This window comes from Pseudoalteromonas piratica (assembly GCF_000788395.1).
Lineage (GTDB): Bacteria > Pseudomonadota > Gammaproteobacteria > Enterobacterales > Alteromonadaceae > Pseudoalteromonas > Pseudoalteromonas piratica.
In genome coordinates this window covers 2,675,712-2,791,054 of sequence record NZ_CP009888.1, presented here as the reverse complement: position 1 = coordinate 2,791,054, position 115,343 = coordinate 2,675,712, and the positions used below count along the sequence as shown (strand labels likewise).

Here is a 115,343-nt window from a genome sequence, read left to right as displayed (position 1 = left end):
GCAAGGAACAAGTATGACCCTTGAACGTACCGATACGATAAAAATTCCAGTTCTCGCGCTTCGCGATGTAGTGGTTTACCCGCATATGGTTATTCCGCTTTTTGTTGGCCGTGAAAAATCAATTAAATGCCTTGAATCGGCAATGGATAACGATAAACAAGTGTTGCTTGTTGCGCAAAAGGACTCAAATATTGATGAGCCTGAATCCACAGATATCTACGAAGTAGGTACTGTTGCGACTATTTTGCAATTATTAAAGTTGCCAGACGGTACTGTTAAAGTATTAGTTGAAGGTACGCAACGTGCTGCAGTTAAAGAGTTCCTTGATACAGATGACTTCTTTGTTGTTAATGCAGAGTTTTTACAGTCCACAGAGATACCTGAAGTAGAGCAAGACGTATTTATGCGCAGTGCCATCAATCAGTTTGAAGGTTATGTCAAATTGAATAAGAAAATCGCGCCTGAAGTATTGAGTTCGGTTCAAGGTATTGAGGAAACAGCTCGCCTTGCGGATACCATGGCTGCGCATATGCCGCTAAAAGTTGCTGAAAAGCAAAAGGCACTTGAGTTTGCTGATGTAAAAGATCGCCTAGAATACCTAATGGCGTTAATGGAAGGCGAAATTGATGTTCTTCAAGTTGAGAAGAAGATTCGCTCGCGTGTTAAAAAACAGATGGAAAAAAGTCAGCGTGAGTATTACCTCAATGAGCAAATGAAGGCGATTCAAAAAGAATTAGGTGATATGGATGATGTCCCTGACGAATTTGAAGGGTTAACCAAAAAGATTGAAGAAGCAGCAATGCCTTCAGAGGCAGAAGAGAAGACCAAATCTGAACTAAATAAGTTGAAGATGATGTCGCCGATGTCTGCAGAAGCTACGGTAGTTCGCACCTACATTGATACCATGATAGGGGTGCCTTGGAAAAAACGTTCTAAGGTGAAAAAAGATTTAGCGAAAGCGCAAGAGATTTTAGATGCCGATCACTATGGCCTAGATAAAGTTAAAGAACGCATTATTGAGTATCTCGCAGTTCAACACCGCACCAATAAACTAAAAGGCCCAATTTTATGTCTAGTGGGGCCTCCTGGTGTTGGTAAAACGTCGCTAGGCCAATCAATTGCCCGTTCAACAGGTCGTAAGTATGTTCGTATGGCATTGGGTGGTGTGCGTGATGAAGCTGAAATTCGTGGTCACCGCCGCACTTACATTGGCTCAATGCCGGGTAAAATCGTACAAAACATGTCGAAAGTAGGTGTGAAGAACCCGTTATTCCTGTTAGATGAAATCGATAAGATGTCATCTGATATGCGTGGCGATCCTTCATCAGCATTACTGGAAGTGCTCGATCCCGAACAAAATACTAGCTTCAACGACCACTACCTTGAAGTTGATTATGACTTAAGCGATGTGATGTTTGTGGCAACTTCAAACAGTTTTAATATTCCAGGTCCATTGCTAGACCGTATGGAAGTTATTCGTCTTTCTGGTTATACAGAGGATGAAAAGCTTAATATTGCACTTCGCCATTTGATCCCTAAGCAAATCAAGCGTAATGGTTTAAAAGCGTCAGAAATCGCAATTGAAGACAGTGCGATTATTGGCATCATTCGTTATTACACACGCGAAGCGGGTGTGCGTAGCCTTGAGCGAGAAATCTCAAAATTATGTCGTAAGGCAGTTAAGAACATCTTACTTGATAAGTCTCTGAAACAAGTTGTTATCAACGATGAAAACCTTGAAGATTACTTAGGTGTTAAACGTCATGATTACGGTAAAGCCGAAGGTGCTAATAAAGTAGGTCAGGTAACCGGTCTTGCTTGGACAGAAGTAGGTGGTGATTTACTGACTATCGAATGCGCGTCTATGGCTGGTAAAGGCAAACTAAATTACACAGGTTCGCTTGGTGACGTGATGCAAGAGTCAATTCAAGCGGCGATGACAGTTGTACGCAGCCGTGCAGAAACGCTTCGCATTAACGAGGATTTTTACGAAAAACGTGATATTCACGTTCACGTTCCTGAAGGTGCGACGCCAAAAGATGGTCCTAGTGCAGGTATTGCCATGGTGACTGGTCTTGTATCGAGCTTAACGGGTAACCCTGTTCGTTCAGATGTGGCGATGACAGGTGAGATTACATTGCGTGGTGAAGTATTACCGATCGGTGGATTAAAAGAAAAGCTGTTAGCGGCACATCGTGGTGGCATTAAGACCGTTATTATTCCAAAAGAGAATGAGCGCGACTTAAAAGAAATTCCAGAAAATGTAATGGAAGGACTTGCAATCCACCCTGTGAAGCGAATTGAAGAGGTGTTGGAACTCGCTTTAGCCGAGCCAATTGCTAGTTTTTCAATCGAAACGGCAAAAAATTAAAAAAATTCATCAAAAACTGTCTAAAAGGGCTTTTCAAAAAAAATGTCTGTGCTAATTTAAGCACTGTAATTTTGCTAGCCCTTTAACGACGGTGTTTAGCGCGAATTTTATCGTTAAATTAACGCATTATTTTGGTGCATTAACTTAGCCTTTATGTGGTTATTAACCACGATTAAATAATAACAATGGAAGGGGATGATATTTTGAACAAGTCTCAACTAGTTGATCAAATCGCAACAGATGCAGATATTTCTAAAGCAGCGGCAGGCCGTGCATTAGACTCATTTATCGATGCAGTAACGGGTGCATTAAAAGACGGCGATTCTGTTGCTCTTGTAGGTTTTGGTACTTTCTCTGTGCGTGAGCGTGCAGCGCGTACAGGCCGTAACCCACAAACTGGTGAATCAATTGAGATTGCTGCTGCAAATATTCCTTCTTTTAAAGCGGGTAAAGCTCTAAAAGACGCAGTAAACTAATTGACTCTAGAAGACTGAAGTTGGTATTTTCAATTTAACACTTGAAACCGCAATTTTAATCTTCAAGTAAAAAGGCGCATCTGCTAAGATGCGCTTTTTACATATATAGCGTCCTGTAATTATATTGGTTTGATTGTACGAAAATTACACATTCATTCGAATGTAATCACTCATAAACTCGGCAGTGATGCAGTCATTTCAGTAAATCTGAAACAGAAATAAGAGAAAAAACAATGCTAGAGAGAATCAGAGAAGGTTCACAAGGTGCAACGGCAAAAGTCATTTTAACCTTAGTGATTTTATCATTTGCTCTTGCCGGTATTGGTAGTTATTTAGGTCAACCTACGGAAACGCCTGTTGCAACTGTCAATGGCAAGGAAATTAGCCAGATGAGCTTCGCTCGTGCCTATGAAAACGAACGCAGCCGTCTAGAACAACAATTTGGTGAGTACTTCTCACAAATTGCTTCAGATCCAGCTTACACAGCGCGTATGCGTGAAAACGTTATCCAACGTTTAGTACAACAAGAATTACAAATGCAACTTGCACAAGAGCTTGGACTTCGTGTTAGCGATGAAGCAATAAAAGAAGAAATTCGCAGCATTCCAGCGTTTCAGGTTGCAGGTCAGTTTAATAACGACCGTTACTTACAAGTTATCCGTCAAATGAACTATCAACCTGATGGTTTCCGTGATTACTTACGTAAAGAGATGACGCTTAACCAGCTTGCATCAGCACTAGTTGCGACCGATTTCACATTGGAAAATGAATTAGCAGCTACTGTAAAGCTTCAAAACCAACTTCGTGATATTGAATCTGTTACGTTAAGCGCCGCTAATTTCAAATCTGAAGTGTCAGTTTCTGAAGACGAAATTAACGAATATTATCAGCTTAATCAAAATCAGTTTATGGCACCAGAAATGGTGGCGCTTGAGTACATTGAGCTTAAAGGTTCTGAGTTACCTCTTGATGAAGCGGTAAGTGACGCAGAAGTTGCTGCTAACTATGAAGAGAATAAAGCGCTTTATATGGAGCCAGAGCGTCGTCGTGTAGCACATATTCTAGTTGAAAATTTAGAAGATGATGCTGCTGCACAAGCAAAAGCGGAAGCTATTCTAGCTGAGCTACAAAACGGCGCAGACTTTGCGACATTGGCACAAGAAAAATCGGATGATTTGGTAAGTGCTGAGCTTGGCGGTGATCTTGATTGGATTGACCGTGACATGATGGAACCTGAATTTGAAGAAGCTGCATTTGCATTAGCAAATGTAGGGGATTTTTCTGACGTAGTGCAGACCGAATTTGGTTACCATATTATTAAACTAACAGATTATGAACCTGAGCAAGTAAAAGCACTTGCTGATGTTTCAGCAGACATAAAAGCGCAACTAGAGCTTGATAAGCGTTTAAACCTGTTTTATGAGATCCAAACTCAGGTAGCTGATCTTGCGTTTGAAGTTGCAGATAGCTTAGCTGATGCTGCAGAAGTCGCTGGTGTTGAAGTGAAAAGTACAGAATTATTTTCACGCAATAATGCGCCAGCACCGCTTAATAACCCTAACGTGTTAAACACTGCATTCTCTGTTGAAATTTTAGAAGATGGCGTGAACTCTGAGTTAATTGAAATTGCTGATGAACATATTGTGTTCATTCGTGCAAAAGAACATAAACCAGCAGCTGTTAAACCGCTCGATGAGGTGTCAGCAGGTATACAATTGACTCTTGAGAATCAAAAGGCAAGTGAGCTAGCAAAAGAAAAAGCTGACAGCCTATTTGCTAGTTTACAAGCAGGTACTGCATTGAGTGAAATTGCAAGCCAAGTAAATGCTGAGGTTGTTGCAACAACGGGTGTAACTCGTCAATCGTTTGCTCCTTCTTATGAAGTAGTTCAAGCAGTATTTAAAATGGCAACGCCAAGCGATGCTCAAAGTGCTGAACTTGTGACACTTGGTAACGGTGATGTGAGCTTAGTGGTACTAAATAAAGTATACGATGCGCCAGAAGCTGAAATAAGCGAGCAAATGCGTGATGCGATTGCACGTCAGCAAATCAATAAACACTATGAAGGCTTTATTAAAGCGCTACAGGACAATGCTGAAGTGAATACAGCATCTGTAACAGCCGAAGAGCCGAACTTATAAAATAGATTGAGACCCATGTTCTAATGGGTCCAGCAAATTAAAAAAGCGCCGTATAGGCGCTTTTTTATTGTGATAGTGATGATATTAACTTGCGAGCATCCGCTCAGCTAACTTGGTTTGCGGGTTGCTAAATATGTCATTGGTGCCACCATATTCAACAACTTTACCTTTATGCAGCAACAATAGGCTATCACTCATATGTTTTACTAAACTTAGGTGATTAGTAATTAGCACATAACTGAGTCCGGTTTCGCGCTGTAAACGCAATAGCAAGTTAACGGTTTGTGCACGTACCGATGGGTCAAGCGATGATAGTGCTTCATCTAGCACAAGTACCTTAGGATCTAAAATAATCGCACGAGCAAGCGCGACTCGCTGAATTTGACCACCAGAAAACATATGTGCATAGTAGTTTCTATGTTCTGCTAATAATCCAACATTTAACAAAGTCTGATTAATTTTTTCACGTCTTGCTTGGCTATCTAACTCGGTATTAAGCACTAATATTTCATTCAATATACTGCCAATTGTGTTACTCGGATTGAGACTTTTCATCGGGTCTTGAAAAATAAGACGAATATCTTTGCTATTAACAGTGCGGCCGCCATCATCTTCAATAATTTGACCGTTAAGTAAAATCTGACCTGAACTCGATTGTTCAGCACCTGCCAGTATTTTGCCCAATGTACTTTTTCCTGAACCTGTTTCACCAATAATTGCCAATGTTTCACTTTTGCCTAAACAAAAAGAGACATCAGACAGTGCATTAAATGGCTTACTGCTGAAAAGACCTGCTCGTACATTAAAGTGTTTATGCAATGCCTGCACTTTGAGTACCGGTTCCATTAGGATTTTTCCTTGTTATCATTTAATGGGAAATGGCATGCATAAGTATGACCATGGCTATCAGATAAACGTGGGGTTTGCACGCACTCACGCTGTGCTTGAGGGCAACGAGGGCCTAAACGACAGCCAATAGGCAAATGTTGTAACGTAGGAATTGTACCTTTTAACGCGTAGAGCGGTGCTTTGTGCGCTAGGCTCTGATTGTATTCTGGTAAACTCTTTAATAATGCTTGTGTATATGGGTGTTTTGGCTTGGTAAACAAGGTTTTTGTCGGACCTGCCTCTACCATCTGGCCGCAATATAAAACATGCAAGCCATGAGTCCAATCGCTTAACTCTGCTAATTCATGACTGATCATCAAAATCGACATGTTTTTTAATTGGTTTAAACTGCGCAGTAATCGGAAAATTTGCGCCCGAGTAGTGCTTTCTAGGGCAGTTGTTGGTTCATCAGCAATGAGCAGCTTAGGTGAGCGAGCAATCGCCATTGCAATCATGACTTTCTGACAGATCCCTTCCGATAACTCATGGGGGTAACTATCAAATACATGGGCGTGCTCTTTAATGCCGACTTTATGTAGCAATGCCATTGCACGTTTTTTGAGAGTAATTCGCTTTTGAAATACATTGCCAGTGAGTTTAGTACGTGGAATGCTTTCAATTAGCTGGTTATAGATTTTGGCTGTTGGGTCAAGGCAACTGCTTGGCTCTTGATAGATCATGGCAATTTCGTTACCGATTAATTGTCGACGCTTTTCATTGCTTAAGCGCATTAAATCAATACCACGCCAGTGCATTCTGTCGGCTGTTATTCGCCAACGCGCGTTTAAAACGCCCATTAGGGCTTTGGCTATTAGGCTTTTGCCTGAGCCTGACTCGCCAACTAACGCATGAACTTCACCTTCTTTAAGACTGATACTGACACGATCTACTGCACGGATCACCGACTCCCCAGTATCAAGTTCAATGGTCAAATTCCGAATATCAAGTAATTGCATTAATGAGCCTTTCTTTTTTGCAGCGCTTGACGCAGACCATCGCCAACTAAATTAGTCGATAGTATCGAGATGAAAAGTAAAAAACCAGGCAGAGCAACAGTCCAAGGAGCTAGATAAATCAAGCTAAGATTTTCTGCAAGTATTGCGCCCCATTCTGCTGTGGGTGGTTGTGCACCGAGTTGCAAAAAGCCCAATGCTGCAATGTCTAAGATTGCGGTAGATAATGACATAGTGAAAATAAGCACAATTTGTTCGTATATATTGGGCAAAATGCCGATACTCAGAATACGCCACTTACTAGCGCCATCAAGACGGTGTGCAGTAACGTAATCTTTGGTCATTTCTAACGTCACAATATTCCGAATAGAATGAATATATTGTGGGAGTAAAGAAAGGATAATCGCCCAAACCGTATTCATTAAGCCTGGGCCTAAAATTGCCACAATAATAATCGCCAGTAATAAACTTGGAATGGCCAAAGTCACATCAAGCAGGTGGTTTAAGACAGAAGACCGCCAACCTTTACTAAGAGCGGCCATGATGCCCAAAATAACACCAAATAAGGTTGTTAATAAGGCGGTAACAATCGCTAAGCCAAACGTGGTGGTGGTGCCATTCATTAATCGTGACAGCAAATCTCGCCCTAAGCCATCAGTGCCTAATAGAAAGTTTACACTGCCTTGTTCATCCCAAGATGGCGGCAAAATTAGCGAGTTATTGTGCTGCTCATTGATACCATAGGGAGCAATTAGCGGAGCTAACACTGCAAGGACTGTGAGTAATAAGAAAATCCATAAGCCAACGAGCGCCAAATGGTTTGACTTAAAGTTACGCCATAAATGAAGAATTGGCGACTTGTTTGAGTCTTCAGTAAATAACTTAAACTTGGCCATGGCTTTGGTTTCTCGAAACAGGATCTAATAAGTTGTGCAAAATATCAGCGGCAATATTGGCGATAATAACAAACAATGAAACCGTCAATAACCCTCCAGAAATTGCTGGATAATCTCGTTGATAAATACTGTTAATCAACCACTGACCAACGCCTGGCCAAGAGAAAATTACTTCGGTAATCATTGCAAGCGTGATCAAGGTACTAAATTGCAAGCCAATTTGTTTAATGATTGGTAACAGTGCATTTTTAAGTGCATGACGTGTGATAATCTCATAACGCGTTAACCCCTTTGCGCGTGCCGTTTTAATATAGGGCTTGTCCAATACAGTGAGGGTTGAATCTTTTGTAAATCGCGTTAATACACTTGTTGGGTAGGTTGCCAGCACCAAAGTTGGCAGTGTTAAATGCTTTACTGCATCAAATAGTGCCTGTTGTTTATAGTCAATCTCACTGATTAAAATATCGATAAGAATAAAGCCTGTGCTATCGGGGATTTCATACAATAAACCGATGCGCCCACTCATTGGCAACCAACCTAGGTGTAAACAAAATACCATAATAAGAACGAGTGCTAACCAGAAGATTGGCGTTGAAATGCCAATCAACGCCAATGAGTTCACACCATAATCAGGAATTTTTTTGTGATACGCTGCAGATAAAATACCAGCAGGTACGCCAATGATGATAGAAACAATTAGGGCATAAAAAGCGAGCTCGATCGTGGCAGGGAACAATTCTTTAATATGCTCAAATACCGGTTGACCAGAAGAAAACGACGTGCCCCAATCGCCATTAAAGATATGTGAAATAAATTTAAAATATTGCGAGATATAGCTCTTATCCAGGGCATATTTTTGCATCAGAGCATCGCGTTCAAAGCTATTTGGTGACTGAACGCCACTCAAATTCGACACTGCTTCACCGGGAAATAAATATGCCAGAGAAAACGTAAAGGCACTTAACAATAAGAGCATAAAAAAGAACAGGGTAAGTCGCCTTGCAAGGAATTCTCTGAGCATTATTCTTTTCTCGCATTCGCCAATGAAATTCCGCCAAATGGTGGGACTTCAACATCTTTAATATCAGTTGATTTTGCTTGTAAGCGAAGGCCGTGAGCGATAGGCAATAGCGGTAACTCTTGCGCCACCATTTGTTGCGCTGCAAAATAAACCTCTTTACGCGCTTCAATATCGTTAGTGTCATGCGCTTTGGTTAACAGCAAATCAAATTCAGTATTACACCAGTTTGAAGGGTTCTTTCCACTAAAAACAGAAGCGCAACTGAGAATTGGGTTTAAAAAGTTGTCGGGTTCAGGCGAATCGGCTGCCCAACCTATAAGCACTGTGTCGTGTTGGTGCAAGGTTAAGCGTTCTAGGAAGGTATTCCACTCATATTCCACAATATTTACCTTGATACCAATTTGCTTTAACTCACTTTGAATGAGTTCGGCCATTTTTCGCGCATTGGGGTTATAGATACGACTAACAGGCATTGCCCACAAGTCCATCGTAAAGCCGTCTTCTAGGCCTGCAGTTTCTAACAGCGACTTTGCGAGCTCCAAATTATAACTAGGATAGTTAGGCTGTGCTTGGTAAGCCCAAGACTCAGGAGGTAAAATTGATTGTGCAATATCTGCATTATTAAAATAAACCGCTTGCAGTATTTTTTGTTTATCGATGGCGTGTGAAATTGCTCGCCTAACTTCAGGCTTATCAAAAGGAGGCTTTTGCGTATTAAATGCAAGGTAGCCCACATTTAAATTGGCGAGCTTTTCAACTTTGATATCTTCACGATTATTAAGCACCTCGATATGGGCACTGCTCGGATGGGCCGCAATATCACATTCACCGGTTAAAGCTTTGGCAATGCGGGTATTTGAATCGGAGGTAATGTCAAAAACCAATTGTTCAATTGCTACTTCATGTTGCCAGTAATGTTCGTTACGATAAAAACGTACAAACGCATCACGTTTAAAGCGTTTGTATTTATAGGGGCCGGTGCCAATTGGCAATCTATCGATGTCTTCTAAGTTTTCTAATTCACTTAAACTATCTGCGTATTCCTTAGAGAGAACAATGGCGAAATCAGTCGCCATATTGGACAAAAAGCTGCTATCAGGGCTAAATAGTTCAAAGGTTACTTGATATTCACCTGTTTTTGATACAGATCGAAATGACTGATCTAACCCAATACTTTGAAAGTAAGGGTAGTTGCCACCGCCTACAAAGTGGTACGGGTTATAAACATCAAATAGACGTGTAAAGGTGAATACAACATCATCAGCATTGAGTTTACGAGTTGGTGTGAAATAATCAGTGTGATGAAAATCAACGTCTTTACGCAGATTGAATACCACTTGTTTACCATTATCTTTTAATGTCCAACTCGTCGCTAGTTCGGGAATGAATTCCCCGCTAGAAGGATCAATAGATAATAGGCGGTTGTATAGCTGATGCGAAATAATATCAATGGTCGAACCCGTCGTGGTCAATTGTGGATTGAATGAGACCGGATTTGCCTCGGAGCAATAGACGATACCATTAATTGCTTTTTGTTCTTCAAAGGTGCAGGCAGTCAGAAAGGCGCAAGCGAATAACGCCGTCACCTTTGCGCCGTAGGTCTTAAATAAATTTTTAACTTTCAAAAAGTTAACGTTTATTTTATGGGTTGGTATTGCTGTTCTATAGCGTTCGCGCACTGGCATCAAGTAAATTATATTTTTTTAAGTAGCCCCGCAGCTGATGGTAAGTTAACCCTAAACAATCAGCTGTTTTTCTTTGATTATATTGGCAATACTTCAGTGCGTCATTAATTAAATCAATTTCGTACTGGTTTGAAAGTGTTTTTAAGTCACATGGGAAGTTAAATTCGGGTTTTGCCTCAACAATTTGCTCAGTTAATGATTCATTAACCGGATCATTCATCTCTGCAGATGGCGAAAACGTTCGATCATTAGTTTTGACTTTTTGTTTTGGTCTAAACGGGCTTACAAAAGGGTCTAGAATAATGTCATGAACAGGTACATGCGGATTTGCCGCTCGATATACGCTTCGCTCAACGGCATTTTTGAGTTCACGAATATTCCCCGGCCAATGGTAATCTAACAGCGTTTCTTGAGCCTTTCGTGTAAAACCGCTGAATAACTCCCACTCTAAATCACGTGCCATATTAATCGCAAAGTTTTCTGCCAATAGCATAATGTCTTCTTTGCGTTCGCGTAATGGTGGCAGGGTAATAACATCAAATGCCAAGCGATCAAGTAAGTCACTGCGAAACTCACCTTGTTCAGCAAGGCTTGGTAAATCTTCATTGGTTGCACATACCAAACGCGTGTTAACACGCACGGTAGATTTACCACCAACGCGCTCAAATTCGCCATATTCAATTACACGGAGTAGCTTTTCTTGGATCAGCCCAGAGGTATTGGCTAATTCGTCCAAAAACAATGTGCCCCCATCGGCGCGTTCAAAACGCCCTTCATGACGTTTACTTGCACCGGTGAAAGCGCCAGATTCATGACCAAATAATTCACTTTCTAATAAGTTTTCATTTAATGCGGCACAATTTAGTTTGACGTAGTTCTGGTCCCAGCGACTAGATAAAAAGTGTAAACGCGCAGCGATCAACTCTTTACCTGTACCACGTTCACCAATTATTAAGACTGGTTTGTTTAATTGGGCAACCTGAGAAACATGCTCTAATACTTCTAAAAAGCTGTTAGACTGGCCTAAGAGATTGTCCTGTTGATTAGTTCGACTCATTTTTACTAACTCTTGGTCAAATTTACTAACATCTAGTGTATTTTAATTCTGGATGTGTTTAAAGTTTTTTATATTTCAAAATATTTCTATTTAAAAACATGTGGTTATGTTTTTTTAAAAGTTGGCAAGCATCTTGATAAAGTAATATCGGTCAGTCATAAATTTTAAAATTGAGGAAAGTATTATGGGAATTTTTTCACGCTTTGCAGATATTGTGAACTCGAACATTAATGCATTACTAGATAAGGCAGAAGATCCAGAAAAAATGGTTCGACTGATTATTCAAGAAATGGAAGATACGCTCGTAGAAGTGCGTTCGACATCGGCAAAAACGATTGCTGAAAAGAAAGAATTAGCGCGTCGTGTTGAGAAACTTGAACAGGAAGCGGCTGATTGGCAAGCAAAAGCAGAACTTGCTCTTAGCAAAGAACGCGAAGATTTAGCACGTTCAGCATTGGTAGAGAAAAAGAAATCTACTGAAGCAGCAAGTGCAGTAGCTCATGAACTTGCACAAGTAGAAGAACATATTGAAAAGCTACAAAATGAAGTTGCAGCTTTGCAAGATAAACTTGCCGATGCAAAAGCGCGTCAAAAAGCAATCATTCTTCGTCAGCGTTCAGCAGAGTCGCGTCTAGGTGTGAAGAAAGCATTAGATTCGTCTAAAGTTGATGATGCACTTAGCCGTTTTGAACATTACGAGACTAAAATTGATGGCTTAGAGTCACAAATCGAATCGTATGAAATGGGTAAAAAGACATTATCTGACGAAATCGCGAGCTTACAAGACGAAGAAAAAATCGATGATGAATTAGCTGCTCTTAAAAAAAGCATGGCGAAAAAAGATAAATAATAATTAAGCTTGGGAGAGCAGGAGGTTACTATGAGTGGATTTGAAGCAATAGCAGTGCCAACAATCTTGTTTATGATTTTTGTTGCACCATTGTGGTTAATTTTACATTACCGCAGCAAAAAGCAAGTTAGCCAAGGTTTAAGTGAGCACGAGCATCGCCAGCTAATCGAGTTAGCGAATAAAGCAGAAAAAATGGCTGATCGCGTAAAAACGCTAGAAGCTATTTTAGATGCGGAGGCGCCTGAGTGGAGGGCTAAAGTATGAGTAGACGTAAAGGTGAGTTATATCGCGACCCTAAACGAGGCAAGTTAGCAGGTGTATGTGCAGGCTTAAGTGACTACTTTAATATGGAGCTTTGGCTGGTAAGAATTATTTTCATATCAGCGGTGTTATTACTTGGTGGCCCATTTTTCATAGTAGCCTATATCGCATGTTGGTTTATTTTAGAAGTTAAGCCAGATGCATTACCACAACAGGGAATGAGTGATAAAAATAGTGCTGAAAGGCCAATCGAGGTTAAATCTAAAGTATGGCAGGCAGGTGAACCACCGCGTCGCGCTCTACATGACTTGAAAGAACAGTTTGATCGTATCGATGGGCGCTTACAAGCAATGGAAAAGTATGTGACTTCACCGGAGTTTACTGTAAGCCGTGAAATTAACAAACTCTAGTCATCTACGTACTTTTTAAACGGGTAAGTTAATCCATTAACTTACCCGTTTTATTATGGAAGGAGAGGGTTATTAACCATTCAGAATCTTTGCAAAAGCTGCGTGCGAAAGCCAATAAATTGGTAAAACGCGGCTTAGATCAACATGTTAAACTCGCCGTTACTGGACTCAGTAAAAGCGGTAAAACCGCATTTATAACTTCGCTTATTCACCATCTGACAAACCCACAAAGCCAGATGCCATTTTTTTCATTACAACAGCAAGAAAGATTTATTGCTGGCAAGTTGGTTGGTCAAGATGATTTAAGTGTGGCTACGTTTGACTATGCGTCTGCCTTAAGTGACTTGCAAGCAGGTCAGTGGCCTCAGTCAACGAATCGATTAAATACCTTACGACTTAACTTAAAATACAAACCAAGCAGTGGCTTGCGCGCACATTTAACAGATGTTGCGACTCTTACAATTGATATCTTTGATTATCCCGGTGAATGGTTACTCGATTTACCTATGCTCAATGAATCATTTTTAGATTGGAATAATCGCCAATATGCCTTGTTAAATCATGCACCAAGAAAAGTACACAGTGAGGCGTTTTTAGCAAAGCTCAACCAGCTTGATTGCCTTGCAGAAGTTGATTATGGGCAACTCAAGAAAATGGCTTTAGAGTATCGGGATTTACTGCTATTGTTTAAAAATCAATGTCAGCTAACAGAGTTACAGCCTGGTCGGTTGATTATGCCAGGTGATTTAGAAGATGCCCCAATTACACTGTTCTTTCCTGTCAAGCATATTGATCATCAAACGCTTGCTACTGCGCCTGAAAATAGTGTTTTAGCGACGTTACAAAAACGTTTTGAGCAATATAAAAAAGATGTAGTGAAAACCTTTTACAGTAATTTTTTCGGTGGCTTTGATAGGCAAATTATTTTAGTCGATTTATTAGGCGCACTCGATAAAGGGCGAGAAGCGTTAGTAGAACAAAGCGAAGTGTTGAAGTCTTTGCTTAAACATTTTGATTACGGTAAGAGTAATTTTCTTAGTCGCCTATTTTCCCCCAAGATTGACAAAATTCTTTTCGCAGCGAATAAGGTTGATCACTTGAGCGCGGAGCATCATAAAGATTTAGCGCTGTTATTAAATAACTTGATAATCGACGCGCAAAATGAGTTGAACTACCAAGGTGTAACTGTTGAAACCATGGCAATTAGCTCAGTTAAAGCAACAAAACAGGTAAAAGTGACCGAGCATGGTGAAGTGCTTAACTGTATCTTTGGTAAATCTATTGAAAGTGAGCAGTTGCTTACTTATTTGCCTGCACAGCCGCCAATGCGATTACTGCCAAAAACGCAGTGGCCCGATAACGGCTTTTCCTTTCCTAGTTTTTACCCCTTATTGTCAGCACAAAATACACTTGAGCATATAAGGTTAGATCACGCCGTCGAGTATTTAATTGGAGATAAAGTGCTATGAGTAACTTGCAACAAGGACGCGTCATCGAGCAATCTGTCGATGAGCAAGACCAGCATTTACAAGCAATGCTAGAAAATGTAGATGAATTGCAACAAGGCAAAGTGATTGCAAATAAAGCGCTTGATTCATTTGAAGAAGCACATCATTTTGAAGATGACCTTGAATCACTGTCTGCAACCACAAAACCCAATTGGCTGGGTCGTATATTTGTTTGTTCATTGCTCATTTTAGTCGTTACTGAAGTGATTTTTTCAGTAATTGAGGCAATGAATTCATCGTCTATACTCGCCGGGCTTTACGGTATTGCGATAACAACAGCATTTGCTCTAATTGGCAAAGTGGCCTTCAAAGAGTTTAGATTATTACGAAACCTAAAGTCGACGAAAAATCATCAATTAGCGGCCGCTAGGTTAATGGACTCGGTGCAAATTGGCGAAGCACAATCGTTTTTAACTGAGGTCAACAAATACGCAACTGACGATAGACTAGCAAAGGTGCTGGCACAAATTGATGAACATCATACCGATAAAGAAGTGATGTCGCTTTACGCTAACACCGTGCTTGCTGAGCAAGATAAACAAGCGCAAGATATTATTAAAAAATATGCATCAACCTCGGGTGTAATGGTAGCGATTTCACCAATTGCGCTTGTGGATATGGCAGTGGTGTTGTGGCGAAGTACCAAAATGATTGAAGATATCACTAAAGTCTATGGTTTACCGTTAGGGTATGTGAGCCGTATTAAGTTGTATCGAATGACATTAAAACAAATGCTGTTTGCTGGCAGTGCAGAATTAATCAGTGACTTTGCAACGACAGCTTTAAGTGCAGAGCTTGCTGGCAAACTATCTGCACGTGCTGCGCAAGGGGTGAGTGTTAGTATCTTCACTGCACGTATTGGTTACAAAGCAATGGAGTTAAGCCGTCCTTTACCAGGCTTGCCTAGTAAGAAAAATTTACTCACGTCGTGTGTTAAGTTAGCACTTGAGAGCGTGAAATCAAAAGGTGGCAATTAAACTTTACGCATTTTTGACCTTTTGTATACAATTTTAGCCATCTAACAATCTAGCTTGCTTGTTGTTTATCGAGTTGTGCATTAATTATGTAGTTAATAATTATGACAACAATTTAAGCAAGTAGTATGAAATCACAACTTTCTGATAAGAGCTTATGCATTCATGGTGGTAAAACGCATGATCATGCACATGGCCCTTTGAGCACACCAATCTATCAATCTTCCACCTTTGTTTTTGATAACGCAGAGCAAGGCGCAGCGCGTTTTGCTGGCGAAGAAGCTGGCTATATTTATTCGCGCCTTGGCAACCCAACTACGCGTGAATTAGAACTGAAAATAGCGGCATTAGAAGAAATGGAAGATGGTGCAGCGACAGCCACTGGTATGGGCGCAGTATCAGCGTCAGTACTGAGCTTTTTAGAGAGTGGCGACCATTTAATTGCCTCAAAAGCGGTCTATGGCTGTACGTTTGCGTTGTTTTCACACATGTTGCCGAAGTTTGGTATTGAAGTAACCTTTGTCGATATGGAAGATCACAGTGCAGTACAAGAGGCGCTTAAGCCAAACACTAAAATGATCTTTGCTGAAACACCAATCAATCCAAATTTGGTCGTCATTGATCTTGCGTTTATTGGTGACTTAGCTAAAAAACACAATTTGATTTCGGTAATTGATAACACCTTTATGACGCCATTGCTGCAAAAACCAAAGCACTTTGGTATTGATATAGTTTTGCACAGTGCAACTAAATACTTAAATGGCCATGGCGATGTGGTTGCTGGTCTTGTTTGTGGCAGCAAAGAGCATATAGAAACAATCAAGTTGACAGTGTTAAAAGACATCGGCGCAACTATTAGTCCACATGATGCTTGGTTGATTATTCGTGGTATGAAAACTCTCAGTGTGCGTATGGAAAGACACTGTAGTAATGCACAAAAAGTGGCAGAGTTTTTAGCACAACATGAAAAAATTGAGCAAGTTTATTACCCAGGCCTAAAATCTCACCCTGGTAACAAATTTATTGGTACGCAAATGAAAGCGGCGGGTGGTGTAATCGCATTTGAGCTGAAAGGGACACTTGAAATGGGTGCGCAATTTATTAATGCGACTAAATTGTGTACGTTAGCAGTTAGTTTAGGTGATGCTGAGACACTTATCCAACATCCTGCTTCGATGACACATTCACCATATTCGCCTGAGGAGCGTTTAGCCGCAGGTATTTCTGATGGGCTTGTGCGAATTTCAGTTGGTCTTGAAGAGGCGGACGATATTATCGAAGATTTAGCACAGGCACTTAATCAAATCTAGCTATCTAAAGTGTATTAAAGCTATCGTTACAGCAGGGGTTAATGAGAGGCGCAACGCGTCTCTTTTTTATTTCGGCATTGTAAATAATCCAGAATCTAATTTACTCATTAACAATTTAGCATTCAGTTAATCTTATCTTGTAAACTTAAAGTTCCAAAATAGATCCTCTTAACCCTTTTTAATTATATGTGTAATTTTTATTTTACTTGCTTGTAATTATTTGTGTACAAATTGGGGCGTTGGCATCATTTTCAAAGACACGCGGATCATTACCTTTTATGTAACTTTGTCATAACATCTAGCACATCTGAATTCAGCGATTAACGCTTGGCTTAATTGTTTGGATGTTGTGCTTAAGCAAGTAAACCACTTGCTGTTTAAGAGTAAAAAATTATGGGCAAAAGTAGTAATTATATTTCTAAGCAGCCAGATGATAATGGGGTTATCAACTGGACTGATGAAGAAAATCAAATTTGGTCAGAACTAATCGCACGTCAATTAGAATGTATAAAAAATAAAGCGTGTGATGAATATATGCATGGTTTAGAGAAACTAAATCTCCCGCTTGACCGCATTCCACAGTTGGAAGAAGTTAGCAAAGTGCTGCGCGAATCTACGGGCTGGGAGTGCGCACCTGTACCTGCACTGATCGACTTTGATGAATTTTTCCGTCTATTAGCAAACAAAAAATTTCCGGTAGCGACCTTTATTCGTTCTCGTGAAGAGTTTGATTACTTACAAGAACCGGATATTTTCCACGAGATTTTTGGCCACTGTGCGATGCTCACACACCCTGCATTTGCAGAGTTCACACATAAATATGGTCAACTTGGCTTAGCTGCTGAGAAAAAAGATCGCGTTTATTTAGCGCGTTTATACTGGTTTACTGTTGAATTTGGCTTAATGCAAACCAAAGATGGTTTACGCATTTATGGTGGTGGGATTTTATCGAGCCCTGGCGAGACTCAATATGTTTACTCAGATGTACCTCAGATCAAGCCGCTTGAACCACTCGATGTGTTACGTACGCCGTATCGCATTGATATTATGCAACCGTTGTATTACACCATTAATGCAATTGAAGATTTATTTGATATCTCACAGTTAGATATTATGTCGCTTGTTGAAAAAGCTAAAGAACTTGGTTTACACGAGCCACTATTTCCACCTAAACAAAAGAAAGCAAGTTAAAAGGGTTTATTATGTCTGAATTAAGTGCACAAAAATGTGAAGCGTGTCGTGCTGACGCACCAAAGGTTTCAGATGAAGAGCTAGCGGTTCTCGTTAAGCAAATTCCAGATTGGACGCCAATTGTGGTTGACGGCATTATGCAGTTAGAGCGTGTGTTTAAGTTTAAAAACTTTAAACTCGCATTAGAATTCACAAACAAGTTAGGTGCGATGGCAGAAGACGAAGGTCACCACCCAGGCATTCTTACTGAATGGGGCAAGGTAACCGTAACTTGGTGGAGCCACTCAATTAAAGGTCTGCATAAAAATGACTTTATTTGTGCAGCTAAAACAGATGCACTACTAGAAGACTAATCACTTCTAAATTTTAAAAAAGAGCGCTAATTAGCGCTCTTTTTTTGTTTTGGAATTAGAGATTCAAAAATGGATTCTGCCAAAATTGCCGCATCAGTGTTATCTCGATACTTGTTTCTAAAGGTAACATCACACACTCTCTGATAGCAGTTGATTGATGTTTCAAGCGTTTCTGGACGTTTGAATCTTGCCATTGTTTTTTCAAGAGTTGAAAATGCATATTTCATCTCAACTCTGACAGTTTTTGTTTGGGAAACGTTATTTGAAAGTGAATTACTGTTATTGGCAGATAGAATTAATTGCTGATTTAACAACCAATATCCAATGCATAATAACAATGAGAATAGGTAAAACGTCAGTGTTGGTTTAGATAACTCTTGAAAAGAAAATATTCTAAAAGCAGTAATCATTGACTTAAGGTTTAGTTGTTTTTTTATACTAAAGCATATAGTTATTAATTTAACAATAAGTGAAATGTCATGAAAACAAAAAAGCGCCATAAGGCGCTTTTAAATTAATTTTTAAAAAAATATTACTCGCTAACAGAGCGAAGTAGGGCGTTGATTCCCACTTTTTCACGTGTTTGCTGGTCAACTTTTTTCACGATAATTGCTGCGTATAGACTATGTGAGCCGTCTTTTGATGGCAGTGAGCCTGGTACAACAACCGCACCTGCTGGTACGCGACCATAATGAGTTTCACCCGTTTCACGGTCATAAATTCGCGTGCTTTGGCTAATATATACGCCCATTGAAATTACTGCGCCTTCTTCCACTACGACACCTTCAACAATTTCTGAACGTGCGCCGATAAAGCAGTTATCTTCGATAATCGTTGGGTTGGCTTGTAGCGGTTCTAATACACCACCAATACCTACACCACCTGAAAGGTGAACGTTTTTACCAATTTGTGCACATGAGCCTACAGTTGCCCATGTATCAACCATAGTGCCTTCATCAACATAAGCGCCAATGTTCACATACGAAGGCATTAACACCACATTTTTACCTACGAAGCTGCCTTGGCGTGCGACAGCGTTTGGCACCACGCGCATGCCTTCTTGCTTAAATTGCTCAGGCGTATAGTCAGTAAATTTAAGGGGTACTTTGTCGTAAAATTGGTTAACACCATCACTCATTGGCGCATTGTCACGAATACGAAATGACAATAACACCGCTTTTTTAAGCCATTGGTGCACAACCCATTCACCTGAGATTTTTTCAGCCACACGTGCTTTACCAGAATCTAACAGCGCAAGGGATTCGTTAATTGCGTTAAAAACCTCATCAGAAACAGATGAAGGTGAAATATTGTCGCGATCTTCCCATGCTTGTTCGATGGTCAGTTTTAATTGTTCCATAGTGTGCCTTTAATCATTTTCGGAATTGAATTTTTCAAGCAGGCGAGTTTTTAAATCGCCGGCTTCTTGTTCAGTTAATGCGTTGTAGTCAGCGTTAGATACCACAAAAAAGTCTTCTGCGCGTTCACCTATGGTTGTGATACGTGCGGCGTGAATATGTAACGCTAAACTTGAAAATACATCGGTTATTTTGGTTAATAAGCCTGGAATGTCAACCACTTGAATTTCGACCAAAGTGCGGTCTTTACGCCCATGAGGCGATACAATAACTCTTGGCTTGATATTAAAGCCTTTAAAGCGCTTCTTGCGATCTTTCTTAAGACGCAGCTTTTTATGTGGTTCATCAATGACTTGCTGGATTGATTTCTTGATAGAGCTAGCACGACTCTGGCTCGTTACAGGGTCGCCGTTTTGCTCTAAAATAACAAAATTATCAATCGCATAGCCATCTTTCGTATTCATAATTTGCGCGTGCAAAATATTGGCTTTTTTTGCCCCTAAAACTGCTACTAAGCGTGCAACTAAATTTGCTTGATCAGGGCAATACACAAACACTTGGCTTCCACCATTGATGGGTTTACCTGAGAGCAACACAATGCCTTTACTTGGATCTTTGGCTGCTAAGATATGTTCACATTGCCAGGCGATCATTTGTGACGTAAAACGGGTAAAGTAGTCAGGCTTAAAACGCAGCCATAAGGCATCTATTTGTTCTTCAGCAAAGCCTAAATTAAGTAATCGCTGCTTAACTTGATCTTTTTTATCGCGAATTTGGTCTCGCAAGTCCATTGGGTTTTCAAGACCACGGCGCAGCGCACGCTGAGTATGCAAGTATAAGTCACGTAGCAGAGTACTTTTCCAATCGTTCCAAAGATTATCATTGGTGGCACGAATATCAGCAAGTGTCAGGCAATAAAGGTAGTCAAGTTGCTTTTCATTTTTTACCTTGGCGGCAAACTCAGCAATCACATCAGGGTCATTAATATCTTTACGCTGCGCAGTAACTGACATCAGCAAATGGTTTTCAACAAGCCACGCAATAAATTTGCCCTCAAAGGTCGTTAACCCGTGTAATTTGGCAAACTCTCTAGCATCCACTGCACCTAGCTCTGAATGATCGCCGCCGCGACCTTTGGCAATATCATGAAAAATACCGGCTAAATACAAGAGCTCAGGCTTTTCCATACGAATGACAATTTCACGACACAATGGGAACGTATTTACACACTCAGGTTGGAAATAATGGTATAAATTTTGGATTAGACGATGGGTGTGCTCATCCACGGTATAGGCGTGAAATAGGTCAAACTGCATTTGTCCAACAATATTACGCCAGTTTGGTAAATACGCCGATAAAATACCGTGTTTGTGCATTAATGTAAAAGCGCGCCCCATACCATTTGGGTGCGCGATTAGTTTAAGCAGCATTGTACGACAAAGGGAATAATCCTGTAAATCGCCAAGCAAACGACGCCTTACTTGGCGCAATAACCGTATCGTACTTGGATAAATGTGAGTGATCTGTGGGTTATCTGCAATGTGCCAAAACAGCTCAATAATTTTTTCGCGATGGAAAAATACTTGCGGATCTTTTACGCGAATCTGATGACCAATTTGCTCAAAATCGTTATTAATATCGCTAATTTTGTAATTTACATGACCAGTTAAAATACTTTGTTCAAAGTAGGATAGCAGCATTTGATTGAGTTCACGTACCCGTCCCATAATGCGAAACAGACGTTTCATCATGCGTTCTACTGCGGCGCGACCATCATCGCCAAATCCTAGTAAATTTGCTGCAATGGGTTGGTAGTCAAACAGTAAGCGGTTTTCCATTCGTCCAGCAGCAAGGTGCAGTGCAAAGCGAATATTCCAAAGGTTAACAATACATTCGAGTAGCTCTTGGTGCTCTTCAAAGGTTAAATAACCATGTTCAACTAACTCTTCTAACGTCTCTGAGCGAAAGTGCTTTTTGGCGACCCAAATAATGGTTTGTACATCGCGCAAACCGCCGGGGTTTTCTTTTAAGTTTGGCTCTAAGTTATACGCTGTACCATGACATTTTTTATGGCGCAGTTCTTGCTCATCACGTTTTGCAATAAAGAAAGCATCTGATTTCCAAGCGGAGGTTTCAATCAGTTTCTTTTGTAATTTTTGATAGTTTTCGTGATCGCCACAAATTAGGCGAGATTCTAATAAACTTGTTGCGAAATTGACGTCTTGCTTTTTTTGTTCAATGGTCTGCTTTAAGGTGCGAACGCTGTGACCGATATCAAGGCGTAAATCCCATAAAAAAGTGACAAACTGAGAAATAATTTCTTGTGTTTCTTTGTCTGGTTCTTTGTTGACCAGTAAAAGAAAGTCAATATCAGAAAAAGGATGAAGCTCGCCACGACCATAGCCACCGATGGCAATTAAATCGCCATGTGCTTGCAGCTGATACTGGTGATAGAGACGGCTTAAAATAGCATCGATTAACTGTGCGCGTGCTTTTACTAAACGTTCAACCGGTTGATGGGAAAATTGCTCTTCGAGCCAAAGATAAAATTGTTCTAGAAGGTGTTTATAGTCATCGAGTTGCTCGCATTTAGCGAGCAACTGTGTAAATTTTTTTGTTATTGCCATTGATGGCCTTCTTATGCGCTATGTTCGATCACTCTCGGAAGCTCATCATCTGATCGTAGCGTAAGAATTTCAACTCCGTTTTTAGTCACAAGTAGGGTGTGTTCCCATTGTGCTGACAATGAACGGTCTTTAGTTACCACTGTCCATTCGTCTTTAAGAAGCTTACATTGACGTTTTCCGACGTTAACCATAGGTTCAATAGTAAAGCACATACCTTCTTGCAGCACTTCACCAGTGCCAGGCTTACCATAGTGCATAACCTGAGGTTCTTCGTGGAACTCAGCACCAATACCGTGACCACAGTATTCACGAACGATAGAGTAGCTGAACCCTTCAGCGTATTTTTGAATTGCCGAACCGATATCACCGAGGCGAACACCAGGTTTCACCATCTCAATCGCTAGGTATAAACTCTTTTGTGTGATTTCACATAAACGTTTTGCTTGAATTGATGGCTGACCAACGTAAAACATTTTTGAGGTATCACCGTGGTAACCATCTTTAATTACAGTGATATCGATATTAATGATATCACCATCTTTTAATGGTTTATCATTTGGAATACCGTGGCAAATTACATGGTTTACTGACGTACAAATTGACTTTGGAAAACCATGGTAGTTTAGCGGCGCTGGAATAGCATCTTGCTCGTTTACGATGTAATCGTGACAAATTTGGTTAAGTTCTTCAGTCGTTACGCCCACTTTCACGTGAGGTTCAATCATTTCTAATACTTCAGCTGCTAAGCGCCCAGCAACTCGCATTTTTTCAATTTCAGCTGGGGTTTTAATTACGGCACTCATTTAGGCTCCAAAATTCTGTAATTGTGGTCAAACACGACATCGATTTGCTTGGTTCGTTTGACTGAAAAGTACTCATAAAATTTGAGTTCTGATTGTTAATATGGTATAAAGCGCGCCGTATTTTTACAATTAAAATTTAAATTTCCTGAGTGATTTTTAAGTTGATTGTAGTGAATACACATAAACTTTAATTTTTAACACACACACATACCGGCACATACACTTGGGTGCAGGGCGCTTATAGTAAGCAAACTGTTGGTGCTATGGGGTATGTGGAGGCCTAACCCAAAATTACAGAGGAATATTAAAATGGCAAACGTTTCTATGCGCGATATGCTACAAGCTGGCGTACACTTCGGTCACCAAGCTCGTTACTGGAACCCTAAGATGAAGCCGTTCATCTTCGGTGCACGTAACAAAGTACATATCATCAACTTAGAGAAAACTGTACCTTTATTCAACGAAGCAATGTCTTTCCTTAAAGGCGTAGCATCAAACAAAGGTAAAATCCTTTTCGTTGGTACTAAGCGCGCTGCAAGCGAAGCAGTTAAAGAAGCTGCACTACGTTCTGACCAGTTCTACGTAAACCACCGTTGGTTAGGTGGTATGCTAACTAACTGGAAAACAGTTCGTCAGTCAATCAAGCGTCTTAAAGACCTTGAAACTCAAAGCCAAGACGGTACTTTCGAAAAATTAACTAAGAAAGAAGCGTTAATGCTTACTCGTGAAATGGAAAAGCTTGAAAAGAGCCTTGGCGGTATCAAGAACATGGGCGGTCTTCCAGACGCTATCTTCGTTATCGACGCTGATCACGAGCACATTGCTATTAAAGAAGCAAACAACCTAGGCATCCCAGTAGTATCTGTAGTTGATACTAACTCAAACCCAGATGGTGTTGATTTCATCATCCCTGGTAACGACGATGCTATCCGTGCTATCCAGCTTTACACTAACGCTGTAGCAGACGTGGCTGTTGAAGGCCGTGAAAGCAACATCGCTGTTCAAGCTGAAAAAGACGATTTCGTAGAAGCTGAGTAATAGCGCTTATCAAGCTTTCATGAAAGTATCATAGAAAGCTTGATATTCTGATGATTAGGGGGAGCTTGCTCCCGCTTATTTTAAATAGATTTTGGATTTGAGGACATACTAATGGCTGTAACTGCTGCCCTAGTTAAAGAATTACGCGAGCGCACAGGCGCTGGCATGATGGATTGTAAAAAAGCACTAACTGAAACTAACGGTGACATCGATTTAGCGATCGAGAACATGCGTAAGAGCGGTGCTGCTAAAGCTGCTAAAAAAGCGGGTAACATCGCTGCAGAAGGTACAATCCTTATCAAGCAAGGTGCTGGTTTCACTGCACTTCTAGAAGTTAACTGTCAAACTGACTTCGTTGCTAAAGACGAAAACTTCCTAGGTTTTGCTAACACTGTTCTTGATGCTGCTGCTGAAGCAAAAACTGACATCGAAACACTTAAAGCACAATTCGAAGAAACGCGTGTTGCTCTAGTTGCTAAAATCGGTGAAAACATCAACGTTCGTCGCGTTGAGTACATCGATGGTGATAAAGCTGCTGCATACCGTCACGGCGACCGTATCGGTGTTGTTGTTACTGGTGAAGCTGACGAAGAAACACTTAAGCACGTTGCAATGCACGTTGCTGCTTCTAAGCCTGAGTTCCTAAACCCAGAAGACGTACCTGCTGAGGTTGTAGAGAAAGAAAAAGCGGTTCAAGTTGAAATCGCAATGAACGAAGGTAAGCCAGCAGAAATCGCTGAGAAGATGGTTGTTGGTCGTATGAAGAAGTTCACTGGTGAGATCTCTCTTACTGGTCAAGCGTTCATCATGGAACCTAAGAAATCAGTTGGTGAATTCCTTAAAGAGAAGGGTGCAACTATCTCTGGTTTCACTCGCCTAGAAGTAGGTGAAGGTATCGAGAAGAAAGAAGAAGACTTCGCTGCTGAAGTAGCTGCACAAATCGCAGCAGCAAAAGGCGAGTAATCGACTTTTTTCACTTAGCAAAATGGCTTTTGCTTTTGCGCTAAGAGATAAAATTATTTAGAATAACCGCGCTATCAATAGCGCGGTTATTTTTTGCAACTTTTTCAGCCAGGACTACTATGAACACAAATCGTAAGCCAGTTTTTAGACGAGTTTTACTTAAATTAAGCGGTGAAGCTTTAATGGGCCAAGAAGGCTTTGGTATCGACCCATCTATTCTTGACCGTATGGCACAAGAAATTAAAGAACTTGTAGAATTAGGCGTTGAAGTAGGCGTAGTAATTGGGGGGGGTAACTTCCTACGTGGCGGTACACTCGCTGAAAACGGTATGAACCGCGTAGTGGGCGATCACATGGGTATGCTTGCTACGGTAATGAATGGCTTAGCAATGCGTGATGCGCTTCACCGTGCTTATGTAAATGCACGTTTAATGTCAGCAATTCCTCTAAACGGTGTGTGCGATGCTTATAATTGGGCAGAAGCAATTAGCTTATTAAAAACCGGCCGTGTTGTTATTTTCTCTGCGGGTACCGGTAACCCGTTCTTTACAACTGATTCAGCTGCGTGTTTACGCGGCATTGAAATTGAAGCCGACACCGTACTAAAAGCAACAAAAGTTGACGGTGTTTACAGCGATGATCCTGTTAAAAATCCAGAAGCTACGTTATACCCTACACTGACATATAACGAAGTTATTGAAAGAGAATTAAAGGTGATGGACTTAGCGGCATTTACCCTAGCTCGTGACCACAATATGCCAATCAGTGTTTTCAATATGAATAAACCAGGTGCGCTAAAACGTGTTATCCTTGGTGAAGACGAAGGTACACTGATTACAAACAAATCAACTAAATCAGCAGAATAATAGTTAGGAAGATTAACGTGATTAAAGAAATCCAACAGCATGCTGCAGAGCGTATGCAAAAGAGTGTTGACGCGCTAGGCTCACAATTATCAAAAATCCGCACAGGTCGTGCACACCCAAGTCTTTTAGATGGTATTCAAGTATCATACTACGGTGCAGATACACCACTTAATCAAGTGGGTAACGTAACAATTGAAGATAACCGTACACTTGCAATCACAGTATTTGATAAAACACTTACTCAAGCGGTAGAAAAAGCAATTATGGCATCAGATCTTGGTTTAAACCCAATGTCTGCAGGTACGGTTATTCGCGTACCATTACCTCCGCTTACAGAAGAGCGTCGTAAATCATTAATTAAGATTGTTCGTGGTGAAGTTGAAAGTGGCCGTGTGGCTGTTCGTAACATTCGCCGTGATGCGAATTCAGACGTAAAAGCGCTACTAAAAGACAAAGAAATTTCTGAAGATGAAGCACGTCAAAGTGATGACGAAATCCAGAAATTAACAGATAAATTTATCAAAGAAATGGATACAATTTTGTCTGCTAAAGAAGCGGAATTAATGGAAATCTAAAGCAATTTTTGAGCACTTTAGTGCACAATCATTGAGCAACTAAATTATTAGTTTTAAAGCGCCGTCTAGGGTATACTAGACGGCGCTTTTTACTTTTGGAAATGAGACTTAATGACAATCACCAAGGACGCAATTACTCAACAAAGCTTACCTCGCCATGTCGCCATTATTATGGATGGCAACGGTCGTTGGGCACAAGCAAAGGGTAAGCCTCGTGTGTTTGGTCATAAAAAGGGCGTTGAATCTGTTCGTAATGCAGTAAAGTTTTGCCGCCAGCTCAATATTGAATCGTTAACGCTGTTTGCATTTAGCAGTGAAAACTGGCGCCGCCCTGAACAAGAAGTGACGACGTTAATGGAGCTCTTCATGTTTGTATTGACCAACGAAGTAAAAAAACTCGATAAAAATAATGTTAAGTTGAAGGTAATTGGTGACATCAGTCGTTTCTCCGAAAAACTGCAAAAAAGTGTAGTAAAAGCAGAGCAAATGACCGAAAACAATACGGGCCTAACACTTAATGTTGCAGCTAATTATGGTGGGCAATGGGACATTGCACAGGCGGCGAAACAGCTTGCCAAACAAGTTGAACGCGGTGAATTATGTGCCGACGATATTGATGAAAACGCACTATCACAGTACATTAGCATGAATGAACAAGCACCACTGGATTTGCTAATCCGTACAGGTGGTGATTTACGCATAAGTAACTTTTTGCTGTGGCAAGCAGCTTATGCTGAACTGTATTTTACAGAAACACTTTGGCCAGATTTTAATGAGCAGGCGTTTGCGGATGCAATCGCCTGTTATGTTTCACGAGAGCGTCGCTTTGGTTGTACTGGCGAACAAATAAAAGAACTACTTGCTCAATCGTGATTTTAAAAGGGTAATTTGATTTGTTAATTAAACGTATTTTAACTTCGTTGGTGTTAGCACCAGCGGCACTTGCACTTGTATTTTACACACCTCTAGAGTTATTTAGTCTAATTGCTGGCCTAATTGTATTGCTTTCAGCGTGGGAATGGTCTGCGTTTATGGGGCTTAAGAAATTCGCTGCACGGATCAGCTATGTTGCGGGCATGGCGGTAATTCTATTTATTGCTAATGGCTTTTGGCCAATCGAAAGTTTATGGCAAAATGGCCAGCTGATCGGCTCTGCTAACTATGTGTTTACGCTTGCTGTAGCATGGTGGTTAGTTGCCTGTGCACTTGTTTGGACGTACCCGAGAACGGCAAAAGCGTGGCACAGTGGTTTAATGATGCGTGCAATTGCCGGTTTACTTACTCTACTCCCAATGTGGCTTGCGCTGAATGTGCTTCGTAGTAGTGAATATGCAACTGATGCAACGCAAGGTTCAATTTTAATTATGGTTGTTCTGGGTATTGTGTGGAGTGCCGATATCGGTGCTTACTTCTCAGGTAAAAACTTAGGTAAACACAAATTAATGCCGTTAGTTAGCCCAAATAAAACCATTGAAGGGCTAGTAGGTGGTTTAATTTGCTCAGGTATTTTTGTACTCGCTTTTTGTTATTTCACCAAAGTACCAACAGATAAATGGTTTATTTACGCGGCAATGGCTGCGGTGGTTGCTCTTTTCTCAGCCGTTGGGGATTTATTAGAGAGTATGTTTAAGCGAGAAGTGGGTTTAAAAGACAGTGGTTCTTGTTTACCTGGTCACGGCGGGATTTTGGACCGTATTGATAGCTTAACGGCTGCAGCTCCGCTTTTTGCTGCATTTTATGCGTGGACCTTGGTGGCGTAATGCAACGTATTACCGTTCTGGGCTCGACAGGTTCGATTGGCACTAGCACCTTAGATGTGCTCGCTAGAAATGCAGATGCTTTTCAGATATTTGCTCTTGTTGCAGGACGCAATTGGCGCTTGATGGCAACGCAATGCGCGCAGTTTTTGCCACAATACGCTGTAATGCAATGCCCTGATGCGACAAAACAACTTGAAAATGAAGTAACACGCTTAGGACTTTCAACTAAGGTGTTATGTGGCCAACAAGCTGCATCTAAGGTGGCCAGTGACAGCAGTGTTGATACTGTGATGGCAGCGATTGTCGGTGCAGCAGGTTTGCTCCCTACACTGGCAGCAGTTAAAGCTGGAAAGCGCGTATTGCTTGCGAATAAAGAGTCGCTGGTAATGTCCGGCGAGCTATTTATTAATGAAGTGAAGCGCTCTGGCGCAACCTTATTACCCATCGACAGCGAACATAATGCGATTTTTCAGGCGATGCCAGCAAGCGTGCAAGCAAATTGTTACAGCGCAGAGTTACAGCAACATGGCGTAAATAAAATCTTGCTAACTGGATCAGGTGGTCCATTTCGCACACGGGATTTAACAACTTTTTCCGACATTTCCGTTGAACAGGCTGTAGCACACCCCAATTGGGATATGGGGCAAAAAATATCGGTCGACTCTGCCACTATGATGAATAAAGGGTTAGAGTTCATTGAAGCCAAGTGGCTGTTCAATGCAAAACCGAGTGATATACAAGTAGTAATCCACCCGCAAAGCATTATTCATTCAATGGTACAGTACACGGATGGGTCGGTGTTGGCACAAATGGGTAATCCTGATATGCGCACGCCAATTGCGCATGCACTTGCTTTCCCAGAGCGTATTGAAGCCGGTGTTGCACCACTCGATTTTACTCAAATGGTTGATTTTACCTTTAATGCGCCCGACTTTAATCGTTATCCAAATTTAAAACTTGCCATTGATGCCTGTTCAGAAGGGCAATATGCCACAACAACGATTAATGCTGCTAATGAAATTTCAGTGGCTGCTTTCCTTGATAAGAAAATTGGTTTTCTTGATATTTACCGTATTAATCAAGCTGTGTTGAATCGCATTGCGCAAACTCATCAAAATATACAAATAAATGATCTTGATGTGATTTTACAACTTGATAGTGAAGCCCGTTCAGTGGCAAGTCAAATGGTCGCGGAGAGCTGTTAATGGAATTTTTGTGGAATTTACTGTCTTTCGTACTAGTAATTGGCATCATTGTTGTGGTGCACGAATATGGCCATTTTTGGGTTGCTAGACGTTGCGGTGTAAAGGTACTCCGTTTCTCAATTGGTTTTGGTAAACCACTTTTCAGATGGCATGATAAGCTCGGCACTGAGTATGTTGTTGCTGCAATTCCACTGGGTGGGTATGTAAAAATGCTTGATGAGCGCGTTGAGGAGGTTGCACCTTCTGAACGTGAACACGCATTTAATAATAAATCTGTTTACCAGCGAATCGCTGTAGTTGCCGCAGGCCCAATGGCAAACTTTATTTTCGCTATTGTTGTGTCTGCCATAATGTATATGGTTGGCGTGCGCTCGCTATTGCCTGTTATTGGTGAGGTTGTACCAGGTAGTCTCGCTGAGCAAGCAAGATTGCAAGCAGGTCAGCAAATTACGGCCATCAATGATAAAGAAGTATTTGGTTGGCGTGAAACCTTACTTATGCTGATGGAAAATATTGGCGAACAACAAGTTCGAGTAAGTGTCAAAGACGATGAATTAGGGTATCAACAAACCTATTTAGATTTGTCTAAATGGCAATTAAAAGATGATGGAAATCCGATAGTTGATATTGGTATTAAGCCATTTAGACCTCTTGAAACGATGCGTCTTGGCCATGTTCAAGCTGGCAGTCCAGCAGAGCTTGCAGGGCTAAAAGTTGACGATACCATTCATTTAGTTAATGGCGAACAGATTGAATCTTGGCAAGCCTTTGTAAGTCGTATTCAACGCTCACCCAATGCGCCATTATTACTCACCATAAGTCGTGGTGAAGATAAGCTTAATATCCAAGTTACACCTGGCAACAAAAAAAATCAGCAAGGACTTAATCAAGGCTACTTAGGTGTGATACCCTTTGTTGAAAATTGGCCATCTTGGATGATTTCAACACAACAATATGGTGTTTTTGACGCGATAATTTTGGGTGTTGATAAAACAATTCAGCTAATAAACGTAAGTTTTGCAACAGTAGTCAATTTGATAACAGGACAAGTTTCTGTTGCAAACTTAAGTGGTCCGGTAGGGGTGGCAATCGGTGCCGGAGCCAGCACCAGTAGTGGCATTATGCCATTGTTGGAATTCTTAGTATTTGTAAGTGTAAGCATTGGCTTTTTCAATTTATTGCCTTTACCAATCTTAGATGGTGGGCATTTAATGTATTACATCATTGAACTTATCAGAAAAAAGCCAGTCTCTGAAAAGACACAAGAATTAGGTTTTAGGATCGGTGCGCTGATCCTTATATTGTTAACTTGCCTTGCGCTATTTAACGATTTTACGCGGTTATAAAGGAAATCAAATAATAATATGGCTATCAGAAAGCAATTGGCTGTAATAAGTTTATTGGGAGCAAGTTTTGCAGCTCTCGGCCAACAAGACTCCTTTATTGTAGAAGATTTAAGAGTTGAAGGATTGCAACGTGTTGCACTGGGTGCTGCACTGACACACATTCCTATTAACATTGGTGATAACCTCGACAGTTACACAATTTCAAAAACGATTAAAGCTCTCTATGGTTCGGGCCACTTTGACAATATTAAAGTGGTACGTGATGGTGATACGGTTATTTTCCAAGTTACGGAAAGGCCAACTATCAGTGTTATCGAATTTGAGGGTAACAAAGATATCAAAGATGAACAGCTTACCGAAAGCCTTGATGGGCAGGGGATCCGTAAAGGTGAACCACTTGATATGGTGGTGGTTGATGGCTTAGAAAAAGGCTTAATCGAGTTCTTTCATGGTATTGGTAAGTACAACGCGTCAATTGATGTTTCTGTAACACGATTACCACGTAACCGTGTAAAGCTAAAACTAGAATTTAAAGAGGGTGATGCCGCTTCAATCCGCCAAATCAACATTGTTGGTAATGAGCTATTTTCTGACGAAGAACTTCTAGCACTTGCTGAATCACGTCAAGATTTACCTTGGTATATGTTTATGTCAAATGACAGATACCAAAAGCAAACAGTTCAAGGCGATTTAGAGAAAGTTCGCAGTTATTACCTAGATCGCGGTTACCTCAAATTTAATATTGATTCTACTCAAGTATCAGTAAGTCCAGATAAAGAATCTGTTTATGTTACTGTGAACGTTACAGAAGGTGAGCAGTTTACAGTTAAAGAATTTGACTTCATGGGTGATTTACTTGGTCGTGAAGAGCTTATTCGCGCTGTGATTCCACTCAAAACAGGCAAGCTGTACAACGGCTCTGTGGTAACAGCCTCTGAAGAGTTCATTAAAAATTACCTAGCACGTTTTGGCTATGCCAATGCTGAAGTACGCACGATCCCGGATATCGATGAAGAAAATAAAGAAGTAAAACTGACGCTATCGGTTGATCCTGGCAAACGTATTTACGTCCGTCGAATTAATATTGGTGGTAATGAAATTACTTCAGATGAAGTAATTCGTCGCGAAGTCACCCAACTGGAAGGCGCATGGCTTTCAAATAGCACACTTGAGCGCTCTAAATTGCAGATTCAACGTTTAATGTATATGGAAAACGTTGAGTTTGATGTCACACCAGTTCCAGGAAAAGATGACCAAGTAGATGTTGATTTCACAGTAAAAGAACAGTCAGCAGGTAGCTTCAATGCAGGCCTTGCATATGGCTCGTATAACAAACTGCAGTTCAATATCGGTATTAGTGAATCAAACTTCTTAGGTACCGGTGACCAAGTTGCCTTTAATATCAGTACAGCTACGGGTTCTCAAAATGTAAGCTTATCGCATACAGACCCTTATTTTACAAAAGACGGTATTAGTTTAGGTAACTCGATTTTCTTCCAGAACTTCGATGCTAGTAAATACAGCCTAATTGATTATAAGAGTAAGAAATATGGGGTTGGCTCAAGTTTAGGTATTCCAGTCAATGCGAATAACCGCCTGAACTTTGGCGCTACCATTTCAAAAGAGTACTTATCTGAGTTATCAGAATACGAACAAACGCGCATTATGCGTGAGACATTCCTAGATCCAGAAAATCCTGATGCAGGGTTTGAGTTCTTAAAGTTAGAACTCAGTGCAGGTTGGTCACGCGTAACACTTAACCGTGGTATGTTCCCAACTGCAGGTTCAAAGCAAAGCTTAACGCTTAAAGCGACGACGCCAAATTCAGATCTTAATTACTTTAAAGTAAATTATGACTCACGTTTCTACTGGCCATTAAGTACAAACCATAAATGGGCATTTTCTGCAAAAGCAGCATTTGGTTATGGTAATGGCTATGGCGAAACAAACGGCTATGACCAAATTCTGCCAGTACAGGAATTCTTCCGTATTTCAGAAATGGACTTACGCGGTTTTGAACGAAATACGATTCTGCCTCGTGCAATCGTTGTTGAACCAACTTGGTTACCAGGTACACCTGGTGGGGATGGTTCGCAAGGCCAAATCGGTAGTGATCCTAAGTTTGATAACATTCAACTGTACGGACGTATCGGTGGAAACGTTAAAGCTGTAGCTGGTTTAGAGATGATTGTACCAACACCATTCCTAGACGATGAGAACAGCAGTTCAGTTCGTACTAGTTTATTTGTTGATGCGGCGAACGTATGGGATACTGAGTTTGATGTAAATCGTTACGAAAACCTAACGCCAGATGAACAAGCTTTACTTGAAGATTATTCGGATGCGAGTCGTTTCCGTGCATCGACAGGTTTATCTATCCAGTGGATTTCGCCAATGGGCCCAATGGTAATCAGCTTTGCCTATCCACTTAAGAAAGAAGATGATGATGATACGAAGAGCATCAGCTTCAATATAAGTAACACATTCTAAAAGGAATAAATTCGTGAATAAAATGATTAAAACAACCGCCATGACTTTGTTAGCCACTTTTCTAATGGGTGCTTCTGCAAGCTCGTTTGCTCACAAGGTTGCGATTGTAAATGTACAGCAAGTATTCTCTGGTGCACCTCAAGCTGCAACGATTAAAGCAACACTAGAGTCTGAGTTCCGCGAGCGCAGACAAGAGCTTGAAAAGTTACAAGGCGACATTCGTTTTGAGCTTGAAAAATATCAGCGTGAAAATGCCACTATGAGCAAAGCGCAAAAAGAAGCGCACCAGAAGAAAATTCAAGAGTTGCAAAAAGCATTGCAAGAAAAGGGTCAACCTTTACAGCAAGAAATGCAGATGCGCCAAGCTCAAGAAACTAAAAAGCTTGAGTCAATTATTTTCCAAGCGATTGAAGCTGAAGCGAAAGCGGGTAAATATGATGAAGTTAAACCTGCTGCAGCAAGCCTTTACGTAAATGAGAAAAAAGTTGATAACATTACTGATAAAGTGGCTGAGCGTGTAGCGAAGGCTAATTAATAGTAGATATGAAATTACAGCAAATTGCTGAGATTTTAAATGCTGAGCTGGTCGGTGACGACTCGCTCAGCATTTCTCGTATAGCAACCCTAGAAAATGCAAAAAGCGATGAAATTAGTTTTCTCGCTAACAAAAAGTATCGTACGCAGCTTGCAACCACCAATGCTGGTGCGGTGATCTTGTCCGAGAAGGATGCAGAACACTTTTCTGGCAATAAAATCATCGTCTCAAATCCTTACTTGGCATATGCACTGTTAGCACAAGCGATGGATACAACACCTGCACCTGCACGCAATATACATGCAAGTGCCGTCATTGATCCAAGCGCAAAACTTGCTGCTAATGTTTCAATAGGTGCCAATGCAGTGATTGAAGCGGATGTTGAAATTGCCGAAGGCTCATCAATTGGTGCTGGCAGCTTTATTGGTAAGGGTGTTAAAATAGGGGCCAATACCACAATATGGGCAAATGTAACGATTTATCATGATGTTGAGATTGGAGAATCGTGTTTAGTGCATGCCAATACAGTGATTGGTGCAGATGGTTTTGGCTATGCTAATGAAAAAGGGCAATGGGTTAAAATTCCACAATTGGGTTCTGTAATCATTGGTGATCAGGTTGAAATCGGTGCAAGCACCACAATCGACCGTGGCGCAATCGATGATACTATCATTGAACGTAATGTCATCATTGATAACCAAGTACAAATTGCCCATAACGTCATTGTTAAAGAGGGCACTGCTATTGCAGGGTGCACTGTGATTGCTGGTAGCACGACGATAGGCAAATATTGCCAAATTGGTGGTTTGTCGGGTATTGCAGGACACATTGAAATTGTCGATGGCGTTGTGTTAACGGGTATGTCAATGGTGATTAGTGGCATTGATAAGCCTGGTGTTTACTCTTCAGGCGTGCCGCATAGCGATAATAAAGACTGGCGACGCAATATGGCCCAGCTTCGTCAACTATCGGCAATCAATAAGCGATTAAAGGCAGTTGAAAAATCACTGCCGGAGCGTGACGAATAGCCTTCGTCATGTACTATTAATCGTTTCAGTGAGATTCTGAAACGAGGAAATAAGTTAGGTTAAGGAAACAGATTTTGGCAGAACAATTAAACAGCTTTGATATTCAAGAAATCCTAAAGCTATTACCTCATCGTTACCCAATGCTATTAGTTGATAAAGTCGTTGACTTTGAGCCGGGTAAAACGCTTCATGCGATTAAAAATGTCACTGCAAATGAGCCAATTTTCACCGGCCATTTCCCAGGACAGCCAATTTTCCCTGGCGTAATGATTTTAGAAGCATTAGCGCAAGCAACCGGTTTGCTCGGTTTTAAAACAACTGAAAACCGTGGTGATAATGAACTATATTTATTTGCAGCCATTGATAATGCGCGTTTTAAGCAACCAGTATTACCAGGTGATACGATGCATCTCCATGTTGAGTTCTTGAAAGAGCGTCGCAATATGTGGAAATTCTATGGTGAAGCGAAGGTTGACGGAAAAGTAGTGTGTTCAGCTGAATTAATGTGTGCAAGAAGAGAGTTATAATACGTGATCCATCCTACTGCAATTATTGAGCCTGGCGCTCAACTTGGCAACAACGTTAAAGTTGGTCCTTACAGTTATATTGGCAACGATGTCGTAATTGGTGATGACTGCATCATCGAGTCACATGTTGTTATTAAAGGGCCATCGGTGATTGGTTCAGGTAACCATATTTTCCAATTCGCTTCAGTGGGTGAAGCGTGCCAAGACAAAAAGTACAAGGATGAACCAACCAAGCTGATTATTGGTGATAATAACGTGATCCGCGAATGTGCAACAATCCACCGTGGCACAATTCAGGATGAAGGCATCACTAAAATTGGCTCAAATAACTTATTTATGGCTTACACCCATGTTGCTCATGATTGTGTAATTGGCAACAACTGTATTTTTGCAAATAACGCAAGTGCTGCGGGACATGTGCATGTTGGTGATTGGGTTATCCTAGCTGGTAACTCGGGTATTCACCAATTCTGTCATATTGGTTCTCATGCTTTTGTTGGTATGTATTCAGGTGTAAACCAAGATGTGCCGCCTTTTGTAACAACAATTGGTACGCCAGCTCGTCCGGTTGCAATTAATACTGAAGGCCTCAAGCGTCGCGGTTTTGAATCAGATGAGATTATGGCGCTTCGACGTGCTTATAAACAGCTTTATCGTAAAGGTAATAAGCTTGATGAAGCACTTGTCGAAATGGAAAAAGAAGCCGAAGAGTTTAAAGCGGTGCAAACCATGATTGATTTTGCAAAATCATCCAGTCGTGGACTTATCCGATAATGATATCGGATAAGCCATTACGAATTGCACTTATCGCCGGGGAACACTCCGGCGATATTTTAGGTGCAGGATTAATTAAAGTGCTAAAGCACCATTACCCAAATGCCTCGTTTGAAGGTATTGGCGGTCCACGCATGTTGGCTGAAGGCTTTAAAACCCATTTTCAAATGGAAGAATTAGCGGTGATGGGCGTATTTGAAGTACTGCCTAAGCTATTTCGCTTACTGAGTATTAAAAAGCAAATCGTTCGACATTTTATTGATAATCCGCCCGATATCTTTATTGGTATAGATGCGCCAGATTTTAACTTACGTGTTGAAAAGCCCCTGAAAGCAGCGGGTATTAAAACCGTGCATTATGTCAGTCCATCGGTCTGGGCATGGCGTGAGAAACGTGTTTTTAAAGTGGCTGAAGCGACTAATTTAGTGCTTGCACTACTGCCATTTGAAAAAGCGTTTTACGATAAACACGCTATTCCGTGTGAATTTGTCGGCCATACCTTGGCTGATGAATTACCACTTGAAGATAATAAAGAAGCAAGCAGAGCACTTTTTAATTTATCGGCAAGTGATAAAGTTTTAGCGGTACTGCCTGGTAGCCGTGGTTCAGAGGTGACTTTACTGAGCGAGCCATACATTCAAGCTGTATTATTGCTCAAAAAACAGCTCCCCGAATTAAAGGTGCTAGTGCCACTCGTTAATGAAAAACGAAAAGAAGAGTTTTTAGCTGTTGCAAAGCAATACCAAGCAGAAGATGTATTCACTCTTATTGATGGCCAGTCACGCGAAGTGATGACCGCCGCTGATGCGGTGTTATTAGCGTCGGGTACAGCTGCACTTGAATGTATGCTATTAAAACGCCCTATGGTGGTTGGCTACAAGCTAAAAGCGCTGACATATCACTTAGTGACACGATTATTTAAATTTAATATCGAGCATTTTTCATTACCGAATTTACTTGCGGGCAAGCAGTTGGTGCCAGAGCTATTACAAAATGATCTCACCCCTGAAAACCTTGCGACCACACTATTGCCATTGCTAGAAGAGGATCAAACCAGATTGACAGAGACCTTTATGGAGATGCATAAAGCACTCAGACTGGATGCAAGTAAGCAAGCCGCATTGGCGGTATCTAATTTAATAGAGAAAAGAAATGACTGAGATTGTGCGTCCAAATACACAGTTAGTTGCCGGTGTTGATGAAGTAGGTCGAGGCCCACTTGTTGGCGATGTGGTGACAGCAGCAGTAATTCTAGACCCAAACAAGCCAATTGCGGGGCTTGCAGATTCTAAAAAGCTCACAGAAAAAAAACGTTTAGCCCTTTATGATGAAATTATCGAAAAAGCGCTTTGTTTTAATATTGCGAGAGCTACTGTGCCAGAAATAGATGAGCTTAATATTCTACATGCCACTATGCTTGCCATGAAACGCGCAGTCGAAGGCTTATCAATCCCAGCAGAGTTTGTGTTTATTGATGGTAATCGCTTACCAGATATCAATGTACCTGCACAAGCAGTTGTTAAAGGCGATAGTCTAGTTGCTGAAATCAGTGCAGCATCTATTTTAGCGAAAGTGACTCGCGATAATGAAATGAAAGCACTTGATGTAGAGTACCCACAATTTGGCTTTGCAGGTCATAAAGGTTATCCAACCAAAGCACATTTAGAAGCACTTGCACTTCATGGTGTTACGCCGCATCATAGACAAAGCTTTAAGCCCGTAAAAACAATAATAGAACAGACCAACAATTGCTAATCAATGCTTGGTCAATCAAGTTAGGCAGATAATGCAAGACCCTAAATTTATACACTTACGTGTTCACAGTGATTATTCAATGGTGGACGGCTTAGCAAAAACTAAGCCTATTGTCGGTAAAATTGCAGAGCAAAAAATGCCTGCATTTGCCATTACTGATCAAATGAATTTGTGCGGTTTAGTGCGCTTTTACGGTGCGGCGCATGGTGCTGGCATCAAACCTATCGTTGGTGCTGATCTGTGGTTACACAGTCCTGAGTTTCCCGATGAACCTTGTCGTCTAGTAGTGCTTGCCAAAAATAATCAAGGCTACAAAAATTTAACCCTGTTAATTTCTAAAGCATTTAAGCGTGGCCATATTATGCAGCGCCCAATGGTTGATAGAGATTGGCTTATTGAGCATAAAGAAGGGTTAATTTTACTCTCTGGTGCGAAAGATGGTGATTTAGGTAAAGCCTTATTAAAAGGTAATAACGACCTTACAAAATCTATTGGTAACTTCTATTTAGAACACTTTAAAGATCATTACTATATTGAGCTAACGCGAACTGAACGTGAGCAAGAAGAAGATTATCTTCATAGTGCAGTTGCTTATGCCCAATATTCAGGTTTGCCAGTTGTTGCCACCAATGAAGTCGTGTTTCTCAATAAAGAAGACTTTGAAGCCCATGAGATTCGCGTTGCTATTCACGATGGTTTTACCCTTGACGATAAACGCAGACCAAAACGTTTTTCAGAGCAGCAATATTTAAAAACCGAAGAGCAAATGTGTGAGTTGTTCTCGGATATTCCAGAAGCACTGGAAAACTCGGTAGAAATTGCCAAACGTTGTAATGTAACCATTCAGTTAGGTACATATTTCTTACCTGATTACCCAACAGGTTCGCTGTCGATTGAAGATTTCTTAGTAAAAGTATCGGAAGACGGTCTTGAAGAACGTTTACAGTTTTTATTCCCAGATGAAGAAGAACGCAAAGTCAAACGTGTCGAATATGATGACCGTCTAAAAATCGAACTTGATGTAATCAACCAAATGGGTTTCCCTGGTTACTTCTTGATCGTAATGGAATTTATCCAGTGGAGTAAAGATAACATTATTCCCGTCGGACCAGGACGAGGCTCGGGTGCAGGTTCATTAGTAGCCTATGCACTTAAAATCACCGATTTAGATCCCTTACAATTTGACTTACTTTTCGAACGTTTCTTGAACCCAGAACGTGTATCAATGCCCGATTTCGACGTCGATTTCTGTATGGATCGCCGCGATGAAGTTATTGACCATGTTGCTAAGCTCTATGGCCGTGATGCGGTATCACAGATCATTACCTTTGGTACAATGGCGGCTAAAGCGGTAATACGTGATGTAGGCCGTGTGCTTGGCCACCCGTATGGTTTTGTTGACCGTATTTCAAAATTAGTTCCGGGCGATCCGGGCATGACATTGGCAAAAGCTTTTGATGTTGAACCACGTTTACCTGAAGCTTACGACACTGACGATGAAGTGAAAGAACTTATCGATATGTGCCGCATTTTGGAAGGTTGTACACGTAACGCAGGTAAACACGCAGGTGGTGTTGTTATTTCACCGACAACCATTACCGATTTCGCAGCGCTATATTGTGATGACGAGGGTAAATTCCCGGTTACGCAATTTGATAAAAACGATGTAGAAACAGCAGGCCTTGTTAAGTTTGACTTCCTAGGGTTACGTACCTTAACCATTTTACAATGGGCTATCGATATGGCCAATGAGCGCTTAACGCGCGAACAAAAAGAGCATATCGATATCGCTGCAATACCACTTGATGATCCTCCAAGCTTTGAGTTACTGTTGCGCGCCGAAACGACCGCAGTATTCCAGCTTGAATCTCGCGGGATGAAAGATCTTGTTCGTCGTTTAAAACCTGACTGCTTTGAAGATATGATCGCACTGGTTGCACTTTTCCGTCCAGGTCCTTTGCAATCAGGCATGGTAGATAACTTTATCGACCGTAAACACGGCCGAGAAGATGTATCGTATCCTGATGCACAGTATCAGCACGAAAGCCTACAGCCCATTCTTGAACCAACTTACGGTATTATTCTTTACCAAGAACAGGTAATGCAAATTGCTCAGGTTCTTGCAGGCTATAGCTTAGGTGGTGCTGACTTACTACGTCGTGCTATGGGTAAGAAAAAGCCGGAAGAGATGGCCAAGCAACGCTCAACCTTTGAGGAAGGAGCGAAGCAAAATGGCGTAGATGGCGAACTGGCGATGAAGATCTTCGATCTTGTAGAAAAGTTCGCAGGTTACGGCTTTAACAAATCGCACTCGGCAGCATACGCGCTGGTATCTTATCAAACCCTCTGGATGAAAACCCATTATCCTGCAGAGTTTATGGCCGCAGTAATGTCGGCAGATATGGATAACACCGATAAAATAGTTACCTTGGTAGATGAGTGTGAGAATATGAAACTCACATTATTGCCGCCTGATGTTAATTCTGGTTTGTATAAATTCACGGTAAACCACCAAGGACAAATCGTTTACGGAATTGGTGCCATTAAAGGTGTGGGTGAGGGGCCTGTCGAAGCTATTTTAGAAGCGAGAGAGAGCGGCGGTCCATTTAAAGATTTGTTTGATTTCTGCGCCCGTGTTGATATTAAACGTTTAAATAAACGTGTCATTGAAAAGCTAATTATGGCTGGTGCCATGGACAAACTTGGCCCAGAGCAAACACAAAGTGCGCGCTCTACGCTTATTGCTAGTTTGCCAGATGCGCTTAAATCCGCCGATCAACACAACAAAGCCGAAGCACTTGGTCAAAGTGATTTATTTGGTTTATTGGCAACAGAACCTGAAGAAGTTGCTGCTGCATTTGTTCAAGCGCCCAAATTTACTGATAACGAATGGTTGGAAGGCGAGCGCGAAACACTGGGACTTTATTTAACTGGTCATCCAATTAATCAATATCGCGCGGAGCTTAAAAATTATGTGTCAGGGCGTCTAGTCGATTTACAACCGACGGAGCGTGATGTAACGTCAACTGCGGCAGGTTTAGTGATCAACGCGCGTACCTTAATTAATAAAAAAGGGAAGCGTTGGGGGTTACTCACATTAGATGATAAAAGTGCCCGAATTGATATTCGTTTATTTCCTGAACAGTTCGAAACTTACCAAGAACTGCTGCAAATGAACAATATCTTGGTGATATCTGGTGTGGTCAGCTTTGATAACTTCTCAGGTGGTATTACAATGACCGCTCGCGAAGTTGCAAGTATCGAATCTGTTCGCGAAAAACGGGTTAAAAATATAAAAATGACGGTGAAAATGCAGGAAGTGAATGATAACTTCCTGTCTCGTTTAGAGCATGCCATCACCCCGTACAAATTTGGTACTTGCCCGATAAGAATTCAATATGAACGCCCAGATGCAACAACTGAGCTTTCATTAGGAACACAGTGGTGTGTTACACCTAGTGATGAGTTACTTGCTAATCTCTCACGCTTAGTAGCACAAAATATTGAACTAGAATTTAATTAGGTAGTTTAGAGCATGAGTCTCAATTATCTTGATTTTGAACTTCCAATCGCAGAGTTGGAAGCAAAAATTGAAGAACTTAAAAATGTAGGTCGCGGTGGTGAACTGGATCTTAGCCTTGAAGAAGAAGTATCACGCCTTAAAGATAAAAGCGTGGAACTTACCAATAAAATCTTTTCAGATCTAGGCCCTTGGCAAGTTTCGCAACTTGCGCGCCACCCGTTACGCCCGTATACCAAAGATTATGTTGAGCGTATTTTTACTGAATTTGACGAGCTAGCTGGCGACCGTGCGTTTGCAAATGACCCGGCAATTGTTGGCGGTATTGCACGTTTAGATGGCGAGCCTGTAATGGTAATCGGTCAACAAAAAGGCCGTGATACAGCTGAAAAAATTAAGCGTAACTTTGGTATGCCTAAGCCAGAAGGTTACCGTAAAGCATTACGCTTAATGGAAATGGCTGAACGTTTTAATATGCCTATTATTACGTTTATCGATACGCCAGGAGCCTACCCGGGGGTTGGTGCAGAAGAGCGTGGTCAAAGTGAAGCAATCGCGAAAAACTTAAAAGTGATGGCAGGCCTTAAAGTACCAGTAATTTGTACGGTAATTGGTGAAGGTGGTTCAGGCGGTGCGTTAGCAATTGGTGTAGGCGACCGCGTTAATATGCTTCAGTACAGTACTTACTCAGTTATCTCGCCGGAAGGGTGTGCGTCAATTCTTTGGAAAAGCGCAGAAAAAGCCCCACTTGCGGCAGAAGCAATGGGTGTAAGTGCTGATCGTGTTAAGAGCTTAGACTTAATCAACTCGATTGTTGAAGAACCATTAGGCGGCGCACATCGTAACTATGATGCGATGGCTAAATCGCTTAAAGCACAAATTAAGCGTGACTTAAGTGAGTTGAAAGCTTTATCATTGGAAGAAATGTTAGAGCAACGCTACGAGCGTTTAATGTCTTTTGGTTACTGTTAACCGTAAGATTTAGGAAAAAGCCGCATTTTGCGGCTTTTTTTGTTTATGAAAGATATATACCAAACGTTTAAAAATACCCTTCTTGAAAAAGGATTTACCCAATATACCGTCGCTTTGTCAGGTGGGGTAGATTCGGTCGTTTTATTGCACCTTGCGAAACGTTTGCACGATGAATTCAATCATATTGAACTCAAAGCCGTCCATGTCAATCATGGCTTGAGCGATAATGCTTCGGATTGGCAAACCTTCTGCGAAAACCTTTGTCAGAGCTGGAATATCCCTTTCGAAGCATCAGAAGTCTCACTTCATTTAAGCCCAAGGCAAAGCCTTGAGGCCATTGCGCGCGATGCGCGATACCAAGCTATCAAATACTCTATGCTGCCAAACTCCTGTTTGCTTGTTGGGCAACACCTTGACGATCAAGTAGAGACCTTCTTTATCCGCTTAAAGCGAGGTGCCGGTTTACTGGGGCTTGGTGCAATCAAGCATGAAAGCGTCAACGATATGGGGATAACAGTTGTCCGTCCGCTATTGGCAGTTTCAAGAAATGATATTGAGCACTATGCTACGAATTTTGCTTTAGAGCATATCACTGATGAATCAAATGCAGACGATAAATTCGATCGTAACTATTTGCGTAATCATGTGTTGCCGCAATTAAATGCTCGTTTTGAAGGGTTTAGTCGTACGGTATTTAGAGTGACTCAGCTACTTCAATCGCAACAGCGATTACTAGATGAGTACATTGCTGAAGATGCAAAGCAGTGCATAGCTGAAGACAGGTTAATACTTGATAAACTGTCTTCGTTTTCACGCGTGCGCATTGAAAACCTAATACGATTTTGGCTTCAAAGTCAGCAATTGCAATTTCCCTCTCAAAAGGTTTTGAATCAAATTAGAGAGCAAGGGCTGCATGCAAAAGCGGATGCTCAAGTGCAAATTAATTGCGGTGATTTTGCTGTGTGCCGATATCAAGCAGCACTTTATGTTGTTTATCCAAAAGCGGTTCCAAAAGATATCACAGCCCTTACCGAATCAAATAGTGCAGGGTGCAAATTTAAAGTGATAGAAGCCGCACATGGAATACGTTTGCCTACTGAGGATGAAATGGTCAACGTGCGCTTTAATATCGGCAGCGAAAAACTTACTTTAAAAAAACGAAACTGCACTAAGTCAGTAAATACATGGCTTAAAGAAGCAGGTATACCGCCTTGGCAGCGCCCTCATTTTGCGGGAATTTTTTATAATGATAAACTAGTCCAAGTGATTGGTCTTGGAATAGACAAATCTGCATATAGTGAGAATGGCGTACTTTGGATTGAGAAGGAGTAACATGAAAACGAGTCAAGCAGTCGGGTTTTCTTTAATAGGGCAGGCACACTTAGGATTGTTAGTATTTGCAGTAATTTTAGTTGTTAGCTTAGTGTTATCGACCAATTTAGTTGTTGTGACTTATGGCGGGGCATTTGGCGTTATTACAGCATTATTACTTCTTGCATACTGGCTCGGAAAGGGGGGCAAGTTTTTTATTTTGGCAGTAGTTTGTCCGCTCGTTTGTATTGTTTTAACGCCTTTAACTAGTTTTTATGACATTGCCAACTTACTCGGTGCATTTTTTGTCGGGGTATGTTTCTTACTTACCGTTTATAAGTTGAAAAAAGGAAGCTAGCGCTTCCTTTTTAGTTAATTTTGTAACAATCACGGCCTTCTCTTTTGGCTGCATAAAGTGCTTTATCAGCACGCTCAAAAATACTATTAGGTATATCTTTGGCATTGCTTAATGAAAAACCGATGCTTGTTGTAACAGAATGAGATGCAAGTAGTTGGTTTGAATGAACACGAGATCTGATCCGGTTTGCAAGAATATGGCATACATCACAGTTATCATCGTCAATTAAAATTGCGAATTCATCTCCACCAAACCTAAATACGGTATCTGTGCCTCGCACGCAGTCACTTAAAATTTCGGCAAAGTTGATCAATACTTGATCGCCAATTTGATGGCCTTGGCTATCATTTACTTGCTTAAAGTTATCCAAATCTAAGAGCATTAAACCAAAACTTCTATGATGGCGACGACTACGTTCCAGTTTACGATAAAGGCTATCATCAAACATACTGCGGTTGTTTAAGCCTGTTAACGCATCTTTTGTGGCAAGCTTTTGTACGCGCGAAAACAATAATGCATTGCGAAGAGGGTAAACTAGCACAGAGTGTAATTTTGCTAACTTTTGCTTTGCGTAGTGTGTTAAGTTTTGCGAAAAGTAGATTAACTGACCTAATCGCTCGCCATCTGCCATTAAGTCAAAGGCGTAGTTTTTACCCTCGCTTTTGCTTCCGGTCATTTCAATCACACCTTCGGTGCTATGAAATTGAAGGCCGGCAAATTGCGCAATGCGTGCAGCTTCTGCTGAAAACATATTTATCAGCTTACTTAATTCAAGCGTTTTTTGCAGTTGAGTGACTAATGCATGCGTTTGGTTAACTTGATTCTGTTCAGCATAAAGTTGCCCATACGGCAAATAATCGCCGTTATTGTCTTGTTGGCGTGTCAATACATGTACGTTTTCCACTTTACTACCCTCAAAATACCGCAAAAGATTTGTTACGTACGAATAAAGCAAAAACTAAGCCATTATTACTAAGTGGCAGAAAAACAACCACTTGCTATATTTATTTAGTGGAAAAAAGAAGAGGTGGATTGGTTGTCATTTTTCCGCCGTTTTCTATTGCTTACTTTTGAGGTGGTTTTTGCAGCATTCATTTGATGTTTATTTTTACATTCTTATTGCCGCAGTGGTGCTGATTTGGTTGTTTAAAAGGTTCAACCTACCCCCCATTCTTGCCTATTTGGCAGTAGGGATCCTAGCCGGTAAAGATGGCTTTGCTTGGCTTGAACAGAGCGAGCAAATGCACTTTATTGCTGAGCTGGGTATTGTTTTTTTGTTGTTTAGCCTTGGCCTTGAATTTTCAATTCCACGATTACTTGCAATGCGTCATATCGTTTTTGGCGTTGGCTTGATGCAAGTTGTGCTGACGACCTTGGTAACTATGTTGATACTCTTACTTGCGGGTATTTCCTTGGTAGCAGCATTTAGTATTGGTAGTTTAGTGGCATTGTCATCAACTGCAATTGTGGTCAAGCAAGTGAGCGGTTCCCCATTGTTACGTTCGAGGCAAGGGCAGCTTGCAATTGGTGTATTACTGTTTCAAGACATTGCAGTCGTACCATTGTTAATTGCTTTACCCCTTCTTGCTGGCGGTGCTGAACAGTCATTATGGATTATTATTTTGGCTGCGCTAGCCAAGGGGGCAGTTGTAATAGCTTTGTTAATGGCGGCAGGTAAATGGGTGTTGCCCAAAATATTTAGCGAAATAGCACAAACGCGTAGTGATGAGTTATTTGTACTGACAACTATTTTGGTTGCATTAATTGCCGCTGCACTAACGTCTGCATTTGGTCTCTCAATGGCTTTGGGCGCTTTTCTTGCGGGCATGATGCTTGGTGAAAGTGAATACCGACACCAACTCGAAGCGGATATTCGACCGTTTCGTGATATTTTAATGGGGTTGTTCTTTATAACAATCGGAATGCAACTTGATATGGCTTTTGTGGTAATGAATGCACAATGGGTTGCTCTTGGCCTTGTCGGATTATTGACACTTAAAGTGCTAGTTACTTATTTCGTTACTAAGGTGATGGGTGAAAGTCATGAAAATGCACTTGCGACAGGGTTAATGCTGTGCCAAATGGGGGAATTTAGTTTTGTATTGGTGTCACTAGCGCTTAAATTCTCCCTAGTCAATTCAGCTGACGCTTCATTGCTCTTATCTGTCGGTGTTTTAAGTATGGCCATTACGCCTTATCTGGTTGACAACGGCGGCGTGCTAGCATTAAAAATGATTAACTTTGTTGCGCCAAGACACTTCAAAAATGCAGAGCCGGGCGTAGATAACAGTGATTCGCGATTTGAAGGATTAAGTCAGCATGTTGTGATTTGTGGTTATGGTCGCGTAGGGCAAATTATTGCACGTTTTTTAAAAACAGAAGCCATTCCGTTTGTTGCTATTGACAGTGATGCTATTCGGGTTAAAGAAGCGCAAGCTGCCGGAGAAAACATTTATTACGGTCAAGCCAAGCAAAAAGATGTGCTCAAGGGAGCGAATATAACCCATAGTCGTTTGGTGATAATTACATTCTCTGATAAAGATAGTGCGTTTGCGATTGTTAATAGCGTTAAGCAATTAGCCCCTGATGTGAAAATTTTGGTGCGTATGCGAGATGATCGTCATTTAGCAGAATTAAAATCCGAGGGTGTCACTGAAGTCGTTCCAGAAAAGCTAGAAGCAAGTTTAATGTTAGTTTCTCATGTATTATTTCTAACTGGCGTACCAGTGAGGCGTATTTTAAAGAGAGTACAAGCCGAGCGAGAAAATCGTTATGGGCTGTTACATGGTTATTTTCCGGGGGATAGTACGCTGTTATCGCCTGATTTATCTGAGTCATTAGAATTTCTGCATGCCATAGCAATCACTGAAGATGCCTTTGCTAAAGGGCGATCTCTCAATGATCTAAATTTGGCCAAACGACGCGTTGATGTAACGGGCCTTCGCCGTGATGGAAAGGAAATAAGCGAACCACCACTTGATACCATTTTGTTAGCGCAGGATATACTGATTGTAAGAGGCAAACCGCGTCGCGTTGAGCGAGCAGAGCGGTTTTTGCTTGAAGGGCGTTAACACAACAAAAGTATTATGTATTAGTAAACTCTAGAAACGCCATAATTTCATCTAGCTGAGACAAGCCATCTTGATAACCAATTTCAATCAGATGTTGTGTGTATTCTTTTTCAAACAGTAAATAACTGACCAATGACGACTCCGAATGTTTTTTAACACCAATACTCCGTAACAACAGTTTGATTGATGTTGGCATCACATCGTAGTACTCGGTAGCAATGGCATTAAAGTTTTGTGATGGGTTTATCACGAAATGCGCAATACGTTTGAGTTCTTTATGTTTATCTTTTGCAGGAATTAATGAAAGCGTTCGATTGATACGTTCTAATCGTTCAATATCTGCGCGCAAGGTGTCTGAGAATATGGTATCGAGTAGGTGACCTGCAATTGTTGAAATGCCAGGGTAATGTGGTTGAAAGCCAAAATATTTATTATCAATAGGCTGCTCTACCCCAATAACAAATACTTTTTCAGCCCCTAAATGAATAGCAGGGCTTAATGGTGCGTGTTGGTGCACTGAACCATCGCCAAAATAACCTTGGCGGATTTTAGTACTTGGAAATACCATGGGGATAGCACTAGACGCCATTAAGTGCTCAATGTTGATTGTTGTTTTTTCTCCACGTCGTTTGGCGCGTTGCCAAGATTCAGCATGTTTAGACTGAAAAAATGCAACGGAGTCACCACTTGAATAACTTGAAGCTGTAATTGAAAGGGCTTCTAAGTAGTCATTGCGAATATTGTTATCAATACGCTTTAAATCAAGCACAGAGCGTAATAAACCACGTAAAGGTTGATTATTGAAAAGGCTTGCTGGTGGATGGTTTTCATAATTTGACTGAAAACTACGTAGCATGTTAGCCAATATGTGGCCAAAGACAGACGTAAAATTTGAGTGATATACCTGTTCTGTATGGAAGTTTTTCCAAACATATTCTAATTTTTTGACACCCAGTTGATAACATGACGCGTAGCATGCCAATGCAGTTGCATTAATAGCGCCAGCAGATGTGCCGTTAATTATTGAAAATGGAATGGCTTGGTTGCGAGGTAAGTTTTTTGCAATCGCTTTAAGAACGCCCACTTGATAAGCAGCACGGGCACCGCCACCTGTCAGGAGTAATGCAATTTTTGTTTTATGTTTTGAACTATTACCGCTACTATTCATCAGATACTTTGTATTCTCCCTTTATTCTTAATTTAGAGCACTTTAGATCTAAAATAAATATTTAAGCAGTGAAAAATATGACAACACAATCTCAAAGTAAATTACCGTATTTAATTGGCCTATCACTTGTAGTCGTCGTTATTGGCGTTGCAGCATGGCAATTGCTTAAAACAGAAAAACCAGCAATGACTAACGAACGTCAGGTTATAGAGCTGCCAAATCCTGTTGTTGAACAAGCGCCTATTCCAGAAGAACCGTCGGTTGAAGAGCAGCAAAATGAGCCAGAACAACCTTTAGAGGTGATTGTGCCCTCATCCGAATTAGAAGCGCCAGTAGAACCAGTAGTCACTCGTCAATTACCTTCGTTAGACGACAGTGATGCAGTGGTTAAAGAGTCTTTGGCCGATAGTTTGTCAGTGAATATGTTAAAACTGGTTGTTAGTGACGATTTAATTCGTCGTGCTGTTGTTTATATTGAAAATTTAGCAGAGGGGAAAGTTGCGAAAAAGCATCAAGTGTTTAATGCACCAAGCCAATCTTTTACTGTTAATGATGGGGCGATTATTACAGTTAACCCAGAAAGCTTTAAACGATATGACACTTATGTAGCGCTTTTTACAAAGCTATCTGACAGTCAAATGATTGCGCTAATTGATGAATACAAGCCACTGATCCAAGAAGCTTATGATGAAATAGGTTTATCTGATTATGAGTTTAAACAACGTTTGGCTATGGCGATTACGCATTTACTGCAAACACCAGAGGTACCTGTTGATACACCTTTGACAAGTCAGTCGGTAAGTTATAAGTATGCAATCCCTGAATATGAAGCACTTTCAGATGCTCAAAAACAGTTGCTACGTTTGGGCCCTGATAACGTGAAAAAAGTGAAAACTAAACTCACGCGATTATTAAAGAAGCTATAAGGTTAAATGTTGTGCAGTTGGCAAGGCTTGGCAAAGTTTTGCTTGAACTTCAAAGACAAAATAGTGATAATCGCTCCGCGCAGTTGAGCAAAACATTGTTTAACTGATTCACTATGGTGATCTTATTGGTCCTCCCGCAATAATAGCATGTGAACCTGGTCAGGCCCGGAAGGGAGCAGCCACAGCGTGTGACTTATGTGCCGGGATGTGGCTGGTAAGATTGCCACCCATCTTATTTTCATAGCTTAATAGCAGTATCTTTGCTAAGTTTAATTAATCTAAGTATTAATATAATTGCAATATAAATACACTTTGTTGTTTATAGCTGCAGGTTTATTTTGAATAGTCTATTTTTAAAACTTTTCGCTTTACTATACCTTTTCGCGTTTAGCATGCCATCAGTGTACGCACAAATTTTAATTCACACTGATAATCAACATGATTTAGCAAGCTTTATGCAAGGTGAAATGCGTAGTTTGTCCTCAGCAACCAATCTACTTGCACTGGCACCGGAAGAAAATGATATTGAGTTTGTATTTGTACCATTAAAGCGCTCATTGCAGTTTATGAAAAAGGGTGAGCCAATTTGTGTCATTAATAAGATTAAAACAACCAAAAGAGAAAAGCAGTTTATATTTAGCGCGCCGATAAATTTATTTTTGAGTCGTCGCTTGTACCAATATGCGGATTTAGACTTTGAAAAAATGGCTATTCCAGTCAGTTTTGACCGATTGTTTGAAGCTTATCCAAATCGACAATTAATTATTTCTGATCAAATCTCATATGGTAATAAATTAGACGCATTGATTGATGGGGTATCGAACCATAATAAAATAATCCGTCGCGGTGCGTCGCATAGCAGCGGCATATTGGATATGTTTAGAGAGCAGCGCGGCGATTACGTGTTGTTATTCCCACTTGAACTGAGTAACACAAGTATAGAAAAACCGATACTCAGTTTTGAAATTGCGGGTATTGAACCTTATATTGTTGGGCGTTTGATGTGTGTAGATTCAACGAAAACACGCCGTTTTATTCAACACGTAAATAAGCGAATAAATGCACTTAATGTAGAGGGAAAACTTTTACAAGCCCACCTTAATTATTACCCCAAAGAGATCCATTCACAGGTAACTAACTATTTAACAGAAGAGTTTAAAGTAACGCTCAACTAAGCTGACTCTTTTGCTTTTTGTTCATAGTCTTTTTGAACGATATCGAGCGCCTTCAATACTGTTTTTGCGTCGAGATCATGTTGTTCAAGCAACATGATCAAATCAACTGCAAGCTTTACGTGGTTAGGCGCATTTTCTAAGGTATTGTGATCACTCATTGCTTGTTCCGCGCTTGGCGACTGCAGCTTTAGCAAATGCAACAGCATCACGAACCCGTTGTTCCATCTCCAACCGTTCACTTTGCGACGAGTAAAAAGCCATATCTACTTCAAATCGAATATAACGTGATGGCAGCTGGTTTAACGCAGTACAGCAGAAATCTGCAAGGGTATCTGTATCATAATCTTCTTCAATCTTTTGTCTGCCGATTTCGTCAATTAAAAGCTTTTCGTAATAATTATGAATGTCGTCATGTAGTTTCATGCTATTCCTTAAGATTTCTAAATTAACTACATTTAGTATTGCTTATATCTAAGCAATCGTCTATCCATTTGTCATGCTTAAATAAAGTTGTTTGTGGACTTCGACTAAATTGGTTACATCGCGTTGATAACCACCCCCTGACACTGTAAATAGGGGAATGTCGTTTTGTCGACAAAAGTGTACTACATGCGAGTCGCGCTGTTTTACACCTGCTAAACTAACATCAAAATAGCCTAACTCATCGTGACTAAAAATATCCGCGCCGGCATTGTAAAGAACAATATCAGGTTGTTCACTTAAAATGCTCAAAAAGCATTGTTGCAAAGCATTTAAATACGCTTGTGTGTTAGTTTCTTTATCAAGTGCAAAGTCATAGTCAGAATGTTGCTTTTTTGCCGGAAAGTTTTGTTGGCAATGCAAAGAAATTGTAATGATATCATCAAAGTTTTTTGCACAAACTGCAGAGCCATCACCCTGATGAACATCTAAATCCAGAATAACGACTTTATCGCACAGAGATTTATCGATTAACTGTCGAGCAGCAATTACCAAGTCATTAAAAATGCAAAAGCCACTGCCAAAATTTGGAAAACTGTGATGATAGCCTCCACTAATTTGACAAGCGAGTTTTGTTTTAAGCGCGATTTCGGCCCCCTGAATTGATGCGCCAATTGAATAAAGCGTTCTCTCTACCAAGGCCGATGACCAAGGAAAGCCTATTTTGCGAATCGCTTTACTGTCTAATGAACCGTTAATAAATTGGGCAACAAACTCACTATCATGCACTTTATTGATTTGCGCTAAGGTAGCACCTTGTGGTGTGACAAAGTGAAATTTGTCTTGGAGCTCGGTGGAAATAAAATCATAGATCAGCGAGTATTTTTGAATAGGAAAACGATGGTTTTCAGGGAGTTCCAAGGCTGAATAACTCGGGTGATATAATACGGGAATTGCCATTAGCGGTTTGATTTTTCAGCTAGTTGTATTTTTTCTTCAACGGATGTTATCGCTTTGCGACAGCGACCAAGTCTACCATGCAGAACTAATATTTCTTTATTCAGTTCATTGGCTCTGGCATCACTGCAATTAAGCTTTTCACTTTGTCTGATTTCAATCATTTCCATTAACCGCCTTTCAAACTCATGATTTTGCGATAATTCGCGGTAAAGCTCCTGGGAAGACTGAATAATTTTCTTAACAACTTTCTTATAGCGTGTTACTGGCTTAAATTGTTGTTCTTTTTGCCAAACGCTGGTGGCTTTTAAGGCTGTAATAATCGCTTCAATTTGTTGTGCAATGGTTTCAAGAGCAAAGCGGTGTGCGTTTCTGCGTTCAGCAGGTGGTAAAGACTCGATATTCTCGACTACCTCGTTCAAATAGTCTGATAGGTTAATACTTTTCGTACGAAATAAATGATGCTCAAATAAGCCATGCTGATTTTTTACAAAGCGTTCGCTTTTAAACAGCTTTTGCTGATCGAATTGTTGGCAGCTAACTTTTAACCTAGCTACTTGTTGTAACAATGTTGAGATCTGCGAGTGAGTATTACGCATAAACATCAAATATTAATTTAATTGCAAGTACAATAACGACAGTATTAAATACAGGTTTTATTAATTTGCTACCAAACTTAATTGCTGAATGCGCGCCAATCCATGCGCCGAGCATGATAAACGCACCCATGGTTAAACCTAGCATAAAGTGAACATGACCAAGTACGACAAATGTCGCCAGTGAAACCACATTACTAATAAAGTTCATAGACCTTGCAAGACCACAATTCAGCAGTATGCCCATTTTGTACAAAAAGCTATTGGATGCGGTCCAAAAAGTGCCTGCTCCTGGGCCTGCTACACCATCGTAAAATCCAATTGTTAATCCTTGCCATGTTTGTTTTACTTTTAACTGAGATGAGGGCTCAGGTAACTGCATATTTTCAGCAAATTGGTTCTTATTTAATAAGCTGTAAACTGCAACACAAATAATCACAATCGGTATGAGCAGATTAAGAAAATCTTGTGTTAAAAAATCAACAACAAGCGTACCTAGGATAGCTCCTAGCGCTGTTGCGCAAGCAGATACAAGCCAGAACCGAGGATTAAATAACTTTTTTTTGTAATAAGTGAAGCTAGCAGTAAACGAGCCAAAACTGGCAGCGAGTTTATTGGTACCGAGTGCTAAGTGAGGCGGAAGGCCTGCTGTAAGTAACGCAGGCACGGTTAGCATGCCACCACCACCGGCAACAGCATCAATAAAGCCTGCTGCTAGCGCGGCGGAGCACAACACAAGCCAAGTTGTAGGCTCTAAAGCAATTTCAATCATTAGTACTCGATTTTTCGTTTGAACGGAGGTAGTGAGTCGAGCATGGCTTTACCATAACGTTTAGTCACTAAACGTCTATCTAGAATGGTTATTTCGCCGCTATCAGACTCTTTACGAAGCAGTCTACCACAGCTTTGTACTAATTTCTTTGCCGCTTCCGGTACTGTAATAGACAAAAATGGATTACCACCTTTCGTTTCGATATATTCACTTTGCGCTTGTTCTATGGGGGATGTTGGCACAGCAAACGGGATTTTGGTAATAATGAGATTTGTTAATAAGTCACCTGGTAAATCAAGGCCTTCGGAAAAGCTTTGTGTACCAAATAAGATCGAGCCTTTGCCATTTTTAACTTTATCACGATGAAGTGTCAGTAATGCGTCACGCGAAGCTTCGCCTTGTAGTAACAAGCTAAAACCTTTTTTTCTTAGTCCTTCGGCAACTTGATTCATCTGCCAATACGAAGCAAATAATACTAAGTTAGCTTCATCTTTTTTAATGTAGTTTGGTAGAACTTTAACTAGCTCGTCGCTAAATTCTTTATGATTAGGCTCTTTGCTAATATTTGGAATGGTTAATACCGCTTTGTCTTTATAATCAAAAGGCGATTGTGCTTTTATGTATTTAACGCCTTCAATCGGTTTAAGGCCGGCTTCAAATGCAAAATGATCAAACGAGCCAAGTGCAGATAGAGTAGCCGAACAAAGAACGGCGCCTGCGCATTCTTGCCACAGTTTATCATGAAGGTAATAGCCTACTTGAATAGGGCAGTCTGCAAGCAAATAATCCACATGGTTTTTATATTCGAGTTGTTTTAGCCATCGTGCATGGGGCGGGTTTGATTGCTCAATAGATAAATTGCCCCACAGTTTGGCAAAGCTGTCTAGTCGCGTTAAATATAAACCGCTTTCTGCGAGTATCGGCTCAGCAACTTTCTTGCTGACATCGCCATCGGATAAGTCGAGTGTTAGTGCATCATGCATTTTGGTTAAAAACTTAAGCATGTTTGCAGATGATTGTTTTAAATCTTTAACCCAATGAGTAATGCCTTTAGGTAGTTGCCCTTGTTCAAAGCGATGGACATTGTCTTCATTAAACACGAAATAATTATCGGCAAAAAACGTTTTAACATTTTTGAGATCTTTTGCACTGTCATTTATGGCATCGGCTAGTTTGAAATTAAGCCCTGTAGCGCGTGTTGAGCTAATTGTATTAGCCATTTTTTGATTAAATTTCGCGAGTTTTTCAAGCCACTCTAATGTCGCTACCAAGGTGCTAGATGCCGATGAAAAATCTCTGGCGACTTGGGGTAAATGATGTGCTTCATCTATCACATAAATACTATCGGCAGGTTCAGGTAAAATAACACCGCCGCCCAGTTCTAAGTCAGCGAGTAACAGCGAATGATTTACAATAATAACATCGGCTTTTGCTAAACGATCGCGCGCACTATGAAAAGGACAGTGAGCATGGCTTGCTAATTGTCTCTGGCAAGAATGTTTGTCACTTTGAATCAGACGCCACACGTTATCAGAAATAACGCTGGGCCAAGTATCTCTGTCACCTTGCCAAGTTCCTTTTTTATAAGCTGCTTGGAGCTGTTTAATAAGGTCTTGTTCTTTTTCGCTAAGTGGTGCATCTGTTGTAGCTAAAAAATTTAGCTGAGATGGATCATCGAGTAATGCGTTATACAAGCGCTCTGCACAGACGTAGCGCTGACGGCCTTTGGCTAATTCATAACTAATGTCAATACCAGCATGTTTGGCAAAAAAAGGTAACTCTTTGTTGATTAATTGTTCCTGAAGCGCCACGGTGGCCGTTGAAATAATAAGGCTTTTTTTGTGTTGTTTCGCATAGGGAATAGCAGCTAAGCAATAAGCTAATGACTTACCCGTCCCTGTGCCTGCTTCAATAACAGCAATGCGCTCAGTACGATGGTAGTTTCCAGCAAGTGTTTTAGCAATTTCGGCCACTAAGTAGTTTTGACTCGGACGCGAATGATAATCTGGAAGTTTGGCTGCAATATTAGTATGAATTGTACGAATCGTTTTTTTTAGGGAATCAGCCAGCATGTAGGGTCCGAGGAAAAGGCGTTTTGCTGATTTTAAAGCCCAAGGCAATGAATAACAATGCAATACAGTTAAATTTTCTTTTGTTAAACTGGTGCGATTATTTACTCGTTTGATATTTGAATGGCGTTAGAGCGTACCTTTTCAGGTTTATTATTAACAAAACAACAATTTGACCGTGACGGCAAACTGGTGCTTGTTTTTTGGCTTAAAGCCAAAGAAGGTCCGGTGCGTGTTGAAGTTGAAAAAGAACACGTTGTGGTCTTTTGTTTAGCTGAAGATGCGAATTGGTTTGCCTCAACCCTAACTCGCGAAGGCATTCGTTTCCAACAAAAACCATTAGCGTTAAAGCATTTTAATCAAAGCAAAGTTGTGGGTTTTTATTTTACCAACTTGAAAGCTTTTTTTGCTGCAAAAGCCTGCGCCAATGAATCAGGGTTGGTGCTATACGAACAAGATATTAAGCATTGCGACCGTTACTTAATGGAGCGTTTTATTCAAGGCCAAGCGTGGGCGAAAGGACGCTACCAATTTAAAAATGGAGTGCATTGCCTTTATCAAGCCAAGCTTGCTAAAAGTGATGAAACAAGTTTGTTATCAAGTGAACTCACATGTTTGTCACTGGATATCGAATGCAGTGGGTTAGGCGTTTTATATTCTATTGGCTTTTATAATGCAACGTTTCAAAAAGTAGTGATGATTGGCAAAGGCCAGCCATTACATTGGTTAGAGTGGGTTAACGATGAAACTGCTTTACTCAAACGATTTGTTGAAATTATTGAAGAACTTGACCCAGACATAATGATTGGCTGGAATGTAATTGATTTTGACTTTTCAGTATTATTTAAACGGGCGGAAGAACTCGGACTTAAGTTACCAATTGGGCGATTTTCGAGTCAATTGCGACTCAGCCAGTCTAAAGTGAATAAATTAATCCTGCCAGGGCGGATAGTGTTGGATGGCATCGATATGCTTAAAAATGCCAGTTATCACTTTTCAAGTTTCCGTTTAGGCCAAGTAAGTTATGAGTTGTTAGGGGAGGAGAAGTTAATTCAAGGCGGCGATACACTCGCAGAAATTGAACGTCAGTTTAAATATGAAAAAGAAGCACTCGCAAAATATAACTTACAAGATTGCAAATTGGTCTGGGATATCTTTGAAAATAAATCCTTGATTGACTTTGCCATTGCACGTGCGAAGTTAACGGGTCTTGACCTTCACCGGTTGGGTGGCTCAGTGGCTGCATTTACAAATCTATACTTACCCCATTTACATCGAGCTGGCTACATCGCACCTAATCTAGGTGAGTCACCTGTGCACTTTGAGAGCCCTGGTGGTTATGTTATGGATTCTATCCCAGGGCTTTATCAAAACGTATTAGTACTTGACTATAAAAGCCTTTATCCGTCGATTATCCGCAGTTTTAAAATTGATCCTCTTGGGTTAGTTGAAGGGCTAAAACAAGATAACGCGATTGAAGGGTTTAATGGTGCAAAGTTTTCACGCACAGAACATTTTATACCGGAATTAATTTTACAGCTTTGGCAGGCCCGTGAAGTAGCGAAAAAAGAACATGATGAGACAATGTCCTATGCCATAAAGATTATAATGAATAGTTTTTATGGGGTCCTAGGTTCTTATGGTTGTCGTTTTTTTGACCCACGTTTGTCGAGTTCAATTACGATGCGTGGGCACGAGATCATGAAAACCACAAAGCAACTCATCGAAGAAAAAGGGTTTCAGGTTATTTATGGTGACACTGACTCCACTTTCGTTGCCATTGATGGCAATAATTCACAGCGACAATGTGATGACATTGGTAGAGAGCTTGCGCAATCAATTAATACCTATTGGCGAAAGGTTCTTTCAGAGAAAGGGTTAGAGAGTGCATTGGAGCTTGAGTTTGAAACGCATTACAAACCATTCTTTATGCCAACATTACGTGGTGAAACTACTGGGTCAAAAAAACGATATGCTGGCATTAATCAAACGGGTAAACTGATATTCAAAGGGCTAGAAGCAGCCAGAGGAGACTGGACTGTTCTTGCTAAAGAATTTCAAACAGAACTTTATCAAAAGCTTTTCACCAATCAAGCGGTGGAAGAATACATCACCACTCAGGTTAAATTATTAAAATCAGGTGAGCTGGACGATAAATTAGTGTATCGCAAACGTTTAGGGCAAGACCTCGAAATGTACCGCCGCAATATTCCACCTCATGTTCGCGCAGTATTAGATTATCAGGTAGTGCATCCAGACTTTTTCATTAAACGCGGTGATTGGGTAAGTTATGTAATTACCCTTGATGGACCACTCTATCTACCTGAACAGCACATTACTCATCTAAATAAAATCGATTATCAACACTATTTAGATAAACAGTTAAAGCCCATTGTGGAAGCAATTGAGAAAGAGTTACAGCTAAGTTTTGAACAATTAGTTAATGAGCAACAAAGCTTGTTCTAAAAAAGTTCAAAAAAAATGTAATTAATTGATTACAAATTGCCTATCGCTAATTAAATATAAAAAATTGTATACATTTCAGTTGCTTATTCTGTTGTTAATGTCGGTTTGTAGATGTTTCTATGTGTGTATAAATGTGATCCGGCTGAAACAAATTGGTCTCAAATGTTAAAACTTTATAAACACTTGTTGACCGATGTTTACCCTTATGATTATTATTGCCCTCGGATAAAGAGTTTCGACTCAACATAAAAAACAATCAACTAATCGTTAGATTGTAAATAAAAGTAAATCCACAAATGTGGTCCAGGGAGAAATCTAAATGTTAAATAATAAACTAGCTAAGGCGGTTCGTTTAGCGATCGCTTTTGGTGGTGCTAGCACTGCTGTGTTTGCAGCAAACGCTAATGCTGCTGAAGAACAACAAGCTGCCGAGCAAGTAGAGCGTATCGAAGTTACTGGTTCTCGTATCAAGCGTACTGATATGGAAGGCGCAAGCCCTGTAACAGTAATGTCAGCTGAAGAGATTAAGCTTTCGGGTTATTCTCGCGTTGAAGATATCTTAAACCAACTTCCTCAAATCGAAGCTGCTGAAACTTCTTTCTTATCGAATGGCGCATCAGGTACAGCGACTCTTGACTTACGTGGTCTTGGTTCAAACCGTACTCTTGTTCTTGTAAATGGCCGTCGTCTTCAAGCAGGTTCAATCACGTCTCAATCACCAGACGTTAACCAAATTCCAGCTTCACTAATCAAGCGTGTTGAAGTTCTTACTGGTGGTGCTGCAGCGGTATACGGTGCAGACGCAGTAGCGGGTGTTGTTAACTTCATCATGAACGATGACTTCGAAGGTCTTCAAATGAACTTCGGTGCTTCTGGTTACCAGCACAACAACGACAACAAATACATCCAAGGTTTAATGGATGACAAAGGCTTCGATTACCCAAGCGGTAGTTCAGGCATTGATGGTCGTTCATACAGCATCGATTTAGCTATCGGTGGTGCATTCGACGGTGATAAAGGTAACGCAGTTGCGTACGCTGTATGGCGTCGTAACGATGAACTACTTCAAGGTTCTCGTGACTATTCTTCTTGTGCGTTAAACCGTACACAGTCTGCTTGTGGTGGTTCTGCAAATACGCCTAACCCACACTTTGACATGTACCCAATCGTTGACGGTTCACCAGACTATTCACAAAACTTCTGGGGTTACCTAAATCCAAATGGTAATGGTTTCATCGAAGATGATGGCTACCGTTATAACTATGCACCAGTTAACCACTTCATGCGTCCTAACGAGCGTTTCTCGTTTGGTACTTTCGTAAACTACGAAATCAATGACAACTTCCGTCCGTACCTTGAAGCATCTTTCATGCACAACCGTACAGCGGGTCAGATTGCTGAATCTGGTACTTTCTTCAACGAAGAATTCGTTCTAGATTACAACAACCCATTATTATCTGACGTTCAGAAGCAACAGCTTCAAACTTGGTTCAACCAAGGCGATGATGACCAATTCGTAGCTTACATCGGTAAGCGTAACGTTGAAGGTGGTCCTCGTGCTAACAACCTAGAGCACTCTTCATACCGTATCATTACTGGTCTTGAAGGTGAGATCAATGACCTTTGGTCATACGATGTTAGCTACAACTACTCAGCAACGTCTTCAAGCTCTGTTTACATCAATGACTTACTAGCACCTAAGATTGGTCCACGTGTTGGCGCTGTAGGTACTGAGTGTGTTGAAGCTGATGGCTGTCTATACTACAACGTATTCGAACTAAACGGTGTTACTCCTGAGCAAGCTGCACAACTTGCAGGTGTTGGTATCCAAACTGGTCTAGTTACTCAACAAATCTTAAACGGTTACGTTTCAGGTGAAATCGAGCAACTACACATTCCTTCGGCTCCAGCACCAGTTGCAGCTGTATTCGGTTTCGAACGTCGTGAGCAAACTTACGAGCGTATTTCTGACACTGTATATGAAGAAGGTCAATTACTTGGTCAAGGTGGTCCTTCAGCAAGCTTAGCTGGTGACATCGAAGTAACAGAATTCTTCTCAGAATTCCAAGTACCAGTACTTGACGAGTTAAACATGAACGCGGCATTCCGTTGGTCTGATTACTCAACTTCTGGTTCTGACACTACATTCACTGTAGGTGCAGATTACACACTAGCTGACGCTTACAAATTCCGTGCAAGCTTTGCAAAAGCAATTCGTGCTCCTAACGTAGGTGAGCTATTCTCAGCACAGAACATTGGTCTTTGGACTGGTGATGATCCGTGTGCGGGTACAGATCCTTCTTACTCACTTGAGCAATGTCAGCGTACAGGTATGACAGCTGCACAATACGGTACAGGTGCTGTTTCTAAATCTCCAGCTGGTCAATACAACCAAGTTGCAGGTGGTAACCCGAACCTTAAGCCAGAAGAAGCTGATACAATTACATTTGGTTTAGTTGCTAACCCATTTGATAACTTCAACTTCACTATCGATTACTTCGATATCCAAATGGAAAATGTAATCGCGTCAGTAGGTGCAGAACGTATTCTTAACAACTGTGCTACAACAGGTGATGCATTCTTCTGTGATAACATCAAGCGTAGTGCTTCAGGTAGCCTATGGTTAGGTCAAGAAGGTTATATCTCTAACCTTAGCGACAACATCGGTGGCCGTCACTGGCGTGGTGTTGACCTTACAGCTAACTACAGCATGGATTTAGGTGAAGGTACTCTTGACCTAGGTATCAACGGTTACTACAACATCAAGAAGCTAGTACAACCAGTACTTGCTGACTCTAGCCTTGATTATGATTGTACAGGTACTATCAGCACAGACTGTTTCACTACTCCTAAGTGGCGTCACACTTTCCAAGCTGATTACTCAATGAACGATTGGCGTGTAACTGCTAAGTGGCGTTTCTACGGTGAAGTTGATTACGACGGCACTGCAGATACAAAACTTGCTGAAGCTGGTGGTGTAGATTCATACAACTTCTTTGATGTATCAGGTAGCTACTCAATCAACGAGCACGTAACAGTAATCGGTGGTGTGAACAACATCCTTGATGAAGAGCCGCCAATGGTTGGTAACTCACTGTCTACAAATGCTAACACTATCTCAGGTTTCTATGATTCGCTAGGTCGTTTCATTCACCTAAGTGTTAACATGACTTTCTAATTTATGCTTAAATGCTAAATTAGTAAAAAAGCCTGCAATTGCAGGCTTTTTTTATGTGAAAATAAAAACAAAGTGGTTAGATAATAAAGTAGGGAAATAATGAAGCAAGGCGACGTAAAATTAACTCCTCATCAGGCAAACCTCTTGCAAAAAGCTACGACTGCTAGGCGTAATAAAAATTATTCAGAAGCGCTGAGCTATGTGAATGACATTTTCCAACATTTGGCACACTATGAACCTGCGATTCTAGAAGCTGCATTGATCCTATTTGAGACAAATAATTTTGATTACGCAGAAAATGTGTTGCAGCAATTAATTAACTCACCTTATGAAGCATATTCAAAACATCATGCCTTGGCAGTAATTAAAAAAAATAAACGTGACTTTAACCGAGCAATTTCCCATTACCAACAAGCATGCCAATTAATGCCTACTTCAGTTGTGGATTTACTCGGCATGAGTTTTTGTTTTGCTCAAGTTGGTGATTTGGAGCGAGCTATATCTGTGTGTAAAACAGAATTAGCAGATAAAGCAGCAAAAAAACTGCTCACTGACTATTTAGGTAATTTATACATTCAAGCAAATCAGTACGACAAAGCAGAAGCATTATTTGAAGAGATGTTAAATGATGATGACAGTAACGCAAAGGCCCATTATTCACTTGCCACAATAAATAAAACGAAAGGCGATATTACGGCGGCCAAAAGCTACTACTTAAAAGCGGTTGCGTTGAATAATTTTTTTATTATGGCACATTATGGCTTATCGGTTGTTACTAATTATAAAACTGAAGGGCACAAGCATCTGACGCAATTAGAGTCTCTCTGGAGTGAAACACAACTTACTCAGCAAGATCGTATACTGCTTGCTTTTTCATTGGCTAAAGCAAATGAGCAAACGGGACACTTCGATAAGTCCTTTAGTTATCTAAAGCAGGGTAACGATCTAAGGTTTAGTATGCTTAATTACGATGTAAACAGTGATTTAGCATTTATGGAAAATATCAAATCGGTGTTCACTCGGAAGGCAGTTAAACCGTTACAACAGTTTGGTAGTAAATCAGCTAAGCCTATATTTATTATAGGTATGCCACGTTCAGGAACTACCTTGATAGAAAAAATTATAGGGTCACACAGTGATGTTTATAGCGCAGGAGAGATAGAAACACTCTTTTCTGCGGGTTGCTCGCTTTTAAACAAACAGCATTATATGTTTGATGATTTAGCTTCGGTTAATAAAGAACAAGTAACTCAGCTTACAGAAATGTATCTTGAAAAGTTATCCTCACTGACAAACAACCATCAATTTATAACAGATAAATTGCCATTAAATTTTTTGATGGTCGGTATCATTAAAATTCTTTTCCCAAATGCTAAAATTATCCATTGTCAGCGAAATAAAAAGGATACCTGTTTATCGATTTATAAGAAAAACTTTAGCAATGACAATTATCGTTTTGCTTATAACTTAGAAGCACTTGCACACTATTATAATGGTTATGAAAAGCTAATGGCACATTGGCATCGTGAATTTCCAGAAGAAATAATCGATGTTAATTACGAGCAATTAGCACAAAATCCAGAGCAAGAAGTACCTTTTTTACTAGAAAAGTGCGGCTTAGAGTGGCAACAACAGTGCCTTGAGTTTTATAAAACGCCATCGCTTGTGCAAACTGCTAGTGCAGTTCAGGTGAGAGAACCTATGTATACACGCACGATTAATCTTTGGCAGCAGTACAAAGAGCAATTGAATAGCCTAATTAGGTTATTAAATTAATCACTCAAATTGCATAAATATTAAATAGGGGCAGGAATTACGCCCCTTTTGCATTTTAAAAACTGTTTTTTTTTAAAAAAATATTCAATGCCTAAACTGTTAATATGTTTTTACTAAAAATATTGTCTTTATGTCGCTAGCGGTTTAGATTCAATGCCTCAATCTTGATTCAAAAAAAGATCAATTGTAAATGGAATGTTTACAGTTTTGTGGCGGTTCGCTACAAATTCAACTCGAAGCAGTATTTTACTAAGTTTGAGAGTTGACACTTTTGTATCCATTTAGCATTATTGGTGAGTTGGTGCATTTTTAAAGTGCACCCATTTATGATTGAGTTTTAATCAGTTTAAATTCTAAAAAAGTAACATTACTTAATTGGTTGGGAACTATGTCTGTTAAAATCAGAAAAAGTCTTGTAGCTTCAGCGTTGGTTGGCGCGGTTGCACTTACAAGCAGCAATGTGATGGCAGATCCTTTGAAAGACATTCACAATGTTGAAGGTCAGACTATTAAGGCTGCACAAAAGTCTCAGAACAAAATCGATAACGTATTCGAGCAAACAGTTGAACTGAAAGCTGAATATGATTCTACGGTTAACCAAACTGAGATCCTAAAAGTTTATAATGATCACCTAGCGCGTTTGGTTGCTGACCAAAATGCGGGCATTGAATCATTAAATAAGCAAATCAAAGAAATCGATACAACTAAACGTAACGTTGTGCCTTTGATGTATCGCATGATCGATACGCTTGAGCAATTCATCAAAGCGGACGTTCCTTTTGACACTGAAAAGCGTTTAGACCGTGTTGAAAAATTACGTGAATTAATGACTAATGCATCAGTTACTACTTCAGAGAAATACCGTCAGGTTCTTGAAGCATACCTAACTGAAAAAGATTACAGCACAGTTGTTACTGCTACTCAGGGTGCACTTAACCTTGATGGTCGTGATATCACTGTAGACTTCGGTCGTGTTGGTCGTATCGCTTATGTAGCTCAGTCTCTAGACCTTAAGAATGCTTGGGTATGGAACAACTCTACTAAGCAGTGGGATAAGCTAGGTGACGAATACCTAAGCCCAATTACAGATCTTATCCGTATGGCGCGTAAGCAAAAAGCGTTAGATCTAGTTGAACTTCCAATCTTTGGCGCGGAGTAATCACGATGAAGAAACTATTTAAAGGTTTAGCAGTTGCTGCTGTTCTTTCTGTTTCTGCAGGTGCTGCGCTAAATGCACACGCAGATACAGCTGCTCTAGATAAAATCCTTGAGCAAGTTAAACAAGAGCGTATCTCGTCTGGTAAAATCAACAAGCAACGTGAGCAAGAGTTTTTATCAGCTCGTGCTGACAAGCAAGCGTTATTAAATAAAGCTAAGCGTGAACTTGCTGCTGAAGAAGCTCGTGGTGATCGTCTTAAAAAGCAATACGCACAAAACGAAGCAACACTAGCGTCTAAAGAAGCAGAATTAGAAACTGCTAAAGGTACGCTTGGTGAAATGTTCGGTGTTGTACGTCGTGCTGCATCTGAAACAATTGGTTCAATTGAAGCATCACTTGTTTCTGCTGAAAAGCCAGGACGTGAAGAAGTACTTCGTTCTCTAGCTGCTGCTAAAGAACTACCAACTACTCGCGAACTAGAAGAACTTTGGATTGGTCTTCAAACTGAAATGACTGAGTCTGCGAAAGTATCATCTTTCGAAGCTAAAGTTGCTCAGTTAGACGGTTCAGAAGTTAACGCTAAAGTAACGCGTATAGGTAACTTCAACCTTATCTCTGATCAAGGTTACTTAATTTACCACCCAGAAACAAAGCAAATCCAGCCGTTAGGTCGTCAACCAGATGGTTACGTTCTTTCTTCAGCTGCTAACTTACAGTCAACAGCTGCTGGTTCATACACAGGTTTCTACACTGACCCTACTCGTGGTTCAATTCTTCGTCTAAACACGCAGAAAGCTACTCACGAAGAGCGTTTCCACCAAGGTGGTACAGTTGGTTACCTAATCGCAGTATTACTAGTTATTGGTTTCATCATCGCGATCATTCGTCTTGCTGACCTAACTATGACTACTGGTAAGATCAAATCACAACTTAAGAACCTTAACACACCAAACGAAAACAACCCGCTTGGTCGTATTCTTAAAGTTTACCAAGACAACAAAGCAGAAGATGTTGAAAACCTTGAGCTTAAGCTTGATGAAGCGATTCTACGTGAAACGCCACGCATCGAAGCAGGTGTTAACATCATCAAGATCTTCGCAGCTATTGCACCTCTAATGGGTCTATTAGGTACTGTTGTAGGTATGATCGAAACATTCCAGCAAATCACATTATTCGGTACAGGTGATCCGAAGATTATGGCTGGTTCAATCTCAATGGCACTTGTAACAACTGCTCTAGGTCTAATCGCGGCACTTCCGTTAATCCTAGTTCACGCTATCGTTGCGAGCCGTTCTAAGTCTGTACTACACATCCTTGATGAGCAAAGCGCTGGTATCATTGCTGCTCACGCGGAGAAGGAGAAAGCCTAATGCTAGTCCTGATAGAGATCTGGGAATCTGTCAGGGATTTTGTTGCTACAGGCGGCCAAGTACTTTATGTGGTCGCAATAGCACTCTTTCTTATGTGGGTATTAATGATTGAGCGCTATTGGTTCCTAACTAGTGTGTTCCCTAAAATGAAAAAAGGGATCATCGCTAACTGGGACGCCCGCCAAGACACTACGTCTTGGTACGCACACAGAATCCGCGAAGCATGGATTTCTGAAGCGTCTGAGAAATTAGATGAGCGTATGTTGTTGATCAAAACATTAGTAGCTGTTTGTCCACTTATCGGCTTACTAGGTACCGTAACGGGTATGATCGCGGTTTTCGAAACCATGGCGACTCAAGGTACTGGTAATGCACGTTTGATGGCATCAGGTATTTCAATGGCGACGATCCCAACAATGGCTGGAATGGTTGCAGCACTATCAGGTGTATTCTTTAGCACACGTCTAGAAGCGAAAGCGAAGATGGCTAAGAATAAACTGATTGATAGCTTGCCGCATCACTAGAGAGAGATTTGAATATGGCACGTAATAAACGTATCCGTGAAGATGAAGATGCAGCGGTAGATATGACACCGATGCTGGATATTGTTTTCATCATGCTTATCTTCTTTATCGTAACAACGTCATTTGTTAAAGAAGCCGGTATTGATGTAAACAAACCTAAAGCTGCGCAAGCTACCAAGAAGAAAAATGCAAATATCTTTATTGCAATTCGTGGTAACGGCGAAGTTTGGATGGATAAGCGTCAGGTAGATGTAGAGCGTGTATCTGCAAACATCGAGCGTCTATTAGCTGAACAACCTACTGAAATCGTAATTATCCAGGCGGATAAAGAAGCGAAACACGGTGTGGTTATGAAAGTTATGGACCAAATCAAGGCCACTGGTGACTTGAAAATTTCAATCGCTGGAGATAAGTAATGATTCGTTTTCTGTTTTCACTGATTGCAGGTGGGGCAGTTACTTTCGGCTTATTTTATTTCATGGCGTTCTTGATTTCTGGCGGCGATAAACGCGCCGCCAATGACCAAGAGCAGATTGTAGTCGAAATTATGACGAATCCGCCTGAATCAAAGGTGCAGGAGAGGAAGCGTGTACCGCCTCCGCCTCCGCCGCCACCTAAGCAGCCGCCTAAACCGCAGCCGCCACAACCTGATAATTCGAGTAATAGTAACTCTGGATTACAGTTTAATATGCCATCAATTGATGTTGGTGGTACGGCAGGTGGTCTAGATGGCCCAGGCGCATTTGGCCGAGATGGTGATGCTACACCTATCGTTCGAATTGAGCCTAAATATCCGCCACAAGCTGCGCGTGATGGTAAAGAAGGTTGGGTACAACTTCGCTTTACTATCGATGAAGTGGGTGGTGTAACTGATATTGAAGTAATTAACGCTGAACCGAAACGTATTTTCGACCGTGAAGCAAAACGTGCTCTACGTAAGTGGAAATACAAGCCTAAGATCGTTGATGGTAAACCACAACGTCAAGCTGGCATTGAAGTTCAACTCGACTTTAAACTTGACCAAGGTTAGGAGGCAGTATGAAAACTTTATCTAAAGTAACAGCGCTTGCCTTATTAATTTCGCTTGGTGGTGCAGTTTACTCTGCACCTACTTTGGCAAAAGCTGATCCTGCAAAAATTGAAGAACGCAAGAAACGCAAAACCAAAGTAATGGGTGAACGTACTGGTAAAAAAGTTGTTAAAGCATTTGATGTTTACAACGGCGACCAGGAAAAAGGAATCGAGGGTGACATTCCAGCTGCTTTAACAATGCTGAAAGACATTGATCCTTCAGATCAGTTTGATAAAGCGCAGGTTGATTACTACATGGCGCAAATGAGCTACCAGCTTGAAAAGTTTGACGACGCAATTCGTCTTGCTAAAGCGGCAGCTAAGCCAGATGTTCTTAACTTTAAAGACCAAGCGACGGTAATGAAGCTAATTGCAGACTTACAACGTCAAGAAAAGCAATATAAAGAGGCTCGTGAGTCTTATTATGCTTGGATGGACTTTACGGGTGAGGAAGATGCAAAAGTTTATCTTGCAATTGCAGCGACTTACTACGAAACAAAAGAGTATAAGAACATCCTTGCTCCAGCAGATCGTGCAATTGAATTGTCGAAAAAAGAGCCAATTAAAAACGCTTACGACTTAAAAGTAGGTGCTTACGTTGAGCTTAAACAATTTAATAACGCGATTAAAACAAGTGAAGAGCAAGTTAAGATTTGGCCAACTGAGTACAAACTATGGACTCGTTTAGCTTCTTTCTACATGACAGTTGAAGACTACAAAAAAGGTCTTGCAGCTGCGAAAGTAGCAGAGCGAAATGGTGCGCTTGAAACAGCGAACCACTTTAAGTTCTTAGCAAGTTTATACTCACTTAACGAAATGCCTTACCAAGCAGGTGTAACACTTGAAAAAGCGGTAAAAGCAAAGAAAGTTAAGAAAGACAAATCTTCAGTTTCTACACTTGGTGCATACTTCCATAATGCAAAACATTATGAGAAGGCAGCAAAACTATATGTTGAAGCAGCTGATTTCGATAATGACTCTGAGTTATATCGTAAAGCTGGCTCAATGTTAGTTACTAGCGAAAACTATGCATTAGCTGTGAAATACTTAGACAAAGCATTAGAGCTTGGCAATAACAAGAAAGGTCAAATTTACTTAGACCTTGCAGAAGCTTACCTTCAGCAAGAAAAGTACAAGTTGGCTTATCAAAACGTTCGTAAAGCGGTAGATTACCCGCAAACGAAGAAATTTGCTAAGAGCTGGTCTCAGTACATTAAAGATAAAGCGGTCCGTAAAGGCGTTAAAATCTAATATGTATTGCGCAAAAAAAGCCCCTGATGGGGCTTTTTTATTGGCTAAAATCCAGTGGTGTACTCAGTGAATAGAGTAAGTTTCTATTTGGTAGGTATTAACACCACTCTCTTCAGCACAATGTAGCGCCGAAATTGTTTTCTCAAACACAAGCTCTGGTTCAATGCCTAACTGAGGCATAACATTCACTGCACCAATACTAATGTTGCAATGTAACAGGCCTAACTTTTCTTGTTCTGACAATGCATGCTGAATGCGCTCAACAATCACTTTGGTGCCATCTGTATCTAAGCCAAATAATCCCATAGCAAAACAGTGCTTATTGAAACGGCAAGTAATGTCTGTGCTTCGCAGTGTTTGCCCTGTGAGTACATTGGCTATTTGGATCAATTTAGCGGTATCAGCATCATTTAACATTTTGATATGTGGGTTAAATAATAAAATTGATAAACTATCTTTATCACGGATCAATCGGTGCCATTCGCGGTTAAAAATTTCCATAAAGTAAGCTTGGTTGTATAATCCTGTCTCTGTGTCGCGAAATGAGGCGTTTTGAAATGAAAAAATCATATGCGCTCCAGATTTATACTCTTTATTAAGGTTAGATTAAATTGAATAAAATTACGCAATTATTCGTTGTTTTTTGTTTGGCTTTTTTATTAATTGGTTGTGAAAAGCAAGCACAAACAAGACCAAAGCAAGAGCTGGTTGCTGAGTTTAAACAACTCAACAATTTACTGTTGCCTGTTTCAGAGCAAAATACTGCGTTTCTATGGCCGTTTAATGATGCGTATTTAATCCAAAGAGACCAACTTTTAAAGCAACTAATGCAGGCAATGCCAAGTGATGCTGAGGTTGCATTACTTATGATAGAACAGCGCTTTACTGAACGTTTCTTCCCTTGGCCACATAATGCGAACCCGATAACTAACTATTTAAAAACGGCTTCAACAATAGACGAGCAAGCCATCATCACTTTTATCAACTTTACACAAAAGAAAATGAGCCGAGCATATCAAGATAAAGTGAGATTAAGTCATTTCGAACTAGCAGCATTGCGAGCTCAAGTCGCACAAACCAAAGCTAAGTTGAATGATTACCAGCAAGCTTTTTCAGCACTCGGTCAATTTGATGACTACTTAAACACCTATTTACCACGAAGAGGCAATGGTATTGGTTCACTGCCAAATGGCAAAGATTGGTATCAAGCACGTCTGAATTACTTTGTAGGTAGTGCTGTGAAACCGAGTGATATTCTTAATAGTATTCTTGCGATGAAGCCAGCGGTTAAATCTGAAGGGCAGTTTATCAACTGCTTTACAACAACTCAGTGTGCAAACACATTAGGGTTAGATTGGCGAACAGGTTATAGCAATCGCTTGCAAGAGTTTGCAAATATCAGATTTGGCTTAGAACAAGCTACGATAGCTGAAGTAGATTATGGTGTTCATGCTCAATCGTGGAGTAGTGAGCACGCACTAACAGTTTTAATCAAACAATTAGAAATAGACCAGTCACAGGCAGAGGTTATTCTGAGTAAGATATTAAAAGAACCTGCCCTTGCAATGGTGAACTTACCATTGGTTAATTAAAGAGTGATGGTTCTTTGCAGTGCTTGTTTGGCATTTAAACGTTTCGCGCATTACGCGGCATAACACCAACACAATTGCCCTTGTTGGTGCACATGCCATACAAGCAGCTGCAAACAGAGAAGAGCTACTTGCTATAATCTAATGGCTGCAGCGTTTACAGCGTTGCGCTGCAGGATCCGCATCTAATAGCTCTAATTCAATCGGCTCTTCACAGTCGGCACAATAGCCATATTGGCCAATTTCAAATTGCGCCAACGCAGCTTCTAATTGAACTAAACGATTCAGTTTAGGTTCGTGGTTCAATAGAAAATGCTTTTCCAGAAAATCTGGCCAATCACTGTAGTTGATCGAATGTAAGTCATTTACTAACGCTGGCTGTACTTGTCCATAATGTTCAACAACCTCTTCGCGTAAAGTATCAAGTTCTACTTTTAACCGTCGTCTGAATAACTCAAGTGATACTGTCATTCGCATTCCCCTTTCAATTCCAAGCACATAGATAGTGCAATTGTCGATTATAGGGGCAGCTTAAAAATCTGACATGATATGAATCAACAAGTCGTGACTTTGTTACTCGCCTGTAAAATTTTATCTAGCACTTCTTGGCTTGATTTTAAGCGCTTAATTTCTTCAAAGAAAATTTCAGCTTCAGGGTAATGCAGCTTTAAGTATGCAAGCCACTGTTTTGTGCGACTGGCAAAATAGCGTTCGCTGTTTCCGCCATCGCAGTGCATATTGGAGTCGACAATATGTGCAAGTACTTGTTGCCAAGAAATGGGGGTATAACTTTTTGAAGCGCGTCTAGCCGCAATTTCTGCGGCAAGATCAGGCTGCGCTAATGCACCTCGTCCAAGCATGACGTGCTCGCAACCACTGCGTTCCTGACAAAGTAAATAGTGCTCAAAATTCCACACTTCACCATTAGCAACAACTTCAATATTCTTATTTTCTTTAAGAGGCTTAATTTTTTCCCAATAAGCCGGAGGACGATAGCCATCCCGTTTGGTTCTGGCATGAATTGCAATGCTATTGGCACCGGCACTATTTACCGCATCAAAAATCTCATGGCTTTGCGAGCTATCATCAAAACCAAGTCGCACTTTGGCTGATACCTCATGTGCATCAGGAACAGCATCTCGAACAGCTTTCACAATTTGATAAATTTGTTCAGGCTCTTTAAGTAACACTGCGCCACCTTTACTTTTGTTCACTGTTTTTGCAGGGCAGCCAAAGTTTAAATCTACGCCATAAGAGCCTAATTCAACGGCACGAACAGCATTTTCGGCCAGAATAGGCGCGTTTTGCCCAAGCAATTGAATGCGCACAGGTGTGCCTGCTTTTGTTTTGCCAGAAAAGTTAAGCTCAGGGCAATAGCGGTAAAACACACGGGGAGGTAGAAGGGCATCGACAACACGAACAAATTCGGTAACACATAAATCAAACCCACCAAAATCGGTAAGTAGTTCTCTCATATGGAAGTCAACAACGCCTTCCATTGGGGCCAAAATTAGTTTCATTGCAATGCATACCTGGTAATTCTCGGCGGCGATTTTAACGAGCTTGAAAGCTAAACACTATTATTTTTTTAAATACAAGGCTAAACTGAGATTGCTCAATGGGTTAGCTGTACCATAATGAGATTTACTAAATAATTGACTAAAAAATTAAATTTATTTGAAAGAATATATTTAAAAGCTAGGTCATTTTAAATAATCAAGTAAACGTAAAACGAGACAACTATGAAAACACTTAATAAAAATTCAGTAGCAATGACAGTAGGTGCGGCAGTAATTGGTGCATCAAGCCTTGTAGCAACGGCAGCAAACGCAAACCCATTCCAAGTTACGGCAATGCAAGCGGGTTACATGCTTGACGCAGGTGAAGGTAAATGTGGCGAAGGCAAATGCGGTGGCGACAAAAAAGCTGAGAAAGAAGGCAAATGTGGCGAAGGCAAATGCGGCGGCGACAAAAAAGCTAAGAAAGAAGGCAAGTGCGGCGAAGGCAAATGCGGTGGCGACCACAAAGCTAAGAAAGAAGGCAAGTGTGGCGAAGGCAAATGCGGTGGCGACAAAAAAGCTAAAAAAGAAGGTAAGTGTGGCGAAGGCAAATGCGGCGGCGACCACAAAGCTAAAAAAGAAGGCAAGTGCGGCGAAGGCAAATGCGGTGGCGACCACAAAGCTAAGAAAGAAGGCAAGTGTGGCGAAGGCAAATGCGGTGGCGACAAAAAAGCTAAAAAAGAAGGCAAGTGTGGCGAAGGTAAATGCGGTGGCCACCGTTAATTAATAGATTTAAAGGCCAGCTAAGCTGGCCTTTTTGTTAATTACATAATAATTAGGTTTGGAGGGGCAGTGAAAAATCAAAACTTTGGAATGGTAGGGCTTGGACTAAGACGAGAAATGCTCGATCCACTCATCGAAAGCTACCCAAAGCAAGTCGACTTTTTAGAAGTTGCGCCCGAAAACTGGCTTATCTTAGGTGGTGCATTAGGTAAAAAATTCAAACAACTTACCGAGCAACATAATTTTGTATGTCACGGACTCTCTCTTTCTATTGGTTCGCCAGAACCGCTGGATATTAATTTTATTAAAGAGCTTAAGGTGTTCTTTAAACAGCACAATATCAAAGCATACAGTGAACATTTAAGTTACTGTTCTGGTAAAGGCCATATGTATGACTTGATGCCAATTCCATTTAGTGAAGAGTCAGCTCGCTATGTTGCAGAGCGTATTCGGACTGTGCAGGATATTCTCGAAATGCCAATCGCAATGGAAAATGTCTCTTACTATGCTGCGCCAGCACAACAAATTTCAGAATTAGATTTTACAAATTTAGTGCTTGAAGAGGCGGATTGTGAGTTACTGCTCGATGTAAATAATATTTATGTTAACGCTATAAACCATGGTTACAGTGCCACTGAATTTTTAAAAGGCTTACCTTCAAAGCGCATTCGTTATGGCCATATTGCAGGTCATTACAACGAAGCAGAAGATTTAATTGTTGATACCCATGGTGCAGATGTAATCGACCCAGTGTGGCAGCTTCTACGTGAGGCTTATCAAATTCACGGGGTTTTCCCAACCTTGTTAGAACGTGATTTTAATATTCCTGCAATGTCTGAGTTATTAAACGAAGTAAATACAATTTCGACAATTCAAGCCGAGCAAAGCAAGCGAGAAAGTGCTTAATGAGTTTTCAAGCAACACAAAATGCTTTTATGCAACACATTCGCGACCCTGAAAAAAACGCGTTTCCAGATATTGAAGATCGCCGTTTAGCAATCTATCGCGAACTCTTTTTTAATAATGTAGAAGGCTTTGTTAGCTCTGCATTTCCAGTATTGCACTCGCTCTATAGCGAAGATGATTGGCTCGCCTTAGTGCGCAAGTTTTTTAGCCAGCACGATTGCAAATCGCCTTATTTTTTACAAATTTCAGAAGAGTTCATGGCGTTTTTATCAAATGAATATCAACGCACAGATGCTGATCCTGAATACATGCTGGAGCTAGCCCACTATGAATGGGTTGAGCTTGCACTTTCAATTGCAGATCAAGACCCAAATGAAGGGAAAATTGCCGATATTCAAACCCAACCAATGTGTTTCTCGTCACTTGCATGGCGAGTAAGTTATGCCTACCCAGTGCAATTTGCATCAAGTGATAACCCGCACTTGAATGTAATGGACGAAGGTAACCACTTAGTGATTTACCGTGATAACGACGATGACATTCAATTTGTTGCTATAAATGGCATTACCGCACATTTATTACAGCATATAGAAAGTAACGCAGGTATTAGCTTTGCTGCTTTACTTGAAGTGATGCAATCGGTGTTACCACAAGTTGAAGCTGCGGTACTCGAAAGTGGTTTAAAAACTACATTATTAGATCTGGCCGAAAAAGGCGTATTGGTCACAAAATAACACTTTTGATCTAGATCAACTTCCTCTATCATATGCGGCGATTTTTCGTGCTTAAGATGTAGAGGTAATTATGGCGCAAAAAGGTGATTTTAAAGACCCGTTCAATGCAAAATACTTCATTGGTTTCCTAGCTGTGTTTGCAGGCATTGGTTGTTTAAATGCAATTCTAGGTTGGGCGACTTTACTAAGCGCTTAATTTAAATACCGCCACGTATTTTCGTGATGATTTGGCCGATTTATCGGCCTTTATTGTTTCTGAAATACGCTAATCTCACTAATCCTCCGCATTTGATATTCGTTTTTATGTCAAACTTTGTATAATGACCTGTAATTAAAATATTGGGGAAAACCATGACCTTGTCAGTTTCAGACTTAGAACTAGTAAAAAACAGTATTGCGACTGTGCCAGACTATCCAAAACCAGGCATTATGTTTCGCGATATTACTAGTTTGTTAGCTGAGCCAAAAGCATTTCAAACAGTGCAAAAAGCACTCGTAGAAACATATAAAAACCAAGCGTTTGATGTCATTATTGGCACAGAGTCACGCGGCTTTATTTTTGGCGCGCCACTTGCGCTTGAATTAGGCATTCCATTTGTTCCAGTGCGCAAGCCGGGCAAATTACCACGTGAAACAGTTTCGCAATCGTATCAACTAGAGTACGGTGAAGACACACTCGAAATTCATAAAGATGCAATTAAGCCAGGCGACAAAGTGTTACTTGTAGACGATTTACTTGCAACAGGCGGCACTATTGAAGCAACCGTAAAACTTGTTGAAAAGTTAGGTGGTAAAGCAAGTGATGCTGCATTTGTAATTTCATTACCTGAACTAGGTGGTGAAGACCGTTTAGCAGGTCTTGGCTTAAATATTCTTAAACTAGTTGAGTTTGAAGGCGAGTAAATGAGCTATCAAGTTCTGGCAAGAAAGTGGCGTCCACAAAACTTTCATCAGTTAGTTGGACAGCAACACGTAAAACAAGCCTTGGTTAACGCGCTTGATCAAAAGCGATTGCACCATGCGTATTTATTTACCGGTACCCGTGGTGTAGGCAAAACCACTATTGCCAGAATTTTTGCAAAAAGCCTTAATTGTGAATTAGGCATTACTAGTCAGCCGTGTGGCAGCTGTAATGCCTGTGTTGATATCGAGCAGGGCCGTTTTATCGACCTGATTGAAATCGATGCAGCGTCACGCACCAAAGTTGAAGACACCCGTGAAATTCTCGATAACGTACAATATGCGCCAACCCGTGGCCGCTATAAAGTGTATCTTATCGATGAAGTACACATGCTCTCTAAGCACAGCTTTAATGCGCTTTTAAAAACCTTAGAAGAGCCACCAGAGCACGTAAAGTTCTTACTTGCGACGACCGATCCGCAAAAACTACCCGTTACGATTTTATCTCGCTGTTTGCAATTTAACTTAGCAGCGCTTTCTGAAAATGAAATCGACACTCAGTTAACGCATATTCTTAATCAAGAACAGTTAGCTTTCGAACCTGAAGCGCTCAAACAACTCGCGCAAAGTGCCAAGGGCAGTATGCGTGATGCACTGAGTTTAACAGACCAAGCAATCGCGCAAACCAACGGCAATATTACCCACCAAGCAACAAAACAAATGCTGGGGTTAATGGATATTACGTGGGCGCAAAGTTTATTGATTGCGGCCATGGCAAGCGATGGTGATAGTTTATTAGAGCTAAGTGCAAAATTGTGCTTACAAAACGGCAACTATGGCGCTGTTTTAGATGATTTAATTAAGCTTTGTCATTTGGTATTGGTTGCTAAATTAGTGCCAACAGCCGCACAGTTGAGTGAACAATATGCTGACTTTATTAGCCAGCTTGCTGTAGAGGCAGACACCCGCGAAATTCAAGTGTATTACCAGCTGCTGTTAAACGGTAAAAAAGACTTAATGCTAGCCCCTACAGAGCAACTTGGCTTTGAAATGGTCATGCTAAAATTATTGGCGTTTGAGCCAGCAGGCATGCAAGCACAGCCGTCAGCTGAGCAAAGCCAACAAGTGCAAACAACACAAGCAACTCCAAGCGCACGTGTTTCATTAAAAGAGCAATTAAAAAAACAAAAAGAAGCGCTTGAAAATAAGCCGACTGCGCAACCAGAGCTTCAACAAAAGCCACAACCAGAGCCACAATCTGAACCAGTTCAACCTATTTCTGCTGCACCTGCGCCAGTTGAAGCGCCAACAATAGAACAAACACAGCCAGTACAAAGTGCGCCTGAGATAGCGCAAGTTGAATTAGAGCAACAAGTAAATCAACAAATGGATGATGTACTTGCTCAAGCTGAGCAGTTGACAGCGCAATCGCCAGCGCCTGCAATGTTTGAGCAACAGCAACAGCAACAGCAACAGCAACAGCAACAGCAACAGCAACAGCAACAGCAACAGCAACAGCAACAGCAACAGCAACAGCAACAGCAACAGCAACAGCAACAGCAACAGCAACAGCAACAGCAACAGCAACAGCAACAGCAACAGCAACAGTTTGACAATGCACCAGTGCAAGAAGGTGAACCTGCTGTGCCAGCTCAGCCTATTGCTGAAGAAACACAACAGCCAAGTTTTGAGCAAAGCTTTAATAACGAAGCCGAAGCCATTGCTAAAATTTTAGCGCGTCGCAATGTATCTGGTTCTGGTTCACTTATTCAACCGGATGGTAGCGAAACATCGATAAAAAAGACTGAGCCCCAGCAAAGGGGCGAAAATGGTGCAAAACCAAAACAAAGCCCTCTTGAAAAATACCGTGGTGAAACAAAACATGTGGCGCCTGAGTTAATCGAACAATTAGCGCCAGAGCCAAAGCAAGAAGTTGCACCTGCACCAGAGCCACAAATAATTGAAGGCTTTGAAAGCCCAATTTCGCAAGAACGTTTTGCCCATCAGCAAGACGAGTGGGCAAATAAAATTGAAACAATGGGGCTGGGTGGTCGCGTGCGACAATTTGCATTGCACAGTATTTACCAAGAGCAGGGTGCACAGGTTAATTTGCTAGTCGATTCTGAGCAAAAGCACTTAGATTCGCCAATGCTTCGCAATCAATTACAGCAAGCGTTATCTCAATTAAAAAATTTGCAGGTTGAACTCGCAATAGAATTTAACGATGTAGTTGAACATACGCCGTTTAAAATTCAGCAAAAGATTGATGCATTTCGTCATCAACAAGCCGTGCATACCATTAAAAACGATCCAATCATCACTCAACTCATGACACACTTTGACGCAGAGCTAGATGAAGGTACAATAAAGGCATTATAATTTTGTTGGTAGCCTAGCTGCCATGCATTAAAAGAGAGAAAAATTATGTTTAAAGGCGGAATGGGTAACATGATGAAGCAAGCGCAGCAAATGCAAGAGCGCATGCAAAAAGCCCAAGAAGAAATTAAAAATATGGAAGTGGTTGGTGAAGCAGGCGCAGGCCTTGTGAAAGTAACTATGCTAGGTAGCCATAATGTGCGTCGCATCGACATTGATGAGTCACTAATGGAAGACGACAAAGAAATGATCGAAGATCTAGTTGCAGCAGCAATCAACGATGCAGTTCGCCGCGTAGAAGAAGGCACAGCAGAGAAAATGGCTACCGTAACTGGTGGTATGCAGATGCCTCCTGGCTTCAAAATGCCGTTCTAATTTAGAAAGCATTTAATGTTTATAAAAATAGCGCCTTTTGGCGCTATTTTTATATTTATCAGAATTCAAAACTACTTTTGGTAAAGAGTAACTACCACAGCGCCACCCAAGCCCACATTATGCTGTAATGCTAATCTTGCGCCCTCAACTTGTCTTTTTCCTGCTTGGCCTCGTAAATGCCAGCTTAATTCAACACATTGTGCGATACCCGTTGCACCAATAGGGTGACCTTTTGACATCAAACCTCCGGAGGGGCCAATCACAAACTTACCGCCGTAAGTATTATCACCGTCTGAAATAAGCTTTATTGCTTCGCCTTCTTCACATAATCCAAGTGCTTCATAATTAATTACTTCATTGGTGGTAAAGCAATCATGTAATTCAATTACATCAACATCTTGAGGAGAAACACCTGCGAGGTTAAACGCTTTTTCGGCGGCGCGTTTAGTCATATCCGCGCCAACAGAGAGAATTGGATCTTGCCATGACTCTTGGGTGTCGGTTGCCATTGCTTGACCAATAATTTTCACCCCATATTTAATCGCATGTTTTTTAGCGAATGCCTCACTACACAGAATGACAGCAGCAGCCCCACAGGTAGGCGGACACGCCATAGTGCGTGTCATATAGTCATCAAAAATAATTTTGTCATTAAGTACACTTTCTACGGTAAGTGGCGTTGAAAATAACGAATAAGGGTTATGAATGGCATGACTTCGTGATTTTACGGCCACTTTTGCATAAAGCTCGCTGGTTACATTATATTTTTCCATATAATGTTTTCCGGCTGCACCAAATGCACGTAGCGCAATCGGTGCATTTGGAATACCAAATTTATCATACACTGCATTGGCTCTATCAAACGGGTTCTCTCTGTCAGACCAATGTGATCCTAACGCGCCAGGTTGCATTTCCTCAAAGCCAAAAGCCACAACACACTCAACTTCACCAGACAATATTGCTTGCCGTGCAGTATAGAGGGCTGTTGAGCCACTTGAGCAATTATTATTAAGATTAATGATGGGAATACCAGTTTGTGCAACATCATAAAATGCATGTTGCCCACAGGTACTATCGCCATAAATATAAGCTGCATAGCCTTGTTCGATGTGGCTTACATTAATCCCAGCGTCAGCAAGTGCCAATCTAATAGCGTTTGCAGCCATTACACGGTATGGCTCTTGTTGGCCAGGTTTGCAAAACTGTGTCATACCGACGCCAGCAACGATTACATTTTTCATTTTCAGCCTATTGTTTTTATTATCTGAATTTTATTTTTACATTAAATACCAAGTATTAAGTGATTTAAATCTTAACTAAATAGCTTACTTTTTAATACGTTGTTTGGGTTATGGAACGTATAAACAGCAAAAATAACGCTATAAAAACGACGCTTCAATAGTTCGCAATTTAAATTACGAAAACCTTTATATTATGCAAGTCACATTGCTAGTTGGTATGCTTTGGCACATTCCTTGAGTTATTAATAGATAGTTTATTAAAACGTTTTAAGGATGCATTATTATGGTGCAAGCGCTATCTGCCAAGTTTCTCTCTCATTTTATAGAAAAACATTCGCTTTCTCAGGAAGTTAAAAAAACAATAAAAACTTGGTATGCACCCATCGCAGAGCAAATTGCACTGCACCAAAATAGAACAAAGCAGCCATTAGTGATTGGCATAAACGGCTGCCAAGGTTCAGGCAAAAGCACACTTACAGACTTTTTAAACCAATATTTACGCATGTATTTTGGCTTAAATGTGGTGTCGATTTCACTCGATGATTATTACCTATCAGCCACTGAGCGAGAGGCACTTGCAGAAAAAGTTCATCCACTTTTGAATACTCGTGGTGTACCGGGTACTCACAAAATCACGCAGTTAGAGCACGACTTAGCAGAGCTTACGCGAAAAACGCTAAAGCGACCTTTGTTTATTCGCCGATTTAATAAAGCCACTGACAATCCATTCCCATCAGATAAATGGACCAAAGTGAGTTCAGCCCCCGATGTGATTATTTTAGAGGGGTGGTGCGTAGGGCTTAACGCAGAACCACAAGATGCTTTAAAAGCACCGATAAATGCGCTTGAAGCAATAGAAGACCAAAACGGTACATGGCGAGAATATGTTAATAATCAACTTAACGGCACTTACCAAAATGTGTTTAAGCGGGTAGACCGCTGGATTATGCTAAAAGCATCGAGTTTTGATGTAGTGGCACAGTGGCGCAAAGAGCAAGAGGCCAAACTGCGTTTGCAACAAGATAAACTGCCAGCCAATAAAATTATGAGTGAGCAACAAATAGAGCGCTTTGTGCTGTTTTTTGAAAGACTCACCCGTGTTGGATTAGCTGAGTTTAGCCAAACCACCGACATCACCTTGCACCTTAATGAAACACGCAAAATAGTTGAGGTAACAGGGCGTTTTAAACAGCTCTGTTTTCCTGAAAAACTCGCAGTATTTACCGATCTTGACGGCACCTTGCTTGATCATTACAGCTATGAGTTTCAGCCTGCAAAAGTTAGCGTGTTTTTATGCCACGAATTGGACTTTCCTATTATCCCTTGCACCAGCAAAACCTATAAAGAAATTATCGCAATTCGCGCTCAGCTAGGACTTGGCACGCCGTTTATTGTGGAAAATGGTGCCGCCGTGTTTCTACCCAAAAAATGGCTAAAAGCTAATTTAATTGAGCCAACAGGCTTGATTGAATTTGGCGAATTCTACATTAAAGAATTTGGTCAGCCCCGCAGCTTTTGGTTAAGTCAGTTAAAACAGCACGCCAGTGATTTTGCACACCTTTATCAGGGCTTTGCCCAAATGACAAATAGCGAGCTTGCGATACTTACAGGCTTAAGTGAAAAAGACGCAGAAAAAGCCAAACTCCGTCATTACTCAGAGCCGCTGCAATGGTTAGGCGATGCTTGCCAGAAAAAGGCATTTATAAAACGCATGCGCGAAAACGGCGCAACCATTATTGAAGGCGGGCGCTTTTTACATGTGTGTGGCGAAGAAAATAAAGGTGTAGCACTTAACTGGTTATTTAACTTAATACAACACGAACTGCCGGGTGATTGGCTGAGTGTGGCATTGGGCGACAGTGAAAACGACAGCGCCATGCTTGAGCAAGCCGATATTGCCGTTCAAATTAAATCCATGACCCATCCATTTATTGATTTAGAGCGCGAAAAAGGCGTTATGCGTTCAACCATGCCTGGGCCTACAGGCTGGCACGAAGTGATGATGCAACTAATCAGTGAGCTTGATAACCATCATATTGAGCGTATCAAATCGATTATTAACCACCCTCTAAAGGAGAAACACTATGGCTGATTTTTACCAAAACGGCATTGTAACCACTCTACATAACTTAACTAATCGAGGTGTGGAAGAGTTAGAAAACGAGCTTATTGAGTTTTCTAAAACACGGCCAATGGGGCTAATTTTACCGTCGCTTTACAGCGAGCTTGAAGGCGAAGCGCTGCCTAAAATTGTTGAGCATATCAGCGAGGTGCCATACTTATCGCAAGTGATTATTGGCCTAGACAGAGCAACTGAAGATGAGTTTTGTAAAGCCATTGAGTTCTTTAAATATTTAGGCCAGCCGCATCAAATTTTATGGAATGATGGCCCACGATTAAAACAGCTCGACGCTGAATTACAAGCGCTTGGTGTAGCACCCACCGAAATGGGTAAAGGTCGCAATGTGTGGTATTGCATGGGGTATGCGCTAGCCACTAAAGAGGCAGAGTCTATCGCGCTGCACGATTGCGATATTTTAACCTACGACCGCAGCTTACTCGCCCGCTTAATTTACCCCGTAGCGCATCCGCAGTTTAACTACGAATTTTGTAAAGGTTATTACGCCCGCTATTCCGATGGCAAACTCAATGGCCGCGTGGCACGTTTGCTTGTAACACCACTGTTAAAAGCCCTTAAACGCGTGATGGGTCATAACGACTACCTAGATTATATGGATAGCTACCGTTATTCGCTGTCGGGTGAATTTTCGTTTAGGCGCGACGTGCTAAACGATATTCGCATTCCCAGCGATTGGGGGTTAGAGATTGGCGTACTGTCTGAAATGCAACGCAACTATGCCGCCAACCGTTTATGCCAAGTGGATATTGCCAACGTTTATGACCACAAGCATCAAGACTTATCGCTTCATAATAGCGAAGGTGGTTTGTCTAAAATGTCGATAGACATAACCAAAGCGTTTTTTAGAAAACTCGCCACCCAAGGTTACACCTTAAACACCGAAACCATGCGCACCATAAAGGCCACCTATTACCGCATTGCGCTCGATTACATCGAAACGTACAAAAACGATGCGATTATTAATGGCCTTAAAGTGGATATTCACACCGAAGAAAAATCAGTCGAAATGTTTGCTAAAAACATTATGGCGGCAGGGCAGTCGTTTTTAGAAAAACCAATGGAAACACCGTTCATTCCATCGTGGAACCGTGTAATTAGCGCCATGCCCGATGTGCTTTCGCGCTTAGAAGAAGCGGTAGAAGAAGACTACCTCGAATTTTCAGCAAAACTGCGCAAAAAGGTAAGCTGATGACTTATCCATTAAAAGAAAAACTGCTTAAGCAACTGCAAGTTATTTATGAAGGGGTCACACTAAATGACTCAGTGGATGCCATTGCCGATAAGCTAATAACCCAAATGGCGCTAAGCGATGATGCACAAGGGCCAACGCCTTTTTTAAATCGCTGGAATGAATCGGATATTGTGATGATCACCTATGGTGACAGCATAGTAAACGAGAGTGAAAAGCCGTTGGTAACCCTAAAACAGTTTATTGATAGCCATTTAAGTAATGAATTAAGCGGCGTACATATTTTGCCGTTTTTCCCGTACAGCTCAGACGATGGTTTTTCAGTGCTGGATTATTCAAGCGTGAATGAATCACTGGGTGATTGGCAAGACATTAGCGCCATAAGTGAGCGCTACAAGTTAATGGCTGATTTAGTGATTAACCACTGCTCAGCGCGTTCCATTTGGTTTGAAAACTTTATAAAAGGCGAGGGCACAGGCCACAATTACTTTTTTACCGCATCGCCAAACGATCCGCTTGATAAAGTGGTTAGGCCGCGCACATCACCTTTATTAAAACCAGTAACCACCAAACAAGGTGAGCAGTTTGTGTGGTGTACCTTTAGTCATGATCAAGTCGATTTAGACTTTTCAAACCCAGAGGTGCTTATTGCCTTTGTGGGTATTATTAAGCAATACCTAGATGCAGGCGTGTTGATATTTCGCTTAGATGCCATTGCCTTTTTATGGAAAGAAATAGGCACAAGTTGCATTAACTTGCCGCAAACGCATGAGGTTGTAAGGCTATTACGCACGCTGATTGAATGCGCCAATGAAAACGCCATAATAATTACCGAAACCAACATACCGAATATTCAAAACCTAGCGTATTTTGGCAATGCCAACGAAGCCCATGCTATTTATAACTTTTCATTGCCGCCATTGCTTATTTACAGCTTGATTTCAGGCGATTGCCAGGCGCTAAAACACTGGTTAATGCGCATGCCACCTGCGCAAAATGGTACCTGTTATTTTAACTTTATTGCATCGCACGATGGCATTGGCTTAAGGCCAGCCGAAGGTTTACTGAGCGAAAGCGAAATTGGAACCATGGTTAACACCATGCAAAGTTTTGGTGGGCTTATTTCGTGGCGAACTGGGGAAGATGGCAGCCAAAAACCCTACGAAATGAACATTGCCTTGTATGATGCGCTGAAAGGTACGCTTGATGGCCCAGATAAACATCAGTACCAGCGCTTTATTTGCGCGCACAGCATTATGATGAGCTTAGAAGGCATTCCCGGTATTTATATTCATAGTTTGCTTGGCACCGAAAACGACTATGAGAAATACAATAACACCCATCATAACCGTGCAATTAACCGCCACCGCTGGCAAAGCGAATTGTTAAATGAGCAACTTGCCAATCCTTATAGTCATCACAGTAAGGTGCTTGCAGGCTTAAAAAAATTAATAGCTATTAGAAAGCAGCAAAATGCTTTTCACCCCAATGCCACCCAATTTGTGTTGCAACTCGGGCCAGAACTGTTTGGTGTATGGCGACAATGCATGAATCGCAGTCAAAGTATTTTTTGTGTGGCGAATATTACAAACAAACCACTTTCACTGCGTTTAAACGAGCTTAACTTAATTGAAACCGAACAGTGGCACGACTTAATTACAGGCCAACACATTACCGATTTAAACAGCGAGTTTGCGCTGTTGCCATATCAAACTATTTGGCTGACCAATAAAAACACGGGAGAATAATAATGAAAAAAGTAACCAAAGCGGTGATCCCCGTTGCTGGCCTTGGCACACGTATGCTGCCAGCAACCAAAGCCATTCCAAAAGAAATGCTAACACTGGTAGATAAACCACTTATTCAATATGTGGTAGAAGAAGCAGCCGCTGCGGGCATTAAAGAAATTGTGTTAGTCACCCACGCCAGTAAAAACTCCATCGAAAACCATTTTGATACCAGTTTTGAGTTAGAGGCGCAGCTAGAATCGCGCGTTAAACGCTCGCTACTGCAAGAAGTTAAAAGCATTAACCCTAAAGGCATTACCATGATTTCGGTGCGCCAAGCCGAGGCAAAAGGGCTAGGTCATGCCATTTTATGTGCGCGTTCGGTAATTGGCGAAGAGCCATTTGCAGTCATTTTGCCCGATGTCATTATTGATAAATACCACTCAGACTTAGGCGTAGAAAACCTCGCAAAAATGGTCAGTAATTATAACGAAACAGGCGTTAACCAAATAATGGTAAACCCGGTAGATATGGCACAGGTGCATAGTTACGGTGTGGTTGATTTAGACAACCAAACCCTGTGTGCAGGCGAAACCGCTAAAATTATTGGCATGGTAGAAAAACCACCACGCGAAGAAGCCCCTTCAAACCTTGCCATTACAGGCCGTTATGTACTTTCTGAAAGTATTTGGCCAATTTTAGCCAAAACCCCACCGGGTGCTGGCGATGAAATACAGCTAACCGATGCACTTTATACGTTATTAGACCAAACAGGGTTAGAGGCGTACCAGCTGGTGGGCAAAACCCACGATTGCGGCAATAAACTGGGCTTTATTAAAGCTAATATAGAATACGCCATTCAACGCGCTGATTTTAAAGGCGAGCTAACCGATTATATCGAAACCATATTGGCCGAGAACAAGCATTAAGTAACAAGGGTTATATTTACTCGGCAATCACAACATTACATGAGGGTAATAGTTCTAAAAAGGCTTGTTTTAAAGCATTTTTGGCACTGTTATCGCCATGGACAATTTTAATTGTGTGCGGCTTACGCTTAATGCGTTTTACAAAATTGAGTAAATCGTTTTTGTCGGCATGGGCTGAATAGCCACTAATGGTGTGCACGCCAGCGTTAATCGTGACCTTTTCGTGGTTAAGTATTACATAGCCATTGTTTGGGCCATATTGTTGAATATCGCGCCCCGGCGTGCCGCTGGCTTGGTAGCCAACAAATATAATATCGGCAGTTTTGTTGGGTAAAAACGTGGTTAAATAATTCACAATGCGGCCACCACTGCACATGCCGCTGGCGGCAATTACAATGGCAGGTTGTTTATGATTGGCAAGGGCACTGACCATGGCGAGGTGCTCTTTATGGCTATCGACAGTAATCAGCTGAGAGAAATCGAGCGGATGCCGATGGGCGTTAAGTTTGCGCTTGGCTTCATCATCCCACAAAGCTTTAAACTGCAAATAATGGGCAGTAAAGTTAGCCGCCATGGGCGAATCTACAATCACATTAAGCGATTGCCAAACAGAGTTGTGCTTGCGTTCTTGATAAATAAATTGTTCTAGTTCGTATAACAGTTCTTGCGTGCGGCCAATACTAAACGCTGGAATAATCACCACGCCATTGTCGGCAACCGCTTTTTCAATCACCTGTTTAAGTACTTTGGCGCGGGTTTTTCGCCCTTGGTGTATTTTATTGCCGTAGGTTGATTCGATTACTAAGGTGTCGGCACGATAAGGGGGTTTGGGCGAGGGTAGTAGCGGTGTGTAAGGTGCACCTAAATCGCCACTAAAAACCACACGATGATTATGCTTGCCTTGGGTTAGTTCAACCTCAACATAACTGCTACCTAAAATATGCCCAGCGCGCTGTAAACGCAGCTTTGCCAGAGATGTTTTACTTGCCAAAGTAATTGGCTGCCAACAATTAAAATCAAGGGCAATAATTTGCTTTTTAAGTAGTTTTAAGAACGTATTAATAAGTGACTCATCACGGGTAACACCAATTTTAAGCGCATCTTCAATCACTAATGGCAACAACTGCGCCGATGCCTTAGAGCAATAAATAGGCCCTTTAAACCCCGCAGCAAGTAAATACGGGATGCGCCCAACATGATCAATATGCACATGGGTAACAATAAGCGCTGTAACAGTTGCAATATTAAACTCAATGGCAAGGGCATTATTGCCACCAGTTCGCTGCTCATCTTCCTGAAACAAACCACAATCAATTATCACACTTGCAGCATCATCAATTTTTAGCTGGTGGCATGAGCCGGTAACACCATTAACCGCCCCGTGATGAAGAATTTCAATATCCATATTGTTTCTTCCTTTTTATTTAACTTAGTTAAAGCATAACCACGATTGTTATAGAAAGTAATATGTAATTTATGAGTATTCTTTATTATTAATATTTTTATAATGAAAAAGTATTTAAAACAAGTGCCAGTTTTAGAAACATATTTATAAATTAGTAAGTTACGATAATAAAAACTTGTTTTTCATCAAGGGTTTTTGTTACATTTTTGTATATTGTAACCATGGAGCGGTTTTAGTTTAGACACTGTTTTAAACAATGAATGATGACCCATCTAATTCAAAAGTGTTTCTTTGCTTGCCATTTTCCCTAATGCTTCTCCATTCAAATTTGTACATAAATGAGATTTTAAATGTCTGATTCTAATAATCGTATTGTTGATAATCGTCACAAAAAAGAGAGAAATACGGATGATTATGTAATTGCTGAAATTCAATTTTATCTTGCAACATATAGAAAGCGTGAAACTAAATTTGAGCGTTTGAGAAAGTGGAATGAAACTATCTCATTAATCTTACTTTTTATAATTATAGTTACTTCATGCGTTATTTATTCACCATTTCTTTTCGGAGATGATTTGATCGGAAACTGGAATATTCGATTGGAAGTTACTTGCCTTTTGGTTATTTCTTTGAGCTTGTTTCTAGTGAATTATTTTTGGAGTCGACTAAAAGGGTTCACAAGAGCGTGGAGTCGAAATCGTTTAATGCGCGAACGTATCGAAATTATTGAACGAGAATATGTTTTATCAAATTACGAAGAAAACGCCTTAGATGATGAATCTATTAAAGCTGAACAAGAAAATACATTGGTTAAGCTCTTTGACTTAGAAGTTGAAAATCGTATCGCTACTCAAAGAGACATTGTAGGTGATTATATAGCCGCAAATGAAGGAACCTTTAATTGGATAAAAGGTTTTAGGAAATAACTATGGTTACAAATTATTTATTAGATTTAACAAATAACGAATATCGAGATGACTTTATCGCTTTAGGCCTATCTGATGGGACTGAAGGAAAATTGCAATTTTGGCAATATGAGGCCAGAGAAAAACTTGTAGATAAGCTCGAAATATTTTTAAAAGATGCTGAGCAGTATAGGGAAGATAGAAATAAAAATCCCAATAAAACTTGGTTATCACACAATTCTATATTGGTTACTGGTAAACGTGGCACTGGTAAGACCGTTTTTTTACGTAATTGTGCAGCAATGTGGAAAGCACATTGTGATAATAATGAGAAATCTCTATTTAAATCAATCTGTTTCTTGCCAGAGATTGACCCGACGATGTTGGTAGATCATGACAACTTTGCGAATGTAGTAATTGCACAAATTTATACACAAGTTGAAAACAAACTTAATACAGATAGTTGTTGCGCAAATGTTACCATTGATAGTCGAGAAGAACAGAAAAACTATTTTTATAACTATCTTAAAAAACTAGCAGATTCCCTTGGGAAAAAAGAAGAATTCGAGGGGTGTCGTGGTATTGATAAGATAATGCAGTATAAGTCCGGCATTAGTATTGAACAGTATTTTCATGGCTTTATTGAATCAGCGCTTAAGATTATTGATTGTAGTGCTTTTGTACTTCCTATAGACGATGTAGACATGGCTTTGGAAAGAGCATATGAAGTTGTCGACGATGTAAGGCGTTTGTTGGGCTGTCCTTATATAATTCCAATTGTAAGTGGTGATTATAGCCTTTACGAACAAATGGTAAGCAATCATTTTGATGAAAAAGCATATCGAGACCGTTCGGGAGATACTGAACAAAAAAATAAAGGTATAGAGCTTGCGCATGAGTTGACAGATGCATATCTAACTAAAGTTTTTCCTAACAATATGCGTATTTCTTTATTACCTATTGAATTTATTGCTCCTACTTTATCTTTAAAAGTTAAGTCTAATAAATCACATAAGAACAATGAGAAGCTTGTTTCATATTCAGACTATAAAAAAGATCTATTTGCAGAATTTTATCCATTGGCAATCAATGAAGAAGTAATCTCCAAGTGGCCAGAGCCAGAATCGGCTCGTGAATTTACTCAACTAGTTCGAGCAATATCACCTGAAGAACTAGAAGATGCTAAAAACAAACCAAGTCTTAGTTATAAGCTTTGGAAAAAGTATCAAACATGGGCAGAACAGAAACAAAATGGATTTGCTTACACTAACTGTGAAAGCTTCCTAACTTTGACAAACAGAAGTGATCTAAGTTCTTTTAATATTTCTGACCTGATAAGCTTTAATCCTAAGGCGCAAATTGCGAGTAAATATACTGCTGCTTGGGGAAAGAAGAGTTTTTATCAAACCCAGATTAATGCACTTGACAATAGTAATAACAATAAGCAAAGGTGGTATTCCGACAGTAAAGCACTTGTTGAGTATGCATTTGATAAAAAAGAAAAAACATTATCTAGTCTTCCACCATTAGAGTTTATTAACCCTACCAAAACAAGAATTACTCAAAATAATGTTGATAATACTTTTGAAGGGGCAACAGAGGATGAAAAAATATCTTTGAGCACAATTCTTCGTATTTTTACGTCAAGGGATTTTTATAGTAAGTTGGATTCTAGTCATCGATTTGTGTTTATGAGTCGTGCATTTGAAATTATTACCTACTCTTTTCTGGTAGAAGAGAGTGATGATAAGTCAAAGTATTCGCTTAGTCAGATTCTCAAGCGAAAACCATTTTATAGTATTTTTAACATGGCTCCTACTAAAGCTATTCAAGACGAGGACCATAGAGACAATGATGAAATTTTAGAGAAAGACCAAGTTTTACCTATTGCTAATGTTAGTGCTTATTTGAGTAAGCAAATATTTATATGGAAAAAAGAAAATCACCACATCTTTGAAAATGTAAATACAAACAATCTCATACCATTATTCGTATATATGTTTAATAAAACATTCACAGCTCTCCATGCTTTTAGATTCGAAAGTAACGAGTCTTTCGAGAATGAATACTTAACAGACAACATCAAACGATTTGAATATATGTTGGCTAATGCGGCTTATACAGCAATGATTGAGGGGCCAGCTATTACTGCTAGTGTAGCTATCACTAGGACTCAAGAAACTATTCGCTCTTCTCAAGCCTTTGAACGTTCAGATAGAGTATTGTCTGCAAATAAGAAGCGTTATGAGCAGCAAGTCGAGTCATGTTCTTCTGAAAATATGGAGCGTTTTAATGGTAATCAATTTGGTTTTGATTATGGGGAAAAGTTTGTTAAGGCATTGCAAAGTCACCCAATATTTACTCTGATCAGAGATAATAGTAACGAAGATTTAATATTAAACTTATTTAAAATTGGCTCAAATACTAATAGTAGTAAAACCGCAGTTACTAAACTTATAAATAAAGATAGTAAGTTAGAACCAATTAGAGAATTTACTAATTATGAATATATGAGGAAAAAGCTCAAGGAATTAAAAGTTGAAGCAATAGAATTTAAGTCGTTTTATGACGAAAATTTAGCAAAAGATTATCCCCTGAATACAACAATTAGAGACTTTAATGGTGATAGGGATCTCTGCTTTATTAAATGGCTGACAATTAATTTAAGAAAGAAGAGCTAATTTAGGATGTTGTTAGCCAATAACTTGTCATTAGCTGAGGTAGCTTTTCTTGCAGGGGATAAGGGAATCACAGGGTTAAATCATCCTAATGAGGAAAATAGAAACCTTCCTAATTTTATTGTCGACTATCAACCTTACATTGACCGTGTAATGCGTGATGACGATTTAAGGTATTTAACTCTTGCTGGAGGATTTGATGAAAACTTGCGAGTAAATGATGTTTTAAGTCGTTTAGCTTTTCGTTTTTTAGAGTGGCAAGGTAATCATTTTGAGGTTAAAGCAAATAAATTAGAGCAATGGTTAGAACTATTAAGTTTAGTTGATGGTTCTTGGATTATTGCACAAGCTTATGTTGAACTATTTAACATTAATGATGTGAGTTGTGCAGATATTATTGCTGCAATTGAACACAATCAGTGCCCACATGCCCTTTCGAATTTGAATTCAAATAAAGAATTTGCTGATAACCATGTTCACCTCGGCGGTCATGGCCATACAGGCCCTTCTTTAATAAGTTTTGCTTTGTACGGTGCTGAAATAAAAGGCTCTTTATGGCCTAAACGGCCAGAATATACTCTGTTCGAAAGTGGTTTACTTGATAAGCAACTATTACCTAAAGCTGTTTATTTACTTGGGGGGAGTTTGGTGAACTCAGCTTTTAATTTAGGCAAAGAGGGCGTTTCATCTATATGTAAAACAAGCAAATTAATAGAAAAAATTTTTCATTATCAGGATCCAGCTCGAAAGCAAGAAGCTAATATAGCCATAAATGTTAGTGAAAAAAACGATACTTTTTTATTTAAGACTCAAAATTCAAAAACACCTAGTCAGCATGCTTTTTTGACTGCACATTGCAAACCAGTTCGGTCCGATATTAAATGGTTACTTTTTTGCTTAGGTACATTGTGGTTAGAACAAACTAACGAAAACAAAACAGCAATAGATCAATTTGTTCGTGTTAGCAATATACTGAGAAACTACATGGTAGTGTGGGGCGTTGGTCTTTCACAGTTTGTTACTTTTTTTGGTTTTTCCGCGAGAAACTCTCGAGATTCAGTCAACCAAGCAAGCCATAGAAATGATAATTTGCAAACTGATATGAATTCAAGCGTATGTAGAGAGTTTCGCATTGCTCCTGGAATGTTATTAAATAGCAATGATAATTTAACCGGTGCAAGGGTAAGTAAATTATTACATAAAGCTTACAAGCACTCGATTAACGAAAATATTCATTTTGTTATTCACTTTTCCCGTAGCTTAAAATTAAAAGATAAAAAAGAAGATAAATATTTAAGTGAGTATAGGGAATCATTAAAAAAGCAGATTTTATCATTTCAAAAGCTTAATAATTCTGTTCATTTTGCTGATATTCAAATACCAAATGATGTGGAAATCACAGATAAATGTATAGATTTAAGAAAAGCAGTTCGTGGTTATGATGTAGCTGGAAATGAGAATGATTTACCAATTGAAATGTTCGCACCTGCCCTACGAGTAATTCGAAGTTCTAAACATCCTAGCGCGAGTTTATTTGGTAAACGCTTTCAAAAGCCTTTTTTGACAGTGCATGCTGGTGAAGACTACAGTCATTTACTTTCAGGACTAAGATCTATAGATGAAGCCGTAATTTTCTGTGAATTTAAACAAGGTGATAGGCTTGGGCATGCATTAGCGCTAGGAGTAAATCCAGAACAATGGGCTAAACGACAAAATACAGCATATGTCAGTCTCGGGGATCACTTAGATAATCTAGTATGGTGTTACCAAAAAGCTCTTAAGGTAAGCTTGAAAGCACCATCTTTGGCTGGAGTAATTCCTTTACTACAAGATAAAATTAATTTCTGGCGATCCCATCTTTATGAAGATATACAAGTTAGCAATGTTTCTACAAGAGATATGTTTGAAGCATGGAAATTAAGGAGAAACTGCCCTAGTACTTATAATTTCTCCAGTCAAAAAGATGGTGTTCCTAACGTTGATACATTAGACCCAGCAATGACTGATTGGATAATTGACTTTGATCGAAATAATGGTACAAGGCCTTCAAGAGCTGCATATTCGTTGTGGCAACGTTATTTGAATGTGGAAAATCGGAATGATTCATATATAAGTAAGCGCAGAATTCCTGTTTCAATTAGTTGTTGTCCTAAACTCGATGATGAACCTTTTTCAATTGAGCAAGGGCGTCTGTACGACTCGGTGTCTAAACTTGAACTTGATCTTTATGAAGCAATTCAAGATATGCAGATGGAGCAGTATGCAGCTAAAGGGATAATTATTGAGGCCTGTCCAACGTCTAATATTTATATTGGACGATTTAAACATTATTTTGAGCACCCAATTTATCGTTGGGACCCACCAGAACAAGAATGGTTAAGAGAAGGCGGAACATACAATCGATTTGGAATACGAAAAGGGTCTATTGTAGTTTGTGTGAATACTGATGATGCTGCAATTATGCCAACCACAATTCAGAATGAACACCGAGTGTTACAAAAAGCAGCTCAAGAGCACTATAAAGTTGGTGTCATTAAAGCCGAAGAATGGATTGAGCGGATAAGAAAAAGAGGTATCGAAATATTCAAATCAAATCATTTGAATTGGATTAATTAATTATTCAGGAAAAACAAAATGGATTTTAATCAGACTTCCAACAATTTAATGGATGAATTTAGAAGGAATACAGGAGTTTTGCTCCCAATAACTAAATTCATTCTCAGTAATACATTAATTTTGTCACTTCTGTTAGTTGTTCCATTTAAAATATTCTTTTGGGTGTATCAAATAGGTTATTTATCCACATTTGGGATTAATTATGATTTGATTTTAAGAAATAGTATTGAAGCGCAAGGATTATGGGGAGAAATTTTCTATTCTTTTGTAGAGATTGTTGTTTACCCATTCTGGTTCTTTATTACTTTATGTTTGTTATTTGCTTCGTTAGGGTTTTATCGATCTATAAGGCGTTATTTTAGAAAAGTTAATATATTCAAATCTAAAAAAGAGACTGCCCAAAAAAAGGTGCAGAGTAGGTTTAAAAGAAAACTACGAATATTTATTAGTATCTGCGAGAAAGGAGAAGCGAAAGTTTTTAATATGGCTACTTCTTCTTATTTAGTATCAGTATTATTCTTTTTCCTGCTTTCAGGTTTATTGATTAGCGCTATATTTGTCCATGATAAGAGCAGCGCGCAGTCAAAAATAAGGTTAGAAGAATTTAAGACGAATGGTACTTGTAATGATGGTTGGGGCCAATCGGGCTGCTACAGGATTATGAAAGGGGGAAAAAAGTATGATGGTTATCTTATTACCATGACTGAACATAATATTTATCTTATGACTAATGATTCGTTGGTAATTATCCCAAAAGACGACAATGTTATTGTTACAAGGGAAGTCAACTACCGTTAAAAGGTTTTAATTACCTGTACAGATTTTATAAATAACATGCTAACCGCAATTCTTAATAACAAAGCAGGCCGTATAGAGCAGGCTGGTGAAAGCTTACCTTGGCGTGATGTATTTAAAACATACGAAGACTTACTCACAGCTACTGTATTTGAACGTTTTAATTATTTGAGTCAACACACTCAAAATCAATTTATATCCTTTTTGTTGAAGAGTCCCTTAGATTTAGGTCATTTACTTAATATTGAATATTGGCCGCGTTTTTCTATTGAAAATAATAGCCAAAGTTCGGTGGAACCTGATTTAATCCTGTGTTTTGAAAACGCTAATGTACTCATCGAAGTTAAACCTCCAAGTGGAGGAGGGCAGTATTACGCGCAATGGGAAAGAGAGGTTTCAGCGTTAAAAAATAACCCGCTATATAGCAATAAAAAACTTTATTTTGTTGCATTAGGTGGGGTTAATGAAGCCATTCATAATGATGAATTAACTAAGTTAAAAGGCGAATTTTCTGACTTTATCACTCAAGCGAATATTCTTAATTGGCAACAGGTTGCTAGCTTTTTGTTGAATGATTGCCAGGGCTGCGATGAACGTGATACTTGTATTATTAACGATATAATTGCTGCGATAGGTTTGTATGGTGTAAATACGTTAAATCTTAATTGGCAACAATTTAAATCACATAATTTTAAACCATTATGTTTACAACATAATAACTTACAGCAAGTAAGTAAAAGCTCACTTAAAGATTGGCAGCCCTTAGCTAAGTTCACTTCAAGCTTAAATCAAAATACATTAAATAATTTACGATCATGGAAAAACTCATATGAGCAATAATGCATTATTAGAGCAAGTTCGCACTGCGCACCGTTTACTTGCTGCTTTTTATCAAAGGCTTCATAGCAATATCCGCGATTTAGGCGCTGCGCTTGATTTGAATTTTTACGTGTGGGAGCCTGTTTATACAGCTAGACCTACTAATTTAAGCACAAACCCTCTAGAGCGCTGGCAGTGGGATATGTTGCCAGCAATGGCGAGTTACTTTATTTTTAAAACGGATTGTGAGTCAAAACAGGTTGAAGTCGGCCATTATATGGTAGAAATCAAAGTGGATTCAGATACAGGCTTTGACGGTAAAGTTCAACGCGGTCAGCAACCAGATGCACTTAATTTGGCTACATCTGTAGAGCAAGCAGAAAGTAAGCTCTCAGTACGAGTATATGCGCCAACGGAAGAGCTCGATTTATATTGGTATCATGATATTTGGCGCAAATGTGTAGGTGAAAGCGTAAATCAAGAGCCTACTCTTTCTGATAAATACTCTATTGTAAGCGCTCAATTTGAGATGAATATTTCAGATTTGATGGAAGAAGGCGCTTTAGAGCAGTTAATAGAAAGCACCAATGCTTTAATAATGCGCGTTCAAGAAAAAGTAGAAGCCACTGTTGTTTAAGAAGTGTATTGAGTTTTATTAAGGCACCTACCAAAAGTGCTTTAATAATTTGCTTAAATTCTTAGTCAATCAATTTTACTTACTCCAATCTTAAGGCAATTATTTCTAAGCTAACCTCTGAAAATTAGCAGCGCTATTTTCAAAAATAGTATTTCCATACGCATTTTAATGTAGGTGAAGTGATTAAAATGCGTCTTTCTTCCTCTTTTTTGACTTGTTTTATGACATTTATTAGTCAAAATAATTACTTAATTGTGAAAATTCGTAAATAGGCTAGATCTTAAATGCATATCTTTGCTTAATTTAGTTATATGTAGGTCATTACTGGTGTTGGAAGGGGATAAATTAAATTTACTCATTGTTAACATATGTACCTGTGTGGGGTTCTTAATACTTGTGTGCTAGTGAGCTTGTACTAGTAAAAAGGTATTTAAAACCTTTTAACTTAATGTTTTTAATGCTTTTTGTTGTTGTTTTTTCTTTTCGGTTGGTGTTGTTGCTCTAATTTCATTAATTGTTAATCATGTGTTATCACTAATGGGGTCGAAAGACAGTTAGCTAAATTCCATTAGGGGGAAGTATGAGTAACAAAGCAATGGGCAAGCGCTTATTTAAAATGAGTGTGTTGTCGTTAGCTGTAACTGGGTGGGCAGCCCAAGCAGCGGTTGATTGTAGCAACATTGCCGAATGGCAATCGGGTGTGGCGTATACTGGCGGGCAGCAAGTACAAAAAGCCAACACCGCTTATGAAGCAAAGTGGTGGACACAGGCAGATCCTGTAACACACTCTGGGCAATATCAAGAGTGGAAAAACTTGGGGGCATGTAGCGATGGGCAACAAAACCAAGCGCCATTGGCTGAGGTTTTATCACCTATGAGCGGTAGTTCTTTTACTGAGGGTGACAGCGTTGTCATTGAGGCGCAAGCGTCAGACAGTGACGGTACAGTGGTTAAACTGGAAGTGTTAGTTGATGGGGTTGCTATTGCAACGCTTACGCAAGCACCTTACTCAACTAGTTGGGTAGCAGTGAAAGGGCAGCATCAAATTAGCGTACGCGCAACCGATGACAAAGGCGCAGAAACAGTGTCTGCTGCAACCAGCATTAGCGTGGCAGAAGTGGTGCCAGACAACTATGCGCCAACGGCAGGTATTACAAGCAATGCGGGTTCGAATTCAGTCAATTTGAATGACAGCGTTGTCTTAAATTTAACCAGTAGCGATCAAGACGGTACGGTTGTTAGCCTAGAGCTATTTCAAGACGGTGTTTCGGTTCTGCAAGTTGCTGGCGCAAGTGGCAGTTATACGTTTAATGCAACTACGTTAGGCAATACGCAATTTAGCCTAGTGGCAACCGATGATAAAAACGCTGTGTCACAAGCTGCAGTATTGAGCTTACGTGTAGTTGATAACACCACAGGTCCAGACGATCGCGATGCCTGTAAACCAGAAGGGCTTTACCAAACACCGGGTGTAAATACGCCTTACTGTACCATTTACGATGCTGATGGCCGTGAAGATATGGGTGCCGATCACCCACGTCGAGTCATTGGTTATTTCACTAGTTGGCGAAATGGCGCTAATGGTCAGCCGTCTTACCTAGTGGATGATATTCCATGGGATAAAATTACCCATATTAACTACGCGTTTGCTCATGTTGATGCAAACAACAAGGTATCAATTGGCGATCCAAATGCTCCAGGCAATGCGGCAACCAATATGGAATGGCCTGGTGTTGAAGGTGCCGAGCTAGATCCAAGCTTGCCATACAAAGGTCACTTCAACTTACTGAATAAATACAAAAAACTGTATCCAGACGTTAAAACGCTAATTTCTGTGGGTGGTTGGGCAGAAACTGGTGGTTACTTTGACGCAAGCGGCAACCGTGTTGCGAGTGGTGGTTTCTACACCATGACAACCAACGCTGATGGCTCAGTTAATACGGCAGGCATTAATGCATTTGCCAAAAGCGCCGTTGAGTTTATTGAAAAATACGGCTTTGATGGGGTTGATATTGACTACGAATACCCATCATCAATGAATGATTCAGGCCACCCTGATGATTTCCCAATTTCAAATGCACGTCGTGCAGGGCTAAATGCCTCTTATCAAGTGTTAATGAAAACACTGCGTGAAGAGCTTGATAAAGCAGGTGAACTTGCAGGTAAACACTACATGCTTACCATTGCATCACCGTCATCAGGTTATTTACTGCGTGGTATGGAAACCTTCCAAACAACTAAGTATCTCGATTACGTAAACATCATGTCTTACGACTTACACGGTGCATGGAACGACCACGTTGGTCATAATGCAGCGCTTTACGATACTGGCCTAGATTCAGAGCTTGCGCAGTGGAATGTGTATGGCACCAAAGAGTTTGAAGGGATTGGTTACCTTAACACTGACTGGGCGGTTACGTATTTCCGCGGTGGTTTAAGCGCAGGCCGTATCAACATTGGTGTGCCGTATTATACTCGTGGCTTTAAAGATGTATCGGGTGGTGATAATGGTTTATGGGGACGCGCGGCGTTACCTAACCAAGCTGATTGTGCTAAGGGTACTGGTGCTGGCGATAACAAGTGCGGTAATGGCGCAGTTGGCATCGACAACATGTGGCATGACCTTGACGAAAACGGCAACGAAATGCCAGCAGGTAGCAACCCGTTATGGCATGTTAAAAACCTACAAAATGGCATTTTACCAAGTTATTTAGCTGACTATGGTTTAGACCCTGCAAACGATCCAACTGACAAACTAGTAGGTACTTACACTCGTCATTACGATTCAGTGGCGGTAGCACCTTGGCTTTGGAATGCAGACAAAAAAGTCTTCCTATCAATTGAAGATGAAGAGTCAATGGGCACTAAGCTTGATTATGTTATCAACAAAGGGCTTGGCGGCATTATGTTCTGGGAACTGGCGGGTGACTTTGATTACGATAGCGTTAAAAAAGAGTACTTTATGGGCTCTACCATGACGTCGCTTGCGTACAACAAGTTTGCTCAAGCTGGCTCTAAGTACGACATCAATAAAGGTGAAAAAACGCATCAATTACCAGCAGAGGCAGTTGACGTAAGCTTTGTAGTGAAAGACTTCCCTGTAGGTGATGACAACTACCCAATTTCGCCAACCTTTAGCTTTACCAACAACTCAAACATTGATTTGAGTGGTGCAAAAGTATCGTTTGATGTGCCAGTTGCAACCTCTGCGATTTTCAAATCAAACTGGAATGCACAAGAAAAGCTAGGCATGGCAGTTGAAGTTAATCGCTCAAATGCGGCGGGCAATAACATTGGCGGCTTTGAAAACGAGTTCCACCGTTTCTCAATCTCATTTGTTAATGAGTGGGGTGGCGAAGCAAAATCGTTTGCACCGGGCGAAACCGTCAACGCGCAAGTGATGTACTACATGCCAATTACAGGCCCTGTAAACCTTGTATTTGAAAAAGATGGCAAGCAATACGCCGCTAAATTTGAATACCCACACCTACCAGATGCAACGCCAGGTAATGGTGGTGGCACAGGCGGTGGCAATATAGACACATGTGAAGGCGTAGCAGTCGCTGATATTCCAGTGTATCCAAACTTCCCTCAAACAGATTGGGCGGGTAACCCATCTCATGCAGCAGGTGGTGACCTTATGATTGATAAAGCAAACTCGGCTGTTTACAAAGCTAAGTGGTGGACATCAACCGAGCCTGGCACATCTGCCGATTGGGACCGTGCTTGTACGTTATAAACCAACCTATGTGAGGCCACGCGCCTCACTGTTTGGAGAACATTATGAATACTAAATTTAATTTAAGTGTTTTGTCTGGCTCGGTGGTTTTAGCGTGTGCAACGGCATCATTAAATGTCAGCGCTCATGGCTACATGGATAGCCCTAAAGCACGTCAGGCATTTTGCCAAGCGCAAGGTGGTTATTGGTGGCCAGCTGATGGCAGCAATATTCCAAATTTGGCATGTCGTGCGGCATTTTTAGAATCAGGTCATGTGCAGTTTATTCAAGAGCATGAATTTGCAGTCAATACACCCGATTACCTAAACCAAGCTGCGGTTGAAGCCAATGTGCCAAATGGCACTTTATGTGCGGCGGGCAGTGCAGAAAAACGCGGTATGGATTTACCGTCACCCCATTGGCAAAAAACCGTGGTTACGCCAAATGCTAATGGTGATATTCAAATTCGTTACCGTGCCACAACGCCACATAACCCGAGCTTTTGGCAGTTTTATTTAACCAAGCCAGGCTTTAACCCAGCAACCGATACCCTCACTTGGCAAAATATTGAGCTTATTCAAAGCCACGACAATATTGAGTTTGTGAAAGACCCAGATGGCAAACGTTATTACGAAATGAGTGTGGCTATTCCAGCTGATCGCAGTGGCGATGCCGTGCTTTATAGCCGCTGGCAGCGTGTTGATGTGGTAGGAGAAGGGTTTTACAACTGTAGCGATATTGTGATTGAGCGCGACACAGTAACCCCAACGGATTGGTTTGCACTTGGTTACTTTGTACGCCAAGGGCAAAACGCAGTCGCAGGCGATAGCGTACATGTGCGTTTGTTTGATGCGACAGGCAACGAGGTTGTAAATCAGCTTTTTGCTGTAACTGCTGAAAACCAAGTCAATTGGCAAAGCAAGCTCGCTGAAAAGCTTAACCTTGATTACGCCAGCGAAATGCAAGTAGGCGTTAAAAACAGCACGGGCGAAATTGTATTTGATGATGCAAATTTAGCGTCTAATCAAGTGTTTGCGACGTCGAGTGACCACAGTTTTGCACTGTCTGTTATTAGTGCGCCAGAAAACACCGCACCTCAGGTACATCAAGTATCACCTGTGAGTATGGACGAAGGCACTGAAACGCTTGTGCATGTGCATGCGTTTGACGATGAAAACGACCCACTTACGTACCAATTTACGGTGCCAAGTGAGTTTACCTACTCAGTGGATGGCCCGAACTTAACACTGGTAGCGCCAAGCGTAACGGCAGCCAAAAACTTTACCGTAAATGTAACAGTGTCTGATGGCAAGTTATCAACGCCAGCAAGCTTTACTGTGACGGTAAACGATGTGGTTGTTAACCCTGATGTGCCGGCATGGGATGCTAACAAAGCCTATAACGCAGGTGAAAAAGCAAGCTACCAAGGCAAGATTTATAAAGCCAAATGGTGGGTAAAAGGTGAAACACCCGATACCAGCAACGCATGGGAGCTAGAAACACCCTCTCAAGGTGATGCTTGGCAAGTTGGTAAGGCTTATTCGGCAGGCGATACCGTAACTCACAACAGTCAAAAATACCAAGCACGTTGGTGGACGCAAGGCGAAGAGCCGGGCACAGCATCCGTGTGGCAACAACTTTAACCCGTTACCCCTTGCCGCAACGGCGGCTTGGTTTCGGTCGTTGCGGTTTTTTAAAATTTAAGAGAGTTAAATTATGATTAAAAAGTTATCTCTAGCAGTCGCAGCTGCGCTTTGTTCAGGACAAGCATTTGCGGCACCTTCAGCCCCTAGCATTAGCTGGGAAGATCAAAAATATTCGTTTGTTGATGTCAATATTGACGGACAAGGCTCATACAAGTCGCTTGTTACCCGCAAAGATGTGGTTGATATTGCGATTAAATGGAATTCGTGGAGCGGTGATGGTGGTGATGGCTACAAAGTTAAATTTGATGGTGTTGTCGTAAACGAAGGCAGTCTGCCTGCGGGTACTAAGTCGGGCACTATTACTTTCCCTTACACTAAATCGGGTCGTCATCAAATGACAGTAGAGTTATGTGAAGGCACTACCTGTGCTGCAAGCGCACCAAAAGCAATTGTGATTGCAGACACAGACGGTGGTCACTTAGATCCATTACCAATGAATGTTGATCCAAATAACGGCAACTACGGCACATCGCCAGATACAGTAGTCGGCGCGTATTTTGTAGAGTGGGGCATTTACGGCCGTGACTTTGATGTAACCAAAGTGCCAGGCCAAAACTTAACGCATATCTTGTATGGCTTCATTCCAATTTGTGGCGCGAACGAGTCACTGAAAGAAATTGAAAACGGCAATAGCTGGCGTGCGTTACAAAAAGCCTGTGCAGATTCACAAGATTATGAAGTAGTTATTCACGACCCATGGGCGGCAATTCAAAAGTCACTGCCAGGTGTTGATGCAAAAGATCCAATTCGTGGGACCTATTCGCAATTAATGGCGCTTAAACAGCGTTACCCAGATTTAAAAATCTTACCGTCGGTAGGTGGCTGGACATTGTCTGACCCATTCCATGCCTTCACAGAAAAAGCAAACCGCGATGTGTTTGTGGCGTCGATGAAAGAGTTCTTAAAAACATGGAAATTCTACGATGGTGTGGATATTGACTGGGAATTCCCAGGTGGTGGCGGCCCTAATCCAAACTTAGGCGACCCAGCAAAAGATGGCCAAGCTTACATTGATTTGATGAAAGAGCTGCGCGCCATGCTTGATGAGCTAGAAGCTGAAGTGGGTAAACCGTACCAGTTAACCTCAGCAATCGGCATGGGCTATGACAAAATTGAAGACGTAAACTACCCGCAAGCGGCGCAGTATATGGATTACATCTTTGCCATGACTTACGATTTCTATGGTGGTTGGAACAATGTAACAGGTCACCAAACTGCGCTTTATTGTGGCAGTCATATGAGTGTTGGTGAGTGTGATGGCACAGGCCTTGATGATAAAGGCGAGCCGCGCAAAGGCCCAGCTTACACCGCAGATAACGGCATTCAGTTGTTACTGCAACAAGGTGTAGAGCCAGGCAAAATTGTACTGGGTACAGCTATGTATGGCCGTGGTTGGGAAGGTGTATACCCAGCAAACGCAAGCGATGGCACTAACCCAATGACTGCACCGGGTAACGGCAAGCTAACTGGTACTTCAGCACAAGGTGTGTGGGAAGCAGGTGTAATTGATTATAAAGGCATTAAAGCCCATATGATTGGCGCGGCTGAAACTGGTATCAACGGTTTTGAAGTTGGCTACGATGAAGTGGCTGAAGGCGCTTATGTTTGGAATAAATCAACAGGTAAATTAATTACTTACGATAGCCCGCGCTCAGTAAAAGCAAAAGGCCAATATGCACGTAATTTAGGCCTTGCAGGTTTATTTGCGTGGGAAATTGACGCAGATAACGGCGATATTTTAAATGCAATGCACGAAGGCTTAGGCGTTGTAGGTGGCAATACTAAACCTGTGGTATCAGTACCAGGTGTAACGACAGTTAAATCAGGTGAAAGTGTTGTACTTTCAGCAACGGCAAGTGACCGCGATAACGACCCACTAACGTACAGCTGGACAGGTGATGCAGCCTTAACACTTTCTGGTGTTAATACAGATACAGTATCAATTGCTGCACCAACGGTAACGCAAGATACTGATTACACAGTAACCGTTGCTGTATCAGACGGTACTGACACAGTGACTAAATCAGCGATTATTCGTGTGGTTTCAGATGTTGTCGTGATTAATGAACCGCCTGTGGTTTCGCCAATCGCTAACGTAACCGTGGAAGAAGGTAAATCGGTAGCGGTAAGCGTGTCGGCAAGCGATGCTGACGGCGATACACTGAGCTATAGCTGGAATGTACCAACTGGTTTAACACTTTCAGGCAGTGGCGCAAATGCATCACTTACTGCGGGTGAAGTAACAGCAGATACCAACTACACAGTGTCTGTTACTGTGTCGGATGGTACTGATGACGTTACAGAAAGCTTTACGGTAACAGTTACAAATGTTGATGCGGGTGGCACTACAACTTGGAATGCCGATGCAATCTACACAGGTGGCGATACTGTGCTTTACAACGGTGTTGAATACAAAGCGAAGTGGTGGACACAAGGTGACCGCCCAGATCTTGGCGGCCCGTGGGAAGAAGTGATCCCAAATGATGGTCAAGTTCGTGCGTGGCGTGCTGATCTTGTTTACAACGCAGGTGACAAGGTAACTCACAACAACGAAACATACACAGCTAAATGGTGGACTAAAGGCGAAGAGCCAGGTGTTGCAGCTGTTTGGGCAAAATAAATTTTCAAAATGAGTAAAAAGGCAGCTTAGGCTGCCTTTTTTATTGCCTTCAATTGCCGCAATCGAAGTTTTAGTAACTACTTGTTGTTATTTGCTTTTTTAAATTAAGTTTTCACAAATTATCCCACTTCACTTTTTATTTAATGTTAAATTAAAAAATCTGTGACGTTTTACATCTTTGTTTTGTCTTTATAGATAGCACTCATAAATAAAAAGAAAAATGACTGGATTCAATACGCAACTACAAATGGAAGTGATTAAGCAAGCGCAAGCGGGTGATCAATTTGCTATGGAACAAATTTATCGCACTTACTGTAATGCAACTTACACCTTGGCATTTCGCATTTGTTACAACCGCATTAGCGCTGAAGATATTACGCAAGAAGCCTTTATTAAAGTGTTTAAAAACATTGCGAATTATGCGTTTGCTGGCAATTTTGCCGGTTGGATAAGAAAAATTGTCGTAAATGAGGCGATTAACTTTAATAAATCAAAATTTAATCAAGTAATGGATCTTGAAGACGATTTAGATACCGGTTTTGAAAACAGTATTTTTAATTGTGAGTGGGTAATTAATACCAACGAAATTGAGTATTACCTCAGTTTGTTAAGTGAACTTGCAAGAACCGTGTTGATACTGCATCAAGTAGAAGGATATACCCACAACGAAATAGCAGAAATGTTGGGTAAAACTGAGAGCTTTTCGAAAATGACCTTATTAAGAGCCTTTCGCACTATTCATAATGAAATTAAGTCACAGGAGAGACATTATGCACTTAAATGATCTCGCATTATTAGCACCCAGCGAGGGGCAATTGGCCCATTTACAACAATGTACAGAATGCCAATCCCGCTTAGACAACTTACAAAAAGTGAATGCACAGTTGAATGCTTTACCTGAGCTTGCACCGTCTGAATTAAGTTGGCAAAGAATACAGAAAACGTTGAAACAAAATGAAGTAGTTGAAGACGCTAAATCCCCAATATTTTTAAATTGGAAGATAGGCGCTCGCGTTGCAGCATGCCTAGGTTTTATGGTGTTAGCAGGTTATCAATATGTACTTCATAGTTCGCTGAGTAAAACGCAATTTGAATTAGAAAACGTTATTGCCCAAAACGAACAATTATATTTGCAGCTCGAAAATATGCGTTCAAGTGAAACTGCATACGATATTCAGCTAGCAAAAATTGATTACCTTATTAACCAGCTCGATAACAAATTGCAGCAGGCATATCTTGAAAATCAAAGTGAGCAGCAAATTCTCCAGTTATGGCAAACAAGGCAAGCATTGCTGAAAGAAATTGAACAGTTTTCTGTAAATAATCAGATATAAGGAAGGCGTTAAAATGAAAAAGTACGGATATTTATTATTAAGTATGGCAGCAATGGCATGGCAACAAAATGCGTTTGCAAGTTCAAATACTTATTCGCTTACTGAACAATCAGAACAACTGTTAACTCAGCTTGAAAATGATATTTCTGCGACGTTTTTGTCTTTAGCAAAAAGTGTTAAATCCGATGCATTAGACAATGCCAATTATAGTTTCACAATTCCTGCCAAACGTTACGCGGATTTAGGGGTTGAACTTGATTTTATGAGTGAGCCAACTGGCTTTAAAGTGCTTAAGGTAATTGAAGGCAGTGTAGCAGCAGAGCAAGCCTTGCAGGTTGGCGATATTATTACGCATATCAATCGTGTTTCAATTCAGCGCCTTAAAGAAGAGTGGGACTTTACGTCACTGTGGAATATTCAGCCAAAAAACCGGAAACGCTCAGCAGAGATATTTACCCACTCAAGTCAATTTGACGATATCAATACACTTTGGGATATCACACCTGAAAAATCGCTTTCTTTAACATTATTGAGTAATGGGGAAGCGCGTAAAGTGTCTTTGGTGTTACCTGCAATCTCAATACCCAGTATCACAATTAGTGTTGGCGATGAAATATTTGAGAATCAATCACATACTGAAAGCGCTGGGTGTAGCGCTGTTGTGCTAGACATTACAAAAGTGCCTAAAGGGTTAGGCACCTTACAGGCATTAGACTTTGCCAAAATAAATGGTACGCCTGTTCGAAGTTCAGGAATCAATAAAAATATCCGCAGACGAACTTTCAACAGTGCTGAGCAGCAACAGATTGCTTTTCGCCTTAATAATGATCTGTGGAATGGTAATGAAGAGGATATTCCGATGACCATGAAGCTTGAGCCTAATACACGTTATTTTATTGTTGGCAAATTAGCGCTCCAAAGCAGCCATTTACGAACACGAGATACTTGGTTTCCACTCGTGTGGAAAACTGAACCAATGGATTGTAATTAGCAAATAGTGAACGGATTAAGTGAGGATAAACATGAAGTTATTTACTAAAAAGGTTTTTTTATTAGCGCTGTTTGCCTGTTCAAGTCAATTTGTGGCGGCAGAGTCCAATCATTTTGTGGCTTCACAACTAGTTACTAAACAACTGAAAGAAGAGGTTATAGATACGTTAATTGCAGTTCAATTAATTGAAGCACATAACAACGGTGTGTCATCTTTAGGTTTAACCCGTACCATACCAGCAAAAAGCTATGCCGATTTAGGCATGCTAGTTAAACCCAGTAAAAAAGCAGCTGGTTTTGAAGTAGTGTCAATTTCTAAACTGGGTATGGGGGCTGACCTTGGTTTGAAACGCGGCGATGTTATTACAAGCGTTAATGGTGTTGCAGTTGCAAGTGCAAAAAAACCTAATGATTTATTGCAATTTGAAGTTGGCGAGCCAATCAACCTAGAGTATTTATCCAATGGAAATTTGAAAACAGCGAATACGATAGTACCTGGTGTTAAGTTGCCGCAAATTAAAATTCAAGTTGGTGGTTAGAATTAGTTATTTCATTATAAAAAGGCAGCTACCGCTGCCTTTTTATATTTTACGCAGAATTAATTCAATAATTTTTAAATTAACATGTTCATGACCTACAAGATTAATATTTAGCGACTATTATTGATATAAGGAACTGAATATATTCGATATTTAAATGGGAAAAACCATCAGGTTAATAATCTACTGGCTGACTTTTACATTATTTGCGTTCGTTGCAAATAATGCCTTTTCGAGTGGCCAAACTTCCTCACTGATTAACGAATATTCTGTTAAAAAATTAACTGCAGAAGACGGTTTTGTTTCCTCTGAAATTTATTCCATTATTCAAGACACACAAGGCTTTTTGTGGTTTGGTACCGCTGAAAATGGCGTGATGCGATTTGATGGTCGAAAAGTCGTGTTATTTGAATTTGATAAAATGAGTGAGAACGGTTTATCACACAACGATGCCGGTAATTTAATGCTCGATCAGCAAGGCAATATTTGGATAGGTACATGGGGTGGGGGCGCAAATTTATATAATCCCAAAACGGGTCGTTTTGAAAATTTTATCCACAGTGATTCAGAACCCAACTCAATTTCATCAAATCGTATTCAATCGCTACTGCATGATCAAACAGGCACGATTTGGCTTGGTACCTACGATAAAGGACTTAATCAATACTTAGGGAATAACCAGTTTGAATCCATCATTAAAACAGACGGCGGCGATACAAGTTTATCGCATAATCGCATTTGGGATATTGCGGACGCAGACGATGCACACTTGTGGGTCGCAACGAGCTATGGTTTGAACCGATTTAATAAAAATACCAAAGCGTTTTCGCACTTTTATCCAGATCCTGCCAATAAAACCCCAACAGATGCAAATGAGATAAGAAGTATTTTAATCTCTAAGAAAAACACCTTTTATGTTGCAACCCAACAAGGTCCGTTTATTTTCGAGGCGAATACAGGGATATTTACTCCAATATTAAGCGCTGAAAAACAACCACTTGGTCAAGTTAATTCGATGATTGAAGACCGCGAAGGTTACATTTGGTTCGTTACAGCGTCTGGTATTTATCGATATGATAATAGTATCGAGTCGTTGGAGAAGCTCAATTTAGGCTACAGCAATGGCTTTCGCATTATTTTTGAAGATTCGTATGGGGTGATTTGGATTACTAACGAAGTGCATGGCATTTTTAAATTAACACCACAGCGTAAGTTTAAATCGATTAATAGCCCTAAACTGGCTTCGCCTAATGGGTTTTTAGTCGATGAAAATGGCGACATAGTGATTGCTTCCTCTTCTTCTGCGTTATTTAAATGGCATGTTCGTGCACAAATGTTAGAAAGCCTTTTCGAACCGATCTTTACAAAAGAAAACGGCCTTATAAATAGTGGTGCTGTTGAAAAGCCTATTTTGCTGAAACAAGACCCCGAAACACTTTGGCTAGCGCAAGATCAGGGGCTAGCAAAAATTAACCTTGTGAGCAAACAGGTTGAAATCATCCATTATCCTAAAACGGCAGAAAACTATCAGGAGTTTCGTGAATTACGTTCCCTTGCTTTTGACAATAAGGGGAACCTTTGGATTGGTACCTATAAAAATGGCGTTTATCTTTACAATACAAAGACACAAACATTCGAGCATTTGAATAATCAACACGGATTATCTCATCCGGAAGTTTTAAAACTTTTTTACGATAACGAACACAATATGTGGGTAGGTACGGGGGCTGGTATAAGCCTTTGGCTTCCTAAAGAACAACGTTTTCGTGTGTTTAAAATGGAAGACAATGACGACACTAGTTTACTGGGCAGTATCGTACAAGATATTTACCAAGCAAAAAATGGCGATATTTGGATAGCCACACAAAAAGGATTAAACCGTTATTTGCCACACACCCAACAGTTTGAACACTTTAGTGAATTAAATGGCTTGCCTACGTCACTGATCCGAGCGGTTGTTGATGATGAAAATGGCAATTTATGGCTCACAACCAATAAAGGTATTTCTAAGCTCAATCCTCACACGGGTGAGGTGACTAATTACGATGGGCGAGAAGGCATTTTAGGCTCTAACTACTATGCCAATAGTTTAGTCGTTGGGGCAAACGATACTTTATTTACCAGTAGCCAACGTGGGGTCGAATACTTCAACACTGATCTGGAAGATAAACAAACTAAATCGCCGAATATAGTGCTTACAGGCTTTAGTAAAATGGGGGAGCGTCAAAAGCTTGCAACACCATATTCGTATGTCACCGATATCGACTTATCCTACCAAGATTATTTTGTCTCATTTGAATTCTCTGTGCTTGATTTTAGCGCGCCAAATAAAAACCAATATGCGTATAAATTAGAAGGGTATGACGATAATTGGATTGAACTTGGCAATAGTAATTCAGCTGCATTCACTAACCTAGATGGTGGAGACTACACATTGCGTGTTAGGGCCACTAACAGCTCGGGAAAGTGGAATGAAAATGAATTATCAATCAACCTCCATGTCTCGCCATCACCCTTTAAAAGCTGGTGGGCTTATACCACTTACTCCATCATCATTTTAGCTTTGATTTTCTTAGTTATTTATTTGAGAACACGCTTACAACAAAATGAAATCACGAGACAAAAACAATTTGTAACCGCACTTGAAGAACAAGTTGCTGAAAAAACAGCATCACTTGCTCAACAAGCCAATGAACTAAAAGAAGCGTTACAAAAAGCAGAAGCCGCCACAAAATTAAAATCAGAATTTTTAGCGAATATGAGTCATGAAATTCGTACACCTATGAACGGTGTGCTTGGCATGCTGCAATTACTAAAAGACAGTGAACTGACAACTGAACAGACGCATCGGGTGGATATTGCCAGCTCCAGTGCTAAATCTCTTTTGACATTGATTAATGATATTCTGGACTTTTCAAAAATCGAGGCGGATCGCCTTGAACTAGAGTACATCGATTTTGATCTGCAAGATGTGATTGAAAAGCTTGCCGAGGCCGCTGCATTAGATGCTGAGCAGAAAAATGTGGATATTATTTTAGATTTAAATGGGCTTTATTTGACTCATGTGAATTCTGATCCTGGTCGTATTCGTCAAATTCTCACTAATATTTTAAGTAATGCGGTTAAATTTACTGACGCTGGGCAAGTGTTAATTCGCGCGCAACTTGAAAAGAGCACTCGCTCTGATTTTCTTCAGTTTAGTTGCGAGATTATTGATACAGGCATTGGTATTTCAAAAGATAAACAAGCAAGCTTATTTGATGCATTTAGCCAAGGGGATGCATCAACGACACGAAAATATGGTGGCACAGGACTTGGTTTGAGCATAACGCGTAGGTTATGCAATTTACTTCACGGGGATGTAGTTGTTAGCAGTGAACTGGGTAAAGGCAGTTGCTTTACAATTACCTGTTTGGTTAAAAAGGTAAATGTGCCTGTAACACCAAAAGACGTAGCTAAATTTTCTTCATTAAAGATACTGTTGGCTGACAGCAATGTGGATAATTGTGAGGTATTAAAAGCGCAGTTAATGCGTTTATCTGCAAAGGTGGATGTGTGCCAAAACATTAACCAAATTACTAATAAATTTAATGCACCTACATTAGAGTTAGAGATCTTTATTATCGATCGCGCCTTATTTAATGGGTTGGATGAGCATACCAAACAACACTTAAAACGTTTACAAACGAAAGTCGTTTTATTAGTGCCTTTCAGTGAAACGCTTGAACATCAGGACTATCAACAACTGGGCATCAATCTTCACTTATTTAAACCGGTAACACCCACACGTTTACATGCTGCCATAACAAGCTTAATGAGAACACAGAAACAGTTACCAGAGGAAAATAAGCAGAGCCAAGAGCCTGACAAAAACGAATTATCGCAGCAACACTTTAGCGGCACGCATATATTGTTAGTTGAAGACAACCCAGTGAATCAAATTGTTGCGTTGAATGTGTTAAAAGGTCTAGGAGTCAGTGCTGATGTTGCATCAAATGGCCACGATGCCCTTACGTCATTACAAGCAATGACAGATAAAAATCTTTATGCAGTGATAATAATGGACTGCCAAATGCCTGAAATGGATGGCTATGAAACATCATCACGCATTAAAGCAGGCGAAGCAGGAGAGCTCGCCAAGCACATCCCCATCATCGCGATGACTGCCAATGCCATGCAGGGCGACAAACAAAAGTGCCTTGAAGCGGGCATGGATGACTATATGACAAAGCCAATAGAAAAAGACGTTGTTTATAGCAAGTTGAAGCGATGGCTAACGTGAAAAAATATGAATTAAATTACTACCGTTTACTTTCAGCGTTTATTCCTCGCCATAACGCATTACAAAATTCACTCCTTCCACCTTTTGGGTTATAATCGCCGCCCTTAAATTTCGTGTTTACTGACTAGGGGCATTATGACAGTCGAACAATTTGATCCAAATAAAACAACGACATTAGAAACGGCTAAAAAGACCATTGCGGCACAAGAAAATTCGCCATCGCAATCAGCTGATAAAGGCTCTAAAGTCGGTTTCGTCTCTTTGGGCTGTCCTAAGAACTTAGTTGATTCTGAGCGTATTCTTACTCAGCTTCGCACCGAAGGTTATGAAGTGGTAAATAGCTACCATGATTCAGACGTGGTAATTGTCAATACGTGTGGTTTTATCGATAGTGCAGTGCAAGAATCGCTTGATACCATTGGTGAAGCGCTCAAAGAAAATGGCAAAGTGATTGTAACTGGGTGTTTAGGCGCGCGCGAAGATGAAATTCGTGAAGTACACCCAAATGTTTTAGGCATTACAGGCCCGCATTCTTACGAAAATGTAATGGAGCATGTGCACGAGTACACAGCAAAACCAAAAGCAAACCCGTTCACCAGTTTAATTCCTGACCAAAGTGTAAAGCTCACACCAAAACACTATGCGTATTTAAAAATATCGGAAGGCTGTAATCACCGCTGTACCTTCTGCATCATCCCATCAATGCGTGGTGATTTAGACTCGCGCCCAATTGGCGATGTACTGTCTGAAGCCGAGCGTTTGAAACAAGCCGGCGTGAAAGAATTATTGGTTATTAGCCAAGATACCAGTGCCTATGGCGTGGATGTGAAACACAAGACCGGCTTTTGGAATGGCATGCCAGTGAAAAGCGATATGCTGAATCTGTGTCAGGCGTTAAACAAACTAGGTATTTGGGTGCGTCTACATTACGTTTACCCGTATCCGCATGTGGACAATGTAATCCCATTGATGGCTGAAGGTAAGCTTTTACCTTACCTTGATATTCCATTTCAGCATGCGAGCCCGAAAGTACTGAAATTGATGAAACGTCCTGGTCAGGCTGAGCGTACATTAGATCGTATTAAAAAATGGCGTGAATTGTGCCCAGAATTGGTGATCCGCTCAACCTTTATTGTTGGTTTCCCAGGTGAAACAGAAGAAGATTTCCAAATTTTGTTAGATTGGCTTGAAGAAGCACAACTTGACCGCGTGGGTTGTTTTAAATATTCACCGGTTGAAGGCGCAAAAGCTAATGAAATTGACGGCCAAGTACCTGAAGATGTAAAGCAAGATCGTTTTGAACGCTTTATGATTAAACAGCAGGCAATCAGTAAAGCGCGTCTTGCAAAACGCGTTGGTCAAACTATGCAGGTGCTCATCGACGAAGTAGATGAAGAAGGAGCGATTGGCCGCACTTATGCTGATGCACCAGAAATTGATGGTGTGGTTTACTTAAACGAAGAATTTAATGTTAAAGCGGGCGATGTTGTGAATGTTGAAATCAAACATTCAGACGAATATGACCTGTGGGGTGATGTTGTTCGCTAAAAACAACAAAAAAGCGATAGAAAAAAGGCCGCATCCGCGGCCTTTTTGTTATCTTCAGAGAGGGTCTAATTAAGGCTTGTACTTAGCATCAACAGTTACACCTGAGAATGTGCTGTAAGCATATGCACCAATGTGCCATGTGCCTGCTGAAGGATTGTTGATAGTACACGTTTCGCTGTTACCATTGTTCCAAGAACGACAATCATAGCTTGACGTTGAAGGCTGGCTACCGTTACGAATGTAAAGATCCGCATCACCAGAACCGCCTGAAAGTGTTACAGTAAACGAAGACATGCCTGCTGGTACGTCAAGCGTGTAGCGAGCCCATGAGCCACGATTTGCAGATACGTTATCAACAGAACCGCCACCACCAGTCGCACCACCTGAAGTGGTAATATTACCTGTTAGTGATGCACCAGAGAATGCACTGTAAGCGTTTAACATTACGTGGTAAGTACCCGCAGTTGGGTTATCAATCGAACATGTTTCGCCGTTGCCTGAGCTCCATGAACGACAGTCATAGCTTGATGTTGTTGGTTTGCTAGCAGAACGAACATACAGATCCGCATCACCAGAACCACCCGCTAAGGTAAATGTAACATTCGTTGCACCTGATGGAATTTCCATAGTGAAGAATGATTGCGCATTTTTAGCGCCTGATAGACCTGTTTTAGCAACGCCATTTTCAAGAACGTTACCACCTGTAGGAGGTGTTGTACCGCCTGATGCTTCATTTACAGCAGCAAGTGCGTCAACAATACCTGTACCACAGTTAGTACATGTTGCAGGGAAAGAACGTGTCGTAGACTTTAAGATTTGTTCAATTTCATCTGGCGTAGCTGAAGGCTTAGCTTGCTTAATTAGTGCAGCAACACCTGCAACGTGCGGAGCAGCCATTGATGTACCTTGAGAGTAGCTATAGCTGTCGCTTGCAGGACCTGTTGTACCAGAGTTGTAAGTTGATAGTACACCTTCAGGGTCGTTAGCAAAGCTCTGAGCACCACCTGGCGCTGCAACATCAATGTTAGCACCGTAGTTTGAGTAGTATGCACGACCACCGTTACGACCTACAGACGCTACGTTTACTACGCCTGAACAGTTACCTGGGTTATAGTTCGCAGAGTTGTCATTATCGTTACCTGCTGCAATCACAACCACTGCGCCATTTGAACGTGCTGTATTAATTGCTGCTTGTGTCGTAGCGCTACATGCACCTGAACCACCTAAGCTCATATTAATTACAGACGCAGGGTTAGCATTTGCAGTTGTACCAGACACCGAACCACCCGATGCCCAAATAATGCCGTCAGCGATATCTGATGTTAAACCACCACATTTACCAAGTACACGCACTGGTACAACTTTTGCGCCATATGCAACACCAACAACACCTTCGCCGTTGTTTGCAACAGCCGCTACAGTACCTGCTACGTGAGTGCCGTGCCAGCTTGAGTTTTGATCTGCACGCGGAACTGGTTGTCCTGAACTATCTGTACCACATTCACCTTTAGTTGTTGCATCACCCGGGTCACGTGCATCGCTATCACGGCCACCACCATCGTTTGCTACGAAGGTGTTAGAGATCATGTCGTAACCAGGTAGTAGGTTTGCGTTTAAATCAGCATGAGGACGGTAACCTGTATCAAGTACTGCAACCGTTACACCTGCACCTGTCGCTTTATCCCATGCACCTGGAAGATTTAAGCCACCTGCTGATTCAAAGTAGTGCCACTGATTTGAATATTGAGGATCGCTTGGTGTTGCAAATGGTTTTAACATTTGGTCGATTTCGATGTATTCAATATCACCTGAGGCAACCATTTCATCCATGTATTGCTGTGTTTCTTCCGCAGATAATTTGCCATCTACTTTTACTACGTGAAGACCTTCAAGTGCCATTGGGCGTACATAGCGCGATTGCTTGTTTAGTTTTGTTTTGAAGTTAGAAACAAAAGATTGCGCAGACACACCAGGTACGAAAGAGTGTTGGTCTGCCTGAGGACCAAGTTCAGATAACGCAGGGCCTTGGTTTTTATACTTAATGATGAACTGCGTTGAAAGCTGTGTTTGACCTGCAAGCTTTGCTTTTACTTCAGCAAGTTGCGTAGGCTCAGCAAGCGTATTTGCATTTGCACTGATTGCAAGCGGTATTAGCGAAGCTAATAAGCTCTTTTTTAGTAATTTATTATTATTCATAGTATTCCCTAAAGTTAGTTTATTGTATTTATTTTGTGCCCATAATGGGATCTATTGTTAATTTAATGTGAAATGAAAACAAATAAATTATTAAAAACGAATAACTTAATAGCAAACAGTTATAAGTAAGAGGAACACTTGCTTAGCGCAGGTTTTTGTAGTGTAAATGGATGTTAATGGCTATATTTCAATGGTTTACGATTTAATTGACAGGACATATGTCTGGTTTTTAGGTAATTAATAAAAAATAATGAGAATAAAAGTGTGTGTAATTTATTTTGATTTTTGCTTTAAATGCAATAAATGGTTTTTAATAGGAAAATAGTATTGGTTATAGCGGGTGGTAACCAAACCATTCAGGTTTAATCGCTTGGCTTTTGCCTGAATAGTTTAATTGCACAAAATACCCATCAACTAAGTCAATGGGCAGTAGGTCATCGACGTCGATTAAGTTGTCTTTGTGCGGTTTTTGCAGTTGTTTTGGTGTGCGTTTAAGCGCTATCTGCTTTGCCTCATCGGGTGATTTAGCGACGATTAACTCAAAGCTATGTTGTTCCATAATGTGGTCTGGATAATAAGCGCCTAAATTGACAAAATAGAGCTTCAGCTCATTGTGTGACGCGTGTTTCGTCAATGAGACATCAAAACCATCAACATGTTTAATTTCACAATAACTATCCATATGCACTTTGGCTTTATCGCCACACCATTGTTGTTTAAGGGTGGCAAATGTACTCTCGATAGATTCGCCAATAACAAAGCGAATATCATGCATCTCGATGTTACATCCTGTGATCCTACCGCCAAGGCATACCATAAATAGTCGATTCATTTTTATCTTTCACTTTAGTCAATTAGTCACGCATAAAACAGACGCGTTTAATTAAACCATCTTCTACCTGATAGCTGGCAATTACCACAACATCTGTTTCGATGTTTTCTGGGGTTTCCGATGCGCTGCAAGCGCGTTCTTTATCGATTAAATAGCTGCCATTAACTATGCGGTTTAGGGAAGTGGCATTTAAATAAACCAGTGACGAAAACTTAGCGCCATAACGTTTAATTAACTCGTCTTTTCCTTGGTATTGTAATCCGCCAGGAAACGCATGAATTTCTACATCGTCATGATAAGTCGCTGCAAATGCTTCGATATCACGGTTGTTATACGCATCAAGCTGTTTATCAATAATTTCGATGGTTAGTTTTTCTTGTTCTGTAAATGCCATTTCTATTCTGTATTAGCCCAAAGAAGGCGATTGTAGTAAAGTTTTACCTTTCAAAATATGATTTTGCGATGAACTTGCATTTGTCATCCGTTATCAATTATTAGTGAGCCGAAATGAATCAAACACAACTGCAGCAAGCCCTTAAACACCATTTTAATTTTGATGTGTTCCGTGAAGGACAAGCGCAAACTATTTCACAGTTGTTGTCAGGACATTCTAGTCTTGCGGTATTTCCCACCGGCTCAGGTAAGTCATTGTGTTATCAGCTAACTGCGCTTTTATTACCGCATTTAACTTTGGTGGTGTCGCCGTTGCTTGCCTTGATGAAAGATCAAGTGGACTTTTTAAATAGTAAAGGTATCGCTGCGGCCAGTTTAGATTCAAGCCTCGATAAAGACAGTTACTTTGATGTGGTTAATCGCGTTAGGCAAGGTGAGATTAAAATTTTAATGGTATCGGTCGAGCGTTTTAAGAATGAGCGTTTTAGACAGTTTATTAACACGGTTGCCATTTCTATGTTAGTGGTTGATGAGGCCCATTGTATTTCAGAATGGGGACATAACTTTAGGCCAGATTACTTAAAATTGCCTCAGTACCGAACTGACTTAAACATTCCTTTGGTGTTGCTATTAACTGCGACAGCCACTAAAAAAGTGAAGTTGGATATGGCCAGTAAATTTGCGATAGATGAAGCACATATCGTGCAAACTGGCTTTTATCGCCAGAATTTAGATTTATCGGTTATTCCTGCATTGGCAGGACAAAAAGAGTCGCAATTAATTGATCTTATTCGCTCACAAAATGGCTGTGGCATTGTGTATGTTACGTTACAACAA

The 115,343-nt window shown here is 40.6% G+C and carries 96 protein-coding genes and 1 other RNA gene (1 of these 97 only partly in view); 71 read left to right on the top strand and 26 right to left on the bottom strand.

Features of this window, described 5'->3' with window-relative positions:
- Positions 1-13 precede the first annotated feature (13 nt).
- From lon to OM33_RS12920, 3 genes are all read left to right on the top strand, one after another.
- Positions 14-2,371 (top strand): endopeptidase La, encoded by a 2,358-nt coding sequence (gene lon, locus OM33_RS12930; protein ID WP_038642292.1) that lies wholly within the window; start codon positions 14-16, stop codon positions 2,369-2,371.
- Positions 2,372-2,574: 203 nt separating this feature from the next.
- Positions 2,575-2,847, top strand: a complete 273-nt coding sequence (gene hupB, locus OM33_RS12925) for a nucleoid-associated protein HU-beta (protein WP_038643373.1) — start codon at positions 2,575-2,577, stop codon at positions 2,845-2,847.
- 233 nt (positions 2,848-3,080) lie between these two features.
- A complete protein-coding gene (locus tag OM33_RS12920; protein WP_038642290.1) occupies positions 3,081-4,988 on the top strand; it encodes a SurA N-terminal domain-containing protein in 1,908 nt (635 codons plus the stop codon).
- An 84-nt stretch (positions 4,989-5,072) separates the two neighbouring features.
- Here OM33_RS12920 and OM33_RS12915 read toward each other — a convergent pair whose 3' ends face one another.
- From OM33_RS12915 to pspF, 6 genes are read right to left on the bottom strand one after another with little or no spacing between them, the layout of a single operon-like run.
- Positions 5,073-5,834, bottom strand: a complete 762-nt coding sequence (locus OM33_RS12915; RefSeq protein WP_038642288.1) for an ATP-binding cassette domain-containing protein — start codon at positions 5,832-5,834, stop codon at positions 5,073-5,075.
- Entirely contained in the window at positions 5,834-6,832 is a 999-nt protein-coding gene (locus OM33_RS12910) for a peptide ABC transporter ATP-binding protein (RefSeq protein ID WP_038642286.1), read from the bottom strand. The genes OM33_RS12915 and OM33_RS12910 overlap by 1 nt, the downstream gene beginning before the upstream one ends.
- Positions 6,832-7,725 carry an ABC transporter permease subunit gene (locus tag OM33_RS12905; protein ID WP_038642285.1) on the bottom strand — a complete coding sequence of 298 codons (894 nt, stop codon included), beginning with the start codon at positions 7,723-7,725 and terminating at the stop codon, positions 6,832-6,834. Before OM33_RS12905 ends, OM33_RS12910 begins: the two co-directional genes overlap by 1 nt.
- Entirely contained in the window at positions 7,712-8,746 is a 1,035-nt protein-coding gene (locus OM33_RS12900; RefSeq protein ID WP_038642283.1) for an ABC transporter permease, read from the bottom strand. The genes OM33_RS12905 and OM33_RS12900 overlap by 14 nt, the downstream gene beginning before the upstream one ends.
- On the bottom strand, positions 8,746-10,431 hold the full coding sequence (locus OM33_RS12895) for an ABC transporter substrate-binding protein (protein ID WP_081991084.1): 1,686 nt from the start codon (positions 10,429-10,431) through the stop codon (positions 8,746-8,748). Before OM33_RS12895 ends, OM33_RS12900 begins: the two co-directional genes overlap by 1 nt.
- Positions 10,409-11,488, bottom strand: coding sequence for a phage shock protein operon transcriptional activator (gene pspF, locus OM33_RS12890; RefSeq protein ID WP_038642281.1), 1,080 nt, complete (start codon positions 11,486-11,488; stop codon positions 10,409-10,411). The genes OM33_RS12895 and pspF overlap by 23 nt, the downstream gene beginning before the upstream one ends.
- A gap of 184 nt (positions 11,489-11,672) precedes the next feature.
- Between pspF and pspA the strand changes: the two genes are divergently transcribed.
- The 8 genes from pspA to OM33_RS12850 all read left to right on the top strand — a co-directional run bounded on the left by pspA (position 11,673) and on the right by OM33_RS12850 (position 18,345).
- Complete coding sequence (gene pspA, locus OM33_RS12885) at positions 11,673-12,338, top strand: phage shock protein PspA (RefSeq protein WP_038642279.1); 666 nt, start codon at positions 11,673-11,675, stop codon at positions 12,336-12,338.
- A gap of 30 nt (positions 12,339-12,368) precedes the next feature.
- On the top strand, positions 12,369-12,602 hold the full coding sequence (gene pspB / locus OM33_RS12880; RefSeq protein ID WP_038642277.1) for an envelope stress response membrane protein PspB: 234 nt from the start codon (positions 12,369-12,371) through the stop codon (positions 12,600-12,602).
- Positions 12,599-13,009, top strand: a complete 411-nt coding sequence (gene pspC, locus OM33_RS12875) for an envelope stress response membrane protein PspC (protein WP_038642275.1) — start codon at positions 12,599-12,601, stop codon at positions 13,007-13,009. The genes pspB and pspC overlap by 4 nt, the downstream gene beginning before the upstream one ends.
- A gap of 89 nt (positions 13,010-13,098) precedes the next feature.
- Positions 13,099-14,478, top strand: a complete 1,380-nt coding sequence (locus tag OM33_RS12870) for a YcjX family GTP-binding protein (protein ID WP_234402695.1) — start codon at positions 13,099-13,101, stop codon at positions 14,476-14,478.
- Positions 14,475-15,494 carry a TIGR01620 family protein gene (locus tag OM33_RS12865; protein ID WP_038642271.1) on the top strand — a complete coding sequence of 340 codons (1,020 nt, stop codon included), beginning with the start codon at positions 14,475-14,477 and terminating at the stop codon, positions 15,492-15,494. The genes OM33_RS12870 and OM33_RS12865 overlap by 4 nt, the downstream gene beginning before the upstream one ends.
- Before the next feature lie 125 nt (positions 15,495-15,619).
- On the top strand, positions 15,620-16,801 hold the full coding sequence (megL, locus tag OM33_RS12860) for a methionine gamma-lyase (RefSeq protein WP_038642269.1): 1,182 nt from the start codon (positions 15,620-15,622) through the stop codon (positions 16,799-16,801).
- Between the two features lie 393 nt (positions 16,802-17,194).
- Positions 17,195-17,992, top strand: coding sequence for a phenylalanine 4-monooxygenase (gene phhA / locus OM33_RS12855; protein ID WP_038642267.1), 798 nt, complete (start codon positions 17,195-17,197; stop codon positions 17,990-17,992).
- 11 nt (positions 17,993-18,003) lie between these two features.
- Positions 18,004-18,345 (top strand): 4a-hydroxytetrahydrobiopterin dehydratase, encoded by a 342-nt coding sequence (locus OM33_RS12850; protein ID WP_010559688.1) that lies wholly within the window; start codon positions 18,004-18,006, stop codon positions 18,343-18,345.
- A 26-nt stretch (positions 18,346-18,371) separates the two neighbouring features.
- Here OM33_RS12850 and OM33_RS12845 read toward each other — a convergent pair whose 3' ends face one another.
- The 4 genes from OM33_RS12845 to map are packed head-to-tail and all read right to left on the bottom strand — an operon-like array spanning position 18,372 to position 23,133.
- On the bottom strand, positions 18,372-18,845 hold the full coding sequence (locus OM33_RS12845) for a hypothetical protein (protein WP_038642265.1): 474 nt from the start codon (positions 18,843-18,845) through the stop codon (positions 18,372-18,374).
- 32 nt (positions 18,846-18,877) lie between these two features.
- Positions 18,878-19,705, bottom strand: a complete 828-nt coding sequence (gene dapD, locus OM33_RS12840; RefSeq protein WP_038642263.1) for a 2,3,4,5-tetrahydropyridine-2,6-dicarboxylate N-succinyltransferase — start codon at positions 19,703-19,705, stop codon at positions 18,878-18,880.
- Between the two features lie 9 nt (positions 19,706-19,714).
- The gene (glnD, locus tag OM33_RS12835) at positions 19,715-22,330 is read right to left on the bottom strand and encodes a [protein-PII] uridylyltransferase (protein WP_038642261.1); all 2,616 of its coding nucleotides are present in this window, start codon (positions 22,328-22,330) and stop codon (positions 19,715-19,717) included.
- An 11-nt stretch (positions 22,331-22,341) separates the two neighbouring features.
- Positions 22,342-23,133, bottom strand: a complete 792-nt coding sequence (gene map, locus OM33_RS12830) for a type I methionyl aminopeptidase (protein WP_038642259.1) — start codon at positions 23,131-23,133, stop codon at positions 22,342-22,344.
- A 309-nt stretch (positions 23,134-23,442) separates the two neighbouring features.
- Here map and rpsB point away from each other — a divergent pair, with 309 nt between their 5' ends.
- The 19 genes from rpsB to OM33_RS12735 all read left to right on the top strand — a co-directional run bounded on the left by rpsB (position 23,443) and on the right by OM33_RS12735 (position 44,156).
- Positions 23,443-24,171 carry a 30S ribosomal protein S2 gene (rpsB, locus tag OM33_RS12825; protein ID WP_038642257.1) on the top strand — a complete coding sequence of 243 codons (729 nt, stop codon included), beginning with the start codon at positions 23,443-23,445 and terminating at the stop codon, positions 24,169-24,171.
- 111 nt (positions 24,172-24,282) lie between these two features.
- Entirely contained in the window at positions 24,283-25,134 is an 852-nt protein-coding gene (gene tsf / locus OM33_RS12820; RefSeq protein WP_038642255.1) for a translation elongation factor Ts, read from the top strand.
- 119 nt (positions 25,135-25,253) lie between these two features.
- A complete protein-coding gene (gene pyrH / locus OM33_RS12815) occupies positions 25,254-26,000 on the top strand; it encodes a UMP kinase (protein ID WP_038642253.1) in 747 nt (248 codons plus the stop codon).
- Positions 26,001-26,017: 17 nt separating this feature from the next.
- The gene (gene frr, locus OM33_RS12810) at positions 26,018-26,575 is read left to right on the top strand and encodes a ribosome recycling factor (RefSeq protein WP_038642251.1); all 558 of its coding nucleotides are present in this window, start codon (positions 26,018-26,020) and stop codon (positions 26,573-26,575) included.
- 111 nt (positions 26,576-26,686) lie between these two features.
- On the top strand, positions 26,687-27,448 hold the full coding sequence (gene uppS / locus OM33_RS12805; protein WP_038642249.1) for a polyprenyl diphosphate synthase: 762 nt from the start codon (positions 26,687-26,689) through the stop codon (positions 27,446-27,448).
- Positions 27,449-27,468: 20 nt separating this feature from the next.
- Positions 27,469-28,335, top strand: a complete 867-nt coding sequence (locus tag OM33_RS12800; RefSeq protein ID WP_038642247.1) for a phosphatidate cytidylyltransferase — start codon at positions 27,469-27,471, stop codon at positions 28,333-28,335.
- Positions 28,335-29,540 carry a 1-deoxy-D-xylulose-5-phosphate reductoisomerase gene (ispC, locus tag OM33_RS12795; RefSeq protein WP_038642245.1) on the top strand — a complete coding sequence of 402 codons (1,206 nt, stop codon included), beginning with the start codon at positions 28,335-28,337 and terminating at the stop codon, positions 29,538-29,540. Before OM33_RS12800 ends, ispC begins: the two co-directional genes overlap by 1 nt.
- Complete coding sequence (gene rseP / locus OM33_RS22565; protein WP_038642243.1) at positions 29,540-30,886, top strand: sigma E protease regulator RseP; 1,347 nt, start codon at positions 29,540-29,542, stop codon at positions 30,884-30,886. The genes ispC and rseP overlap by 1 nt, the downstream gene beginning before the upstream one ends.
- Before the next feature lie 18 nt (positions 30,887-30,904).
- The gene (bamA, locus tag OM33_RS22560; protein ID WP_038642241.1) at positions 30,905-33,376 is read left to right on the top strand and encodes an outer membrane protein assembly factor BamA; all 2,472 of its coding nucleotides are present in this window, start codon (positions 30,905-30,907) and stop codon (positions 33,374-33,376) included.
- Positions 33,377-33,389: 13 nt separating this feature from the next.
- Entirely contained in the window at positions 33,390-33,911 is a 522-nt protein-coding gene (locus tag OM33_RS12780) for an OmpH family outer membrane protein (RefSeq protein ID WP_038642239.1), read from the top strand.
- A gap of 8 nt (positions 33,912-33,919) precedes the next feature.
- Complete coding sequence (gene lpxD / locus OM33_RS12775; protein WP_038642237.1) at positions 33,920-34,939, top strand: UDP-3-O-(3-hydroxymyristoyl)glucosamine N-acyltransferase; 1,020 nt, start codon at positions 33,920-33,922, stop codon at positions 34,937-34,939.
- Between the two features lie 74 nt (positions 34,940-35,013).
- Positions 35,014-35,466, top strand: coding sequence for a 3-hydroxyacyl-ACP dehydratase FabZ (gene fabZ / locus OM33_RS12770; protein ID WP_038642235.1), 453 nt, complete (start codon positions 35,014-35,016; stop codon positions 35,464-35,466).
- 3 nt (positions 35,467-35,469) lie between these two features.
- On the top strand, positions 35,470-36,240 hold the full coding sequence (gene lpxA, locus OM33_RS12765) for an acyl-ACP--UDP-N-acetylglucosamine O-acyltransferase (RefSeq protein WP_038642233.1): 771 nt from the start codon (positions 35,470-35,472) through the stop codon (positions 36,238-36,240).
- Positions 36,240-37,400: a lipid-A-disaccharide synthase gene (lpxB, locus tag OM33_RS12760; protein WP_038642231.1), complete on the top strand. Its 1,161-nt coding sequence runs from the start codon at positions 36,240-36,242 to the stop codon at positions 37,398-37,400. Before lpxA ends, lpxB begins: the two co-directional genes overlap by 1 nt.
- Positions 37,393-37,995 (top strand): ribonuclease HII, encoded by a 603-nt coding sequence (gene rnhB, locus OM33_RS12755; protein ID WP_038642229.1) that lies wholly within the window; start codon positions 37,393-37,395, stop codon positions 37,993-37,995. Before lpxB ends, rnhB begins: the two co-directional genes overlap by 8 nt.
- Before the next feature lie 31 nt (positions 37,996-38,026).
- The gene (gene dnaE, locus OM33_RS12750) at positions 38,027-41,518 is read left to right on the top strand and encodes a DNA polymerase III subunit alpha (RefSeq protein ID WP_038642227.1); all 3,492 of its coding nucleotides are present in this window, start codon (positions 38,027-38,029) and stop codon (positions 41,516-41,518) included.
- 12 nt (positions 41,519-41,530) lie between these two features.
- Positions 41,531-42,487: an acetyl-CoA carboxylase carboxyl transferase subunit alpha gene (gene accA / locus OM33_RS12745; RefSeq protein ID WP_038642225.1), complete on the top strand. Its 957-nt coding sequence runs from the start codon at positions 41,531-41,533 to the stop codon at positions 42,485-42,487.
- Between the two features lie 45 nt (positions 42,488-42,532).
- A complete protein-coding gene (gene tilS / locus OM33_RS12740) occupies positions 42,533-43,819 on the top strand; it encodes a tRNA lysidine(34) synthetase TilS (protein ID WP_052141003.1) in 1,287 nt (428 codons plus the stop codon).
- 1 nt (position 43,820) lies between these two features.
- Positions 43,821-44,156 (top strand): hypothetical protein, encoded by a 336-nt coding sequence (locus OM33_RS12735; protein WP_038642223.1) that lies wholly within the window; start codon positions 43,821-43,823, stop codon positions 44,154-44,156.
- A gap of 10 nt (positions 44,157-44,166) precedes the next feature.
- Here the strand turns inward: OM33_RS12735 and OM33_RS12730 are convergent, their stop codons facing one another.
- Entirely contained in the window at positions 44,167-45,060 is an 894-nt protein-coding gene (locus tag OM33_RS12730; RefSeq protein WP_038642221.1) for a GGDEF domain-containing protein, read from the bottom strand.
- Positions 45,061-45,238: 178 nt separating this feature from the next.
- On the opposite strand from OM33_RS12730, the gene OM33_RS12725 reads away from it, so the two are divergent.
- Complete coding sequence (locus OM33_RS12725; RefSeq protein WP_038642219.1) at positions 45,239-47,227, top strand: cation:proton antiporter domain-containing protein; 1,989 nt, start codon at positions 45,239-45,241, stop codon at positions 47,225-47,227.
- Between the two features lie 13 nt (positions 47,228-47,240).
- Here OM33_RS12725 and OM33_RS12720 read toward each other — a convergent pair whose 3' ends face one another.
- Positions 47,241-48,395, bottom strand: coding sequence for a patatin-like phospholipase family protein (locus OM33_RS12720; RefSeq protein WP_038642217.1), 1,155 nt, complete (start codon positions 48,393-48,395; stop codon positions 47,241-47,243).
- Positions 48,396-48,472: 77 nt separating this feature from the next.
- On the opposite strand from OM33_RS12720, the gene OM33_RS12715 reads away from it, so the two are divergent.
- The 3 genes from OM33_RS12715 to OM33_RS12710 all read left to right on the top strand — a co-directional run bounded on the left by OM33_RS12715 (position 48,473) and on the right by OM33_RS12710 (position 50,496).
- A complete protein-coding gene (locus tag OM33_RS12715; protein ID WP_038642215.1) occupies positions 48,473-49,321 on the top strand; it encodes a DUF3014 domain-containing protein in 849 nt (282 codons plus the stop codon).
- A 123-nt stretch (positions 49,322-49,444) separates the two neighbouring features.
- Positions 49,445-49,541: signal recognition particle sRNA small type (gene ffs, locus OM33_RS22355), an RNA gene on the top strand.
- Between the two features lie 181 nt (positions 49,542-49,722).
- Positions 49,723-50,496 (top strand): hypothetical protein, encoded by a 774-nt coding sequence (locus tag OM33_RS12710; protein ID WP_199922453.1) that lies wholly within the window; start codon positions 49,723-49,725, stop codon positions 50,494-50,496.
- Here OM33_RS12710 and rsmS read toward each other — a convergent pair.
- From rsmS to dinG, 6 genes are read right to left on the bottom strand one after another with little or no spacing between them, the layout of a single operon-like run.
- Positions 50,493-50,654, bottom strand: a complete 162-nt coding sequence (rsmS, locus tag OM33_RS22350) for a pleiotropic regulatory protein RsmS (RefSeq protein ID WP_081991083.1) — start codon at positions 50,652-50,654, stop codon at positions 50,493-50,495. The two genes, OM33_RS12710 and rsmS, sit on opposite strands and share 4 nt — an antisense overlap.
- On the bottom strand, positions 50,647-50,919 hold the full coding sequence (locus OM33_RS12705) for a late competence development ComFB family protein (protein ID WP_038642211.1): 273 nt from the start codon (positions 50,917-50,919) through the stop codon (positions 50,647-50,649). Before OM33_RS12705 ends, rsmS begins: the two co-directional genes overlap by 8 nt.
- A gap of 60 nt (positions 50,920-50,979) precedes the next feature.
- Positions 50,980-51,870, bottom strand: a complete 891-nt coding sequence (locus tag OM33_RS12700) for a histone deacetylase family protein (protein WP_038643367.1) — start codon at positions 51,868-51,870, stop codon at positions 50,980-50,982.
- 5 nt (positions 51,871-51,875) lie between these two features.
- On the bottom strand, positions 51,876-52,472 hold the full coding sequence (locus OM33_RS12695) for a primosomal replication protein (protein ID WP_038643365.1): 597 nt from the start codon (positions 52,470-52,472) through the stop codon (positions 51,876-51,878).
- On the bottom strand, positions 52,465-53,241 hold the full coding sequence (locus OM33_RS12690; RefSeq protein WP_038642209.1) for a sulfite exporter TauE/SafE family protein: 777 nt from the start codon (positions 53,239-53,241) through the stop codon (positions 52,465-52,467). Before OM33_RS12690 ends, OM33_RS12695 begins: the two co-directional genes overlap by 8 nt.
- Complete coding sequence (gene dinG / locus OM33_RS12685) at positions 53,241-55,313, bottom strand: ATP-dependent DNA helicase DinG (RefSeq protein ID WP_038642207.1); 2,073 nt, start codon at positions 55,311-55,313, stop codon at positions 53,241-53,243. The genes OM33_RS12690 and dinG overlap by 1 nt, the downstream gene beginning before the upstream one ends.
- A 120-nt stretch (positions 55,314-55,433) precedes the next feature.
- On the opposite strand from dinG, the gene OM33_RS12680 reads away from it, so the two are divergent.
- From OM33_RS12680 to OM33_RS12640, 9 genes are all read left to right on the top strand, one after another.
- Positions 55,434-57,776, top strand: coding sequence for a DNA polymerase II (locus OM33_RS12680; RefSeq protein WP_038642205.1), 2,343 nt, complete (start codon positions 55,434-55,436; stop codon positions 57,774-57,776).
- Positions 57,777-58,095: 319 nt separating this feature from the next.
- Complete coding sequence (locus OM33_RS12675) at positions 58,096-60,954, top strand: TonB-dependent receptor (RefSeq protein WP_038642203.1); 2,859 nt, start codon at positions 58,096-58,098, stop codon at positions 60,952-60,954.
- 99 nt (positions 60,955-61,053) lie between these two features.
- Positions 61,054-62,730, top strand: a complete 1,677-nt coding sequence (locus OM33_RS12670; protein ID WP_038642201.1) for a tetratricopeptide repeat-containing sulfotransferase family protein — start codon at positions 61,054-61,056, stop codon at positions 62,728-62,730.
- A 388-nt stretch (positions 62,731-63,118) separates the two neighbouring features.
- On the top strand, positions 63,119-63,889 hold the full coding sequence (locus tag OM33_RS12665; RefSeq protein WP_038642200.1) for a DUF3450 domain-containing protein: 771 nt from the start codon (positions 63,119-63,121) through the stop codon (positions 63,887-63,889).
- A 5-nt stretch (positions 63,890-63,894) separates the two neighbouring features.
- On the top strand, positions 63,895-65,259 hold the full coding sequence (locus tag OM33_RS12660; protein ID WP_038642198.1) for a MotA/TolQ/ExbB proton channel family protein: 1,365 nt from the start codon (positions 63,895-63,897) through the stop codon (positions 65,257-65,259).
- A complete protein-coding gene (locus OM33_RS12655) occupies positions 65,259-65,783 on the top strand; it encodes a MotA/TolQ/ExbB proton channel family protein (protein ID WP_038642196.1) in 525 nt (174 codons plus the stop codon). The genes OM33_RS12660 and OM33_RS12655 overlap by 1 nt, the downstream gene beginning before the upstream one ends.
- Positions 65,784-65,797: 14 nt before the next feature.
- Positions 65,798-66,199, top strand: a complete 402-nt coding sequence (locus tag OM33_RS12650; RefSeq protein ID WP_038642194.1) for an ExbD/TolR family protein — start codon at positions 65,798-65,800, stop codon at positions 66,197-66,199.
- Entirely contained in the window at positions 66,199-66,813 is a 615-nt protein-coding gene (locus OM33_RS12645) for an energy transducer TonB (protein ID WP_038642192.1), read from the top strand. The genes OM33_RS12650 and OM33_RS12645 overlap by 1 nt, the downstream gene beginning before the upstream one ends.
- Before the next feature lie 8 nt (positions 66,814-66,821).
- Positions 66,822-68,105 (top strand): tetratricopeptide repeat protein, encoded by a 1,284-nt coding sequence (locus tag OM33_RS12640; RefSeq protein WP_038642190.1) that lies wholly within the window; start codon positions 66,822-66,824, stop codon positions 68,103-68,105.
- Between the two features lie 63 nt (positions 68,106-68,168).
- Here the strand turns inward: OM33_RS12640 and OM33_RS12635 are convergent, their stop codons facing one another.
- A complete protein-coding gene (locus OM33_RS12635; RefSeq protein ID WP_038642188.1) occupies positions 68,169-68,675 on the bottom strand; it encodes a GGDEF domain-containing protein in 507 nt (168 codons plus the stop codon).
- Between the two features lie 41 nt (positions 68,676-68,716).
- Here OM33_RS12635 and OM33_RS12630 point away from each other — a divergent pair, with 41 nt between their 5' ends.
- Positions 68,717-69,697 carry a hypothetical protein gene (locus OM33_RS12630; protein ID WP_038642186.1) on the top strand — a complete coding sequence of 327 codons (981 nt, stop codon included), beginning with the start codon at positions 68,717-68,719 and terminating at the stop codon, positions 69,695-69,697.
- Between the two features lie 138 nt (positions 69,698-69,835).
- On the opposite strand, the gene OM33_RS12625 is transcribed toward OM33_RS12630, so the two are convergent.
- Positions 69,836-70,165 (bottom strand): TraR/DksA family transcriptional regulator, encoded by a 330-nt coding sequence (locus tag OM33_RS12625; RefSeq protein ID WP_052141002.1) that lies wholly within the window; start codon positions 70,163-70,165, stop codon positions 69,836-69,838.
- 83 nt (positions 70,166-70,248) lie between these two features.
- Positions 70,249-71,214: a tRNA-dihydrouridine synthase gene (locus OM33_RS12620; RefSeq protein WP_038642183.1), complete on the bottom strand. Its 966-nt coding sequence runs from the start codon at positions 71,212-71,214 to the stop codon at positions 70,249-70,251.
- A gap of 222 nt (positions 71,215-71,436) precedes the next feature.
- Here OM33_RS12620 and OM33_RS12615 point away from each other — a divergent pair, with 222 nt between their 5' ends.
- The 7 genes from OM33_RS12615 (at position 71,437) to OM33_RS12590 (ending at position 77,267) form a co-directional block, all read left to right on the top strand.
- Positions 71,437-71,976, top strand: a complete 540-nt coding sequence (locus tag OM33_RS12615) for an HvfA family oxazolone/thioamide-modified RiPP metallophore (protein WP_038642181.1) — start codon at positions 71,437-71,439, stop codon at positions 71,974-71,976.
- Between the two features lie 90 nt (positions 71,977-72,066).
- Positions 72,067-72,882, top strand: coding sequence for an HvfB family MNIO-type RiPP peptide maturase (locus tag OM33_RS12610; protein WP_038643363.1), 816 nt, complete (start codon positions 72,067-72,069; stop codon positions 72,880-72,882).
- Positions 72,882-73,616 carry an HvfC family RiPP maturation protein gene (locus tag OM33_RS12605; protein ID WP_038642179.1) on the top strand — a complete coding sequence of 245 codons (735 nt, stop codon included), beginning with the start codon at positions 72,882-72,884 and terminating at the stop codon, positions 73,614-73,616. The genes OM33_RS12610 and OM33_RS12605 overlap by 1 nt, the downstream gene beginning before the upstream one ends.
- Before the next feature lie 70 nt (positions 73,617-73,686).
- The gene (locus OM33_RS22930; protein ID WP_267884427.1) at positions 73,687-73,812 is read left to right on the top strand and encodes a hypothetical protein; all 126 of its coding nucleotides are present in this window, start codon (positions 73,687-73,689) and stop codon (positions 73,810-73,812) included.
- 155 nt (positions 73,813-73,967) lie between these two features.
- Complete coding sequence (gene apt / locus OM33_RS12600) at positions 73,968-74,519, top strand: adenine phosphoribosyltransferase (protein ID WP_038642177.1); 552 nt, start codon at positions 73,968-73,970, stop codon at positions 74,517-74,519.
- Complete coding sequence (gene dnaX, locus OM33_RS12595) at positions 74,520-76,895, top strand: DNA polymerase III subunit gamma/tau (RefSeq protein WP_038642176.1); 2,376 nt, start codon at positions 74,520-74,522, stop codon at positions 76,893-76,895.
- Positions 76,896-76,940: 45 nt separating this feature from the next.
- Complete coding sequence (locus OM33_RS12590) at positions 76,941-77,267, top strand: YbaB/EbfC family nucleoid-associated protein (protein ID WP_038642173.1); 327 nt, start codon at positions 76,941-76,943, stop codon at positions 77,265-77,267.
- A gap of 71 nt (positions 77,268-77,338) precedes the next feature.
- Here the strand turns inward: OM33_RS12590 and OM33_RS12585 are convergent, their stop codons facing one another.
- A complete protein-coding gene (locus OM33_RS12585; RefSeq protein WP_038642172.1) occupies positions 77,339-78,508 on the bottom strand; it encodes a lipid-transfer protein in 1,170 nt (389 codons plus the stop codon).
- Positions 78,509-78,791: 283 nt separating this feature from the next.
- Here OM33_RS12585 and OM33_RS12580 point away from each other — a divergent pair, with 283 nt between their 5' ends.
- The 4 genes from OM33_RS12580 to galU are packed head-to-tail and all read left to right on the top strand — an operon-like array spanning position 78,792 to position 84,493.
- Entirely contained in the window at positions 78,792-80,600 is a 1,809-nt protein-coding gene (locus tag OM33_RS12580) for an HAD-IIB family hydrolase (protein ID WP_052141001.1), read from the top strand.
- Complete coding sequence (locus OM33_RS12575; RefSeq protein WP_038642170.1) at positions 80,593-81,837, top strand: glycosyltransferase family protein; 1,245 nt, start codon at positions 80,593-80,595, stop codon at positions 81,835-81,837. The genes OM33_RS12580 and OM33_RS12575 overlap by 8 nt, the downstream gene beginning before the upstream one ends.
- The gene (locus OM33_RS12570; RefSeq protein ID WP_038642168.1) at positions 81,837-83,585 is read left to right on the top strand and encodes a sugar phosphorylase; all 1,749 of its coding nucleotides are present in this window, start codon (positions 81,837-81,839) and stop codon (positions 83,583-83,585) included. The genes OM33_RS12575 and OM33_RS12570 overlap by 1 nt, the downstream gene beginning before the upstream one ends.
- Before the next feature lie 2 nt (positions 83,586-83,587).
- Entirely contained in the window at positions 83,588-84,493 is a 906-nt protein-coding gene (galU, locus tag OM33_RS12565; protein ID WP_038642166.1) for a UTP--glucose-1-phosphate uridylyltransferase GalU, read from the top strand.
- 16 nt (positions 84,494-84,509) lie between these two features.
- Here the strand turns inward: galU and OM33_RS12560 are convergent, their stop codons facing one another.
- Positions 84,510-85,892, bottom strand: a complete 1,383-nt coding sequence (locus OM33_RS12560) for an MBL fold metallo-hydrolase RNA specificity domain-containing protein (protein WP_038643359.1) — start codon at positions 85,890-85,892, stop codon at positions 84,510-84,512.
- Positions 85,893-86,248: 356 nt separating this feature from the next.
- On the opposite strand from OM33_RS12560, the gene OM33_RS12555 reads away from it, so the two are divergent.
- The 15 genes from OM33_RS12555 to rimO all read left to right on the top strand — a co-directional run bounded on the left by OM33_RS12555 (position 86,249) and on the right by rimO (position 111,085).
- Entirely contained in the window at positions 86,249-86,824 is a 576-nt protein-coding gene (locus OM33_RS12555; RefSeq protein WP_038642164.1) for a hypothetical protein, read from the top strand.
- 2 nt (positions 86,825-86,826) lie between these two features.
- Positions 86,827-89,484, top strand: a complete 2,658-nt coding sequence (gene rdrA, locus OM33_RS12550; protein WP_038642162.1) for an antiviral RADAR system adenosine triphosphatase RdrA — start codon at positions 86,827-86,829, stop codon at positions 89,482-89,484.
- Positions 89,485-89,490: 6 nt separating this feature from the next.
- Positions 89,491-92,097: an antiviral RADAR system adenosine deaminase RdrB gene (rdrB, locus tag OM33_RS12545; RefSeq protein WP_052141000.1), complete on the top strand. Its 2,607-nt coding sequence runs from the start codon at positions 89,491-89,493 to the stop codon at positions 92,095-92,097.
- An 18-nt stretch (positions 92,098-92,115) separates the two neighbouring features.
- Positions 92,116-92,895 (top strand): hypothetical protein, encoded by a 780-nt coding sequence (locus OM33_RS12540; protein WP_038642161.1) that lies wholly within the window; start codon positions 92,116-92,118, stop codon positions 92,893-92,895.
- 36 nt (positions 92,896-92,931) lie between these two features.
- Entirely contained in the window at positions 92,932-93,732 is an 801-nt protein-coding gene (locus OM33_RS22065) for a hypothetical protein (protein ID WP_052140999.1), read from the top strand.
- Positions 93,722-94,348 carry a hypothetical protein gene (locus OM33_RS22060; RefSeq protein ID WP_052140998.1) on the top strand — a complete coding sequence of 209 codons (627 nt, stop codon included), beginning with the start codon at positions 93,722-93,724 and terminating at the stop codon, positions 94,346-94,348. The genes OM33_RS22065 and OM33_RS22060 overlap by 11 nt, the downstream gene beginning before the upstream one ends.
- Before the next feature lie 580 nt (positions 94,349-94,928).
- Complete coding sequence (locus OM33_RS12525) at positions 94,929-98,087, top strand: glycosyl hydrolase family 18 protein (protein WP_038642159.1); 3,159 nt, start codon at positions 94,929-94,931, stop codon at positions 98,085-98,087.
- A gap of 44 nt (positions 98,088-98,131) precedes the next feature.
- Entirely contained in the window at positions 98,132-99,709 is a 1,578-nt protein-coding gene (locus OM33_RS12520) for a lytic polysaccharide monooxygenase (RefSeq protein WP_038642157.1), read from the top strand.
- Positions 99,710-99,782: 73 nt separating this feature from the next.
- Positions 99,783-102,392, top strand: a complete 2,610-nt coding sequence (locus OM33_RS12515; protein WP_038642155.1) for a glycosyl hydrolase family 18 protein — start codon at positions 99,783-99,785, stop codon at positions 102,390-102,392.
- A gap of 220 nt (positions 102,393-102,612) precedes the next feature.
- On the top strand, positions 102,613-103,176 hold the full coding sequence (locus OM33_RS12510; RefSeq protein WP_081991079.1) for an RNA polymerase sigma factor: 564 nt from the start codon (positions 102,613-102,615) through the stop codon (positions 103,174-103,176).
- Positions 103,163-103,726 carry a cupin domain-containing protein gene (locus OM33_RS12505; RefSeq protein WP_038642153.1) on the top strand — a complete coding sequence of 188 codons (564 nt, stop codon included), beginning with the start codon at positions 103,163-103,165 and terminating at the stop codon, positions 103,724-103,726. Before OM33_RS12510 ends, OM33_RS12505 begins: the two co-directional genes overlap by 14 nt.
- Before the next feature lie 13 nt (positions 103,727-103,739).
- The gene (locus OM33_RS12500; RefSeq protein WP_038642151.1) at positions 103,740-104,717 is read left to right on the top strand and encodes a PDZ domain-containing protein; all 978 of its coding nucleotides are present in this window, start codon (positions 103,740-103,742) and stop codon (positions 104,715-104,717) included.
- Positions 104,718-104,748: 31 nt separating this feature from the next.
- Positions 104,749-105,255, top strand: a complete 507-nt coding sequence (locus OM33_RS12495) for a PDZ domain-containing protein (RefSeq protein ID WP_038642149.1) — start codon at positions 104,749-104,751, stop codon at positions 105,253-105,255.
- Between the two features lie 157 nt (positions 105,256-105,412).
- On the top strand, positions 105,413-109,537 hold the full coding sequence (locus tag OM33_RS12490; RefSeq protein ID WP_081991078.1) for a hybrid sensor histidine kinase/response regulator: 4,125 nt from the start codon (positions 105,413-105,415) through the stop codon (positions 109,535-109,537).
- Between the two features lie 135 nt (positions 109,538-109,672).
- Positions 109,673-111,085 carry a 30S ribosomal protein S12 methylthiotransferase RimO gene (rimO, locus tag OM33_RS12485; protein WP_038642147.1) on the top strand — a complete coding sequence of 471 codons (1,413 nt, stop codon included), beginning with the start codon at positions 109,673-109,675 and terminating at the stop codon, positions 111,083-111,085.
- Positions 111,086-111,154: 69 nt separating this feature from the next.
- On the opposite strand, the gene OM33_RS12480 is transcribed toward rimO, so the two are convergent.
- The 3 genes from OM33_RS12480 to OM33_RS12470 all read right to left on the bottom strand — a co-directional run bounded on the left by OM33_RS12480 (position 111,155) and on the right by OM33_RS12470 (position 114,507).
- Entirely contained in the window at positions 111,155-113,281 is a 2,127-nt protein-coding gene (locus tag OM33_RS12480) for a S8 family peptidase (protein ID WP_038642146.1), read from the bottom strand.
- 331 nt (positions 113,282-113,612) lie between these two features.
- Positions 113,613-114,113 carry a DUF1543 domain-containing protein gene (locus OM33_RS12475; RefSeq protein ID WP_038642144.1) on the bottom strand — a complete coding sequence of 167 codons (501 nt, stop codon included), beginning with the start codon at positions 114,111-114,113 and terminating at the stop codon, positions 113,613-113,615.
- Between the two features lie 22 nt (positions 114,114-114,135).
- Positions 114,136-114,507 carry a nuclear transport factor 2 family protein gene (locus OM33_RS12470; protein ID WP_038642142.1) on the bottom strand — a complete coding sequence of 124 codons (372 nt, stop codon included), beginning with the start codon at positions 114,505-114,507 and terminating at the stop codon, positions 114,136-114,138.
- Between the two features lie 113 nt (positions 114,508-114,620).
- Here OM33_RS12470 and OM33_RS12465 point away from each other — a divergent pair, with 113 nt between their 5' ends.
- Positions 114,621-115,343, top strand: the beginning of a protein-coding gene (locus tag OM33_RS12465; protein ID WP_038642140.1) for a RecQ family ATP-dependent DNA helicase. It continues 1,215 nt past the right edge of the window; only the first 723 of its 1,938 coding nucleotides appear in the window; it begins with the start codon at positions 114,621-114,623; its stop codon lies off the right edge, out of view.

Excerpts from the sequence above, each read along its gene's own strand:
- OM33_RS12580 (WP_052141001.1), top strand. The coding sequence starts at position 78,792 with ATGGTGCAAGCGCTATCTGCCAAGTTTCTCTCTCATTTTATAGAAAAA.
- OM33_RS12905 (WP_038642285.1), bottom strand. The coding sequence starts at position 7,725 with ATGGCCAAGTTTAAGTTATTTACTGAAGACTCAAACAAGTCGCCAATT.
- OM33_RS12920 (WP_038642290.1), top strand. The coding sequence starts at position 3,081 with ATGCTAGAGAGAATCAGAGAAGGTTCACAAGGTGCAACGGCAAAAGTC.
- OM33_RS12585 (WP_038642172.1), bottom strand. The coding sequence starts at position 78,508 with ATGAAAAATGTAATCGTTGCTGGCGTCGGTATGACACAGTTTTGCAAA.
- rdrA (WP_038642162.1), top strand. The coding sequence starts at position 86,827 with ATGGTTACAAATTATTTATTAGATTTAACAAATAACGAATATCGAGAT.
- OM33_RS12680 (WP_038642205.1), top strand. The coding sequence starts at position 55,434 with ATGGCGTTAGAGCGTACCTTTTCAGGTTTATTATTAACAAAACAACAA.
- OM33_RS12670 (WP_038642201.1), top strand. The coding sequence starts at position 61,054 with ATGAAGCAAGGCGACGTAAAATTAACTCCTCATCAGGCAAACCTCTTG.
- rpsB (WP_038642257.1), top strand. The coding sequence starts at position 23,443 with ATGGCAAACGTTTCTATGCGCGATATGCTACAAGCTGGCGTACACTTC.
- glnD (WP_038642261.1), bottom strand. The coding sequence starts at position 22,330 with ATGGCAATAACAAAAAAATTTACACAGTTGCTCGCTAAATGCGAGCAA.
- OM33_RS12490 (WP_081991078.1), top strand. The coding sequence starts at position 105,413 with ATGGGAAAAACCATCAGGTTAATAATCTACTGGCTGACTTTTACATTA.
- OM33_RS12520 (WP_038642157.1), top strand. The coding sequence starts at position 98,132 with ATGAATACTAAATTTAATTTAAGTGTTTTGTCTGGCTCGGTGGTTTTA.
- OM33_RS12605 (WP_038642179.1), top strand. The coding sequence starts at position 72,882 with ATGAGTTTTCAAGCAACACAAAATGCTTTTATGCAACACATTCGCGAC.
- OM33_RS12495 (WP_038642149.1), top strand. The coding sequence starts at position 104,749 with ATGAAGTTATTTACTAAAAAGGTTTTTTTATTAGCGCTGTTTGCCTGT.
- rdrB (WP_052141000.1), top strand. The coding sequence starts at position 89,491 with ATGTTGTTAGCCAATAACTTGTCATTAGCTGAGGTAGCTTTTCTTGCA.
- OM33_RS12695 (WP_038643365.1), bottom strand. The coding sequence starts at position 52,472 with ATGCGTAATACTCACTCGCAGATCTCAACATTGTTACAACAAGTAGCT.
- OM33_RS12705 (WP_038642211.1), bottom strand. The coding sequence starts at position 50,919 with ATGAAACTACATGACGACATTCATAATTATTACGAAAAGCTTTTAATT.
- OM33_RS12895 (WP_081991084.1), bottom strand. The coding sequence starts at position 10,431 with ATGCCAGTGCGCGAACGCTATAGAACAGCAATACCAACCCATAAAATA.
- OM33_RS12650 (WP_038642194.1), top strand. The coding sequence starts at position 65,798 with ATGGCACGTAATAAACGTATCCGTGAAGATGAAGATGCAGCGGTAGAT.
- dnaE (WP_038642227.1), top strand. The coding sequence starts at position 38,027 with ATGCAAGACCCTAAATTTATACACTTACGTGTTCACAGTGATTATTCA.
- lpxD (WP_038642237.1), top strand. The coding sequence starts at position 33,920 with ATGAAATTACAGCAAATTGCTGAGATTTTAAATGCTGAGCTGGTCGGT.
- tilS (WP_052141003.1), top strand. The coding sequence starts at position 42,533 with ATGAAAGATATATACCAAACGTTTAAAAATACCCTTCTTGAAAAAGGA.
- phhA (WP_038642267.1), top strand. The coding sequence starts at position 17,195 with ATGGGCAAAAGTAGTAATTATATTTCTAAGCAGCCAGATGATAATGGG.
- OM33_RS12675 (WP_038642203.1), top strand. The coding sequence starts at position 58,096 with ATGTTAAATAATAAACTAGCTAAGGCGGTTCGTTTAGCGATCGCTTTT.
- pspB (WP_038642277.1), top strand. The coding sequence starts at position 12,369 with ATGAGTGGATTTGAAGCAATAGCAGTGCCAACAATCTTGTTTATGATT.
- pspA (WP_038642279.1), top strand. The coding sequence starts at position 11,673 with ATGGGAATTTTTTCACGCTTTGCAGATATTGTGAACTCGAACATTAAT.
- rseP (WP_038642243.1), top strand. The coding sequence starts at position 29,540 with ATGGAATTTTTGTGGAATTTACTGTCTTTCGTACTAGTAATTGGCATC.
- OM33_RS12500 (WP_038642151.1), top strand. The coding sequence starts at position 103,740 with ATGAAAAAGTACGGATATTTATTATTAAGTATGGCAGCAATGGCATGG.
- OM33_RS12615 (WP_038642181.1), top strand. The coding sequence starts at position 71,437 with ATGAAAACACTTAATAAAAATTCAGTAGCAATGACAGTAGGTGCGGCA.
- OM33_RS12510 (WP_081991079.1), top strand. The coding sequence starts at position 102,613 with ATGACTGGATTCAATACGCAACTACAAATGGAAGTGATTAAGCAAGCG.
- OM33_RS12865 (WP_038642271.1), top strand. The coding sequence starts at position 14,475 with ATGAGTAACTTGCAACAAGGACGCGTCATCGAGCAATCTGTCGATGAG.
- tsf (WP_038642255.1), top strand. The coding sequence starts at position 24,283 with ATGGCTGTAACTGCTGCCCTAGTTAAAGAATTACGCGAGCGCACAGGC.
- megL (WP_038642269.1), top strand. The coding sequence starts at position 15,620 with ATGAAATCACAACTTTCTGATAAGAGCTTATGCATTCATGGTGGTAAA.
- lon (WP_038642292.1), top strand. The coding sequence starts at position 14 with ATGACCCTTGAACGTACCGATACGATAAAAATTCCAGTTCTCGCGCTT.
- OM33_RS12635 (WP_038642188.1), bottom strand. The coding sequence starts at position 68,675 with ATGATTTTTTCATTTCAAAACGCCTCATTTCGCGACACAGAGACAGGA.
- OM33_RS12470 (WP_038642142.1), bottom strand. The coding sequence starts at position 114,507 with ATGGCATTTACAGAACAAGAAAAACTAACCATCGAAATTATTGATAAA.
- OM33_RS12505 (WP_038642153.1), top strand. The coding sequence starts at position 103,163 with ATGCACTTAAATGATCTCGCATTATTAGCACCCAGCGAGGGGCAATTG.
- ispC (WP_038642245.1), top strand. The coding sequence starts at position 28,335 with ATGCAACGTATTACCGTTCTGGGCTCGACAGGTTCGATTGGCACTAGC.
- OM33_RS12555 (WP_038642164.1), top strand. The coding sequence starts at position 86,249 with ATGTCTGATTCTAATAATCGTATTGTTGATAATCGTCACAAAAAAGAG.
- apt (WP_038642177.1), top strand. The coding sequence starts at position 73,968 with ATGACCTTGTCAGTTTCAGACTTAGAACTAGTAAAAAACAGTATTGCG.
- OM33_RS22065 (WP_052140999.1), top strand. The coding sequence starts at position 92,932 with ATGCTAACCGCAATTCTTAATAACAAAGCAGGCCGTATAGAGCAGGCT.
- OM33_RS12570 (WP_038642168.1), top strand. The coding sequence starts at position 81,837 with ATGACTTATCCATTAAAAGAAAAACTGCTTAAGCAACTGCAAGTTATT.
- OM33_RS12480 (WP_038642146.1), bottom strand. The coding sequence starts at position 113,281 with ATGAATAATAATAAATTACTAAAAAAGAGCTTATTAGCTTCGCTAATA.
- rsmS (WP_081991083.1), bottom strand. The coding sequence starts at position 50,654 with ATGAGTGATCACAATACCTTAGAAAATGCGCCTAACCACGTAAAGCTT.
- pyrH (WP_038642253.1), top strand. The coding sequence starts at position 25,254 with ATGAACACAAATCGTAAGCCAGTTTTTAGACGAGTTTTACTTAAATTA.
- OM33_RS12475 (WP_038642144.1), bottom strand. The coding sequence starts at position 114,113 with ATGAATCGACTATTTATGGTATGCCTTGGCGGTAGGATCACAGGATGT.
- pspC (WP_038642275.1), top strand. The coding sequence starts at position 12,599 with ATGAGTAGACGTAAAGGTGAGTTATATCGCGACCCTAAACGAGGCAAG.
- OM33_RS12660 (WP_038642198.1), top strand. The coding sequence starts at position 63,895 with ATGAAGAAACTATTTAAAGGTTTAGCAGTTGCTGCTGTTCTTTCTGTT.
- dnaX (WP_038642176.1), top strand. The coding sequence starts at position 74,520 with ATGAGCTATCAAGTTCTGGCAAGAAAGTGGCGTCCACAAAACTTTCAT.
- OM33_RS12525 (WP_038642159.1), top strand. The coding sequence starts at position 94,929 with ATGAGTAACAAAGCAATGGGCAAGCGCTTATTTAAAATGAGTGTGTTG.
- OM33_RS12640 (WP_038642190.1), top strand. The coding sequence starts at position 66,822 with ATGAAAACTTTATCTAAAGTAACAGCGCTTGCCTTATTAATTTCGCTT.
- OM33_RS12540 (WP_038642161.1), top strand. The coding sequence starts at position 92,116 with ATGGATTTTAATCAGACTTCCAACAATTTAATGGATGAATTTAGAAGG.
- map (WP_038642259.1), bottom strand. The coding sequence starts at position 23,133 with ATGAGTGCCGTAATTAAAACCCCAGCTGAAATTGAAAAAATGCGAGTT.
- OM33_RS12515 (WP_038642155.1), top strand. The coding sequence starts at position 99,783 with ATGATTAAAAAGTTATCTCTAGCAGTCGCAGCTGCGCTTTGTTCAGGA.
- OM33_RS12715 (WP_038642215.1), top strand. The coding sequence starts at position 48,473 with ATGACAACACAATCTCAAAGTAAATTACCGTATTTAATTGGCCTATCA.
- OM33_RS12850 (WP_010559688.1), top strand. The coding sequence starts at position 18,004 with ATGTCTGAATTAAGTGCACAAAAATGTGAAGCGTGTCGTGCTGACGCA.
- pspF (WP_038642281.1), bottom strand. The coding sequence starts at position 11,488 with ATGAGTCGAACTAATCAACAGGACAATCTCTTAGGCCAGTCTAACAGC.
- rimO (WP_038642147.1), top strand. The coding sequence starts at position 109,673 with ATGACAGTCGAACAATTTGATCCAAATAAAACAACGACATTAGAAACG.
- OM33_RS12575 (WP_038642170.1), top strand. The coding sequence starts at position 80,593 with ATGGCTGATTTTTACCAAAACGGCATTGTAACCACTCTACATAACTTA.
- dapD (WP_038642263.1), bottom strand. The coding sequence starts at position 19,705 with ATGGAACAATTAAAACTGACCATCGAACAAGCATGGGAAGATCGCGAC.
- rnhB (WP_038642229.1), top strand. The coding sequence starts at position 37,393 with ATGACTGAGATTGTGCGTCCAAATACACAGTTAGTTGCCGGTGTTGAT.
- accA (WP_038642225.1), top strand. The coding sequence starts at position 41,531 with ATGAGTCTCAATTATCTTGATTTTGAACTTCCAATCGCAGAGTTGGAA.
- bamA (WP_038642241.1), top strand. The coding sequence starts at position 30,905 with ATGGCTATCAGAAAGCAATTGGCTGTAATAAGTTTATTGGGAGCAAGT.
- dinG (WP_038642207.1), bottom strand. The coding sequence starts at position 55,313 with ATGCTGGCTGATTCCCTAAAAAAAACGATTCGTACAATTCATACTAAT.
- OM33_RS22930 (WP_267884427.1), top strand. The coding sequence starts at position 73,687 with ATGGCGCAAAAAGGTGATTTTAAAGACCCGTTCAATGCAAAATACTTC.
- OM33_RS12655 (WP_038642196.1), top strand. The coding sequence starts at position 65,259 with ATGCTAGTCCTGATAGAGATCTGGGAATCTGTCAGGGATTTTGTTGCT.
- OM33_RS12735 (WP_038642223.1), top strand. The coding sequence starts at position 43,821 with ATGAAAACGAGTCAAGCAGTCGGGTTTTCTTTAATAGGGCAGGCACAC.
- OM33_RS12900 (WP_038642283.1), bottom strand. The coding sequence starts at position 8,746 with ATGCTCAGAGAATTCCTTGCAAGGCGACTTACCCTGTTCTTTTTTATG.
- OM33_RS12665 (WP_038642200.1), top strand. The coding sequence starts at position 63,119 with ATGTCTGTTAAAATCAGAAAAAGTCTTGTAGCTTCAGCGTTGGTTGGC.
- OM33_RS12690 (WP_038642209.1), bottom strand. The coding sequence starts at position 53,241 with ATGATTGAAATTGCTTTAGAGCCTACAACTTGGCTTGTGTTGTGCTCC.
- galU (WP_038642166.1), top strand. The coding sequence starts at position 83,588 with ATGAAAAAAGTAACCAAAGCGGTGATCCCCGTTGCTGGCCTTGGCACA.
- OM33_RS12845 (WP_038642265.1), bottom strand. The coding sequence starts at position 18,845 with ATGGCGCTTTTTTGTTTTCATGACATTTCACTTATTGTTAAATTAATA.
- OM33_RS12620 (WP_038642183.1), bottom strand. The coding sequence starts at position 71,214 with ATGAAACTAATTTTGGCCCCAATGGAAGGCGTTGTTGACTTCCATATG.
- OM33_RS12625 (WP_052141002.1), bottom strand. The coding sequence starts at position 70,165 with ATGACAGTATCACTTGAGTTATTCAGACGACGGTTAAAAGTAGAACTT.
- OM33_RS12915 (WP_038642288.1), bottom strand. The coding sequence starts at position 5,834 with ATGGAACCGGTACTCAAAGTGCAGGCATTGCATAAACACTTTAATGTA.
- OM33_RS12720 (WP_038642217.1), bottom strand. The coding sequence starts at position 48,395 with ATGAATAGTAGCGGTAATAGTTCAAAACATAAAACAAAAATTGCATTA.
- lpxB (WP_038642231.1), top strand. The coding sequence starts at position 36,240 with ATGATATCGGATAAGCCATTACGAATTGCACTTATCGCCGGGGAACAC.
- uppS (WP_038642249.1), top strand. The coding sequence starts at position 26,687 with ATGACAATCACCAAGGACGCAATTACTCAACAAAGCTTACCTCGCCAT.
- OM33_RS12590 (WP_038642173.1), top strand. The coding sequence starts at position 76,941 with ATGTTTAAAGGCGGAATGGGTAACATGATGAAGCAAGCGCAGCAAATG.
- OM33_RS22060 (WP_052140998.1), top strand. The coding sequence starts at position 93,722 with ATGAGCAATAATGCATTATTAGAGCAAGTTCGCACTGCGCACCGTTTA.
- OM33_RS12610 (WP_038643363.1), top strand. The coding sequence starts at position 72,067 with ATGGTAGGGCTTGGACTAAGACGAGAAATGCTCGATCCACTCATCGAA.
- OM33_RS12910 (WP_038642286.1), bottom strand. The coding sequence starts at position 6,832 with ATGCAATTACTTGATATTCGGAATTTGACCATTGAACTTGATACTGGG.
- OM33_RS12645 (WP_038642192.1), top strand. The coding sequence starts at position 66,199 with ATGATTCGTTTTCTGTTTTCACTGATTGCAGGTGGGGCAGTTACTTTC.